The sequence below is a fragment of the Blautia sp. OM07-19 genome (assembly GCF_003481595.1).
GTDB lineage: Bacteria > Bacillota > Clostridia > Lachnospirales > Lachnospiraceae > Blautia_A > Blautia_A intestinihominis.
Window position 1 is genome coordinate 62,672 of record NZ_QULA01000006.1, and the last position, 94,852, is coordinate 157,523.

Here is a 94,852-nt window from a genome sequence, read left to right on the forward strand (position 1 = left end):
AGAGCGGAACGTTCCCATCTGTAACTTCCTCAACGATCACAGAGGTTAAAGTTGATAAAGAAGATGGCTATGAACTGACCCAGGATCCGGATAATCTCTTCTGGAATGTGTCAGATGGAAAGACATCCGAAAAAGCAGATACCGATAAGGCCGGAACGGTGACATCAGCAATCGGTTCACTGGCATATGACAGCTTTGTGGATTATAACTGCACAGATGATTCCAAATATGGATTTGATGATCCGTATGCAGTGATCACTGCGAAATATACGGAGGAAGAAGCGGTAGAGGAGGATGATTCTGAGGAAGCGGAAGATGCAGATTCCGAGACTACAGCAGATGAAGATTCTGATACAACATCAGGAGATGCGGATTCAGAGAATACCGATACTACAGATGCCGATGAGGCATCAGAAGACACGGATGCAGAAGGGACAGATACAGACTCTGAGGATACAGAAACAAAAACAGTAGAGAAAGAGATTACCATCTATGTCGGTGATGAAACAGGAGATGACCGTTATGTGAAAGCAGATGACAGCAAAGAAGTCTACACGATCACGAAAGACTCCCTGACAGATATCCTGGACAGCAAGGCTTCTGATTTCTACAGTCTTTCTGTAAATTACCTCTCTGTCAACAGTCTGGATTCCCTGGAAGTAAAATCATCAGATGGTGATCATACAGTAACTGTGACAAGAGAAACATCCAAAGACAGCGATGATGAGGATGCAGAAGAAACAACAATGGTTTCCTACAAACTTGATGGCGTAGATCTGGATGATACAACCTTTACAACATTCTACAATAAACTCATCAATATGACTGCGCAGCAGCGCCTTACCGAAAAATACACTCCGGAAGGTAATCCGGCATATACCTTCGTATTCAAAGATACCGATGGCAATGAGACAACTGCAGAGTATTATGAGTACGATACAAACTTCTATGCAGCAGTTGTCGGAGACAAAGTCTATTTGGTCAACAAGATGAATATCCGCGATATGGATGAAGCATATCAGGATGTGATAAATACAGATACAAAAGACACAGCTTCCGAAACTACAGATTCTGAAGAAACTTCAGAGGAGACAGAAGTTACAGCAACACCAGCACAGGCCAAATAAAAAAAGACCGCCCGGACTGATATGAAATTATCAGCCCGGGCGGTCTTTTTTACAGATATTTAAAAATGGACATTGCTGAAAGACCAGTTACTGAACGGTCCGAATACTTTCTTTTTACCGACGATCTTGTATGCCCGGATTCTCATTCCGATTTTATCTAAGCTGGAGAAGCTTTCACCGAATTTAGTCTGTCTTGTGAATTTGGAATAAGTATGAGAACTTCCGAATTCCCTTCCCCAGATCTGAACCTGATATCCATAGGCTCCTTTTACTTTCTTCCAGGTTGTTCCGTAAGTTACGCCATTTGCACCATTGGCACTGAGATTTTTCCAGAAACGGACACCGGTCTGAACCGGAGTTCCAAGACCATTATTGCTGACGGCTTTTCGGACTCCCTGAAGCCGGTTGCTGGCACTGCTGTAAACCCGTTTTTTTCCATACTGACGGAAAGCTCTTACGAGATAGGTGTATCTGCTTCCTGTTTTGGCCTTGCGGTCAATGTAGGAGACGGTTTTGTTTCCCTTTACCCCACCGATACATTTGTCATTCCGGTAGATCACATATCCGGAAGCGTTTGAGACTTTGCTCCAGGTGAGCTGTATGCCGCTGCTGGCAGACTTTGCACTCTTTAATCTGGGTGCGGATACTCTGACCGCCGCCTGCGAAGTAACCGGAAACCCGATGACCATCATACAGACTGCAATAAGAACTGCGAATAGTTTTTTGAAATTTTTCTTTTTCATGCGCGTTTCTCCTTGGTTTTTGATAAGTTTATTGTAGCGTGTCTGCGGGGAGGATACAATAGAAAAAGAATAAAAATTTCTCACCCTGTATTATCATGAGGGAAGTGATACATTGAGACAGGATGGGTAGGATATTAAGAAATGTGGTCAGTGGCAGATAAGTAGGTGGAAGTAGTAGGCTGTATATTTTAAAAGAATATGAAGGAAGAGAAAATTGGCTTTATTGCTGTTATTCGAGAATTAATATTGATGTAGAAAAACAGGATTGATATAATATTGAGTAAATTAAGAAAAGGGGTGTGGAAATGGAAGAAGAAAATCGGAAGCTTGGAGAACTTACATTGGAGGAGTTTGCAGCTATTTTTGAGACTTCAGCTAAAGATCAGAAATCTAAGAGTGGTATTAGAAGAAATCAACTAAAAAGTAGTATAAAAACAGATGGAAACAAAGGTAAAATAATAGCGATTATTCAACCTTTGTTAGAGATATATGATGCTTTATCTGACACTAAACCGGAGCAAGGAACACTAGAGAGAATTAAAGCTGTGTGGCCTGATATACGTGAAAAAACGCCCTATTCTTCAGGGGCAGATATTTATTTTGGAGAGAGTATTGTTAAAGATGACAGTAAATATATGAGAAAAATTAAGGAAGAATTGGAGAATGTAAAAGAAAGCACAGTCAAAGAGATTTCAAATATATTAATAAATTTCAGTGAGGAAAACGGAAAACAACATTTATCTAATTGTTTGGAATTATATAGAAAGATGGGAATAAATATAGATATAAAAAAAGGAGAAGGTAATATGGAAGAATCTAAAGATAATAAGGTAAAGGAGGAGCTTGAAGATTTAATTAGCAACGGTGCAACTCAAATCATACTCACTGGTGCACCAGGAACAGGCAAAACCCGTATGGCGAAGGAAATTGCGAAAGAAATTGCGAAAGAATGTGAATGTGGCGAAAAATTAAATGATAAAAACTATGAATTCGTTCAATTCCATCCTTCGTATGATTACACGGATTTTGTCGAAGGTCTTCGTCCGATTGAAGACAAAGACAAAGACAAAGATGGAAACACAACCATGGTTTTCCGCAAGGTAGATGGCATTTTCAAAAAATTCTGCCGTGATGTCGCAGTTCAAAACAAAGAAGATAAAAAAAATAAGAAAAAGAAGTATTTCTTCCTTATTGACGAAATTAACCGTGCAGATTTATCAAAGGTATTCGGAGAATTAATGTTCTGCCTGGAAACGGACAAGCGCGGAAAAGGCAATGCAGTACAGACCCAGTATCAAAATCTCCCGACATATGATGTAAAAGAAAAGAAATATTATGGAGAAAATGAGGATATTTTCGCAAACGGATTTTATATTCCAGAAAATGTAATCATTATCGGAACCATGAATGATATTGACCGATCCGTAGAAAGTATGGATTTCGCACTCCGTCGTAGATTTATTTGGAAAGAAGTGGAAGTTACTAGAGATTTATTGAAAAATTCGTTAAAAGGTATTTTAGGCGAATATAAAGAAAAGTATAAGTGTAATTTTGAATGCAACAAGGTTGCCGAAGTAATTGCGGATAGTATTATGAATTTGAACAATGAAAAATTAAAAGATAATCCAAATTTCGGAAAACATTACTTTATCAGCCAGGGACAGTTTGCTAATTTACCGGGCAATATAATAAATCAGGCAATAGACGCAGGAGAAAAAGCTGAAGATAAAACAGAGGCTATTGCAAAGTCATTAATAAGCTCCGTCTGGGATTTAAGACTAGAATCTCTTTTATACGAATATATTCGAGGAGAAGGTGACGAACAAGATTTTGTAGAAGAGTGTAAGAAGGCATTAGAAAGCAGAGAAGAAAAAGAATCAACACAAGCATAAGAGGAACTCACCGAATAATGAGCAATTTAATCAAACTAAAAGATTACAGCAATGTTTCAGAGAAAAATGAACTAACTCAGGAAAAGCTGCGGGAACAACTGCTAAAGCTTTCAGCTGATAATGTTTTTTCCATTCCTGAGATGTCAGATGAAGAGAAAGAATCATTCCGTGTCCTTGCGAACTTTAACGGAAAGTTGTGGACACAAAATTATACAGGCATTCTTCAAATAGAAGACAGAAACGTTTTTATCAGCAGCAGGTTTGACGATGATTCTTGTTTTTTTACGCAGTATATACTTGATAAAGCGTTGGGGATGAAGATCAATATTTTTCAGGATATGAAACCCGGTGTAAACCATGGAGGCATTCTGGAACAGCTTCTGGCATTCATTTTTGTGGAACAGATTGAACATGCCTGTCGCAAGGGATTATATCGAAGATATCGCACTTATGAGTGTAATGACTCCAGAGTGAAAGGGAAAATTGATATTACACGACATATTCGCCTGAATCCACTTAACAATGGCAAGATTGCATATTCATACAGAGAATACACCATTGATAATGATGTAAATAAGCTGATTTTTACGGCATATACATATCTTCAGAAAAGATACCCGGATACCATGAAAAGCCTTGAAAAAAGAAGAAAAACTGTTGGCGAATGTATGTCAAAGTTCCGCAATATTATGCAGCCGGCCTCCAGGCAGGAGGCTCAGAAACTTGTTCAGCGTGAACGCAGGAAGATTACGCATTCCGTATATCATGACTGGGAGGAAGTACGCAAAACAGCTATAATACTTCTCAGACACATGGGAATTTCTGTGGAGAATGATAAAGATAAAGCACAAAATAAGATCCATGGTGTACTGATCAACATGAACTGGATCTGGGAGAAATATCTGGAAAGTATTCTTAAGGACAAACTAAAAGAAGAATATTGCCTTAAAGCACAGCATGAGAAAAAAATATTTTTCCTGAACGGAGAAGGACAAGGGAAGCGGACATTAAAACCGGATTTATGCATTTTTAAGAAAGAAAATGTAAATACAAATACACCGGTATTGATACTGGATGCCAAATATAAAAATGCATGGAGTAAAGCAGCAGTAGGAGAAGAGTTTGAAGAAAGTGTAAGAGAAGACTGTTTCCAGATACTGTCATACATGTACGGATTCGGATGTAATAAATCGGGTATTTTTTGTCCGGTGGTAGAAGCAGAAGAAGAAGCTCCAAAATTACTCGATTATACAATAACTGATGAGCCGGGTAGTAGAAAATATGAGAAATTTTATCTTCTTCCATTGCAGATTCCAAAGAGTGAAAACAATAATTTTAAAAATTTCAAGAATGAAATTAAAGACAGTGAAGATAAGTTTGCTGCTCAGGTAAAGGACATTTTGCTGCTCAAGGTAAAGCAAATTTTAGAAAATCTGGAACAAAAATAATAGAAACCAGTACAAAAACAGAAGACCCCCGTGGTCTTCTGTTTTTGTATCTGCAGAAAATGAATTTAAAAGTAGAGAAAATTTTTTTTAAAAGTAACGAAAAAAATTTTAGAATACTCTTGACTTTTTTTACCCTGTGTGTACCACAAATTTACCCTGGGCATAAAAAGTTTTCCCCCCCCGTTAAAAAAAAATTTACCCTGGGCGAATTTTTTTTAGTCTACTGTGGCATTAAATTTAGGCGGGTGCTATCATGTACGACACAAGGAGGAAATAACAAATTATTTCAAAAAACGGGAGGAGAAAAACTTATGGAAGAAAATTACTCAGTAGCAGACGAATATGACAATCGTGAAGATATTTTTGAGGATATTCCGGAAGACCAGGTGGAGGAAACGGAAAGGGAAATAAGGAATCTGAGAAAATGGTTTGATATTTTTGAGAAAGAATATTGTGATGATGAAGGTCTTCCGGATGACGATAAAGAAGATGCCTGGGAAGAAGAAAGTCTTCAGGACGATGATATGGAGTTATACGCTGTACCTGAAAAAACCTGTGAAAGTGGAGAGCTTCGTGGAGAGAAACCAGAAAGCGACTGGAATGAAATCGAGATGGATATTCAGAAGGAGTCACCAGGTGAGGAAGAGGAACCTCTTCATGAAGAAGAGGTTGATTTGGATGATCCGGAATTATTTGCGTTTCTGTACAACTATTATATGGAACATGAACGTTCTAAAACGTTAGCGAAGGCTGATTGGTAAATTGCAGGCAGTACCAATAAGTACTGCCTGGTGACAGGAGGAAAAAGTATGGACACATCAGAACTTGCAAAACGAATGAAAAAATATGAAGCAGTATCAAAAAACGTGTTAATGAAAAAAGCACCGGTGATCCTCAGACTGGATGGACGGGCATTTCATACCTTTACCAGAAATTTTGTGAAACCCTTTGACCAGCTTCTGATGGAGGTAATGCAGGCTACGATGAAATATCTCTGTGAAAACATTCAGGGATGCGTTATTGGATATACACAGTCTGATGAGATAACGCTGGTTCTTACAGATTACAAAAAACTTACATCAGAAGCCTGGTTTGATTATGAAGTGCAGAAAATGTGTAGTATTGCAGCAAGTATGGCAACGTTGGAATTTAATCGTCAGATGCAGCAGCGTGTGGAACTTGCAGAAGAACGTGAGGCAGAAATATACAAAAAATCCCTCGACAAAGGGGCAACATTTGACTGCCGTGCATTTAATGTGCCCAAGGAAGAAGTGGCGAATAATCTTTACTGGCGTCAGCTGGATGCCATGAGAAACTCAATCCAGATGCTTGGACAGGCAAATTTCCGCCATAAAGAATTACAGCATAAAAACTGCCGCCAGATTAAAGAGATGTTACTGACACAGAAAGGACTTTCCTGGGATGACCTTCCTTCACAGTTTCAGAGAGGGAGCTGTTGTATCAAGGGAACTTATGATTTCGAAACCCTCTCTGTTGAACCGGGAACGGTGAGAATGCATTGGGTGATTGACAAGGATATCCCGGTTTTTAAAGATGAAGGAAGAGAGTATGTGAACAGCAGAGTGTATATTGGAGAGGGAAATGAATGAGTTTTATTATTATCAGAACTTATGGAGACGAATGGAAAAGGGATGTGAAAAACGACTGGTTTTTTGAATCAGATGAAGAAATAGACAGGGAATTTATGAATCTGGTCGAATCTGAATTCAGCGAAGAAGAACAATTTCTGCACCATCCGGAAGTCATAAAATATCTTGATATCTTTGGAATATATGAAAAAAGTCCTTATATATATAGTGCGGAAGAGTGGCTTATTGGTCCATTGTTTAAGGACGAAGCTCCGGTAAGGGAAAGATTTGTGTGGGCATTTCCATATTAAAACTGGGATGTATTGCAGTGAAATATCCGAAGGCAAAAATTGTACTGGTAAATCAAAGAGCAGAAAATAATCCAGATAAAATCTATCATGTCCCGGAATACAAGGCATGTATGGTATATACATAATCCAGAATACCCATCGCTGAGATCCTGCGTTATATTTCACAAACATAAAGTATCCGATTCATCATACCGCCCGTACGGCTACTGCAGTACGCTGTAGCCGTGCGGCAAATTAAGAAGCATGATAAGTGGCAGTTAGGGCGTAGGGAATAGATTGCGGATACTTTCCAACCACAGAATGAAAGAGAGACATTCTTCAGAATACCAGATGAAGAATCACAACGTAAATTAAAACCAGATTTGTGTATTTACAAAAAAGGAAATAAAACCACACCTGCGCTGATCCTGGACGCGAAATATAAAAATGCCTGGAGTGATGCTGCTCAAAATGGCAATTTTAATGAAAAAAGCGTAAGAGAAGACTGTTTCCAGATACTGGCATATATGTATCGGTTCAGATGTAACAAAGCAGGAATATTCTGCCCCTGTATATACCGCACAGTCAAGAAAGTAAAAATAATAGCTTCAAATCCTTTAAAGAAGCAATGGAAACAAACGAAAAAAAAATTTAAAAACCAGGTAAAAAAAATTCTGGAAATACCTTGATATTTTTTTACCCATATGACCTGATTCCTCCCCGGAATATATGAAATCTGTCCTGAAGCAAAAAAGTTTTACCCTGAAAAAACTTTTTTCTGCAAACCCTTGGATCTGTTTGTTGGCGAATGTTATACTTATAGCGAACAATAAAACAGAGCAGATTTCAAATGTTTGGGGAGGACTTTTTTTATGAGAGAAGAATATTTAGCAGAAGAAATGAACGAGCGTGATGACTTATTTGAGGACATCCCGGACGACGAACTGGAAGAAGTGGAAAGAGAGGCAAGAGAGCTGCGCAGCTGGTTCGAAAATCCCGATATGTGGGCGGGAAAATCTGTCCATGATTACATGGAAGACGGATGGAGCGAAGATCACTGGTATGAAGAAGATGAGGACATTGATGATTCAGACGTGGATATCTTCACAGATGAGTTCGATTATGATGATGCTTCCCTTTTGAATCTTATAAGCGAAGAGCCTGACGAATCCAATGAAGAGATGTTTGAAGAAGAGGATGATGAAACATTATGGAAATCTGACGAAGAGGATGTAGTCGAGATGGATCTGGATGATCCGGATGTGTTTGCATTTCTCTACATGTTTTATATGGAACATGCAGATTGCACCGGATGTAAAATGCAGGAAGGTGATGAAATATGATATATATAACGGGCGACTGCCACCAGGATTTTGAAAGATTCAATATAGATGTTTTTCCAGAACAAAAAGAAATGACCAAGGATGATTGTGTGATCATCTGTGGAGACTTTGGCGGTGTCTGGAACAGAAACGAAGAAAGCAGCAGAGAAGCAAAGCTCATGGACTGGCTGGAGAACAGACCATTTACAACATTATTTGTGGATGGGAATCACGAGAATTTTGATCGGCTTTATGCTTATCCGGTCGAAAAATGGCACGGGGGCAAGGTTCATAAGATACGGCCGTCCGTTATTCATCTGATGCGTGGACAGGTGTTTGAAATTGATGGGAAAAGCATATTTGCATTTGGCGGAGCCAGCAGCCATGATATTGCCGGAGGCATCCTTGAACCAGATGATCCCGATTTTAAGAAAAAGAAGAAGAAATTGGATCAGGGCTGGTATCCATACCGGGTAAATCATGTGAGCTGGTGGAAGCAGGAACTTCCATCCGAAGAAGAGATGCAGGAAGGAATCGAGAACCTGGCAGCACATGATAACAAAGTGGATTTTATTGTAACACATTGCTGTGCATCGAGTACGCAAACCTTACTTGGAGGCGGGTTGTACAAGACGGATATTCTTACAGAATATCACGAAAAAATCCGCCAGAATACAAGTTTTAAGAAATGGTTCTTCGGACACTATCACGATAATCGAAATGTGAATATGGAAGAAATTCTGATCTATGAGCAGATGATTAGAATCTGGTAAGATCATGAAACAGGTTTACCAGTTTACAGAGATTGTAGCGGCACAGGCAGGTGCCGCCATAGCAGGGAGGAAAAATGTCTTTAAGAATACCTTTAAGATCAGAAAAACCAGGAAACGTACAAATATCCGAAAAAGAATTCTGGAGAGAGTCATGCGGGAAATCCTCTATGTCAATGAACGAAGACAGAGAATGGTCGGAAGACGATATGGACTGGTCATTTAAAATTCAAGATGAAAAGCAACTGGAACAATGCCTGCAAATGAAAACAGACGATATACACTGGGATATCTTTAAAGACGCATATGAGTGTCCAGGAGCAATAAAAGTAGAGGTCTGGTCATGGGAGACTTTAATGGGAGAAAGATCCTTCTTTTATGTGGAAAGACCACTGACGGCTGCGATTCTGTTAAACAATCAGGCTGAAACTGAAAAATTTGTGGAAGAACAGCCAGTCACAATGAGTCCGGGACTGGAAAGTGCGATTGCTTTTCTGAACGAAGAACGTACTGAGAAATTTATAAAAGAATATGGAGAACTGGCATCACAGGTGCGGTTATCTGCCATTTATGAGGCTCAGAATACCACCCTGCTGAAATATTACATAAAAACACACCGTAGCCGGGATCTACAGGAACTGAGAACTTATCTGGAATGGCTGAATAACAGGAGAAAAGATAAAAAAAGCATAGAACGAAAGCTGTACGAATGGAACGCATATAACGAGAACGAAAATTTCTGGTTTTTTAAATTATTTGTTCGAACCTTTGAAATAGAAAGAGAGCCAGAAATAATAATCATAAGGGATATTCAGCGACGACTTCTGGACTATCTGAGCAGAACGATAATGGTAGAAGGTGAGATGCGTGAAATCTTTTGGACAAACCTGAACTGGGATGATCTGGATGATATGACAGAATCTAAATTTATAAATTGTGTCCGATATTTCATGTTGTTGACAAAGAAATATGGACCGCTTGATATCACAGATGAAGTACAGGATATCATATCAGGTGAGATCGTTGCACTGGATATGATAAGATTAAAATCTGGCATAAGAAAAAACTTCGTGAAGCTGAATCAGTATGAAGTAAAGATGCCAAAGGATAATGCAAAGGCTGGAATCATGCGTGGGAAATGGCTGAAACGCCTGATGCGATATGCAGTTTCGGAAACACTGTGGGAGAAAACCGATCCGGTCACAGAGTGGATCATACAGAGAGATGACTGGAAACTTGTAAAACGCGCAATCAGACAAAAATATATTGGGAAGGAAAATGCAGACAAACTTCTGGAGTATGCAGCCACTGTGGAAAATACAGAAACAGATCCACGAATTGTTCAGTTGCTGCTGGCAGAAAGATAAGATACAAACAGCTTTTGCACAGGGAACCCGAAAATTAATAAATACTATTCAAAAAGAAAGGAACAGGTTAGTGAGAAGTAATATCAGCTACAGACCATATGCAAACGTAGATTATGAAAAAATTTATAAAAAAGTAGTAGAAATGGATCCGTCCATAGAAGAATTCATAGACGAAGTAAGAGAAATCGAACTTCCGGAAGATGAGGAAATACAGCAGTTGGAAGCCGGGCTGAGAAAAAAGGACAAAAAAGCAACGGAAAGGCTTATAGAACTGTATACGAGATATGCGGTAAGACTGGGTTTACAAAGAGCGGAAGAGCACGAAATGAATATCATAGATGCAATTTCGGAAGCGCATATAGGGCTTGTTGTGGCAGCAAACAACTACAATATTGACAGATGCGGTATATTTGAGGAATATGCACACACTTATATCATAAGCAGATTTGACAGAAATCAGGAAACAACAAGGAAGACAATGCATTATCCGGCTGGCCCAAAAGGAAATTACTTTAAAGTATACCGTAAGTTGAGAGATAATGGATATAAACCTGAAAAGCTTAAAGAATCAGAGAAGAAGGAAGCATTTGAACTTCTTCGGAAGGAAACAAATCTGTCAGTAGAAGAGATAGAAATTGCTATGGATGCAATGATTCCGGAAGAATCCATGGAGCAGTATTTTGTAGAAAACTACATAGAAGAAAGCAATTGCTATACAAATGACGTGCCAGAAGAATTCATTACAGAAATGGAAGAAGTAGAGAAAGAAATAGACATTCATAAAGCTGCTGAGGCACTGGATCAGGTGATGGATACACTGGCTCCGAGAGAAAAAGAAATCCTCAGGCTGAGATATGGGCTGACAGATGGAAAAGAATATACACTGGAGGAAGTTAGCCAGAAATTTGGCGTAACCAGAGAACGTATAAGGCAGATTGAAGCGAAAGCATTACGCAAACTGCGTCATCCAGTCAGAGGCAGAATTTTACATAAGTATATAGAATAAAAGAAAAACGACAAGAGTTGGTTAACAGACAGGAGCAAAAATGGGCTTAAAATTCTCTGGAACAAACTATGAAGATCAGAATGGGATAGAAAAGTATATAAAAGACGGAATCATCATCATGAGTCCGGAACTGGAGAGCACCATTGCTTTTATGGATGAAAAACACAGTGAGGAATTTATAAAAAAGCACAGAGATCTGGCAGATCAGGTACGGCTGTCTGCTATTTACGAGGCACAGAATATTCCACTGTTAAGAGAATATATCAGAAATCATTATAAGGATGAGGTACACGAAGAACTTCGGGCATATCTGGAATGGCTGAATGGAAAGAAAAAGCGGAAGGAAAAAATAAAAAGAAGACTGTATGTACGGAAAAAGGATAGTTATACAGAAGATTTTCGATTTTTCAAAATATTTCTGCGTACCTACTGGATGAGAGAGAATCCGGATATGCTGATCATCAGAGATATACAGAGAAGACTTCTTGAGTATCTGGAATCAGAAATAACAGATGAACTGGCTGGTTACAGTTTTTCCGGGATAAATCTGAACTGGGATGATCTGAATGATATGGATAAACCAGATGCCATAAATTGTGTTCAGTATTTTATGCTGCTGACACAGAAATATGGTCCGGTTGATGTTTCGGATAAAGTTTATGATTTCGTGGATGACGGTGTGTACGTGCTGGACATGATAAAATTAAAGTCCGGTGTAAGAAAGAACTTTGTGGCATTGCATCAGTATGAGGTGGAGATGCCGGAGAGCAGACAAAAGGAAAGTATCATACAGAAAAAATGGACAAAGAGGCTGATGCACTACGCAGTTCCGGATAAGCTTCGGGAAGAAACCGATCCGATTACAGAATGGATCATAAAGAAAAATGACAGAAAACTCATAAAGTATGCGATCAAACAGAAATATATCGGAAAAGAAAATGCAGGGAAACTTCTGGAATATGCTTTTTCTCTGAAAAATGTGGAAACAGATGATTGGATCATTGAACTGCTGACAGAAGAAATGACCGGGCATAAGCAGCAGTCTGTGGAGAAATCCGTAAAAACTCAATGAGAAGGAGCTGGAAATGGAAGAGGACCGCTTTGAAGTAATTGATCAGGATGCTTACGAGGCTGTGAATGCAAAAGAAAGAACAAGAATAACTTCTTTTGATGATGCCAGTTTTTATTATGTAGATGGCAGTCTGACGGAAGCAGTTATAGCTGGAAAGAAAAGACAGACTCGGAAACTGGCACAGAAACAGCCCGTCAGAAGAAGTCCTGCACTGGAATGTGCAATTGCACTTTCCACAAAGGGACTGACAGAATTTATGATAAGAACAATACCGGAAGTAACAGATCTGGTAAGAATGTCAGCAATCTATGAAGGCCGAAATCAACCATTACTGCAGCGATATATGGAAAACTATCCTGATCCAAAAGAAGGCGCGCGCGAACTCCGGACGTATCTCAGATGGCTGGCTAAAAGGAAAAAACAGGGCGGACAGATCAAAAGAAGTTTTTATGTTTTGCAGAAATATATGCATACAGAAAATTTTGCTTTTTTTAAGATGTTTGAACGATATATGGGACCGGAAACCGCCAGTATAATAGTACAGGATATTCAGGGAAAACTTATCGGTTATCTGGATAGGATCATAGATTATAAGAGGAATCGGAAACTGAAAATTCCAAGATCAAAACTGGGCTGGGGACATGTAGAAGAATGGAATCTGGAAGATGTAGAGAATCATGTATCGTATTTTATGAATCTGGTGTGCAGATATGGTCCGTATGATGTGACAGACAGAGTGGAAGAGTTTATGGAACAGGGAGTCTTTACCCTTGATCTAATCCGGCAGAGATCCGGCATGAAGAAAAATTTTGCAGCGATACATCAGTACATGGCGCAGGTATCAAAAGAGGATCCGAGAAAAAGGATCATGCCGGGAAAGTGGATGAAGCGTCTGATGCGCTATGCGGTTCCGGATAAGCTTCGGGAAGAAACAGATCCGATAACGGAATGGCTTATACAGCGAAATGACTGGAAACTTATAAAGTATGCGATCAAACAGAAATATATCGGCAAAAAGAATGCAGATGCGTTATTGAAATATACAGTTTTTTCTGGCAGGGAGGACACAGATCCGAGAATTATCGATTTACTGGTGGCACAAAAGAATGCGCAGTGATAAAATAAAGCTGATTTTATTGTAAAGTGAGGAATCAGAGATGTTATATTTTGTAAATGATTATTCAGAAGGTGCGCATGAAAAAATTCTTCAGCACCTGATTGACACCAATATGGAGCAGCTTGCCGGTTATGGCATGGATCACTACTGCGAGTCAGCCAAGGAGAAGATTAAGAAGGCCTGCGGCTGTGAGGACGCAGAAGTCTTTCTGCTGACAGGAGGAACGCAGACCAATCAGATTGTCATTGACACACTTCTGCAGCCATATGAGGGCGTTGTAGCGGCTCAGACGGGGCATGTCAGTACACATGAGGCCGGTGCAATCGAATTTACCGGACATAAAGTTCTGGAACTTCCACAGAAGGATGGCAAGATCTGTGCAGCAGATCTTCAGAAACTGGCAGAGAGATTTTATGGAGATGAGAACCACGAGCATATGGTTTTCCCGGGGATGGTCTATATTTCTCATCCGACAGAGTATGGAACCCTGTATTCCAGAAAAGAACTGGAAGAGTTGTCAGCCGTATGCAGAGAATACAAAATGCCCCTGTACCTTGACGGTGCAAGACTGATCTATGGAATTGCATCTACAGAGACCGATGTGACATTACAGGACATTGCAAAACTCTGTGATGTATTTTATATCGGTGGAACCAAGGCAGGCACACTTTGTGGCGAGGCAGTTGTATTTACAGGAGACAGCATGCCGAAGCATTTTCTTACAAGAGTAAAGCAGCATGGAGCACTGCTTGCCAAAGGAAGACTTGTGGGCGTACAGTTTGATGCACTTTTTACAGATGATCTGTATAAGGAAATCGGCAAAAATGCCATTGAAACGGCAGCAGTTTTGAAAAAGGGATTACAGGAAAAAGGCTATAAATTCCTGCTGGATTCCCCAACTAACCAGCAGTTTATCATCCTTGAAGACTCCAAGATGGAAGAACTTCGAAAAGAAGTCCAGTTCAGCTTTTGGGAAAAGGCTGACGATGCACATACCATAGTCAGATTTGCCACAAGCTGGGCAACCAGAATGGAAGATGTGCAGAAACTTCTTTATTTGTTATAGATTGTAAAACCTTTTTGTTTGTCGTATAATAAGGCTACTCAGACATGAAAAGGGAGGTAAAACATGAATAAACACGGTAAACGACTGATAACTCTCGCAGCACTGGCAACAACGACAACAGCTATCATCCACATTGCGAACAAAGTGGTTGCGGCATCAGCAGGTCTGAAGGAAATGCTTGATACAAATGGCAAAAATTATTACCATTGGCGTTTTGGTGATATCTATTATACAAGAAAAGGCAAAGGAAGCCCGATCCTTCTGATCCATGATATGCTTCCAGGCGGTTCCGGATATGAATGGAGCAGGATAGAGGATGATCTTGCACTGGAGCATACCGTGTATAACATAGACCTTCCAGGTTGTGGACGTTCCGAGAAACCAGGTATGACTTATACAAATTATGTATATGTTCAGAGCATCTGCGATTTCATCAAAAATGTGATCGGAGAGAAAACCGATGTGATCGTCAGCGGTTATTCAGGATCCTTTGTTATTATGGCATGCCGCAATGAAGAAAAATTGTTCAACAAGATCATGATGGTCAATCCGGTCAATCCGGGAGCCCTGAAACAGATGCCGACGAAGAGAGACAAACTTTTCCGCAAGTGTCTGGAAGTCCCGGTATTTGGAACACTGGTTTACCATATGGTCGTATCCAGAACAGCCATCAATAATGAATTCATCGAGAACTTTGCCTTTGACCCATTCCATCCACTGCGTGATCTGCAGGATGCTTATTATGAGGCTGCACACAAGGGTGGCTGCTATGCCAAGAATGTATATGCAAACAAAGTAGCAAAATACATGAATATCGATATCACCCGTGCACTGAAAGAGATTGATAACAGTCTTTATATTGTAGAGGGTGAAGCTGAGAACAATGGAGAAGCGACAGTAGAAGCTTATCAGAACATTAACCCATCTGTGGAAACAGTTACTCTTAACGAAACAAAACATTTTCCACAGGTAGAGGATCCGGAACATTTTCTGGAACAGGTTGGAATTTTCTTTTAATGCACAAGCCCTGTAGCTGACTGAACAGTTGATAAACAAATTCAGCCAGCCACGGGGCTTTTTTTAAATTGAGGAGAAAATATCAGCCCTGCTGTTTATACTTCGAAATCGCCAGAATCATAAATACAAAGGCAGCAATAAACATAGCTTCGATTCCCATGGATTTCCAGATTTCTTCTGCAACAGGTACGGGCAGGGTTTTGTATTGTGCAAGTGTTTCATTTATAGATTCATACCAGTAGACCGGCAGAAACTGAGCAATCTTAAGGACGCTTTTGTTCATAATACTCATTGGGACAAATGCTCCGCACAGAAAGCACATTCCCAGTGAAAGCAGGTTGGAGATTCCATTCAGCATATTGCTGTTTTTGACAAAAATCCCCACAAGATAGGAGAGCGAAAGTGCAATACCAAGCATCAGTGCCGTATTCAGAATATAGTATCCGATCAGAGGAGAAGTAAGGAACTCCTTATCAAAAAGGACACAGACACCTGCGACTGAGATCAGCCAGAGTACAGCTCCGAGCATAAACATTGCGAGCAGTCCTTCCATATTCTGACGACGCAGCGAGACTGCTGAGGCGCGCATTCGTTTCAGGATATCTTCTTTCTGAAAAGCCAGGAGAACATACCCCATGGAATAACTGAGCACAGCAAGAAACAGATAAGGAACATAGCGGAAATAGTAAATATAAGGTGGTGTTTCAAGATTATTTTCCGTACCTTTGTACATAGTTACTTCCGAGGCAGGCAATTCCATGGATGCATCCATGGCTTCCTTAAGGGAAAAACCTGCGGCTGTATAAGTACGTATGGAATTGATCCATGTACTGATCTGCTGATCTACGTAAAAAGAGGTATAAGAACCAGGGACTTTGGTGACGGAGAGAGGTTCTTCCTCTTCAATACATGTCTGGTAAAAATTTTCCGGGATCTGCACGATATAAGATGTATTTCTGTAAAAAAGTTCCTCCTGCATAACGGATGGTTCACTGGAGATTTCAGATACATTGTGGATAGTACTGAGGTATCTGATAAGACCCCGGGAAAGTTCGCTCTGATCTCTGTCTGCGACGGCAACATTGATCCGTGTCTTTTCAAAAGTACCGAGATGCTCTTTGCGGGCAGAAGCCTGAAGTGCGATGGCAATTGCAAAAAAGATCACCAGATATATCAGAAGCATTCCGAGATTTTTCTTTAAAATTTTTAAGTATCCTTTAAATACTGTCATAACGTTCCCTCCGGATAAGCAAGAATGAAGCAAGAACAAGCGCGGCACTCATGACGATCAGTGTGATCAGATTTCTGTAATAGCGTGAGGCATCGTCATATACATTAATACAGTAAAGAGCATCGGAGATCAGTGCAGCAGGATTGAACCTGTTGATGATCGGAGCGTGTTTTTCTACGGTGTCTTTCATAGAGCCGTTCATAAGTCCTGACAAAAAACAGCAGGACATGGAGATTGCGAGCATGATTCCGATCTTGATGCCTTCATTCAGTCTGCTAAGACTTCCGATAAACAATCCCATAGATACACCGATCAGGCTTCCGAACAGAGAAATAATCAACATTTTGCCGAACTGTCCCTGAAAATCTAGGTTCAGGATATTTCGCAGATACAGAAGCAGAACGATCACATCTGCGTACCCCAGCAGAAAAGAGGCAATCTGTTCTGAAAGGATCAGTTTCAGCTTGTGGGTAGGCGTGATGCAGCGACGTGCCGCCAGAGCCGTTAAATTGGCCTGTAAAGTGATCACAGAGCCAAAGCCGATAAAACATCCATAAAGACATCCCATTGCGACCAGAGCGTAAAAAAACTGCGAATTCCCATCTATTGTTTTGCCGTCGAGAGAGACTTCCCGGACAAGGTCTTTTGTATCTGACATCTGCCGGAGAGCGGAGAGAAGTCCGGAAGGATGTTTTTTCAGGATGGTCTGCAGCGTATGCAGATTGTTTTCATAACTTTCCAGGACGGACTGTAGAATGCTCTCAGGAATTCCCTGTCCATTGAGTGTAAGGCCTGGGATAGCCTGTTCATAGTAGATGCCGGAGATCTTTTTCTGACTTAATGCGTCAAGCGCATCCTTTTCACTCATTTCATGAAGAGCGATCAGTTCAGAATCTCCGCTTTGAACCTGATCAAGGAAAAAAACAAATACAGGATTGGCAGACTCTTTTACAAGTGCGACCTGCACGGTTTCAAAGTCCGCGTCATTCAGATTTCCAAATGCAAAAAAGAAAAAAGTGGCCATGATCAGCGGAAAAACAAGCGGCCAGAAGACCATATTAAAATTTCGCAGCTTGACCAGAAGGTTATATTTTATTAAATGCCGCATAGAAAAGATCCTTTCTTAAAAATATACATAATAATGCATAATTATACATCAATCACGAAGCTGTTTTCCAGTTATTTCAAGAAATACATCATTCAGTGTAGGAAGTTCAGAGAAAACCCTGCCAAATGTGAGATTCTGGCTCTGGAGGTAATTCAGAATCCGGATCAGGTTATGCTGTGCACCGGTGCAGCGAAGAGTGAGGATCTGATCTTCATAATGTACATCAAATACATGGGGAAGATTTCGGATATCCTGAAGCTGCTTTTCGGTCAGAAGAAGAGCTTCGACGGTGATCGTTTCGCCGGTTTTGATCATTTTCTTTAATTCTTCAGTGGTTCCGGATGCGATGACGCGTCCGTGATCCATGATCGCGATTCGTGTACAGATCTGTTCGACCTCTTCCATGTAGTGTGAAGTGTAGATGATCGTAGAACCCTGGCGGTTTAATTCCTGAATGCCCTCCAGGATTTTATTGCGGCTTTGCGGATCTACGGCGACAGTTGGCTCATCGAGGATGATAAGTCGTGGTTTGTGAGCAATCCCGCAGGCAATATTGAGCCTTCTGAGAAGACCGCCGGAAAGTTTTTGAGGTCGTGTTTTGCGGTAGTCTTCCAGTCCGACAAACCGGATGGCTTCTTCGACAAGTTCCCTTCGCCGATTTTTGTCATGTATGTACAGACCGCAGAAATAATCGATATTTTCAGATACAGTCAGCTCATCAAAAACCGCTACATTCTGAAGTACAATACCAATCTGCTGCTTGACTTCGTAGTTGTCAGGCGTCATTTTCTGTCCGAAGATCTCGATGTCGCCCTTATCATATTTCAGCAGAGAAAGGAGACAGTTGATCGCAGTTGTTTTGCCGGAACCGTTCGGACCGAGAAGACCGAAGATCTCTCCTTCTTTGATATCCAGATTCAGATGATTCAGAGCGACCAGATCTCCATATCGTTTTACAAGATTTTCTATATGAATCATAATAGTTCCTCCGGTCTCATATAATTTGAGGTTATGAAATGATTATAAAAGAAATCAGAAAGAATACCAAGTGTGCGATGTCATCAAAGAGACGTGACATTTGTCACTTTGTATGGGGCAGGGGAATATATTATAATGATTCTGAACAGAGATGTTTTTACGTAATTGTTTGCAGTAGTATCAATAAATAGTGAGGAATTGAGTGATGAGGTATTTTCGAGATACAGGAATACTTTTTCTGGGAGGAATCCTGCCATTATGTACACTCAGCCTGAATAGAGGGCTGGTACTGGCAATGCTAGAGACAGTGATATTAATATGTGGCAGTTACTTCTTTGACAGGAAATACACCAAAATCTTATTATGGAGTATATTTGCGGTATCATTTTTTGTAATGCCGGAAATAAGATTGTTCTGTCCCGTATTGATCTATATTCTCGTAAGAGAACAGGAGACGGTGACGACACTTTCAGGAGGGTTTCTGGGAACAATAATACTGATAAAAAATGACGCTTCTTTGCCAATAATGACAACTATATTACTGATTATAGAGGCTTTAGCGTGGATATTAGCGACTGATGCAATAAAGTACGACAAAATGTACTTTGAAATAAGAAGAATAAAAGATGACAGCGAAGAACGTACCATGCTTCTTGCAGAAAAAAACAAAGCATTGCAGGAAAAACAAAATTATGAAATTTATGCGGCAACACTTCGTGAGAGAAACCGAATTGCCCGCGAAATCCATGATAATGTAGGACATTTGCTTTCAAGGACTATCTTATTAACCGGTGCGGCAAAGACCTTAAATCGGGACAAGAATATGGAAAGTCTGTTGGAAGGACTGGACACATCACTGAATTCTGCTATGAACAGTATACGTTCAAGCGTACATAATCTTCATGATGAATCTGAAACTCTCAGAGAGATAGCAGAGGGAATTATAAAGGACTTTGAAAATTGCACGATGGAATACGATATGTCCGAAATAATACCCAATAAAATTAAATATTGCTTTGCGGCAATTATAAAAGAAGCACTGTCGAATGTTATAAAACACAGTAATGCGACAGCTGTAAAAATAGTACTCAGAGAACATCCGGCATTGTATCAGCTTTGTATCGAAGATAATGGAAAAGGATATTCAGAAAAGGAAGCAGACAGCAAAGGAATAGGATTAAAAAATATGCAGGAACGGGTGACATCACTTGGAGGAACCTTGCAGATCAATGGAAAAAATGGATTTCGGATATTTGCCGTAATTCCAAAACAACAGGATTAGAACAGTAAAAATGAGGATAAAATTAAGATGAAGATAGTAATTGTAGATGATGATTGTCTGGTTACAGAAGCGTTGAAGACGATCTTACAGATCAATGGGGACGTTGAAGTGGCTGCAACTGGAATCGATGGAGAGGATGCGTGCAGACTGTACAGACAGTATTGCCCGGATGTACTGCTGATGGACATTCGGATGAAAGGAATGAACGGATTGGAGGCTTCTGAACATATTCTGCAGGAGTATCCGGAGGCAAAAATCCTGCTTTTGATGACATTTCTGGATGATGAATATATAGTAAAAGCACTTCGGTTAGGGGCAAAAGGATACCTCTTAAAACAGGATTATGCCAGTATTCTTCCTGCGCTGCAGGCGGTAAATTTAGGGCAGACGGTTTTTGGAAAAGAAATCGTATCTAAAATACCAGATCTGATCAGGAAGGAAGAAAAGTTCGATTACAGTAGTTATGGGATCAACGAACGGGAACAGGAGATTATCCGTCTGATCGCTGATGGATACAGCAACAGAGAAATTGCGGCAGAGCTGTTTTTGAGCGAAGGAACTATCCGAAATTATCTGAGTGCCATATTAGATAAACTGCAATTAAGGGACAGGACTCAGGTGGCGGTGTTTTATTATCAACACAGGTGAATAATTATTAAAAAAATATACAATTATGTGGAAAAAGGTGCCAGAGAGGAGGCATATACAGGGAAAAAAGCGTGTGATGAAGCAGATAGAAGGGAAAAATGGGAAGATGAAAGAAGATATCAGGCATTAGGGAAAAGGAAAGAAAAAAGACAAATGTATTTAATAGAAAGACATGTGAGGCGACACTTCTTAACGAACAAATATTATGTAAACTAAAAGATGCCGACAAAGCTCATTCGTGATGCACTTTACCAGGACTGTTCAAAATAGATGAAACAGAAATGATTAATATTGTATGTTTCACGCTTATAAAATGTTTCACGTGAAACATTGACGGACGCGCTGTAAGATAGATGATATAGAAAGATATATTTGTAAACTTGTAAATTATAAACAATTCGTTGATGAAAATTTTCCTAAATTTTAATGTTTCACGTGAAACATTATGTGGAACATTAAAGGCAAAAGTGCTATAATTGATAGGTCGTAAATGATTTTGAAAGGAGGGTGAACTTTGGGAAGAATTATAGCAGTAGCCAACCAGAAAGGCGGTGTTGGTAAGTCTACAACGGCAATTAACCTTTCTGCATGCCTTGCTGAAAAAGGGAAAAAAGTTCTGGCAATTGACATAGATCCGCAGGGAAACACAACCAGTGGGTTAGGCGTTGATAAAAATGGCGTAGAAAATACGCTTTATGAATTGCTTCTTGGAGAAGCTGACATTAAAAAAACAGTTATAAAAGATGTAGTGGAAAATCTTGATTTAATTCCATCCAATATAAATTTATCCGGAGCAGAAATCGAATTGATTGGTGTGGACGATAAAGAGTATATTTTAAAGGGAATTACGGATAAACTTCGAAGAAAATATGATTATATTATCTTGGATTGTCCGCCGTCTTTGAATATGCTGACAATCAATGCATTAACAGCTGCAACTTCTGTCCTTGTTCCAATACAGTGTGAGTATTATGCTTTGGAAGGCCTTTCTCAGCTGATACATACGATTGATCTTGTAAAAGACAGATTAAATAAGAAACTTGCAATGGAAGGCGTTGTATTTACCATGTATGATGCCAGAACAAATCTTTCTTTACAGGTAGTCGAGAATGTAAAGGATAATCTTCAACAGAATATTTATAAGACCATTATTCCGAGAAATGTAAGACTTGCAGAAGCACCAAGTTACGGACAGCCTATCAATATATATGATTCAAGATCTGCCGGTGCAGAAGCTTATCGCCTTTTAGCTGAAGAAGTTATTAACAGGGAGGATAAATAATGGCAGGAAAAAAATCAGGACTTGGAAGAGGTCTGGATGCACTTTTTCCGGAAAAGGTTTCACAGGAAAAACCTAAAACTGTAAGAAGTTCTAAGCCAAAGACAAATACAGCAAGTACGAAATCAACAACAGAACAGTCCGTTGTAAAGGGCGAAACGATTGTAAAAATTTCAAAAGTAGAGCCGAATCGTGAACAGCCACGCAAGAAATTTGATGAAGATGCACTCCTTGAGCTGGCTGAATCTATCAAGATGTATGGCGTTCTGCAGCCGCTTCTCGTATCTGACAAGAAGGACTATTATGAAATTGTCGCAGGAGAACGGAGATGGCGTGCAGCAAAGATGGCTGGACTGAAAGAAATTCCGGTTGTCATCAAAGAATTTTCCGACCAGGAAATTGTGGAGATATCCCTGATAGAGAACATTCAGAGAGAAGACCTGAATCCTGTCGAGGAAGCAATGGCATATAAACGTCTGATTGATGAATTTAATCTGAAACAGGATGAAATCGCAGAGAGAGTATCCAAGAGCAGGACAGCTGTAACAAACTCTCTTCGTCTGTTGAAACTGGATCCGAGAGTACAGCAGATGATGGTGGATGAAATGATTTCAGCAGGACATGCGCGTGCATTGCTTGCTATCTCAGATGTAGAGAAACAGTATTCTGTAGCAATGCGGATTTTTGATGAGAAGCTCAGCGTAAGAGAGACAGAAAAGCTGGTAAAGACAATCTTAAACCCATCAAAGAAAAAAGAAACTTCGTCATCTGATTCGGCGGAAGATGCAATTTATGAAAGTCTTGAAGAAAAGATGAAGAATATTACCGGAACACGTGTATTTATTCACAGAAAGAAGAACAATAAGGGAAAGATAGAAATAGAATACTATTCAAGAGATGACCTTGAGAGAATTATAGATTTATTTGAATCTATCAGATAAAATAAAAGGGGTATGATATGAGTACAATTTTTGATAGTATTGGTATTGATCCTGGAATTGTTATCATTATTTTGCTTATTGTAGTTCTGGTATTGATTGCGTCTACAGTAAGCAGTAATATGAGATTGACTCGACTGGAGCGAAAATATAAAATGTTTATGAAAGGAAGCGATGCTCAGTCACTTGAGAAAACTTTCGTTCGTAAATTTGCACAGATCGATCATCTTTTTGAGGCAAAAGAGGATCATGAAAAGGCAATACGCACTCTGGCAAAACATTTCAAATTACTTTACAGCAAGTATGGTGTTGAAAAATACGATGCATTTGACGATGTTGGAGGAAAACTGAGTTTTGCGCTGGCACTTCTTGACAGAGAAAACACAGGTCTGATTCTGAATGCAGTACACAGTCGTGATAACTGCTTCCTTTATTTAAAAGAGATCGTCAAGGGTGAATCTTATGTAATGCTTAGTCAGGAAGAGGTAGAAGCACTTCGCAAGGCAGTTAATTTTGGACTTGGTGAAGTAAATGAAGGCGAAACAACGAAAAAATAAAATGGATATAACCACTTATTTTCAGGAGGAGAAAAAATGTTAGACATTAAATTTGTGAGAGAAAATCCGGAAGTTGTAAAACAGAATATCAGAAACAAATTCCAGGACAGCAAACTGGAACTGGTAGACAAGGTTATCGAACTGGACAAAGAAAACCGTGAGATCAAGCAGGAAGTAGAAGCTCTCAGAGCAGAGAGAAACAAGATTTCCAAACAGATCGGTGCACTGATGGGTCAGGGCAAACGTGAAGAGGCAGAAGAGGTTAAGAAACAGGTGGCTGCATCTGGTGCAAGAATTGATGAGCTTTCTGCAAGAGAAAAAGAAGTAGAAGAAGAACTTCTCAAAAACATGATGGTTATCCCGAACATCATTGATCCATCTGTACCGATTGGTAAAGATGACAGTGAAAACGTAGAAATCGAGAAATTTGGTGAGCCGGTTGTTCCGGATTATGAAATTCCATATCACACAGATATTATGGAAAGCTTTGACGGAATCGATCTGGATAGCGCAAGACGTGTTGCAGGTAACGGATTCTATTATCTGATGGGAGATATCGCAAGACTTCATTCCGCAGTTATCGCATATGCGCGTGACTTCATGATCAACCGTGGATTTACTTACTGTGTACCGCCTTTCATGATCAGAAGCAACGTTGTAACAGGCGTTATGAGCTTTGCAGAGATGGATGCCATGATGTACAAGATCGAAGGTGAGGATCTGTATCTGATCGGAACAAGTGAGCATTCTATGATCGGTAAATTCATCGATCAGATCGTTCCGGAAGAAGAACTTCCAAAAACACTGACAAGTTATTCCCCATGCTTCCGTAAAGAAAAAGGAGCACACGGACTGGAAGAGAGAGGCGTTTACCGTATCCATCAGTTTGAAAAACAGGAAATGATCGTTGTCTGCAAACCAGAAGAAAGCCCGATGTGGTTTGACAAACTGTGGCAGAACACTGTTGATCTGTTCCGTTCTCTGGATATTCCGGTTCGTACACTGGAATGCTGCTCCGGTGATCTGGCAGACCTCAAGGTGAAATCTCTTGACGTAGAAGCATGGTCTCCAAGACAGAAGAAATATTTCGAAGTAGGAAGCTGCTCTAACTTAGGTGATGCACAGGCTCGTCGTCTGAGAATCCGTGTAAATGGAAAAGATGGCAAGAAATATCTTGCGCACACACTGAACAACACTGTAGTAGCTCCTCCGAGAATGCTGATCGCATTCCTGGAAAATAACCTGAATGCTGACGGATCCGTAAATATTCCGGAAGCACTGCAGCCATACATGGGCGGCATGAAGAAAATTGAGAAAAAGACCCGCGCATAAGGATATGGAGGTGTACTTTTGCACAGCTATTTAAAAGCAGTCGGTTTTTCAGAAATAAAGAAACGTGCGGAGATGAAAGAAATCCTGCTGGATGTGATTCGAAACTACGATGAAAAAAACGTGGTTTCAGACCATCCGGACGGCACTTTTGCTGAATTCTCCAAAAGTTATGGATACGACTGCGGAATTACTGTTTGCGGTCAGTACGATGAAGATAACAGGTTTCACGTGGAATATTATTATCCTTTCTTTAAGGGAACCGGCATTACAACGAATGAACCGGTGACAGTAGAACGGCATGCAGACAAAGAATCTTTTGCAGGTGCCTGCGACGATCTGAGAATAGGAATTACACTGATCTTTTATCTGCAGAATGGTGCGAGATATATGCTCGAAAAAAGCAAAGGAAATGTTTTGAACAAACCATTGACTTTATCCGGCCTTGCAGATGAGGGACGTATTCTTCTTCCGGTCCTGAAAGATAAAGAAGCAGTAAAGGTCGAGAAGGAAACCAGTAAGAATCGTAGTTCACTGATTGCGGCAGCCAGAAATGGTGACGAGGAAGCGATGGAAAGCCTTACGATGGAAGACATGGATACATATTCCATGATCTCCCACAGGATCGTAAATGAAGATATTTTTACGATCGTGGATTCTTATTTCATGCCTCATGGAATCCAGTGTGACCAGTATGGAATTCTGGGAGAAATCCAGGAAATCCATCATACCCGCAATGAGGTGACAAATGAAGAACTCATTCAGATGACAGTAGAGAGCAATAACATGCAGTTCGATATCTGCATCAACAAAAAAGACCTCCTGGGTGAACCGGAGATTGGAAGACGCTTTCGAGGTAATATCTGGCTTCAGGGACAGATCCATTTCTGACAGATAAATAATATTAAAATACAGGCGGCAGATAAAGATAAAATTCTGCTGGAAGAACAGAAAGTCCCCACCCACTACTTTAATTGCGAAAGGCAATAAGCAGTGGGTGGGGACTTTCTTATTTATACTACTTAAGGAGGAAGATATATATATAAGTAGCGAAGCGGATTATGAATAGCCGCTTTGCTACAAAAAATGGGGTAGCCAACTGGTAGGCGGATTTATCTGTTAATGCTGTTGAATGGGAGAGCTTTCTGCATGATTTCGTTGAATTCCTTACGCGCTTTCTCGTGGCCACAGATTTCGATAACGTCAGTTTCAGGATCGTATTTTACATATAAAACTGCGTTCTCCAGGTCGGGAGCTTCTTCCAGATCATTTTCACGGTTATTGGTCTGTTTGATCAAGACGCTGAAGCTCTTATTAATAGGTTCGTTAAAAACTTTTTTGTCTACAAAGGTGTTCTCTACTACGGGTGTATCTGGATGCCAGATAGCCTTATCCAGAATATCTGCGAAAGCGTCTTCACTTAAATCGGCAAAAGAATAAAATGTCTGATACTTCCATTCGCTGTTTGTTAACATTAGATTACAAATTCTGTACTCGCGGAATATTCTTCTGCTATAAAGGTTTTTCCATTTGCATATACCATTGTCTTTTCAAATTCCTGGAGAAAATTATACTGTTTGCGAAGTTCGCGAATTTCGTCCGCCTTTTTTGACCAGCTTTCTGAAGATTTTAATTTGGGGTCAGTAAGTGCCAAAATTTTATCCGCTTCCTCCAAAACATCTTTTAACCAGAATTGCGTATCTCTTAAAGGGAACAGTGCATTGCTTCTTCTGGAAGCAGATCTCCTGAAATCCTTTTGAGAATTCCATTTCCCTTATATACTATCCCCAGTTTATCAAGATATTCTTTTGTCTGTGGAAACTCAAAAGCTGCTTCCATTTCCGGCAGATTTTTCATAGCTGTTTCTTTATCGTATTTTTTGAGATTAGGCTCTGTACCTACAACAGTGTTGTTTCCCTCTGCTGCTTTGGTGTCAAGCAATGGTAAAACATCATTTACTACGATGAATAATCTCTTTTTCATTAGTTAAGGTCCCCTTTTTATAAATAAGTTCGTTGTTGTTTCTGATGACATATATACTAAAGTATAACGTGATTTTGCTCCAGAGTATTGTATAGAAAAGTTTTGCTCAGGGATAAGTTTTTTCATCAGGGTAGAATGCACATATTACCAGGGACAACTCGGGTATATAACGACCAAGAAAGTCAAGGGAATTGTAAAAAATTATAAATGATTTGATGCAAACTTGATAAAATAAAAGACTTGTTTTTTGGGAGAAGATATAGTACAATTTCATTTGTGAGATATTTGTCCTGTTAGTTTAATGGATAGAACAGGCGCCTCCTAAGAGAAAACCGAGGCATTCCCCAAAGGGAAAAAATGAAAAACAACTTTCAGTTCGAATCTATTCTGAAAAATGCCAAAGGTGACAACAAAGCATTCCCCAAATTAGGGAACGTTCTAATGTTACCAACTCGAAAAAATCTGTAGATTGACAACTCGAAAAAGAGTTGATAATCTTATATATGGCCAAAGGGAAAAATCCCAGAAACCCAGTAAAATCAAGGGTTTGCGGCATGTGTCGTCATAGCTCAGGTGGATAGAGCACTCGCCTCCTAAGAGAATGCAGAGGCATTCCCCAAAGGGAAAAAATGAAAAACAACTTTCAGTTCGAATCTATTCTGAAAAATGCTAATGGTGACAACAAAGCATTCCCCAAATTGGGGAACGTTCTAATGTTACCAAATCAAAAAAATCTGTAGATTGACAACTCGAAAAAGAGTTGATAATCTTATATATGGCCGAAGGGAAAAATCCCAGAAACCCAGTAAAATCAAGGGTTTGCGGCATGTGTCGTCATAGCTCAGCTGGATAGAGCACTCGCCTCCTAAGCGAGGGGTCGGAGGTTCAAATCCTCTTGGCGACGGGCTTCAAAGCGTTCGAAAATGTTAGCTGGATTAGCTGACAACGAACGCTTTTGTTATTTTCTAATCACGTTCGTGACACAAAATTCCATTCAAAATGATCAATTTCCAGCTAACGCAATCCGATTTTTGTTAGCTGACAGCTAATCAAAATTACCGGTTTGCAAACATGGGTTTTAGGAAGTCCAGCTAACATTTGGGTTCCGCTCTGTTGTCACCCCTTATTCGGGGATGTAAATCAGAGAAAAGGCGGGAAAAGAAACAATCTCTCCCAAACCTGCAAACATAAATTAGCTGAAACAGTATTCGATTCTATTAGCTACAGCTAATGGTTAAACAGCAATGTCTGTTTGGAACTTTACTATCTATAAAAGTTCCAGGCAGGCATTTTTTAGTATCCTGAATCCTGGAGGAAAGGAGTCAAGATGACTGAGCCAAACAGACAATCAGGAGAAAACGAAGAAAGAATCATAGAAATTGAGATTGAGCGTCTTCGATCGTTCAAAGAGCATCCGTTTCAGGTGAAAGATGATAAGGAAATGTTTCTTCTGCAGGAAAGCATTGAGAAGTATGGAATATTAAATCCGCTGATCGTCAGACCAGTACCGGATGGATACTATGAGATCATATCCGGTCACAGAAGAAAACATGCTGCGGAGAAACTGGGATACCGTAAAGTACCGGTAATCATCCGGGTATTAAGTGAAGATGATTCCATCTTGAGCATGGTAGATTCCAATCTTCACAGAGAACGGATCAGCTACAGTGAAAAAGCTTTTGCTTACAAACTGAAGAATGACGTATTGAAAAGAAAAAGTGGTCGAAAAAAGAGCCAAGTTGACCACAAAACACCAAGAAAGCGGGCAATAGAGATCATCAGCGAGGATTGTGGTGATAGTCCAAAACAAGTGCAGCGTTATATCTCACTGACAAAACTGATACCGGAAATGCTGCAGAAACTGGATGATGAGATTATTTCTTTTTGTCCGGCTGTAGAGATAGCAGCATTAAGTGAAAAAGAGCAAAAGGAATTGCTTGTAGCAATGGAGTATGCACAGGCAATCCCGTCACTCTCACAGGCTCAGAGGATCCGGCAACTGAGTAAAGAAAAGCAGTTGTCACTGGAAAAGATGGAAGAAATCATGTGTGAGGTTAAAAAGGGTGAAATCACAAGAGTGGCTTTCACAAACGAACAGCTACATAAGTATTTTCCGAATTCCTATACACCGGCAATGATGAAGCGGGAAATACTGGCACTGTTGAAATTATGGAAAAAAGAATCATGGGAAAGTTAAAGGAGGAAGAAATCATGTGTAAAGTTATATCCGTAGTAAACCAGAAAGGTGGCGTCGGAAAGACCACCACAACCGTAAATGTAGGCATTGGACTGGCAAGAGAAGGTAAGAAAGTGTTGCTGATCGACGCGGATCCACAGGGAAGTTTAACCGCAAGTCTTGGATATGAAGAACCGGATGATCTTCGCATCACACTGGCAACGATCATGCTGGATGTCATCAACGAAGAAGAAATCTCTTTGGAAGATGGGATCTTACATCACCAGGAAAATGTAGATCTTCTCCCGGCAAATATTGAGCTTTCCGCACTGGAAGTAACGATGGGAAATGTTATGAGCAGAGAAATGATCATGAAAGAATATATCGATGCGATAAGATGCCGATACGATTATATCCTGATCGACTGTATGCCAAGCCTTGGTATGATGACAATCAATGCACTGGTCTCTTCCGATTCCGTGCTGATACCTGTACAGGCCGCATATCTGCCGGTGAAAGGACTTCAGCAGCTGATCAAGACCATTCTTACAGTAAAGAAAAGACTGAACCGAAAACTGGCGATTGAGGGCATTCTCCTGACTATGGTAGATTTTAGAACCAATTACGCAAGGGACATTGCATCGAGAGTACATACAACCTACGGAAGCCAGATAGAAGTATTTGAAAATGTGATACCAATGTCTGTAAAAGCTGCTGAGACCAGTGCAGAGGGAAAAAGCATCTACATGCACTGCCCGAAAGGAAAAGTTGCCGAAGCATATAAGAACTTAACACAGGAGGTTTTGAAAAATGAAAAATAGAAGTGGCGAAAAGATTAAACTGGCAAGCATTGATGAACTGCTGGGTGTGGTAAATGAAGAATCTGCAATGGAGATAGAGATCAGTAAGATCCATCCGTTTAAAAATCATCCGTTCAAGGTGCTGGATGATGAAAAGATGCAGGATCTGGTTGAAAGTGTAAAGATTAATGGAGTACTGACACCGGTACTGCTTCGCATGGATGAAAATGAAGAATATGAAATGGTATCCGGTCACAGAAGAATGCATGCAGCACAGCTTGCAGGACTGACGACAATTCCGGCAATCGTAAGAGAATTATCGGATGATGATGCCATTGTGGCTATGGTGGACGCTAACATTCAGCGAGAGGAATTGTTGCCGAGTGAAAAAGCTTTTGCTTACAAAATGAAACAAGAGGCCATGAAACACCAAGGTTCTCGGACAGACTTGACTTTGGGACAAAATGTCCCAAAGTTCAAAAGAACAACGGAAGCAATTGCGGATGGGACAGGTGAAAGTTATAAACAGATTCAGCGTTACATTCGACTGACAGAGTTAATTCCGGAACTTCTTGATCTGGTAGATAACAAAAAGCTTCAGTTCACGGTTGCTGTTAATATCTCCTATATCGATAAGGAAGTACAGGAATGGATTTACGAATATATTAGCGACACTGGATTTATCAAGCCAAAACAGATTGCAGCACTCAGAAATCAACTGAATGATGGACCAATCAATCAGATTCAGATGTTATCAATTTTCAATAACTGTGTGATGGCAAAGAAAGTATCCCGTTCTCTCACATTCTCGGGAAAGAAACTGACAAAGTACTTTCCGGATGATTACACAGCCAAAGATATGGAACAGGTGATTGAATCATTATTAGAAAAATGGATGCAGGAACACTCCTGTTAAAGATAGAAAAAGCTAAGAAAACAAAGTCAAAGAAGTTTAAAAAGAGGACTTCTTAGCAGAAAATGAAAGGAGGAAATTATGGAGAAAAAAATGACATTTAATTATTTTTACGGTACCGAAGCTGATCAGTTCAGCTTCTACCGTATACCAAAAGCATTATTTACAGACAGCTATTTTAAAGATTTATCGAGCGATGCTAAAATTTTATATGGACTGATGTTGGATCGAATGTCTCTTTCCATCAAGAATCAGTGGTTTGATGACAAAAACAGAGCATATATCTACTTTTCCATCGAAGATATCATGGAATTACTGAACTGTGGCAGAAATAAAGCCATCAAATCCATGAGAGAACTGGATGACGAAACAGGGATTGGCCTGATTGAGAAACGCAGACAGGGATTTGGAAAGGTGAACGTTATCTACGTGAAAACCTTTATGCCTGAGAAAACAGATGAGAAAAAATTTGAAGAGGAATTAAAGAAGTTTAAAAAACAAACTTCTGTGGAAAATGAGGAATCTACAGAAGTTTACATTTCAAACTTCATGAAGTCCCAAAATCAAACTTCTAGAAGTCCCGAAAACAAACTTCAAGAAGTTTACATTTCAAACCCTAATAATACTAATCTTAGTGATACTGAAATGAATGATAATAAATCTAATCAAATCGTATCTGCAGATGAGAATCGATCCGATGTCGATAACCGCTCTGATGATTATCAGGCTTATGAAAACCTTGTCAAAGAGACCATTGATTATGAATCACTGGAAGTAACCCATCATGACGATATGCGGCAGGTAGATGAAATCGTGAACCTGATCGTAGAGACTGTGATGTGTAAAAATGACAAAATCTTGATTGCCAGCAACTGGTATCCGGCATCACTGGTGAAGAAAAAATTTCTGATGCTGACCTATTCACATATCGAGTATGTCTTACACTGTATGAGTGGTAACACCACAAAGGTGAAGAACATCAAGAAATATTTATTAGCAGCTCTGTTTAATGCACCGTCAACGATGAACGGGTATTATCAGGCAGAGGTGAACCATGATATGCCAGGACTGGTAAGATAGGAGGTGCACATGTTTATTTTAAAACTTGCTGGGAAGATATTATTACTGCCGGTATGGCTGATCCTTTTTGTGATCGGCTTGGCAGTAAAAATGACAGTACAGACTTATGCGGTTGTCAGAGGGATCCTTGGGTTTATATTCACTTTATTGATCATAGCGACTGCATACTGTTACCATGATTGGGTACAGGTTGCATTTCTATTTTCGCTGAGTGTAATTCTGTATCTGATCCTGTTTGCAGGAGTATTCGTAGACACTGTACTGGACATGACAAGAGAACGTATTATTGATTTTATTATATCGTGAGGAGGATATGAAAATGAGCGAAAACAATGATTATATTCAGTTACCACCACTAAAAAAAGACACACCAGCCGATGTGGTAGCATTTATGTGGGAGTACATGAAAGTACCGGAGGATTCAAGAGAAAAAGTTAAGAATCTGCTTAAAGATGCAAATGAAAATGGAGTAAAATTAAGTCATCAGGCACCAACACTGTATGATGTTGTTCCAAAAGAAGAAATTGCTGAATTTGAAGAGCTTATGCGCAAAACCATAGCTGACATTGTATCAGAAGCCAGTAGCGTTGCCTGTTGGGTGTATGTGCAGAAATATGTGAAGCACAAAACCCTAAACGAAATGCTGCAAGAATTGCCAGACGTAGGTCAATTCATCCTAGCTATGGATACCTGGTTTGAAAAACTGATGGAGAAATAATCTAGGAAAATAGTTTAAAGTTTACATGTTATGATCATGTATGAAGTTAGAACAAAATAAAAGAATTGTGCTATAATATTGTTCAAGAAAAAAACTCATTGACATATTTCAATCTATTTAGGAGGATAAACGATCATGTGTACAGCAGCAACTTATAAAACAAAAGATTTTTACTTTGGACGAACCCTCGATTATGAATTCTCTTATGGTGATCAGATAGTAATTACACCACGTAATTATGCGTTTAATTTTCGCCATGTTGGCGATATGAAAAACCATTATGCAATTATTGGAATGGCTCATGTTGCAGAGGATTATCCTTTGTATTATGATGCTATGAATGAAAAAGGAGTGGCAATGGCAGGACTGAATTTTGTCGGAAATGCTGTTTATGCCGTGATTAAGCCAGATGTGGAAAATATTGCACAGTTTGAATTTATTCCGTGGATTTTAAGTCAGTGTTCTTCTTTAGTTGAAGTTCGCGAGCTTCTTGAACGAATTAATATTGTTAATACTCCTTTCAGCGAGCAATTACCATTAGCACAATTACACTGGATCATTTCTGATGAGAATGAGTCAATTACGGTAGAATCTATGTCAGATGGTTTGCATATTTATGATAATCCAGTAGGAGTGCTTACGAATAATCCGCCATTTCCACAGCAGATGTTTCAACTAAATAATTATATGTATTTATCTCCTAAACAGCCCAGAAATACTTTCTGCGAAAATTTGGCTCTTGATGCATATAGTAGAGGTATGGGAGGATTAGGTCTTCCGGGAGATCTCTCATCTTCCTCACGCTTTGTACGTGTAGCTTTTACAAAGGTAAATGCAATTTCAGGTGAATCAGAGGAAGAAAGCGTTAGCCAATTCTTCCACATTCTCGGATCTGTGGATCAGCAACGAGGATGTTGCGAAGTAGCGGATGGAAAATATGAAATCACATTGTATACGTCGTGTTGTAATGTTACAAAAGGTATTTATTATTACAATACTTATGAAAACCATCAGATCAGTGCAGTAGATATGCATGTAGAAAATCTGGATAGTGATAAAATGATTTGTTATCCAGTAATTCAAGGAGAACGAATCAACTATCAAAATAAATAATGTTTTGAAATCAGGGATGAGGTAGAAAGGAAAGTTCCATGACAAAAGATGAAGTAAAAAAACTCAGGATGAACAGTCCGGAATCACTACAGTTTTTAAATAATGCTACAAAATTTTATAATTTAATGATGATGTATCGTTGTGCTATTCGGGAGATACAAACTAAACTTGAGGTTTTGGATGATGAATTTTCAGTTGAGAACAATCGAAATCCTATTTCTTTTATAAAAACAAGAATTAAGCAGCCCAATAGTATTTACGATAAACTGCAGAAGATGGGATATGAATTTACAACAGAAAATATACAGATATATCTCAATGATGTAGCAGGCGTTCGAATAGTTTGTGCGTTTATTGACGATATTTATATGATATCAGATTTGATTACCCAACAGGATGATATTAAAGTTATTGAAATAAAAGATTATATAAAAAATCCAAAATCGAATGGTTATCGAAGCTATCATATGATTGTTGAAATACCAGTATTTTTTGCTAAGGGTAAAACACCTATGCGTGTAGAATTACAGATTCGAACCAATGGTATGGATTTCTGGGCAACATTGGAACATCAACTTCGCTATAAAAAAGGAATTGAAGAAATGCCTGGCTATGATGAGATAAGTGAAGAATTACTTCATTCTGCAAGAGCTATCATTGAAGCAGATAATGAAATGCAGAGAATAAAAGACAAAATTGGTATGTTCCACGAAATTTAGGGAGAAAACTGAGCAAGTAGGAAGGTGGAATATATATGAAACAAGATACTTTAGAGGGCAAAGCAAAAACAAAAAATGGGGTAAAACGGCTGTGTTTTTCCATAATCTGCATTCTTCTGGAAGTGATTTTTATTATTACTATCGTAACACGCTTGAATGAATATGCAGAAATCATAAATTTATTTACAAGGATTTTGAGTGGGATCTTGGTTTTGGGATTGTACGCATCAAATAAGACATCCTCTATGAAAATGCCTTGGGTCATCTTAATTCTAATTTTTCCAATTATGGGTGTAGGCCTGTATTTGTTGATTGGTTTGAATGGTGGCACACATAAAATGCGTGAGCGATATGCAGAAATTGATAGCAAATTGTTACCAATGCTTCCGGACAGTCAGGAGTGTTTGAGCAAAATAAAAGAAACAATTCCGAAAGCAGGAAATATAGCAAGTTACATACAAAGAAATTCGCAGTATCCAATCTATCAGAATACGGATATTGTGTATTTTGATGAAGCAGTGAAAGGATTAGAGGCACAGCTTAAGGATTTGGAGAAAGCACAGAAGTTTATCTTTATGGAATATCATGCGATAGAAGACGCTGAAGCATGGCATAAGATTCAAGATGTTCTGGAAGAGCGAGTAAAAGCAGGTGTGGAAGTTAGAGTATTCTACGATGATATGGGTTCTATAGGCTTTATTAACACAGATTTTGTGAAAAAGATGGAGGCAATAGGAATTCATTGCCGTGTATTCAATCCGTTTATGCCAGGTTTAAATCTGTTTTTGAACAATCGTGATCATAGAAAAATAACAGTTATTGATGGAAAAGTCGGATTTACAGGTGGATATAATCTAGCAAACGAATATTTTAATTACACACACCCGTATGGACAGTGGAAAGATACAGGTATTCGTTTAGAAGGAGATGCTGTTCAGTCGCTTACGGTGACATTTTTGGAAATGTGGAATGCAGTAAGTGATAAGGATGCTAATGATTCTGATTTTAGTAAATACCTTTTCCACTATGATTATGCGGCACAGCAAACTGGGTTTGTTCAACCTTATGCAGACAGCCCTATGGATAATGAGCAAGTAGGAGAAGAAGTTTATATCAGTATGATAAATAAAGCTGAAAAATATTGTTGGTTTATGACTCCATATCTAATCATAACAGATGAAATGACGCATGCGTTATGTCTGGCTGCTAAGCGAGGGGTAGACGTAAGAATTATCACACCTGGTATCCCTGATAAAAAATTCATTTATAATATAACTCGTTCTTTTTATCATGGATTAGTTAAACATGGTGTTCGTGTTTATGAGTGGACTCCTGGTTTCTGTCATGCAAAAATGAGTGTGGCAGATGACTGTATGGCAACTTGTGGAACAATTAATCTGGATTATCGAAGTTTATATCACCATTTTGAAAACGGCTGTTTTATGGCAGATTGTCAGGCAGTTGTGGAAATAAAAAATGATCTGATAAGAACGATGGGAGAATGTCGTGATGTGACAGACCAATATCAAACCGGACGAAGTGCATATTTGCGACTGGGACAATTATTTATGAGATTATTTGCTGGATTGCTATAAGAATCTGATGAAACGACCTTTCAAAAAACAGTTGATTTAGAAGTTAACTGTTTTTGAAAGGCCGTTTTTGCTATATCTAACAGTCTGTTGTACAAAGAAGATTTTGCATGGATGAAAAAACAAACCTTGTTGAGGTTAAATTGAGTTTTCCATTGTATTGTATTGCTAATGAATAAGAATAAGAAAAAGAACAGACAATGCTGAATGCACTGGAAACAAGAATATCTGAGTATAGTATGTAAGTTCGTAACAGAATGAAAGGAGCGATTCAAATGAGCAATTTGGAAAATTATATGAAACAGCAAGCAATTTTTTGTGAACAAAATGATAGCATTAGTAAGAATCTGTATTCAGAGTATGGTGTAAAAAGAGGCTTACGAGATGAAAAAGGCCAAGGTGTGTTGACGGGGCTTACAAATATTTCTGATATAAAAGCTTTTGAATATCGTGATGGAGTAAAGAGTCCATGTGATGGCGAGTTATCTTATCGTGGTTATAATATAAAAGATTTAGTAACAGGAAGTAAAGGAAAAAGGTTTGTCTTTGAAGAAGGAGCATATCTTCTTTTATTCGGAGAATTGCCAACTGATACACAGTTAATGGAATTTCAGGGAAGACTATCTGATTGTATGGAACTACCGACTAACTTTACCAGAGATGTCATTATGAAAGCACCTACATCAGATATTATGGGTTCTATGACTCGAAGTATTCTTACATTGGGCTCTTACGATAAGGAGAAAGAAAGTCTTGAAATTCCGAATGTGCTAAGGCAGAGTATGCAGTTGATCGCAGCATTTCCTATGTTAGCAGTATATGCATACCATGCTTATTGTCATTATGAAAAAAACGAAAGTATGTATATTCATAGACCTGAAAAAGATTTATCTATTGCTGAAAATTTCCTGCGCCTATTAAGACCAGATACAAAATTCACAGAACTGGAAGCAAGAGTACTGGATATAGCATTATTGTTACATATGGAACATGGTGGTGGTAACAATTCTACATTCACTACACGGGTAGTAACATCTTCAGGTTCAGATACTTATTCTGTTATTTCAGCAGCAATGTCATCCTTAAAAGGAAAAAAACATGGCGGTGCAAATCTGATGGTAATGAATATGATGGATGATATTAAAAGTCATGTGAAAGATTATGAAGACGAAGAGGAAATTGCATCATATCTGAGTAAGATTTTGAAGAAAGAGGCGTTTGATCAGAAAGGACTTATTTATGGAATGGGACATGCTGTATATTCTATTTCAGATCCAAGAGAAAGGGTGTTCAAAGGCTTTGTAGAACAACTCGCAAGGGATAAAGGACGTGAGAAAGATATGACCCTTTATAACAATATTGAGAAGATTGCACCTAAGTTGATTGCAAAGCAGCGTCAGATATTCAAAGGAGTAAGTCCTAATATAGATTTCTATAGTGGTTTTGTGTATGACATGTTGAATATTCCAAGAGAATTGTACACGCCATTATTTGCGATAGCAAGAATTGCTGGTTGGAGTGCACATCGCCTGGAAGAATTGATAACTACAGATAAGATCATTCGCCCGGCATATAAGAGTCTAGTCAGCAAAAAAGAATATATAGAAAGAGAGGAACGATAATATGGGAGCAGGAACCAGTGCAGAGGAGTTTTTTTTAAAGAGCATCAATGTTGAAAGTATATTTGAATTTGTTGAAAGAACAGATTATTTGTTTCTTTATAGTATAAAGGAATGTGTTGAAAAATCAGACTGTCATGAAGGAGTATATCTTTCAGAAGTGGCAGAATACATGAAATTATCGATTCCAGAAACATCTAAGATGGTAAAAAGTCTTGAAAATAAAGGATATATTATCTGGAAATTAGATGAAAAAAAAGAAAGAACATACCTTGTTTTGACGAACAAGGCAATTGAATTAAGTAATTGTCAGAAAGAAAAAATGATAGAAGCTTATGAAAAAATTATATCGAATATACAAGAAGATGACCTGGCAGTTACACGGTGTACATTGAGAAAAATCCGACAGCTTATGGAAGAAATAAAATAGTGATTAATACAACGGAGTAAGAAAAGCTCCTTCATATATTAGAATAAAAATATGACTGTTTCTTTAAAAAGAAGCCGGTCATATTTTTTTATGAAAAATAAATTTTGTTGAGGTTAAATTGAGATTGACTTTGTATTGTATAAGTATGAAATAAAAAGGAATCAGGTGATGTACAATGAAAAAGCATAAAATATGTAAAATCCTTCTTGTTATACTGGCAATTTTTTTATGTGTGGCTTTTTATGAATTGCTCGGAATCTGCGTTGCATATAAAAAGCAGCCGGAAGTGTCCAATACAACCAAAAAAGAAACAAAAAATGGGTCATGGAACGAATGCAGTGAAAATATAGAACGGGCAGTAATCATAGAAAAGAATCCAGAAGCGCTTTTACAAAGAGTGCGTTTGATCAAGAATGCAAAAAAGGAAATTATTCTTTCTACTTTTGCATTTCAATCCGATGAAAGTGGAAAATTGATTTTAGGAGCACTGTATGATGCGGCAGACAGAGGTGTACATATTCGTCTGTTAGTAGATGGAATGGAGAGTTGGATTGATATGGAAGGAAATCCGTATTTCTATGGATTATCTTCCCATGAGAATGTTGAAATTAAACTGTATAATAAGGCCAATCCGTTGAAACCGTGGAAAATGATGGGTAGAATGCATGATAAATATTTGATTGCAGATGGAAAGAAATATATTCTTGGGGGAAGAAATACATACAACTATTTCCTGGGTGATTTTCCGGGACATAAGAACTATGACAGAGACGTGTTAGTGGTTTGCGATGAACCTGAGAAAGAAAATTCAGTTAACCAGTTGTTAGAGTATTTTGAAACGATATGGGAACAAGAAGACAGTAGTTATTTTCATGACAATAAAAAACTGGCAAATAGAAAATCTGTAAAGAACGCAGTTTTAGAGCTGCAGAACGGCTATCAGAAATATTTTGAAGAGAATAAGGAAAGAATCTGCGATACCGATTACACGGACGAAACTTTTGAGACAGAAAAGATTGCATTAGTGTCAAATCCTATCCACACAGGTTCCAAGGAACCAGTAGTCTGGTATCAACTGGGAGAACTAATGAAAAATGCAAAAGAGCGCGTGAAAATTCATACACCATATATTATCTGCAATGATATGATGTATAATACATGGAAAGAGATTGCGGAGAGAGTTCCGGATTTTTCTATCATGACCAATTCGGTTGCCAACAATGGAAATCCGTTTGGTTCTGCTGATTATGCGAGAAACAGAAACAGAATTTTAAATACAGGAATTGATATCTGGGAGTATGAAGGCGGCTATTCTTACCACGGAAAAAGCATCCTGATTGATGATGATCTATCCGTAATAGGTTCCTTTAACATGGATATGAGAAGCACGTATCTGGATACGGAACTGATGCTTGTAATACGTAGCAAAGAGATTAATAAACAGTTGGAAGAAGGCATGATGGAATATGAAAGAGTGTCCCGACAGGTATTGGAAGATGGAACCTATCGTGATCCGTATCATGTAGAGCCAATTGAATTGACAAAGAAGCGTCAGAGAAACATACTTTTGGTACAGCATCTGCTTGGATGGGCAAGGTATCTGTTTTAATAAGGAGGAAGGAAAACGTGTTTCAAATATTGATTGTAGAAGATGATAAAGAATTAAGCCAGCTATTCCAAAAAGTGCTTGAGAAGAATGGATATCAAGTCAAAAGTGCATCGGATGGAGCACAGGCATTAGAAGTATTGGATAAGGAATATATTGATCTGATCATTTCTGATATTATGATGCCGGTTATGGATGGCTATGAACTGGTGTCAGAACTTCGTTCAGCAGGATATCAGATACCAGTGCTTATGATCACTGCGAAAGGTTCCTTTGATGATATGCGCCAGGGATTTCTTTCGGGAAGTGACGATTATATGGTAAAACCGGTAAATGTGAATGAAATGGTTTTAAGAGTCGGAGCACTGCTTCGCCGTGCACAGATACTGAATGAACACAAAATTGTGATCGGTTCAACAGAGTTTGATTATGATGCAATGACGGTTACAACTGATAAGGAAAGTCTTGTTTTGCCTAAAAAAGAATTCCTGCTTTTATATAAGCTTGCAGCTTCGCCAGGCAGAACATTTACAAAACAACAGTTGATGGATGAAGTATGGGGATACGAGACGGAGGCAGACCCACATACGATAGAGGTACATATAGGAAGAATCAGGGAGCGTTTGAAAGATAACCCTGATTTTGAAATTGTAACAATGCGTGGAATTGGATACAAGGTGGTGAAAAAATAATGGAACAAAAGAAAGAAAAAGGATTGCGGATCCGATCCTGTCTGACTGGTGCAATCTGGCTGGCACTCGTATTTTCAACAGTCATATCTGCGTTATTATTTGCTTTTTTGAATCATTTTTTTAATCTGCCTGGTAGCATACCTATGCTTGGCTGGCTTTTGATTTTCAATACATTGATTGCAGGGCTGATCACTTCCTTTATCAATGCAAAGTTACTGGAACCAATTACCAGACTTAGTAAAGCAATGAAGGAAGTTTCTCAGGGAGATTTTGAACAGCATTTGGAAACGAACAGCCGTATAGCAGAAGTTGGAGAATCTTATCAAAGTTTTAACGTTATGACAAAAGAACTTCGTGCAACAGAGGTGCTGCAGATGGATTTTGTATCTAATGTTTCTCATGAGTTTAAGACCCCGATTAATGCCATTGAAGGGTATACAATGCTGCTTCAGGGAGAAGAACTGTCTCCGGATCAAGAGGAATATGTAGAAAAAATCTTATTTAACACCCAAAGACTTTCCGGATTGGTTGGTAATATTTTGCTGTTATCCAAGTTAGAGAATCAGAATATACCAATGAAAAAAAAAGAATATCGTCTGGATGAACAGATCCGCCAGGCATTTCTTTCATTGGAAACAAAATGGACAGAAAAAGAAATTGGTTTTCAGGTAGAATTGGAGGAAGTTAAATATACTGGGAATGAAGGACTTTTTATGCATATCTGGATAAATCTTTTGGATAATGCGATTAAGTTCAGCCCTTCAAAGGGGACAATTATGATGTTTCTGAAACAAGAACAGGATTCTGTTAAGTTCATTCTGGAAGATGAAGGACCAGGAATAGAGGATGATGTAAAATCCAGAATATTTGACAAGTTCTATCAGGTAGATGGATCTCATAAAGCAGAAGGAAATGGCCTAGGTCTTGCACTTGTAAAACGGATTGTAGATAGTGCCGGAGGAACAATCAAAGCAGAAAACCGTGAATATGGTGGATGCAGATTTGTTGTAGAGCTTCCAATACAGAAAGATGAGGCCATATAAGTTTAAGAAAAACAGATAGAGGAGGAATTACATGACATTTTATCAGGAATTGCAGTTAAATCAGGCAGGTTCTAAAAATCTGTTGAAAAAGAGTGAAACAGTGAAAGAAAAATCATATCATATACTGGTATATTTGGTAAAGATAGCTGTTACAATGGCATTTTGTTTTTTATTTGTTACTATTTTCAGTATCTTATTTGGAAATGAGAATAGTATTGTGGGTGTAGTAGTTTTATTATGCCTTATGGTATTTCGGAATGCGGATCTGGGGATCCACACCGGACAATCTACGATGCTTTTGGCTTTGTTCTTTGTAATTATGACTGTATGTCCGCATTTAGCAAATCAGTTTTCACCGGTATTGGGAATGCTGTTAAATATTGCGGCACTGGCTGTGTTGATTCTGTTCGGATGCCATAATCCATTCATGTTTAATCAATCTACATTGGTTCTTGGGTATCTGCTGCTATATGGTTATGATGTTACGGGAAAAAGCTATCAGATGCGATTAGTCGGAATGGCTTTAGGTGCAGCACTTACCTGCTTCGTATTTTATCGAAATCATAAAAACAGAACTTATAAAAGAAATCTGAAAGATCTGATACAAGAATTTGATATCACTTCTTCCAGAACAAAATGGCAGATATGTCAGATTTTATGCGTACCGATTGTCCTTTGCATTGCAGAACTTTGTAATATGCCACGTGCAATGTGGGCTGGTATTGCGGCCATGTCCGCGATTTTGCCATTTATGGAAGATATGCACTACAGAGTCCGTAAAAGGATTGTCGGAAATATTGCAGGTGTTATATGTTTTACAGTATTATATTTTCTGCTTCCTTCGTCAATCTATGCATATATAGGAATTCTTGGTGGAATCGGTGTAGGATTTTCAGCACAATATGGCTGGCAGGCAGTATTTAACACATTTGGTGCTTTAGCCATTGCTGCAGAGACTTATGGACTACAAGGAGCGGTTAGTCTTAGAGTGATTCAAAATGTTTTTGGTGTTGTGTTTGCTTTAGCATTTTGTGTTATATTTTATTGGTTTATGTCTAAAAAAAAGGAAAGTGATGTGACCGTACATGCAGAGTGAAGTGAATCAGGAAGAAAATTTGAATAGAATTATTACAGTACCCAATTTGCTTTCTTTTTTTCGGTTTTGTCTGATTCCAGTAATTATATGGAGTTATTGTGTAAAGGAAAATCCTTTGTTAGCAGGAGAAATCTTATTGCTATCCGGTCTTACGGATCTCGCTGATGGATATATCGCAAGAAGATTCCATAGGATTAGTAATTTAGGAAAAATACTTGATCCAGTGGCTGATAAGCTGACACAGGCAGCGATGTTAATCTGTCTGTTTACTCGTTTTCCGCATGTGCTTCTTTTAATCGTAATAATGGCAGGTAAGGAGCTGTATATGGTAGTCAGTGGATGTCTTGTGATACAAAAGACAGGAAAAGTACATGGTGCAGACTGGCATGGAAAGATAGTAACCTTTTTATTATATGGAACTGCAGCGGTGCATATTATATGGTTCCACATTACACCGATGGTATCAGATCTGTTGATTGGTTTGTGCGCTATAATGATGGTCATATCGGTCGCTCTGTATATTATCCAGAATACCAGGACTCTTAAGGAAGAGACTGTATAAGCAATTTTATATTGCAATGACTAGAAAAATATTTAGGAGAAGATAGATATAAACAGTAAGTCAAACACACAAGCTATGGAGTCTTTAGTCGGTTTAATAAAATTTTAGATAGAAAATAAATCATTATAAAAAGATCCTGTTCATACTATGATATATAGAACAGGATCTTTATTTACTTTATTTTGCCAGGAAATTGCTCTGAATCTCCATCGGCATATGATAAGCCTGGCCTCGTTTTGTCAGGCTGTATAATTTAAAGCTCATTAGTTCCGGAGTCGCATTCAATGAACTGCAGAGTCCGAAATAATCCAGGTCCTCGTTCTGAACCATCAGCCTTTTAAAATTAGCCAACTACTTTTCCAAAAGTTTTTAAGATGGATCCGGAAGTGACTTGGATAGGGGCATATTTTTTATTTAGAGAAATAAGCTGAATACCGGAATCGGATTGATGATATTTCTTTACATAAGCATCACCATCAAGGAAGAAGACACCGATTTCTCCTTCTTCAAGTGTTTCTTGTTTATGAATCCAGATGATCTGTCCATCCAGATAGAGAGGCTCCATGCTGTCACCACATACCCGGACACCGAAGTCAGCACTGGAAGATACTTCATCACCAACTTCAATTTCGGAAAAACGGTCGGAATCAAGGAATTGTCCTGTTCCAGCTGAAACCGGGAGATCATAGAGACTGAGAGTTCTTCGTGGAAATTGATAAATGATTGGTTCTTCTCGAATGTATTCCCCACTTTTCATTAATAGGTTCATGTAGTCAAGAACTTTGGCTTGTCCTTCGTCATTTAATTTGGAGAAAAGTTTCTCATCCGTTCCAATCTGGAATGTTCTATTTATATCGGAAATCTCAAGAATCTCACAGAGGGCAAAAAATTGTAAAACATTTGGCAGGTTTACATTTTTTTCCCATTTACTGATAGAATGAGCTTTTACATCTAAGCCTCTTTCACACAGAAGAGCTGCCAGTTGTGGTTGAGACAGTTTTCGGTCTTTTCTTTTATTAGCAATAATGGATCCAAAATCTTTCTTTATCATCATACACCTCCATATGCAGGTATTTATTCCCTATATATACTATAACCCATAACAGATAAAAAATCAACAATAATAGCGTTAAAATCCATAAAAACGACATATCTGCTACTTTACAAAGATTTAGAAGCGATATATAATGCCTATATAGAAAAAGAACGCACGTTCTAAAAAGGAAAGGTGAAAATGTGGAAAGAACAATATTGCACAGCGATGCCAATTGTTTTTATGCTAGTGTGGAAATGCTTTATCATCCAGAATATGTTGGTAAGCCATTAGCTGTAGGAGGAGATTCTGAAGCGAGGCATGGAATTGTATTGACGGCGAATTATATTGCGAAGAGAAGCGGCGTTAAGACTGGCATGGCATTGTGGCAGGCAAAGCAGGTATGCCCAGATCTGATATTTGTACCACCCAGAATGGATTTGTACTTGAAGTTTTCATTTATGCTCCGTGAAATCTATTCAGAGTATACGAATCAGATTGAACCATATGGCTGCGACGAAGCGTGGCTTGATGTTACTGGAAGTTCTTCACTGAAAGGTAACGGAAGAATGATTGCGGAAGAGATAAGCAGACGAGTAAAAAAAGAATTGGGAATTACTGTAAGCATTGGAATCTCATGGAATAAAATTTTTGCTAAGCTAGGAAGCGATTATAAGAAACCGGATGCAATAACCGAATTTAATAAAGCGAATTATCAGGATTTGATTTGGAAACTTCCAGTGTCAGATCTTCTATACGTGGGAAGATCAACGAATAGAACTTTACAGAAATATGGTATTCGCACAATCGGAGAACTGGCAAGAACAGATCCAAGTTTTCTGGAACGGCAGCTTGGGAAAATGGGACTTGTCATTTATTCATTTGCGAATGGCTGGGATGATTCGCCAGTTTCAGCAGAAGGATATCAGGCACCGATAAAGTCTATTGGCAACAGTACAACGGCACCCAGAGATCTGGAAAATGATCAGGATGTACAGATTATTCTGATGGCATTGGCAGAAAGTGTCGCAGCCAGACTGCGGAAACATGGTTTTAAATGTAATGTAGTGTCAATTTCGATTCGTGATAATGGATTATTTCATTTCTCCAGGCAGAGAAAGCTGCAGGAGCCGACAGACATTACAGATGAGATAATGAGTGCAGCATACCAGCTTTTTAGAGAGAATTATCATTGGCCTTGCCCGATCAGAAGTCTTGGAATCCGTGCAGATGATCTGGTTATGGGACAGGTTCCGGTGCAGTTAGATTTATTTATGAATGAGCAGCGCCGGGAAAAACAGGAGAAGTTAGACAGGGCAGTAGATGATATCAGGCGACGGTTTGGATATCACAGTGTCCAGAGAGCATTTATGCATCAGGATAAAATATTATCCAGCCTGGATGCACAGGGATCCCACACCGTTCATCCAGTTGGATATTTCAATGGGAGGTAAGTGCTTTGAATGATAACAAAGTTTATGTAGAAGTCATTGTAAAATTCAGCACAGAAGGCGCAATGATGCCAATAGAATTTATTTGGGAAGATGGAACTAAATATTTAATTGATAAAGTAAAATCGAAAGAACGTTGTGCCAGCCGGAAAGCGGGTGGTACAGGAATTATGTATACTGTAATGGTAGATGGTAAGGAATGCCATTTATATTATGAATTTGATAAGTGGTTTATGGAGCGCAAGAGTGCGTAAAGATTTAGGAAAGAAAACGGGATCTGCAGAAGAGCTGACCTTTTCCTTTTGCTCTTTTCAGATTGACATATAAGGGCATTACATCTATGTCCATGAAACAATATACCCACTATATTGTCCATGCAGATGTGGCTCTGCTCAAGAATAATTCTTATTGAGCTTCCGTCAAAATCACAGGGATGGGAGTGTAGAACGTCAGAGAGAGACGATTCAATACGAAAAAAGGAGATTTTGATAATGACAGAGAGAGATTATGCGATTAGATCGTTTAAAGAAATTACGCTAAATGCAGCACGACATACAGAAGAGAGAATGGATCTGTACTATGAAAAGATGAAAGCACTGATGAACAATTATCAGGATTTGATTTTGGAAAATCAGTTGGTTCTGGATGAATTAGAGCAGGAGTGTCAGGAAAAGATCAATGAGAATATGGCCTATGCTCTTCAGTATATGGATGCTTACGATTACCGCATGAATTTAGGAAAACTGAAAAAAGAAGTAAATAATATCATTCTAATCTATGGACTTTGTGATATGGTCAATCGGGCAATGACACTGGTAAAATATTTCACCCCGAATGTTGGAAGCGAATATTATGATGTGCTTTATGGCTGCTTCTGCAGGCACAGAAAAATGACGGACATGGAAATTATGCTTGAACTGGGGATGAGCCGGGTAAGTTTTTATCGGAAGAAAAAAGCAGCTCTTCGGTATATGGGATATTATTTTTTTGAAATCGTAGTGCCACAGTCTGCAAACAAACGATATAAGCCATCTTTTCCAGAAACGGAAGAGTAGATTTGAAAGAGCCTGATGGAATCTCCCCTTTCCATCAGGCTTATATATAATGGAATACTCCCCTATTCCTCTTATTATTCCGCAGATTCTTCAGCTGCAGCTTCTTTCTTTTTTCTGGATTTGCCAGAAATCATTTTATGACCTGAGTAAATGGCCATAGCCATGCAGATCAGTGAACTGAATGCAAAATATTTATGTGCTGATTTCATATCCTTATAGCCGGTGTAGCAAGTTCCGATCATGGAAACCAGCGCACCGATGGACCAGTATTTATGTGATTTCATTTGAACCTCCTGAGCTTTTTTATATCATACATCTTTTTAAGAAATATGCAAACTGGAATTTTCAAATTAGTCTTTGCAAATAACCTTTGAACCTTCACCGTCAATTACAATTCCCTGACGGTTGTTAATTGGGCATAGATTCAAATCCGAAAACTCAGTCATTATTTTCTTGGTAACTTTCTTAAATGGTGATGTAAGATAATGCGGAAGAACATAGAAATCAACCAAATCAAGCCCTGCATCATCTTCTTGTGAGTAGTCCTCCGGCTTTTTATCCATTTGCTGGATATATTGGATGCTTGGAGCGCATATAATTGCGCCTGCCGACTCGCCGATCATCAATTTTCCATTTGCCAATTCCTTTTTCAGCAGCCCATCAGTTCCCGTTTTACGGAGCCGGTCCATAAGAAAAAAAGAATTTCCGCCGGTAAAATATATCACATCTGCATCTTCAAAAACAGACTGTATCGTTGAATAAGCCTCCGTTGAAATATCAATTTCAGTTACGATTGCTCCAAACTTTTTGAATAATTTTCGAGCCGAGCCGACATAACCGGTGTAGCCTTCACGTAGCGAAGCTGTTGGAATAAATGCGACTTTCTTATTTTCAATTTCTTCCTTTATCAGACTTCCTACACTTGAAAAATGCGAACATAAAAATAGTTTCATCAATATTCTCCTTTATAAATTCCGATTGAGATTTCACCTGTTTTAAGAAATTTAATAACTGTTATATTTTATTATTAAATTCTTCGCAACCCCTTGAAAACACTGGATTTGTCGCAGGTGAGCTTTCCCTTATTATTTCCCTTGTGTTATATCGTCCCATCAGTGTTTATGCACTCTGATAAGGGCAAATACAAGGGCAAGAAAAATCTATAAGACAGTATAACACAAAATAAAAGTGACATGGTGAACTGATTGAAATGCTTCTTAATTTTTGCTACTACTGATTGATTAAATGATAAGGAGATGGGATACGATGAGAACAATATTTGCAGAATACAATCCACAGTGCAACAGCATTGATGTATATACTAATACGGGCTATATACTCCGTATTGATTGTTGGGAAGCAGAAAAAAATTTAAGAACCACACCTGGATCTGATTGTGCTTTGACATCGCTTGCAATCGATGAGCCATTAGAATATGCAAGGTTATATCTTGATGGGAATTTACAGATGTGGGTAGATGCTGAAGATTCATTAGAGTTATGATTATTCCAATCAAAATCTACTAGAATTTATTAAAAATTAGCTTCATAATTTTAAAAGGACAGCCCTATTGCTATGAGGCTGTCCTTAAAAATACAATAGATAAACCTAGATTATTCTTGCTACTATCTGATTGTTAAATTTTCTGTATTCCATATTGCAAATCTCCCTTTTCGCAATATTTTATTAGTATGAATGCCAGAATCGCTGAAAAAACACGTGCCAATACCGTACTCCACCATATCATAATCTGTCCACCAAATAAAGGTGGTAAAACAAGCATAAATATCAGCATCAATACTGGTTCAATGAATGTAAGAATGTATGACAATCCACTTTTTTCAGTAGCATAAAATCCAGCTGTCGCTATTCTGGTAATCGCAACAAATGGTAATGACACTAAAAATATAGGTACAATTTTAGAAATCTCAATACTTACTTCATAAGAAGCTCCGAAAACCCCTCCAATATTTGCTCTGTTTACATACATGATAATTCCACCACAAACAGCAAGAATTATTGCAAAAATGTATGCCATTCTCTGAACTCCTCTCAGGCTTTCTTGATCCTTCTCACCATAAAAACGGCTCATTAAAGGTTGACTTCCATCACCTACGCCCTGCAATATGAGATATATGATACAGATAATATAGGATACACATGCATAAGTTGCAATAGCTTTTTCTCCCCCATAAGAAGCGGAGAATCGGTTTATAAACACCAATGAAATATTAGGAGTCAATGCTAGCCCAAATGGTGCAAGACCTACTCTGAATATAGCGCCACACATTTCTTTTACATTTTTTAAGGATACATACACATAAAACTTTTTATTATATAATGCGTATATGATTGCAATTGCTGCAGTCACACCCTGTCCGGCTATTGTAGCTGTGGCTGCACCTTTCATGCCCATTTCATATATCCATACAAAGATAAAATCCAGAACAATATTGGTTATGAATCCACCAACCATCGCAAACATTGACCAGAAAGAGTTTCCATAATTTCTAATGAATGGCATCATTCCAGTTCCAAGAATCTGCAATATTGCTCCAAGTGCTATAATTTTGATATAATCTGTCGCATTTGTTAATATAATTCCATCTGCTCCAAGCAATCCTAAAATTTTAGACGAAAAGGAGTAAATAATTATGGTACTGATAACACTTACTATTACAAGAAGCCACCAGCTTGTAGCAATAAATTCTTCTGCCCGTTTTCCTTTCTTTTCTGCTGCATTAATTGAGTAATAAACAGCTCCTCCCATACCAATTCCTGTTCCAAGAGCCTGAATCAAAGCCACAATCGGATATGCAATATTAATAGCCGAAAGTCCAGCATCTCCTATGGTATTGCCTACAAAATATCCATCCACTATCGCATATATTCCTGATAATGCAAATGCTATAATAGATGGAATAACATATTTAAAAAATAATGATTTATGATTCATTTTTCTTACAATCTCCTTCCTTGAAAAGTCTGATAAACAGCTCTGTATTATCATTAAGACTTTCTATATTCTCTAATCCCATTTTTTCGATTACATATATTTCTTTTGAGTGCAGTTTTTCTATGATATCTTTCGTATATTCCATTCCTGATTCTGTGAGGCATATCAGCTTATTTCTCTTGTCTGAATCATCAGATACCATATTGATGTATCCTTTTTTCTGAAAATCTTTTAGTATCGTATTTACCGTTTGCTTAGGTATATTCCATTTTTCACTTATCATTTTCTGCGTGCATCTTCCATTACTTTCATAAAATGAATACAAAGCAAAAACTCCATTTGAAGACAGTCCCTGATCCTTTGACCATTCCTCATACATTGCTGTACATTCTTTCCATAAAGCATAATATCGTTGCAACTGTATTATCATATTATTATCTTTTCTCATCTTTTTCCTCCTTAAATTAGTACGAATCCGGACTTTTGTATTATAGTCCGAGTTCGTACTAATTGTCAAGATTTATTTATATACTTTTTCTTTATATAAACAATCAATAGTCCCTTACTAAGGACAGGAAGATTATGAAATTTCCCTGTCCTCTTTTAATAATATCCTCGTTCTTCCATCCAGTCTTTCACATAACATCTGATTCCAATATAAATAATATGCGACAGTAATAGCAATACAATAAGATTTATCGGATTAGCGTTTTTAATCCATTCTCCAAAGTAAATTACAACAGCTGTACTCGTTATCGCTACCACGATACTGATGATATCCCAACAATATTTCCGGTAGATTTTTCCTACCTGATAACCAATCCCGATTATCAGCCACCCGGTTATTACGAATAAAATTGCCATGACAGTACCGGCAATCAGCCAGTACACAATCCCGGAAAGAATACTGTTAGGTATTCCACTGCTTAACTGTCCGAAAGAGTCTGCACCTGTCACAAACTCCCGAAATAAACTTCCCATTCCTTTTCCTAACGCACCGAAAAAGACGATACAGTCGTTAAGGAAAACCGGCGAAAGAATCGCAGTAAACAGTGTTGTTGTTATGCTGTACCATGCCAGTAGAAACAAGATACTTTCATAACCAATCGTCATATTTTTATATTTCTTTTCTAACTGGCTTTTACGGCTATCGCATTTTTCTTTTGCTTTCCGGTAAGCAGTACGGTCACATTTTTCACATTTCTCATAAGGCACTTTTTTCTCAACAGCTACCTCTACCGTCTTTTGGTGTGTCTGTGCATAAAGTTTTTCCTGCTCTGCTTTTTCATACTTAAATTTCCATGCCACGGCTTCTGCGTCGGCTCTTTTCCTGCTGTCTGTCTCGCTGGTCAATCGTTCCTCTGTTTGCCTTAATCTTGTCCGCAATGCTTCGATATTCTCGGCTCTGTTTTCGCTGTTCAATTTCTCGTTCAAGGTCAGCGATTCGCTTAGCTGCCTGTTTAGTTCCTGGATTGTCTGGTCTTTCTGATCCAGTTCGTCCTGCATCTGTTCGGTCATCAGCAGAAGTTCTTCCACCTGCCCGACGTTCTCTAAGTTTCTGCATTCGCTCATCGATCTCCCTCGCTTTCTCTATCTGCTGTTTAAGGTCAGCAATTCGCTGTTCTGTTTCTGCAATAAGCTGTTCTCGTTGTTCAGCTTCTGCGTTAATTCCTGCCATTGCTGATTCTCGTTTTCCAACTGTTCGATTCTGGTTTTCTGTTGCTCGATCTGTGAGAGCAGTTCTTCTGTATCTGGCAAAAGATTTAGCAGCCTGGATAATTCGCTGTTTAAGCTTTTTAAACTCTGGTTCTGCTCCTGAAAAGACAGGAGCTGCCTGTCCCGTTCCTGCAATTCCTGTACCATCTCTGCCATAAGATTCTGCTGTTCCTCGATCTGGTTTATCATTGTCTCCATCATGGGAATGACTTCCCGGCTTTCTTCTAATGTCACGCAATCGCTCCTTCCATTGTGTTAATGCACTGGATACTTTTCCAAAAGAAATCTGTATTTTATCCAGCAGTGCATTTTGTCTTTTTATGATCTGGTTTTCCTCTACTTTCCATGAAGTAGAGGATGTCTGTCCGTTTTGAAATTTCTCGTCAATTTTTCTGGCATCTGCGCCCTCATGGATCGTCGGTATCTCTAATTTTCCCTGCCTTGCATAAGAACGATGGTCAATGTGATTTTCCGTTTTCAAATGTGCATTACAGACGTTTGCCCATTCGCTCCGCCATAGCTCACAATTTTTCGGATTGTTCCACCCGGTAGCATCGGTTAATACACGTTTCCACTGTTTGCGGTTCCTTGTCCCGACTTTCTGGACTCCATTTTCATCAAGTACGGGGATTCGGATTCCATGACGGTCAGGGTTCTTTTTATCCTGCCACCAGTCCGGATGGGATTCATCCACCACAATATTTCCATTTTCATCTCTGACAAACTCCCAATCCTTGATTTCTTTGTTACCCCATGAGTGGTCTGAATTGAATGGTCGCAACGTCACCAATAAATGCACATGGGGATTACCATCTCCTTTATCGTGGATACTCCAATCCGCACACATTCCCTTATCTACAAAGGTCTTTTGAATATATTCAGTTGTATAATCAATCTGTTCCTGTCGGCTCCATTCTTTCGGAAGTGAGAACTCAAATGACCTGCCGAGTTGTGCATCTGAACTTTTTTCTATCCTCAAGACTTCATTCCATAAACGCTGCTTCTGAAAAGTAAGTTTGAATTTTTCCAGTGCAGCATTTTGGTTATCTGCCCTTTTATATCGGACAGATTTCTGGAACCGTCTGATATTTTCAGCAGGTACATTCTGCCATTCCTGTGGTGCATTTTCACACATCAGCAGGCTGGTATAAACGACTTCTTTTTTTGAAGTATAGTAGCTGATCCTGCCTGTTTCTTCATTTTTCATCACATCGCCATTGAGATAAGCAGACGCCGATATGATGGATTTTCCTTTGCTGCGTCCAACAATCTTTACTGTATAATGAAAAATCGCCATGCTCCGTTTCCCCCATTCTGCCGTATCCGGCTTTGATTTCCGGCAGGTAACGTTTTTCCTAAAAGAAAATGGTATCTGCCGGAGCACCCTCTGCGTAAGAGTGCCCTGTGCATAACAGCCTGCATGGAATGTGCCCCTCTGGCGAAGAGTGCCTCCTGCGGCATGAGCAGGTCTGGCTGAAAGCCCCGCCGACGGAACGAGCCCGGCAAGCGTAAGCGCAGACCGGTTGCCACCTGTGGCAAACTTATACGGACGACCTCTGGTTGTCCATAAGTGCGCCCTTCATAAAAAAGCAATGAAGGGAATGGAAACTCCACTCCCTCCGGCATTACACTTCCTCCGTATTTGCAACTGGCTCTTTCTGCATTGCCTTTGAGAAGAATTTCCCATTTGCTTCCTGCCTTTTTAAGAAGCCGATCAGCTTTGGGATATCATCTTCCTCAATCGCAGAACCCAGTACCGATTCCACTGCACCGCCAATCTGGCAGAGCCTGTGTGTCCGTTTTTTGGTTTCCACATCTTTCTGACGTTTCTTCAGTTCCCGTTTCTGTGCTGCATACTGTTTTGCTTTCTCAAGGCTTTCCTGTTCTTTCTTTTCCAACTGGAGCATACGCTCCTCATAACTCTTTGTTGATCTTGCCATAAATATCATCGTCCTTTCTTTTTTTCCAAACATAAGTTTCCTGTTGTCTGTCAGACGAAGTACATGGTATAATCTGCTTGCGTGTAGGTATATCATGACTCCGGTCTGATAGAACCTTTGGCGGTTTCTTCGGGAACCGCTTTTTTAAGTTGAACCGTTTCTTGTGACTGCTTTCACATTTCCCTTATCCCTCAAGTCCCTGCCCTCGTTGGCTTCCATAAAAAGTTCCAGCATATCCGTTTTGATCAGGACTTTTCTCCCAACCTTCAATACCGGAAGTTTCTTCCACTCTACCAACTTTCGCAGGGTGTTCCTGCCAATTCCCGTATAATCAGCAGCTTCCTCAATAGATAAGGCAATCTTTCTTTGCGTCATATGACCACCTCCTTTCGAATTGCATTATGCAATTTCATTTGTGCTGTCAGTATAGCGTGTTTATATTGCTTTGTCAAGCATTATGAAATTTTTCTGCTTTTCTTAAAATTGCATATTGCAATATATTTTGTTGCGTGGTATAGTAATGACATACCGAAAAAGGAGGCACATCAGCATGAAAGATAAAGAACTACGCAAGCTGATTGGCAGCAGGGCAAAACAGCGCCGTCTGGAATTAAATCTGACACAGCCTTATGTCGCAGAGAAGATGGGAGTTACCGCTTCCACAATCCTGCGTTATGAGAATGGTTCGATTGACAATACCAAAAAGATGGTACTGGAAGGTCTTTCGGAAGCACTTCATGTATCGATTGAATGGCTCAAAGGGGAAACCGATGAATATGAAACTGATATTACGGATAAGAAAGAATTGCAGATTCGTGATGCGATGGGCGACATTCTCAAACAGTTTCCTCTTGACCTCAATAAAACAGAAGACGCTTTTTCTAAAGACTTACTGCTGTTAATGTTAAAGCAATATGAACTGTTTCTGGATTCGTTTCAGTTCGCCTGTAAAAATTACAAAGGCAGTACCAAAGATGCGGACATTGCCAAAGTAATGGGATTTGAATCGAAAGATGAATATAATGAGATTATGTTTCTCAGGGAGATCACACATACTGTCAACGCATTTAATGATATGGCAGATGTTGTAAGGCTCTATTCAAAGAAACCGGAAGCGGCAGAACAAAGGCTTGCAAATCTTTTATCCGAAGTTATGTATGACGATTCTGAATCGGTATAGTAAGATAATCGGAGTTATGATACAATGAGCGCAAGCGAGTCAAGCTGTTTACAGATTTGACGAGCGGCGAATTGGCTTATGGACTTGTCCATAAGATGCCTACACGCAAGAAGCATTTCAGCAGTTCCGATTGTCTGATATCGAAAGGAGACATACGATTATGGCAAAAGGATCTGTTAGAAAAAAAGGAAAAAAATGGTACTATCGTTTCTATGTAGAAGATGCAAGCGGTAAAATGGTTCAGAAAGAATACGCCGGAACCGAAAGTAAAAGTGAGACGGAAAAGCTTCTCCGCAAGGCACTGGAAGACTACGAAGATAAGAAGTTTGTTGCAAAGGCAGATAATCTTACCGTAGGGGAACTTCTGGATATGTGGGCAGAAGAAGAACTGAAAACTGGGACACTCAGCAACGGTACAGTGGAAAATTATCTTGGTGCAATCCGATGTATCAAAAAACACCCGATTGCAGACCGCAAACTGAAAACAGTTACTGCCGAACATTTACAGGCATTTCTTGATCTGCTTACATTCGGTGGTGAGTTTCCAGACGGGAAAGTAAAAAAGGGATACAGCAAAGATTATATCCATTCTTTTTCCGCAGTGTTACAGCAGTCATTCCGTTTTGCAGTATTTCCAAAACAGTTAATCAGTTTCAATCCGATGCAGTATATTAAGCTGAAAAAGCAGGCAGAGGAAGTTGACCTCTTTTCCGATGATGAAGTGGAAGAAGGTACACAGCCGATTTCACATGAGGATTATGAACGGCTTATCCAATATCTGGAAAAGAAAAATCCACCTGCTATTCTTCCGATTCAAATTGCGTATTATGCCGGGCTCCGTATCGGGGAAACCTGTGGTCTTACATGGCAGGACATTAACCTTGAGGAACAATGCCTGACCATAAAACGCAGTATCCGCTACGACGGCATGAAACACAAAAATATTATCGGACCAACGAAACGGAAAAAAGTAAGGATTGTTGATTTTGGAGATACGCTGACTGAAATACTGAAAGCTGCCAGAAAAGAACAGCTCAAAAACCGGATGCAGTATGGCGAATTATATCACCGCAATTACTACAAAGAAGTGCATGTGAAAAACAGGGTATATTATGAATACTATCATCTTGACGGAACACAGGAAGTCCCGACAGATTACAAAGAAATCTCCTTTGTCTGCCTGCGACCAGATGGCTCTTTGGAACTGCCGAGTACACTCAGCATTGTATGCAGATCAGTGGCAAAGAAGCTGGAAGGATTTGAAGATTTCCATTTTCACCAGTTGCGTCACACTTATACCAGCAATCTGCTTTCCAATGGAGCTGCACCGAAAGATGTACAGGAACTGTTAGGACACTCTGATGTCAGTACCACAATGAATATTTACGCTCACTCAACAAGAAAAGCAAAACGGGATTCCGCAAGACTTCTTGATAAAGTAGCGAGCAATGCTTAACTAAAAATTTCCCTTATTTCCCTTGCGGATTCCGCATAAGGGCAAAAATAAGGGAAAATACATATCATTTCACTATTTAATGGGCTGAAAAGCCTGTAAAATAAGGAAAGTTCAGGAAATCTCTCCACAAATTCCGATTTATCTTTGCCTTATGTTATCATAATTCGGTTTAAATTGCTATAAATAGTCTTATCCCAATAATAGAAAACCCCAGAAATCATTAAGATTCCGAGGCCTTATGTTTGAACATATTTACCTTTTAATTTATGTAAGACAGATGTGGAAGTACAGCAGGAGCTAGGAATAGGCAGGACTTCTTTTTATAAAATGAAGAAGCAGGCACTTGGATATTTAGGATTTTATTTTTATGAGATCGTGGTACCGCAGGCAAAGGATAAAAGATTTAAACCGTCACTGGGCGTTGAGGAAGAGTAGGTGAGTAATATGAGATACGAAGATTCGATGAAAGGTGTAGCTGATCAGATAATCAAAGAACAGCAGCGAGTCAGTAAAATTATAAACAATCCAGAAGAGTTCCATTGGCATGACGAATATGCAACGTTGAATTTCTTTCGGTTTATCTGCAAAAATATCGGTAACTTGAGAAATGGAGAAATTGAAAAAATGGCCACACGTTTAAAGAACATAGATCAGAAAGCAGTGGAAAACCATGTGAATGGTGCTGTTTGGGCATTTGATTATGATAAGATGTTCTGTGTATTGATGGAAAATGAAATTTGCCGAAAGGTGTGTGAAAAGAATAAATATAACAGTTGGATGAATCTGATTGGACAGTATTGTGTTTCAAGGACTTAAAGACGAAAAAAGTTGTTGGAGAGAAATAATTTCCAGCAACTCTGTCTTTAATGAATAGAGTTCATTTTTTTATTCAACTATTCCCATGATATATACAATATGTAAATTTGCAATTCAAATATCAGTTTATGCTAAGCATAATAATAATAATTACTATTATTGACAAGAGAAATAATTATCATGTATAATACAGATATACAAGAAACAAAGTGTTAGAAAAATTGCTAGGAACTTGGTAACAAAAATAAATCGACATTGAAAAGGGAAAATGACTATGATAAAATATGAATGTGAACCATGTGGATATATTTATGATCCGGCAGTAGGAGATCCAGACGCTGGTATCGATCCAGAAACTGCATTTGAGGATATTCCAGATGACTGGACATGCCCAATCTGTGGATTAGGAAAAGATGTTTTCGTTCCTGTAGAAGACTAAGCAGAAAATGCAGGTACGAAACTGTCAGACATTAAAAGATCCTAAGAGAACATATAAAAGAAATGGAGGTCAAATTATGACTTACGATTTAAACATTACCTTTGATGACAATTTAGTAACAGGAAATGAAACAATTGATACCCAGCATAAAGAATTGATCGACCGTATCCAGAACTTTGTAACTGCCTGTCAAAATGGCGACAGCAAAGTAAAAGCAATCAAAATGCTGGATTATCTGGATGAATATACTGACTTTCATTTCAAAGAAGAGGAAAAGCTTCAGGAAAAATCCGGTTATCCAGAGCGTGAAAAACATTATGAAAAACATGAAGAGTTTAAAAAGACAATTCAGGAACTGTATGAATACCTTCAGGAGTATGAAGGACCAACAGATCAGTTCAGTGAACTTGTACAGAAAAATGTAATCGACTGGCTGTTTGGACACATTAAAACATACGACCGCTCTGTGGCAAAATTTATCTTTATGAAACAAAATCCAGATCGATGCTAAAATAAACCAGGGAATGAGTTCACTCAGAATGTAGACAACATGATGAAGTAAACTAGGGGCTGTCACAATGCAGTCCCTTTCCTGTTATAGCGATATTCTAGGTAATATATTGCGCTGGCATGACATATTATTTTACTACTACTATATGGGAAGAGCAATCAGCTCTTCTTTTTTTGTCCTTTTTATCCAATTTTAAGTTGTAAAGTCTCTTTTCATTCGACAAAATTCTCCACAGACAGAGGATATGCGACGAGCATGGATATGAACATCTATTTATGGAAAGAGGATATTGAAGACGGGAAATCGGTAATGACAGCCGAATATAGACCTGTAGAATACGGAAAGGACTATGATGTTGTCAATAATCCTGATAAATTTCAACTATATATAGATGGAAAAGAGATTAAATAGTAATCTCCTGAAAGCAAGCTTTTTGTCAATTATTTCAAAGAAAAATTAAAGGATAACAATACATAGTTTTGACAATGATATTTTGAAAAATTTTATAGGAATGCTCTATTATCAAATTGACATAGGAATATGGTAGCGTATAATTAAAATTGAATACACTGAAAAAATGGAGGAATTACATGAAAGCACATAAATATTGGTCAGTAGGAGCATTGATCACAATGCTTGGGACTTTTTACACTGGATATAAAAAGCAAAAATCAAGTCACAAATACTTTGCTTTAAGTTCTATGTTATGTATGGTAATGGCGATATATACAGGTTATAAAATGATTACCGGGAATAGGAAGAAAAAGGCGAATAAAGAGAAAGATACAGAAAGGGAGGGATAAATAATGTTGGAAGTAGGGGTTAAGGCACCGGATTTTGAGTTGCCAGATCAAAATGGGAAAATACATAGATTATCGGATTATACAGGAAAAAAAGTGATTTTATATTTCTATCCCAAGGATAATACAGCGGGATGCACGAAACAGGCATGTGGGTTTTCTGAGCGATACCCTCAGTTTACCGAAAAAGGAGCAGTTATTCTTGGAGTCAGTAAGGATTCTGTATCCTCTCATAAGAGATTTGAGGAAAAATATGGATTGACATTTACACTTTTAGCAGATCCAGAGCGGAAAGTTATTGAAGCATATGATGTATGGAAAGAAAAGAAAAATTATGGCAAAGTCTCTATGGGAGTAGTAAGAACCACATATCTTATTGATGAACAGGGGATTATTATAAAGGCAAATGATAAAGTCAAGGCTGCAGATGATCCTGAAAATATGCTCAAGGAATTAGATTAATGAAGATAATATTATCCCCTGCTAAAAAGATGATTACAGATACTGACAGCATAGCGCCGGATGGATTGCCTGAATTTATTGAAAAGACGACAGAGATACAAAGTTGGTTGAAAAGTAAGTCAAAAGAAGAACTGAAGACTATCTGGAAATGTAATGACAAAATTACAGAACAGAACTTCAATAGATTGGAAAACATGGATCTTTATCATTTACTTACCCCAGCTGTCTTATCATATGAAGGAATTGCTTTTCAATATATGGCTCCATCCGTGTTTGAGGACAGTCAGTTCGAGTATGTACAAAATCATTTGAGAATAATATCTGCATTTTATGGTGTGCTAAAACCAAGGGATGGTGTGACACCTTATCGTTTGGAAATGCAGGCGAAGGTTGGAATAGGAGAAACAAAAAATCTGTATGAGTACTGGGGAGAGTTATTATACCGCTCAGTGATTGATAACAGCAGGATTATAATCAATCTGGCATCGAAAGAATACTCTAAGTGCATAGAAAAATATCTGACACGACAGGATAGATACATTACGATTACATTTTGTGAGTTATCAGGAGATAAACTGGTGACAAAAGGTACATATGCTAAGATGGCCCGTGGTGAAATGGTTAGGTTCATGGCTGAAAACAGAATTGAAAATCCTGAGGATATTAAGAAATTTGATAGACTAGGCTATTCATTCCGCTCTGATTTATCATCAGATGCAGAATATGTTTTTGAACGGAAAAAATGATGATTGAATGATTATTTTAAATGAAAGGTAATCAGTAATATTGATTATTATAATAATAGTAATTATTACTATTATTTATTGACAATAAACAGATTGAGAAGCACCACGAAGAGAGATATCGTGCACTTCTTAAGAATATTGAAACTGCACAGGTGTTTGAAAAGAGTGAAGTTAAGGTATGGGAATGCCGTAACTGTGGACATGTTGTGGTAGGAACAAAGGCACCTGAGATATGTCCAGTATGTAACCATCCACAGAGTTATTTCGAAGTACGTGAAGAGAACTATTAAAGAGAAGGAGATTATTACAAAGAAGAAAGTGATTATTAAAAAAAGCAGTAATGATAGGCTGTGGCTTTGTTGGTTCCGCATCAGTTGGTAAAGAAGCATTAAAGTTTAAGAAATCGGCGGATGCTTTGAAAAAAGTTATAGAAACAATTGGATTTTAAATTTTAAACATAGGAAGATAAAAAAGATGGAAGTAAAATATTATGTATGCAATCATTGTGGAAACATTATTGAAATGGTAAAGGATCAAGGCGTACCAGTAATGTGCTGCGGAGAGGCTATGCATGAGTTAAAAGCTGGAGTGACAAATGCTGCTGTTGAGAAGCATGTACCTGTATATACAGTGGACAAACAGCATGTACATGTTGTGGTCGGTGAAACAAAACATCCAATGCTTGATAATCATTTCATTGAATGGATTACACTAAATACAAATCAGGGTATTTATAGAAAACAGCTAATTCCAGGACAGGAACCTATTGCGGATTTCTGCCTCTGTGATGGAGAATATGTAGAAGAAGTATACGCATACTGCAATCTTCATGGACTCTGGAAATGCTAAAAACACTTGACTTTCGTGCTAAGATTACAAAATAATTCAGATACAACAGTAATATATGCTTTGTATTAATATATTTTTAAGGAGGAACAAACTAATGAAATATGTATGTGACGTTTGCGGATGGGAATATGATGAAGAGGAAGGTTATCCTGAAGGTGGTATTGCACCAGGAACAAAGTGGGAGGACGTTCCAGAAGATTTTGAATGCCCATTATGTAATGTTGGAAAAGATCAGTTTTCAGAAGTTGAATAAAATTCTGATTATTTAAATACGGATAGATAAACAAAAACCCTGGTGCGTGTGAGCAACAGGGTTTTTTATTACGATAGTTTGTGATGATATCACAGAAAATGATTTACCTTTTGCTTACAATGTAATTACAAACAAAGTAAGGAGGTAGTCTAAATGAGATTAAAAGATAAAGTTGCAATCATTACGGGTGGAAGCCGTGGTATAGGATTTGCTACAGCTGATAAATTCTTGAAGGAAGGTGCTTCAGTTGTGTTGGCAGCAAGTTCACAGGAATCGGCAGATGTTGCTGTAGATAAATTAAAAGAAAAATATCCCAATGCAATAGTTGCTGGAATTAGTCCAAATCTGGCAAGCATGGAGTCTGTCAGAAAGGCTTTTAAAGAGGCAACTGAAAAATATGGATGTGTCGACATACTGGTAAATAATGCAGGGATTTCAGAAAACACCTCATTTATGGATTATACAGAGGAGACTTTTGATAAAGTCATGGATCTAAATGTAAAAGGAGTATTTAATACTACTCGTGTAGCAGCAGAATGTATGGTGGCAAGAGGCAAGGGGGTCATTCTCTCAACTTCTTCCATGGTGAGTATTTCGGGACAGCCAAGTGGGTTTGCTTATCCTGCATCCAAGTTTGCAGTAAACGGATTGACTGTATCATTAGCAAGAGAACTAGGACCTAAAGGTATTCGTGTTAATGCTGTTGCACCTGGGATTACAGAAACTGATATGATGAAGGCCGTGCCAAAGGAAGTTATCGAACCTATGATTGAAAGAATTCCATTGCGTCGTCTTGGACAGCCAGAAGATATTGCCAATGCGTTTGTGTTTCTTGCTTCAGATGAGGCGAGTTACATTACAGGTGTTATATTAAGTGTAGATGGTATGGCAAGAAGTTAAGTTAATGAGGTATGGTGATGTAATCACGGAAAATAAATGAAATTAAGACCATAATAAATCTACAAAAAGAAAAAGATAAGGAGGACTGTAAAATGTCTGCTATTAATATCAATAAAAATAATTTTCAGAACGAAGTACTGAGTTCCGATAAACCCGTTCTTTTAGATTTTTGGGCATCTTGGTGTGCGCCTTGCCGTATGGTAGTACCTATTGTAGAGGAGATTGCAAGTGAGCGTAGAGATATTAAAGTTGGAAAGATTAATGTAGATGAAGAGCCTGAACTGGCAAATAAGTTCAGTATTATGAGCATTCCAACTTTAGTGGTTATGAAGAATGGGAAGATTGTACAGCAGGTTTCAGGGGCGAGACCTAAGAATGCGATTTTAGAAATGCTTTAGGGGGTGTTCTAATGGGATTTTTTGATCTCTTTAAACAGTCGAATATTAATCAAGGCATAGAAGAATATAAAAGGACTGGTGATGCAGTTCTGCTGGATGTACGTACACCGCAGGAATATCAGGAAGGACATATACCAGAAAGTAAAAATGTGCCGTTGCAGCAACTTGACAATATTGCTTCTGTAGCGAAGAATAAGGATATCCCACTGTTTGTATACTGTTATTCCGGTTCACGAAGCCGCCAGGCAACTGGGATACTGCAACGAATGGGATATTCTAAAGTAAATAATATCGGTGGCATTGCAGCTTACTCAGGAAAGGTGGAAAAATAAGATGAAGGTAATAATTGTAGGAGGTGTAGCCGGAGGAGCTACAGCCGCAGCAAGAATACGCAGACTGAATGAACATGCTGAAATTACTGTGTTTGAAAGATCCGGATACATATCCTATGCAAATTGTGGACTTCCATATTATATTGGAGACGTGATCACAGACCCGGAAGAACTTACACTACAGACACCAGAGAGTTTTTTTAAACGCTTCCGTATTAACATGAAAATTCATCATGAAGTTATCTCCATACATCCGGAACGTAAAACGGTTTCAGTGAAAAATTTAGAGAATGGTGAGATATTTGAAGAAAAATATGATAAGCTGATCCTCTCTTCAGGTGCAAAGCCAACACAGCCGAGACTTCCCGGAGTAGGTATTGATAAACTTTTTACACTTCGTACTGTAGAAGACACTTTTCGGATAAAGGAATATATAAATAAGAATCATCCAAAATCGGCTGTATTGGCAGGTGGCGGTTTTATTGGTCTGGAACTGGCAGAAAATTTGAGGGAGCTTGGCATGGATGTTACGATTGTCCAGAGGCCTAAGCAGCTGATGAACCCTTTTGACCCGGATATGGCATCCATGATCCATAATGAAATGAGAAAGCATGGGATAAAACTGGTACTGGGCTATACAGTAGAAGGATTTAAAGAAAAAGACAACGGAGTGGAGGTCCTGTTGAAAGATAATCCATCCCTTCAGGCTGATATGGTAGTTCTGGCAATCGGAGTCACACCAGACACAGTATTAGCAAAAGAAGCCGGTCTGGAACTTGGCATCAAGGAAAGTATTGTAGTGAATGACAGAATGGAAACCTCTGTACCGGATATTTATGCTGCAGGTGATGCAGTTCAGGTAAAACATTATGTTACGGGTAATGATGCGCTGATTTCTTTGGCAGGACCAGCCAATAAACAGGGCAGAATCATCGCTGATAATATTTGTGGCGGTGATAGTCGTTACCTGGGCAGTCAGGGAAGCTCCGTTATCAAAGTATTTGAAATGACAGCAGCTACTACAGGTATCAATGAAACCAATGCCAAAAAGTCAGGGTTAGATGTAGATACAGTAATTCTTTCTCCTATGAGTCATGCCGGTTACTATCCTGGTGGAAAAGTGATGACCATGAAGGTGGTTTTTGAAAAAGAGACTTATCGTTTGCTTGGTGCTCAGATTATTGGATATGAAGGTGTTGATAAACGTATTGATGTGCTGGCAACAGCAATTCATGCAGGGCTGAAGGCAACCCAGTTGAAAGATTTGGATCTCGCATATGCACCGCCATATTCCTCTGCAAAGGATCCTGTAAATATGGCCGGATTCATGATAGACAATATAGCAAAAGGAACCTTAAAACAATGGCATTTGGAAGATATGGATAAGATTTTTAAAGATAAAAATGCTGTGTTGCTAGATGTGAGAACAGTAGGTGAATTTAGCAGGGGTCATATTAATGGATTTAAAAACATTCCTGTAGATGAACTGAGGGAACGTATCAATGAAGTTGAGAAGGGAAAGCCTGTTTACCTGATATGCCAGAGTGGGCTACGCAGTTATATTGCAAGCCGTATTTTGGAAGGAAATGGATATGAAACATACAACTTTTCAGGTGGATTCCGCTTTTATGATGCAGTGGCTAATGACCATGCACTGATTGAAAGATCATATGCATGTGGTATGGATTATTAGAAATAAATAAAATATTTTTATAGTTTGATTGTAGTATAAAAAGATCCCCCATTTATTAGAATGACTTTCATAATTCTGATAAATGGAGGATTCTTTAGAGAAAAAAACGTTTTATGATCTTTGTAGTGTTTCCAGTCTTTTCGAATCAAGGATTGTTATTTTGCCGCGAGAGAGTCTGACGAGTCCTTCGCCTTGAAAGTATCGAAGCATTCGAGTAATAACTTCCCTGTGGGAACCAAGATGGTTTGCGATAGTTTCGTGAGTGATTTTCAGTTCATTTGTTCCTTCAATGGATGTTTCTTCTAAAAGAAATGAAGCAACACGCTTATCCAAACTCTTCCACATAATCTGTTCAATCAGCCACATGACATCAGAAAAACGGGTAGCCATTAACTCATTGGTATAGTTTGCGACAGGAGCAGATTCTTTCATGATGCCCTTATAGATTTCAGCAGGGATGATCCAAAGATCCGTATCTTTTTCTGCTTCAATGGTTACTTCAAATTGAATAGACCGCATGATACATGAGGCGGATAAAAGACACATATCCATATCGAACAGACGGTAAAGTGTAATCTCCCGTCCTTCATCTGAAAGTATGTAAGTTCGAAGCTGCCCGGATTTAACCAGTAATAATCCAGTACAGTCCAGGTTTCCATTGTGAATGATCGTTCCTTTTTTTACATCCCGTGTGATTAAATTGTCTGAAATTAGTTTTTTCTGTGCTGTATTTAAGTCATTCCATAGTGGAAAATAATTTTCGAAGCTCATAGCAGTCATCTCCTTTACGAACATAGTATACTTGCTTTTTTTAGATGCGTCAATTATATAACTGGCATATGCCATAAATAGAAATAAAAAGAAGTGTAATAAAGTAAATTATCTTTTCTGTGATATCATCACGGAAGCAAGCACTTATTTGGGGTATATTAAGTTCAAATAGGAGAAGGAGTTGAAAAATATGACATCTATAAATATAAATAAAGAAAAGTTTGGACAATTAATTCATAAGGAAAAACCGGTTTTGGTTGATTTCTGGGCACCTTGGTGTGGTTATTGCCGTAGAATTGGAGCAGCTTATGAAAAAATAAGTGAAGAATACAGCGATATTCTTGTTGCTGGAAAAGTAAATATTGATGAAGAACCACAGATTGCAGAAGCTGAAAAGATTGAGGTGATTCCTACGCTGGTTTTATATCGAAATGGAAAGGCAATAGATTCTATTGTTGCACCTGAATCAAAAATAATGATAGAGAATTTTATTAATGAAGCATTGGAAAAATAAAAGGAGGACTGCTGTATGAATGAAAATCATGTTTACGATATGATTATCGTGGGGGGAGGACCTGGAGGGTATACTTCAGCATTATACGCAGCCAGAGCAGGATTTGATACCATTGTTTTAGAAAAATTATCTGCAGGTGGTCAGATGTCATTGACCTGGCAGATTGATAACTATCCTGGTTTTGAAAATGGAATTGACGGATTTTCATTGGCAGAGAAAATGCAAAAACAGGCGGAAAAATTTGGCGCTAAAAGTGAATATGCTAAAGTTTTTAATATGGATTTAACAGGAAAGCTTAAGAGAGTAGAAACTAGTTCGGGAATTTATATTGGAAAAACAGTAGTGATTGCTACTGGAGCAAATCCAAGAGAACTTGGTCTCGCTAAAGAAAAAGAATTGATAGGTCATGGGGTTGCTTATTGTGCCTCCTGTGATGGTATGTTTTATAAAGATAAGATCGTGGTGGTTGTTGGTGGTGGAAATTCTGCTGTATCAGATGCTGTTCTTTTAAGTCGAATTGCTAAGAAAGTCATCATTGTTCATCGAAGAGATACATTACGTGCAACGAAAATCTACCATGACCAGCTGATGAAAACTGAAAATATAGAGTTTCGATGGAACAATACAGTAAATGAACTGATTTATGGAGAACGATTGACTGGTGTGCGGTTGAAAGATACAGTTACAGGAGAAGAAAACATTATAGAATGTGACGGCCTGTTTGTGAGTATAGGAAGAAAACCGACAACAGATTTTTTAGATAATCAGATAGAACTGGATAATAAAGGATATATTGTGGCAGGTGAAAACACTGAAACGAGTATTCCGGGTGTTTATGCTGTAGGAGATGTCAGAACAAAGTTACTTCGTCAGATAGTAACAGCAGTGGCAGATGGTGCTATGGCAGTACATATGGCAGAAGAGTATGTGGAGAAATAATAATCAGAATTTGAATGGTGAACTTTTCATACTGAAATATGTACAATTTCAATAATGACATGAACTTATGGGAATGTATTGCGGATACTTTGTGAACTTTATCCTGATACAATGATTATGCTGATGAAAGAAGGCATCGCCTGGAGATGAAGGCGAAAGCTGAAATAGAAGATACCAAAAATCTATATGACTATTGGGGTGAAAGATTATATCGTTCAGTGCTTGATGACAGCAGGATTATCATTAATCTTGCATCAAAAGAATACTCGAAATGTATAGAAAAATATTTATCAGATAAAGACAAATATATTACGGTTACGTTTTGTGAACAATCAGGGGATAAACTGGTAACAAAAGGTACATATGCTAAGATGGCTCGTGGTGAGATGGTCAGATATATGGCAGAAAAAGAAATTGAAAATCCTGCAGACGTACAAACGTTTGACAGACTTGGATACAATTTTAGAAGAGATTTATCATCTGAAATAGAATATGTTTTTGAACGAAAAATTATGGAATAAGATTGTGCGAAAAAGGGACATTTACAAAGTGCTATTATTTCAATAATAGTAATTATTACTAATTTTCTATTGACATTTTAAACTTCTGATATATACTTCTAATTAAGAATAAATCCTAATAAGGAGGGCAAATGACTAACAGAAGAAATACAATTCAGAAAGATCTTGTGAAAAATGCTGTATATGAAATGAAAAGGCATGTTACAGCAAATGAAGTATATGAATTTCTAAAAAAAGAATATCCTACCATTGGAAAAGGAACAGTATATAGAAATCTTGATATACTGTCAGAAGAAGGTGCTCTGAGAAAGGTTGAAGTGCCAGATGGAGCAAATCGGTTCGATATCACATTGAAAAATCATTATCATGTGAGATGTATAAAATGTGGTGAGGTATCGGATGTAGATATGGAGGAAATACCGGATTTAATGAAAAGAATTCATGATACGCATGGAATTGATTTTTTGGAATATGATATTTCCTTTAAAGGCATTTGTCCGAGATGCAGGGAGAAGATGAAGGAGGAGCAGAATGGATAAAAAAGCGATGTATAAGCTGAGTTACGGATTATTTGTACTGACTGCAGAGAAGCCCAAGAGGATAATGGCTGTATCATTAACACTGCAATCCAGGCGGCATCAGAACCTAATCAATTAAGTATCTGTGTAAATAAAGCAAATTATACACATGAAATGATCCAAAGAACCGGAAAATTCACAGTGTCAGTATTAAGCCAGAGTGCCCAGTTTGAATTATTTAAACATTTTGGTTTTCAATCCGGGCGGGATATGAATAAGTTTGAAACATTTGAAAAATGTGCAAGGGGCGAAAATGGAATTTACTATATCACAGAAGGAACAAATGCGTATATTTCTGTAAGTGTTAATAAAACAGAAGATTTGGGTTCCCATACGATGTTTATTGGTGAAATAACAGACATGGAAGTCTTAAGTGATATCCCTTCTGTAACATACGAGTACTATCAGAATCACATAAAACCTAAGCCACAGGCAGTAGGAAAAACAGAAGATGGTCAGACAATATGGCGTTGCAGGATCTGTGGATATGAGTATGTAGGAGAAGAATTACCGGATGATTTTGTATGTCCTTTGTGCAAACATCCGGCATCAGATTTTGAAAAAGTGATAAAGAAAGCGGAGGTAAGGAAGGATGTCAAGTATGTGATATAACGGATGACCTTCTTTTTTTACAGAATAAAAAATGCACAAATTGTAGGGAGATGAATACTATGAGAGGTCTTAGCCGAAAATTATATCTTGATCTTTCTGTTCCAACCGAAGAGGATCAGCGTTCAGACCAGCAGCGCATTCTGGAAGCTTTATCCGCGGAGGGCGTGAAAGAGGAGGTTCATATTCCGGTTCGCATGTTGAGACAACTATATCCATTACTTGATCGTGCAGGTTGGAAAATAACCGTTTCGATTTCCTGGAATGGAGAAAAATGGGAGCTGGTTGATATAGAAAGCGGAGATACAGCCAGACAGCATTATGGGCTGGCTGTGGATCTTGGAAGTACAACGGTAGTGGTGAGACTTTTAGATTGTAATAGTGGTGAGATATTGGGAGAAGAAAGCTGCTTTAATAAACAGATTCAGTGGGGAACCGATATTTTATCACGTATTTTTTTCTGCAAAGATGACAGGAAAAAACTGGAAGAGATACGGATTGCTACAGTTGAGTCTATTATAGAGTGCATGGATAAGCTGGATGTAAAGCATCCGGTGTCACGAAAATGTCTGTCTATGGTAGTAGCAGGCAATACCACCATGATCCACTTTCTTTTGGGAATAGATGCTTTCTGTGTCTTTTATACGCCACATGCTGTTCATGCAGACCGTCCGGGATTCCAGCCGGCAAAAGATCTGGACATTCCGCTGAATGGTTATGTATATTGTTATCCGGCGAAGTCTAATTATCTGGGTGGTGACATCATCAGTGGAATGATTGAAACGGAATTATATAAAAAGGATGGAATCAGTGTTTTCTTTGACATTGGAACCAACGGTGAACTTGTGATAGGAAATAAAGATTTTCTTCTTTGCGGCGCCGGTGCGGCGGGGCCTGCATTGGAAGGCGGTGTAGTACACACCGGGATGAGGGCAGATGCCGGAGCAGTGGACAGCGTGAGGATAAGAGGTGGAAAAATCCATGTTCATGTAATTGGTAACTCTTCAGGAAAAATTAGCCCTAAGGGTATCTGCGGTTCCGGTATTGTCGATCTGATTGCGGAACTTTTTTTAGAAGGCTGGATAGATATTCGTGGTAAGTTTTCTCCTGAAAAAACGAATCTTATTCAGAAACGAGAAGGTCAGCTTTGCATAGAATATGCTCCGGGTCTGTATTTTTATCAGAAAGATATCGACGAATTTATTCTTACCAAAGCCGCAGCACATATAATGGTTGAGATCATGCTCCGGGAATCTGGACTTGAACTGAATCAGGCAGATCGATTTTATGTAGCCGGCTCTTTTGGAAAATATGTATCTGTGGAATCAGCCATTACCATTGGGATGTATCCTGACATGGAACGGGAGAAGATGATCAATGCTGGAAATTCTTCGCTGGAAGGAGCACAGAAGCTTTTGCTGAACAAAGAACTTCTTGCAGATATTGATCAGATACTGGAAGAAATGACTTATATACAATTTGCGGAAGTGGATGATTTTCTGGAACAGATGGTAGCTGCCCAGGCCTTACCTCACACAGATTATAAAAAATATCCAACGGTCATGGAAAAATTAAAGAAAAGACAAAACATATGCTTTTATTGATCCGAGGTTGAGAAATCTGTCATGGTAAGCATATTCCAGATTTCTCAGAAAACAGAACAAAGGAGGAGACAAGATCAAAAATGAAATTTGATGTGCTGGGGTTATTAGCAGCCTGCTCATATGCATTGGACTGTGTAGAGGCAGAGCTGATTAAAGTAACAAACAATCATTCTAAACGTGTGGCATATATGGCGGTTTGTACTGCTGAAAAAAATGGGTATACAGGGTCAAAGCCTGCAGGATCTGGCAGAGTGTGCATTGCTGCACGACAGACAATGCAGTGGCACAATATATTCAGGAAGAGCTTCAAAATGACGCTTTACGTAACGGGGTGACGAAGCTGGGAAGGCATTGTACCATAGGAGAAAAAATTCTGAAAAATATACCGTTTCATAATGATGTATCTAATGTCATACTGTACCCCCCCATGAAAACGCTGATGGAAGTGAACCTTTTGGAAAACAATGGAATGAAGTACCGTTTTTTGCAAGGATTATCCATATGTGTGATACGATAGATATATTTTGCCGATCTATGAAATCAGATTCGGATGAGTGGAAAAGAACAGAAGAATTTGTAATAAAGTCAAAAGATAAATTGTTTGATTCCTTCTGCGTGGAAGTTTTTTTTAATGCTTTTTCAGATGAAAAAATTCATATGATTGATAATGAAACCCTGGATACGATGTTGTGGAAGAAAGTACCCAGAATAAAGCTGGAACTTAATTTTGCACAGATTAAAGCTATTGCAGATCTTTTTGCCCATATTGTGGACTATAAATCACCCTTTACAAGTAACCACTCAATGGGTGTTGCGGAAGGTGCGGAAAAAATATCAAGGTTCATGGGATTTGATGAGGATATCTGTCAGAAAATGTATATTGCCGGAGCTTTACATGACATAGGAAAGGTCGCAATCGGGAATGAGATTCTGGAAAAACCAGAAAAATTAACCGATGAAGAATTTAAAACGATGAAACATCATGCAGTATTATGACTGCCAGAATGGAAAGCCAGAAATAATCCATTCGGATTTGATAATATCGCTTTTCTTTCTTCATATTTTTGATGCTCTCCCCTAATAATAAAATATAGAGTACTTAAAACAAGTTCATTTAAACCATTTTACCATGTTTTGTACTTAAAATGTACTTGTATTATGAACTTATTTTGTACTTATCAAATGGAGAGGAAGCCATATGGAAAAAGATAAACATCTTGGTCTTCGGATTGATTCTGAGACGCACGGAAAATTGAAAAGTCTTGCTGAATTTGAGGGGCGTTCTATCAATGGAGAAGTGATGTATCTGATTCGTCAGGCAATTGCTCAACATGAGAAAGATCATGGCACATTAAATAAATAGAAAGATCATACATCGGGCTGGTGAGTTCCGGTGTATTTTTATGTCAATTTAAAAAGTATCAAATGATGATACTTTTATAGGAATCAGTGATACTTTACGGCAGGTATTTGAGATACCCCTGATACTTTGAACTGTTATACTGATTATGCTGGAAATAAAAGAACAGCAGGAAAACTTCATATGATTATTAGAAAAGCTCTTTCGGGTTAGCACCCCGGAGGGGCTTTTTTTGTTGCCCTGAAATTTTGATTTCCGGCCAATAAGCCACAGGTCTGCCTGATCTGGTGGCCTGAAAGGAAATCAGTACGCATGATCAGAGGCATCAGAAGGAGCCGGTCCCCTCCGCTCTTGAATTTGGAACACGAAACAGATTTCAAATTCAGGAGGAACGGACGATGTATGTAGAGCATCCATATAAATTCAATGACAAATTTTATGCAAAAGTTGATGGGAAATTTTATGAAATAACCAGAGAGGTAGCCAAGGCAATGCTTTCCGCTTACCGTAATGAAGTTTACAGAAGTAAAAAGTGGCAGCCGGAAGACCCGGAAACCATGACAAGAAAAACAAAGTGGACAGAGCTTCTGGACTGTGTTTTCAGTGAGAATACAGATGGAATCGGAGTGCAGGATTTACCGGATGAGTGCCAGCGGAGCGTAGAAGATCTGGTAATTCTGCAGGCTGAATCTGCAGAATTGCATCAGAATATCGCAAAGCTGTCAGAACATGAACAGTTTATTATCAAGTCCATCTACTTTGATGGTATGAAGCAGGTAGAACTGGCGAAAAAACTGGGAATTTCAAAGGTTCGTATGTCTCAGAAGGTCAGTGCAATCTTAAAGAAAATGCGGAAAATGTATGAAATAGGTTAAAGAGTGAGAACGGCACTCTTAACTTTTTCATGATTTTTGTATTTAGAAATAAAATCAAAACAGATAGAAAGAGAGTGAAAATATGGCAGAAAAAAGATGTTATACGGTGAAGGATTTACAGGAAATGCTGGATGTCAGCAGATCAACGGTCTATAAGCTGTTGAGACAAAATGAGTTCCGCTGGATTCAGTTAGAAGGCGGTGGCTACCGCATTTCCAAGAAGAGTTTTGACGAGTGGTTGGATAAGGGAAATGCTTCTGTGACATCCTAAATTATTTGCGTATTGTGAGATATGATTTAAGAAAAATGAATGGGAGGAGCGTGAAACATGGCAGTGATACAAAGAGTTGGATCACCGGCAAAACCCCGAAAGTGGATGAGTGTCCACGAGATGGGGGATATGTTGGGATTAAAGAAGACAGATCGTTACTGGCTGGTTCATAAAAACTATTTTCGGACAGAAACATTGCTTGGAAAGATGAGGGTTGAAATTGCCAGTTTTGAAAAGTGGTATGCCAATCAGGACTGGTATCACAAAGTCAATGGGGAAGCACCGGGAAAAGAGTTGAGGCTCAGATCTTATTCCCCAAAAGAAATACAGGAAATGCTGGGGACGGACAACGCAACGGTATATGAGATATTGAAGAAAAACAATATTGAGACAGTTACCGTGAATGAAAGATTGCGAGTGCCGACGGATGCTTTCTGGGACTGGTATCACAGCCAGTCCAGATACCGTACACAGGAAGATCGTAAGAAAGATGCAGCTGCAGAGGCAGCCAGTCTCAGTATGCCGGAAATGGCCCGGCTGCTTGATGTTCCAAGAAGTACCGTATATGGAATCCTGAGCAGTAAAAAATATGCCCCATTGCTGGACGTCATTGTAATTGCCGGACGGAGAAGGGTGACAAGGGAGAGCTTTGAGCGATTCTTGCAGGCACAGGATACCTATGAGCTGTTTAATTTTGAATATGAAGAATTGGAGTTGGAAGAAAAACGGGAATATGAGAATTATAAGCGAAGATGTCTTGTAGAAGCAGATCACAGCCAGGAGAAAAAATGTCTGGAGTATCTGACAGTGCCGGAAGCGGCAGAACTGGCAGGAGTGGAGCCTGCAACCATAGCTTATTGGTACACCACAGGAAAAATCTCGGTCAGAAAAACAGGAAAGATTATTCGTATTCCAAGAGAAGCATTTGAACAGTGGTTATTGAAGCGGAAGGAAAAGGGGGTGGTATAGCATGGCTTCGATACAGAAGAAAAATAACAAATATTGTGTCGTATATTACTGTAAAGATACAGATGGAAAGCGGAAACAGAAGTGGGAAACGTATGATACAAAGAACGCAGCTAAAATCAGAAAAGCAGAAATTGAACTGAAAGAGAAAAAAGGCGGTATTATCGTATCGAACTGTAAGACGTTGGAGGATCTGATAAATGAGTATGTAGAACTGTATGGAAAAGATAGGTGGGCATTGTCTACCTGTGACGGGAATATGTCATTGCTGAAGAATTATATATTGCCTATCATTGGAAAAACTCCACTGACGGATATCAATACCAGATTTCTGGAGATTTACTATAAGACGCTGACAAAGACGCCATCCGTTCCAGATTTGAACGGAAATGTCAGAAGCGAGTTCGTATCTACCAGTGTAATCCGTGATGTACATAAGCTGCTGAAGAGTTGTTTTAATCAGGCTGTGAAGTGGGATATCATGGAGAAGAATCCAGCATTTAAAGCGACGGTACCAAAGCATAAATCAGAGAAACGGGTAATATGGGATGCAGAGACCTTTGCATATGCTCTGGATGTGTGTGAAAATGAGTGCCTGAAATTGTGTATGAACCTTGCCTTTGCCGGTTCTCTTCGAATAGGAGAACTACTGGGGCTTACCTGGGATTGCGTAGATATATCAGAAGAAGCGATCAAAGAAAACCGGGCGTATCTTTATGTAAATAAGGAAGTACAGAGAGTCAGCAAAAAAGCGTTAGAGGAATTAGACCAGAAAGATGTGATCGTCATATTTCCAGAGGAGCGGAAAACGAATAAGACGGTACGCATTATGAAAACACCAAAAACAGAAAGCAGCGTACCACCACTTAAAAAAGACACACCGTCTGATGTGGTAGCATTTATCTGGGCGTACATGAAAGTACCGGAGAATTCAAGAGAAAAAGTTAAGAATCTGCTTAAAGATGCAAATAAAAATGGAGTAAAATTAAGTCATCAGGCACCAACACTGTATGATGTTGTCCCAAAAGAAGAAATTGCTGAATTTGAAGAGCTTATGCGCAAAACCATAGCTGACATTGTATCAGAAGCCAGTAGCGTTGCCTATTGGGTGTATGTGCAGAAATACGTGAAACAGAAAACTCTTGACGAAATGCTGCAAGAATTGCCAGTAGCAGGCCAATCATCATTGTTATGAATACCTGGTTCGAAAGACTGATGGCGGATCAATAGAAGTTGTGATAGAATAAAGAAAACGATTTGAAGTGCAAATCGAAAGTTATAAAGGAGAAATAAAATGAGTACAAAAAAAGCAATTAGCACATCATTTGTTGCCATATTTATTTTAATAATTACACAGATTATTGCACAATCCATTGCAAGTATGTTTGTTATAATAAAAATTCCAACTGGCATTTGTAATATTATCGCTGGAATTATATATGCTGGATTGACATATCTTATTCTGAAAATGTTTATTAGCAAAATTATTAAATTGCCGACTTCGGATTTCGGAATGCCTAAATTTGCTATTAAAATAAGATGGATTTTGATAGCTGTATTATTACCATTTGTTATAAAAGGAAGTTATCTTTTAATATTCAACGGTAAGTATGTATCCTCAAATATGAATGGAAATCAGATGTTCAATACTTTAAGTGCAGGGGTTGCATTTACCGGAATAGCGGCTGGATTTGTTGAAGAAATGGTGTTTAGAGGAGTTATACTTAATGCATTAAAGAAGAGATGGAATATTAAGGTGGCTGTAATTGTTCCATCAATGTTATTTGGTATTGTACATGTTCTTGGACAGAATTTTTCAATAGGCAGTTGTTTATTAGTAATTATCGCCGGAACGATGGTAGGCGTTATGTTTTCGATGATTGCAATAGAAAGTGGTTCAGTTTGGAATAGTGGAATAGTTCATGCTATCTGGAACGTTGTGATTATTGGTGGAGGATTAGCCATTGGGGAAAAAATGGATAAATATTCTGTAATGACATATGTACTTAATTCAAAAGATTTCGCCATCACAGGTGGTGAGTTTGGAATTGAATCATCTGTTATTTCATTGTTCGGATACATAATAGTTGCTGGTATAGCATTTTTTATGATTAAATCAAGAAAAAATTGATATAATAGGTTTGAAAATATGAAGCTATAAGGTACTTGTCAAATTCCAGTTTGTATATATCTTTTAAAAGGTATATGATTAAGAAAAACGGCAGGAGGTATCTGAATGAAATCACATAAATATTGGTCTATCGGTGCACTGATTACAATGCTTGGAACTTTTTATACAGGTTATAAGGGATCAAAAGAAGGCCATAAGTACTTTGCAGCAAGTTTTTTGCTTTGCATGATTATGGCTATTTATACAGGACACAAGATGATTTCTGGTAAAAGTAGGAAGAAAAAAGAAGTTTCAGTAGAGAGTGTTGAAGATTAAAAAACAAAATATTTTAATAAATAACGCCGGTGCGGGATTTTTGATATCCAGTACTGGCGTTATTTATTCTACAGGGGCTTTGGGGTGTAGCCACCAAATATACTATTCGTTTTCTGCTTCGGCAAGTTTGTTAAGGATCCACTCCCTATTGATAACTATTTCATCATCATCGCGGAGATCCTTGAAATCATTGCAGTGTGAAGAAGCAAATTCATACATATCCGTATCTACAAATACTTTGATGAGGTGAATGAAGTACCAGTAGTCTACCATTGGAAATATAAAATGGATAACTTTGGAAAGGAAGACATTGGTCTAGCTAATTAATTTACTGTCTACTAGGTGTTCTTGGATTTGGCGTCGCTGTAGTTGGCTGTTTTCTAAAAGATAATCACTGATAACTTCTTGTTTGAAAAATTGAGAAAACGTAATATTGAACAAAAAAGAAATGCACAGTTCTTAGCTTATCGTGAACTGTGCATTTTTGTAAATAAATACTTTTAATTAGCCGATTACGGCATCCTCTGCTGTAAAATGTTCCAGAGAATTTTCTTTTACCTGAATGCAGATATAAGTAATTCCAGAAATATCGGATGCAAAAAACTGACGCTTTGCAGTAGGTGCGATTTTTAGCCAGTCTCCAGTTGAAAGGCTAATTTCTTCTCCATCAATTATGGCTTTGCCGTTACCTGAAAGAATTCCATAGATTTCTTCATTTTCTTTATGAGAATGAACAAATGGGACATTTGCTCCTGCAGGTAGTTCGTTTAAACTGATTTCTGCACCTGTTAAAGACAACTTTTCATGCAGCTCAATTCGGTTTTCCTTTCCAATAGTTGTTTTTGTGTAATTTGCCATAATAACCTCCATAGTTAATTTGTAGTTTCTGGTTGATTGGTATTAGTATAGTGTGAGACACATACAAAAACAAGTACGCACCTTTTTGTAACTGTACACTCAAAAATGAATGTGTTACAATAGACTCGGAGGTGAGAATTATGCGAGCAAAAGAAGAATTACCGGAATGCCCAGTTGCAACAGCAGTATCTCTTATCGGAGGAAAATGGAAACTGCTGATTTTGCGTAACTTAAAAGAGCGTCCATGGAGATTCAATGAGCTACAACGAAGTATAGATGGTATTTCACAAAAGGTTTTGACAGATAGTTTAAGACAAATGATGAGTGATGGGCTGGCATATCGCCACGATTACCATGAACGGCCACCGAGAGTTGAATACGGCTTAACGGAACTCGGAACAAAAATGCTTCCAATTGTTAATTCACTTGCTGACTTTGGTAACTACTATAAATCAATTATTGAACAGAATTAAGGACGTTAGTATTTGAAAAGCTTGAACAATTCCAGTTTGCAGAGCTGACAATCTATCATTTTGTCAATGTAAAATAATTACAATCAATAACGCCGGTGCGGGATTTTGATATCCAGTACCAGCGTTATTGATTCAACAGAGGCTTGGGGGTGTAGCCACCAAATATATTATTCATTTTCATTTTCAGAAAGTTTGTTAAGGATCCACTCCTGATTGATAACAATATCCTCATCATCGCGGAGATCCTTGAAATCATCGCAGTGTGAAGAAGCAAATTCATACATATTGTCAATGTCAACTGCACCAGTAATCTCACCCTTATTAATGATTACAAGAATATTTGTTCCGTCGTTGTCGACAGCAAAGCACAGTTCATCAAATTCTTTATCAGGATCATTTTTAAGAATAGAATCTGCCGCAAGTAATTTAACAAGTTCCATTATCCTGTCATCCTTACCAGCATCAAAAATCTGTATCTTTTCAACGAGCTGATTTGCAGGCGTTACAATCCGGTTTAAGTACTTTTCGGTACGAAAATCAGCCATAGCATGTTCTCCATAAAACAAATCATATGTTTCGGCCACTTCTGATTCAGAAACCAGATAAATCATGATAAGATCTTCCATCTGGTGATAGAGTGTAGAGTAGTTTAAACGAAAGGTCTCTCCACAGCTTGGACAGGTATAAAGGAAGCATCTCGAATCTGAAGCCGAGGAAAGCATTCTCTCTCAAATGTTTACTGCCCGGAAATGTTGTCGCTGATCTGAATATAAAACTTCTCGTTGCTTCTCTGAGCAACAAAGTCGATTTCCTTTTGATAGAGCTTGCTGACATAAACATTATATGAAAATAGATTATACGCTCTGTTTTTTGCAATATTTTATCTTGCGAATTTATCATTGTAACGAATATGCATATCTTCCCAATCCATGAACAATACATAAAATACTTTCCCGTATTGCGGGCTATCTACAATTCTTCCATGATCAAGAACAGAAAAATAAGTTCCGTCAGCTTTTCGAAGATGAAAGTGAATATAGTCATTTTCATTGCCGTTGTCAATCTGTTCCCAGATACTTGATTCTATCTGTTGCTGTTCATCTTCACGAATCAAGTTGCGAAAACTTTTCTCAGTAAGTCTGAACAGTTCATCTATATCTTTATATCCGGACATATGAAGAAATTCATCATTTGCAAAAAATAGTTCATCATCTTCTTTGTCAGCTCTGTATATGATGAATGCACCTGGAAGATGTTCAGAGATATCCTTGAATGCGAATCCAAGTTGTTTGCGGGCACCTGACCGAAGTCCTTCTCTGTAGACCATACATCCATTTTTTCCATGAAGTTTTATTTCATAAAGAGCGGCATCTGCGCAGCGCATGAGTTGTGAACGATTGGATGCAAATGTTGGATATTCTGCATATCCTAGAGAAATATAAAATGCATGTTCCTTACCATGGTATGAGAATGATTTAGGAAGTTTGGTGAATTTCTGCAGCTGTATAGCTGCTTCTGCAAAGGTACAATTTGGTAAAAGAATGCAGAATTCGTCACCACCATTTCTTCCAAGTAATGCATCGGATGGGAAAAAAGTCTTCATGCTGTCTGCAAGATTCTTTAGTGCCCTGTCTCCGTAATTATGTCCATAGATATCATTAATAAACTTGAAATCATCGATATCAAGGAGCGCAGCCACAAAATGTGTTTTTGGATTTTTTTGAATCATTTTTTCTGCAAATTCATCAAATCCATAGCGGTTATAAATATTTGTAAGAGAATCTGTGCGCGCCAGTATCTGAAACTTTTCCTTATGTTCTTTTGCTACTAACCATACTCTGGTAAGAACTGACAGGAGAAGGCTTATTGTAAGAAAAATTCCGATGATGATTATCAGTAATGTGGCATTTCTCCATCCACTTTTAGGAGTTACTTCAAATTTCCAGTTTTCGTCTCCTATTGTAAATATATAAGAAACAGGACGATTTATTTGCCCATCTGATTGATAAACCACTTTATAAGTATCACTCCATGGAGCGTCTGTTTTTGAAATTTTGTATTCGTATCCAAAATTTGAAAGTGCACTGATTGAATCTGAAAAAATATCCGGAACACGCAGGATAACAATAGTAAATCCCCAGAAATACTCATGTCCGTTTTTATCTTTCAGGTATACGGGATTGCGGACTGCAATTCCATATCCTCCCTGTTTTAATTTGAAGGGGCCCTGCGTAATGATTGTATGGTTGTCTCTTGCGTAACAGGAAATTTTTCCGCGGTCTTTATCATGGATCAAATCAATCTTACCTGCCTCATTTTCATTAGCCGGATAAATATCTGTAACAACACCATTAGGAGCGAGCTGTACACTTTCAATAGAATCAGACATAAGATTTCCTGCAATTGTTTCAAACTGATGGATTTCGCCATCTTCACTTATTAAGATTTGCTTCAAGGTATCTGTGATCTCAATTCCATTTGTAATTTCATTCTTTATTTGTTCGCCATAGGTGGCTACGTTTAATTGTGCTGTTATGTGTCTCTGCTCTTTTTCGTGGGTGTCTGTTTTGTATACAATCAAACTAATAAGGCATATGCCCAGTAAAAAAGTGATAAGAGGCACAAGTGTTTGTTTTTTCACTTGGTTCACCTCGTTTTGTCCATGGGAATTTTTATAATAAAGCATTATAGCACAGAAGTCGAAAAACAGAATAGGTTTTATGAAAAAAACGAACTGTGCATAATCCATATGAAGTCAAATTTGAGAGAAATTATTCACTATATTGACGAGTCAACACTTGAAAAAGCGAAGAACGAAAAAGTTCAAAAGCAAGAGTCTCTCTCAAAGGTGTCAAAAGACGTAGAGGAGTCTGTTGATAAGATGATCTCCAATCGTATGAGCAAAGCATATTCTGAATGGAAATCAAATCAAGATACACGGCCATATAATGAAAATATAGAGAAGGAATACCAGAAGCTTTTGGAAACACTGTCTCCGGAACAAGAGGAAGTGCTTACGAAGTATTGCGATGAAATATTTGCCAGCGGAGCAGAGACAGAAGAGTTTTTCTATCGCCTGGGTATAAAGGATGGACTGAGATTAAAAAGTACGGTAAAATCTGTATTAGAAATGATGTCGTGAAAACGAAGTATACTTTAGAACTACTAGTTCTGGAAAATCCGTTGGTTGTGCGGATTTATGCACTGCTATTTGATGTAAACTGATAACATCAGAATTAGATAAAAGAGATAAAGGAGATAAAGGAGAAGAGATATGTGACTGCCGGATTTTTTTTATTCAAAGACTTTTAAAATCATAGCGACAGTAATCATTAGTGTTGAGCTGATAATCATAATTACATTGAAGGTAGTGGATCTTTACTGTGATGAACCGGGATGCTGGAACAAAAAAGATTGGGGAACAAACTATTGCATGGAGCATATTAACAGTATTTATGAAGAGGCGATGAAAAGAGAAAGAGCATATGAAAATTCTCAAAGAAAAAACAGTACGAGTAACAGCTATTCCAGTAAATCCCAAAGAAGTTATTCTTCTGGAAAAAAGAGTACTCCATCGCGTTCATACAATACATACAGCAATTCTTATGATGTTTATAATTATGATGATCCGGATGATTTCGCCGATGACTGGGCTGAGGAATTCGGTGGAGGAAATTATGATGGCGGATATGATGATGCGTATGATTACTGGGAGGAGAACTACGGGAAATAATAATACAAGGAAATTGTGGAGGTGAACTTGTGAAGGAAAGTATATATCAAACTCCTTGTGGAACGATTCATTATTGGTTAAGTATTCTGAGTTTGGATACAACGACGCTTGTATTTCTTCCGGGGTTGACTGCTGACCATAGACTGTTTGATAAACAGGTTGAGTATTTCGTGGAAAAATATAATATTATTGTATGGGATGCACCGGCTCATGCCTCTTCCTGGCCGTTTCGGTTTGAATTTGATCTGTTTGATAAGGCAAAATGGCTGAATGGGATTCTTGAAAAAGAAGAAATCATAAAACCAATTATAATCGGTCAATCAATGGGAGGATATGTGGGACAGGCTTATGCACAATTGTATCCTGACCGGCTGGCAGGTTTTATTTCCATTGATTCAGCACCGCTCCAGAGAAACTATGTGACAGCAGTGGAGATCTGGCTTCTGAAAAGAATGGAACCAGTATATGCACATTACCCATGGAAGTTGCTTTTGAAATCCGGAACTGAGGGAGTTGCAGCTTCTAATTATGGCAGAAATCTGATGAAGGAAATGATGCTAGTCTATGATGGTGATCAGCATCGTTATGCCCAAATTGCCGGGCATGGGTTTCGTATTCTGGCAGAGGCAATGGAAAAGGATCTGCCATATGAAATCAAATCTCCTTCCCTGTTGATATGTGGTACAAAGGATCATGCCGGCTCATGCATAAGGTATAACAGAGAATGGCATCGAAAAACGAAAATTCCTTTAAAGTGGATTGAAGGGGCCGGTCATAATTCTAATACAGATAAACCGGAGATGATAAATAGTTTAATAGAAGAATTCCTTTCAAACATATAAAGACTATTGAAAACAATTGGTCAACCGTTATAAAAGGACAATAAACAAATCGGAAGTTGGAGGAAAGATTATGGAAATCAGAAAGTATATGGAAAAAGACATTTCTGCAATGGTTTATATCTGGAATAAAGTTGTGGAAGATGGTGAGGCTTTTCCACAAGAAGATTTTTTGAATGATAAAACGGGTGCTGACTTTTTTGCAGCACAGACATATTGTGGTGTTGCAGATGACAACGGAAAAATCGTGGGGCTCTATATCCTGCATCCAAACAATATCGGTCGCTGCGGGCATATTGCAAATGCGAGTTACGCTGTTGCTACAGATTACCGCGGCGAGCATATCGGTGAAAAATTAGTAACTGATTGTCTTACACAAGCAAAGCAGCATGGCTTTGGAATTTTGCAATTCAATGCTGTAGTGGAAAACAATCTTCATGCGCGTCATTTGTACGAACGACTGGGGTTTGCGAAGATTGGAGTGGTACCGAAAGGTTTTCGTATGAAAGATGGAACCTATCAAAATATCTGTCTGTATTATTATGAACTGTAAAGCAGGCCGATAACTTCAAGTTTATAGGACTAAATTATAGAAAATTTATTATTGAATTCGTTTTAACTGTTGGCATTTTTTTGTATTTTCAGAAGGGAAAGCAAACATGGAGAATGAATTAATTTTGTTTGAAACTGCCGATAAAGAAATAAAGTTAACTGTGCCTATAAAAAATAATACTGTATGGCTTAATAGAAAACAGTTAGCCGAATTGTTTGGAAGAGATGTAAAGACAATTGGGAAACATATTAATAATGCATTAAAAGAAGAGTTGGATAATTCAGTTGTCGCAAATTTTGCGACAACTGCTTCAGATGGAAAAGTGTATCAAGTTGAACATTATAATTTAGATATGATTATTTCTATAGGCTATAGAGTGAAATCTAATCGAGGAGTAGAATTTAGAAAATGGGTTAATAGTGTTCTAAAACAGTATATCATACAGGGGTATGCAATCAATGAAAAAAGATTAGAAGCTTTACAACGAACAATAAATATCCAAACAAAAATGCTTGCATGCACTTTGGAAGTAGATGAAGCAGAGGTGTTGAAAGCTGTTAGCTTATATACAAATGCTTTGATGTTGTTAGATCAGTATGATCATCAATCACTTAAAAAGCCTACTGGAAGCAAGGCTATCTATAGAATTACATATGAAGATTGCCGAAATATGGTGAATGCAATGGAAGATTCATTTCACTCGGATGTCTTTGGGATTGAGAAAGAAAAGGGAAAAGTTGAAGGTATTCTTGCAGCAGTTTATCAAAATGTTTTTGGAGGAGATGTTTATCCTTCCTTAGAAGAGAAAGCAGCCAATCTTTTGTATTTTATGATAAAAGATCATCCTTATGCTGATGGATGCAAGAGAATTGCTGCATCGTTATTTTTGGAATTTTTGGCTCGAAATAATATACTTTACAAAGCTGATCAAAAAAGGGTAAGTGATGGTGCATTAGTAGCAATAACATTAATGATTGCAGAGTCAGATCCAAAGGAGAAAGATATTATGGTTAATTTGGTGATGAATTTGCTAATAATGTAAATTTGATTTCGAATCGGAATTGACCGAACTCTTTGAGCGAGGGATACTTCTTGTCCGAAGGGCAAGAAGGTGGAGTTGAAAAAGATTATAACAATCGAGATTTGGAGGGATAATGAGATGAATATAAAAGATTTTAAGTGGACGAGAGAACCTGATGATTACACGCTGACAGATGACAAAATTGAGATTATTACACAGCCTGGAACTGATTTGTGGCAAAGAACTTACTATCATTTCCGCAATGATAATGCTCCGGTTCTGCAGATAGAAACAGAGGAAAAGTTTTTTTCATTTATAGTGAAAACTGATTTTAAGGAAAGCCATCATCGCTTTGATCAGTGCGGTGTGGTTATGTATCTTGACAGTGAGAATTGGTTGAAAGGTTCTATAGAATATGAGAATGACTATTTTCAGCACCTGGGAAGTGTTGTGACAAACAATGGATATTCAGATTGGGCAACTACGGAAATTGATGCAGAGATTAAATCTATGTGGTATCGTCTCAGTAGACGTGAAGATGATTATTGCATTGAATGTTCTGAGGATGGAATACGGTTTAAGCAAATGAGGATTTGCCATATGTGGGCTGGTGCAGGAAAAATCAAATTTGGAATTTATGCATGCAGTCCGGAAGATTCATCGTTTAAAGCGGTATTTACAAATATGAAATTGACGGAGTGTCAATGGAAAGCCCACGATGGTCAAAAGCCGGATGAGATGTAGCGGACTGTATTTGATATAAAAAACCAATATGAAAATAGGAAAGTACATATCAAACTCCTTGCGGAACAATTCACTATTGGTCAAATAATCTGAGTTTGGATACAACGACGCTTGTATTTTTACCAGGTCTATGCACATTATCCATGGAAGTGGCTTTTGAAATCCGGAACTGAGGGAGTTGCAACTTCTAATTATGGCAGAAACCTGATGAAGGAAATGATGCTGGTCTATGATGGTAATCAGCATCGTTATGCTCAAATTGCCGGGCATGGATTTCGTATTCTGGCAGAGGCAATGGAAAAGGATCTGCCATATGAAATCAGATGTCCTTCCCTGTTGATATGTGGTACAAAGGATCATGCCGGTTCATGCATGAGGTATAACAGAGAATGGCAGCGAAAAACGGAAATTCCTTTAAAGTGGATTGAAGGGGCCGGTCATAATTCTAATACAGATAAACTGGAGATGATCAATAGTTTACTAGAAGAGTTTTTTTCGAATATTTTATGAGAGGCAACCTAAAGTTATTTGAATTGAAAAGTGGGAGAGGAGAAAAACTAATGAAAAATATACTGATTATTTCAAGCTCACCAAGAAAAAAAGGAAATTCACAAATCTTATGTGAGCAGTTTAAAAAAGGTGCAGAAGCAAAAGGGCATCAGGTAAAAATAGTGCGTATCATGGAGCAGAATATAGGTTTTTGCAGGGCCTGTGACGGTTGTATGAGAAATGGCGGTACCTGTGTATTAAAAGATGATATGGCTGAGATACTTAAAATGTTTCAAAAAGCAGATGTACTTGTACTGGCTACTCCGGTTTATTTTTATGGAATCAGTGCCCAGATGAAGACTTTTATTGACCGTACTTACCCAATCTGGCAGCATCTCGGTAAAAAAGAGGTTTACTATATTATATCAGCTGGCCTGGGTGAGGATATTATTGAAAGATCGCTTGGTGATCTGAATGGTTTTGTAGAGCATCTGGAAGAATACAAGATTGCAGGAAAGATATATGCAACAAACGTGATGGATGCTGGATTGGTCAAGAATCAAAGTGTTTTCCAAAAAGCCTACGATATGGGATATGCCATTTAAGCTGTTGAACAATCGAAATTGACCGAGTTCTTTAAGTGAGGAATGCCATACCTGATTATACGCAATGGGAGGTCGCGCAGGAGAAGAATACGGAGAAATATTGAAAGAAAACAAACTATGAAATGAGGTGACATTTATGATGAAAAACGAAGCGGGAGTAAGAATCGAAGAAATGCTGTGTCAGCTAGCCGATGCGACGCGCATCGACGGAGAGATCTGGCGTGCAGCGTATACTCTGGAAGACAAAATCGCGAAGAACATCCTGCGTGAGTGGATCGAGGATCTGGGGCTTGAATACAGAGAGGACGCGATCGGTAACGTGTATGGACGGCTTCCGGGGACAGAACCTGGAACCATACTGACGGGATCCCACCTGGATACCGTAAAGAACGGTGGAAAATATGATGGCGCACTGGGCGTTGTGACCGGTGTGGCAGCGCTGGGATACCTCAAACAGTCGGGCTTCGTTCCGAAACACAGCCTGGAAGTGGGTGGTCTGATGGAGGAAGAGGGCAGTCGTTTTCCATCCGGCTGTCAGGGGAGCCGCGCAATCTGTGGCACGCTGAAAGAAGAGGATCTCGAGGAGCTCAGCCGTGATGGCGTCACACTTCGTGAAGCACTGGTATCTGCCGGGTATCAGACGGAAGCGCTGAAAAACGTGAAACGTGACGATATTCGAGCAATCGTAGAACTGCATATCGAACAGGGACCGGTGCTTGAAAGCGAGCAGAAGCAGATCGGTATTGTGGACAGTATCGTCGGTATCGTCAACTATGAGCTGACCATTCAGGGAAGCCAGAACCATGCAGGTACCACCTCGATGTCTTTACGGCACGATCCTGTGGTAGCTGCTGCGGAATTTATCACAGAGTCTACCCGTCAGATGATGGCGCAGGCTCCTTCTGCCACCCTTACCTATGGCGCGATACAGGTATTTCCTGGAATGCAGAATGTCATTGCAGATCGAGTGAATCTGCTCATCGATCTGCGCGATGGTAGCAATGAGGAACTGCTTCAAGATGTGGTTCTTCTGAAACGTGTACTGGAATCCATCGAACGCAAGGGCTTTCAGACCCGGCTTCGACAGAATGACTGGCTGGAGTCCGTACGGATGGATCCGAACGTGATTCGGGTGATCGAGCGGCACTGTGAAGAGAAACATCTCGCGTATAAGCATATGAACAGCGGCGCCGGACACGACTCGATGGTATTCGGAAAGCATTTCCCGACCGCGATGATCTTCGTGCCGAGTATCGGAGGTATCAGCCATAATCCGGCAGAAGCCACCGCTGTAGCGGATATACAGACCGGTTTTGAACTGCTTTGTGACGTGTTAAAAGAATTATCGGCTCAAACCTTTTTATCATGGTAAGTTTTATTACATTGCTAATGATAATAAAGCCTTTGTAATTATTGGCTTGTCCAATATAAGTAAAACGGCATATTTAAACAACTATGAATTAGATCGGCTGTTTGAAATAGATTGTAATAACCCCGAAGAACAATATTTTATAACTGGTTCTAAAAATTCAAATCAGAATGTATAAAAATTGAAGAGATAATCTGTATGACTGATGTGAAAATGAAACTCCATTTATGTAAAGAGCCAGACAAATTCAAATTTGCAGGGACGACAAGTGGCTCAGTATGATATAAATTGAATATTGAAATGTAAAGACTATTTACCGTAAAACAGTAAATGGTCTTTTTTGTACCTTTTGGGGAACGAGTAGAGATTTATAGCCGGAAATCTATGTTTTATCATAATCTGTGAAATAAGATAGGTTAATTCTTCAATTTACATATTTTTTAAGGTGTTCCGGCATGGTATTATGATACTTATAAAGAACCAATTATATCTGTTGGAGAGAGCGGTGAAAAGTTATGAAGTTATTGTTTAAACAAAGGCTGTTTTCATGGTTTGACAGCTATGATATCGATGATGAAGCAGGCAACACTGTTTATGTAGTAAAAGGCCAGTTGTCCTGGGGACATAAACTTGTAATTTATGATGCCTATGGAAATGAAGTAGGAATGGTTGTTCAGAAAGTACTTACTTTTCTTCCTAAATTTGAAATTTATAAAAACGGCAGTTATATCGGATGCCTGAGCAAAGAATTCTCATTCCTGACGCCACATTATAATATTGATTACAATGGATGGCATATTGATGGAACCATTATGGAATGGGACTATAGCATTCTTGATCAAAGCGGTTACTCAATTGCACGGGTTAGTAAAGAACTGTTTCATATGACTGATACATATGTTATTGATGTGCAGGATCCAGGAAATGCATTGGATGCGCTGATGTTTGTACTGGCAATCGATGCAGAAAAATGTTCCAGAAATTAAATAGTTGATCTTGTTACTGTAATTATTTGGAGGATGAAGCATGGGATTATTCAAAAAGAAAATCGTGAAAAAAACATATGACCGAGAACATATGAAACCAGTTATTCGTGCAAGCATTTGTACCGGGGAAGAAGTAGCAGGATTCAAAGACATACGGACCGGAAAAATCGAAGAAATCATGCTGATCAGATCGCCGGAGGACCTAGAAAGATTCAAAGAGATATATGGGATAACAGAGGAAATTGCAAAAGAATATTAGACATCTTCTGGGTCGTGGATGAACGCCAGGTATTCGTCTGTAAGCTTATAGGGAAAACGGAGTTATTTTATAAAGGTGATATGATGAAAATTACTTACATTAACCACAGTGGATTTTTAATTGAAACTAAAGATTGCTACTATATTTTTGACTATTATAAGGGTGAATTACCACTTCTTGACAAGAAAAAAGAAGTAATTGTTTTTTGCAGTCATTTTCATAAGGATCATTTTAATCCTGTGATTTTTGAGATCCTTGATGACATGAGCATGACATATCAGGCAATTTTGGCGAAAGATATACGCAAAAGAAAACATTTGTCAGATATGAAGATCACATATGTTTATCATGATCAGACTTATAATCTGGATAATGGCACCCAAGTCGATACATTGCTATCTAACGATAGTGGTGTAGCATTTATTGTCAAAACAAAGGAAGGCACCATTTATCATGCTGGTGACTTAAATGACTGGTATTGGGATGGTGAGCCAAAAGCTGATAACCAGAGACTTACTTCAGCATATCGTGCGGAGATCAGGAAAATCAAGGGTATGCATTTTGATGCTGCATTTGTCCCTTTAGATCCGAGACAGGGAAATCACTATGCCGACGGGATCCTGTATTTCCTTAAAAATGTAGATTGCAATGTCATTTTTCCAATGCATTACTGGAATGATGCCAATGTAATTAAGCGGTTTATTACGGAATATCCGCAATATAAATCACGTATTAAAAACACAGAATGTGCAAAAGGAGAAGAATTATGAAGTTTAGTGCGATCACAGGGCGTATCGTAGCCTCTCCAAACAAGTTTGTCAAGGAGATGTAGGTCAGTTCATCCTTGCTATGGATACCTGGTTTGAAAGATTGATGGTGGAATAATAGAGGCTGTGATAGAATGAAGAAAATGATTTGATACGCTAATCGGAATTAGGAGGCTATCGGAAATGACTGAAAGAGAAAAAATGCTAAGTGGAGAGTTGTACGATCCAACAGATAAAGAATTGGAACAATTACGCGTGAATGCACGTAAATTAGCAAGAAAATACAATTTGACAGATGAAGATGACCAAGAAGAACAAGCACAGATATTGAGGGAATTATTGACAGCAACAGAGGAACTCCCCTATTTACAGGCACCTGTTTATTTTGATTATGGATGTAATACGTTCTTTGGAAAATTCAGTTCTGCAAATTTTAATTTTACATGTTTAGATGTATGTGAAATACATATAGGCGATAATGTGATGATTGGTCCAAATGTTACATTGGCAACTCCTATGCATCCATTATTACCTGAAGAACGCAATATCAGGATGAGAGAAGATGGCAGCTTTTATAATCTTGAATATGCGAAACCAATAACTATAAAAGATAATTGCTGGCTGGCATCCAATGTGGTTGTTTGCGGTGGTGTCACCATAGGAGAAGGGTGTGTAATTGGTGCAGGGAGTGTTGTAACAAAAGATATTCCGCCGTATAGTTTGGCAGTTGGAAATCCATGCCGGGTCATTCGAAAAATAACTGAGAAAGATCGTATGCCAGATGGAATTGAAAAGAATTGAAAAATTTGCAGAGATGACAAGAGGTTCATTTTAGTAAAAAAATAAAATAATCACAATTAATAACGCCGATACAGGACTTTTTATAATCCTATACCGGCGTTTGTTGTTTACGTGAGAATGTATTTTACGCTTATTTTCCAAATGTATTGCTGGATTTAGCTGCAGCCTTTGCTGCCATGGTGTTGGTGGACTCAAACAAGGAAGTTGTCGGTGCGACCGGACACATCAGTACCCGTCCTGTTCCGCGGTAAACATTTACCAGACCCTCTCCGCTAACTGCAGATCCGACAAGTGTTTTGGTTGATCGTTCTACGGTAAATTCAAGGTTTGATGACCAGCATACGGCAAGGTTTCCATCAATTTTCAGTTCATCATTTTCCAATATGACTTCAATCAATTCATCTTCGGGAACGTTAGATTCCAGTGCAACTACACCATTTCCCTGCAAACTCAGATTAAACAGGCCTTCGCCACCTAATACGGCTGATGAAAGGTTCTTTCTGGCTACAACTTTACTTTTCACATTTGCATCACAAGCCAGGAACATGCCATCTTCAATTGTCATTCCGGCCGATCCCCACTTGCCAACATCTGCAAGAATAATGTATTTATATGTCGGTTCCAGTACCAGACAGCCTTCACCAACATATTCTGGTTTAACTGCGGTTTCTTTTGTAACCGCACCCTTGAGTGCCTTTCCAAGGAAATCTCCGATGCCTTTTACACCAGATGTGGCTTGTACATTACCACCCATCCACTGCATGGAACCAGCCTGGATAACAGCTGAATGGTCTTTATCAATATCAATAACAACCTGTCTTCTTCTGACATTCATTTTACTCATGAAATACTCATTCATTGCATTCATAGGTGAAACGCTGGCATCCTGCACATATTCAAGCACATGGAAGTTTCCGATGCTTTTTGCATATTTTCTGTTTTCATTTTGTAAATTTTCAATTCGCATATTACTACTGACTCCTTTACCTTTAATAATAATTCATAGTGTTACTCGGATATGTTTATTATAATAGAAACAACATAGATAGATATATACTTTGTATAGAGAATTATAAAGAGAGAATTCTCAAAATTTGAGAAATATAAAGATGCAATTCCTCATGGTGGATGTGTATTGTGAAAAATAAATTTGTTATAGTGACAATATCAACAAAAAAGCAGAATGTAAATGGGGTGATCAGATGGAAGCAGCACAGAGAATTCGATTAATCCGGATAATAGAAAAGATGGAGAAAAATCCGACGTTCAGTAATAAACTTGGTATAAAGAACACATCTGAATATCTAGCAGAAAAAGAACAGAAAAAATGAAAGACACATGTTAGAAGGAGTAAAAAATGTTATCGTTATTATTTACAATTTGTATAATTTGGTTTGTTGGAAAATTTTTTATATTTGGATTAAAAGCGTCCTGGGGAATTATGAAACTACTTTGTACAGTTATTTTCTTTCCGGTGATATTGATTGGTATGGTTATAGGTGGACTGATGTACATTGCTTTTCCATTATTGATTATTGGTGGCATTATAGCATTGGTGACGTCACATTCATAATGGATCAGGAGGAAGAAAACAGAAAGTATAGTCAATCAATTACAGCGTATGTAAAGGAAAAGGCAATGAGTCAGAAATGGTTCATTGCCTTTTGTTGCGTCATGGATTATTTTAATTTTTCTTTTTCGGCATTTAAGAGATCAAGATTAAGCCCCTGTTCTCCGGCGGTCTTATCTACCCAAAGATTCAAAGAGTCTATGGCTAAAGAAATTTCATCAAGTTTTTTACTGATATAAGCGAAATCTTTCATTTCATCATCGCTGATCTTACCGTCACGGGCAATCTGGATCAGACGACCAGTAAGAGGATTGATTTCATTTAAACTGGCAATTGTCTCCAAAATGATATTTGACAGATCGGTCATTTCTACTTCAGGAACATAACGATAGCCGATTTCGCATTTGTGAGAGCAATAATAATTGCAAAGCTCGGGCCTTTTATAGGCATCTGCCATTTGGAGGATATCATAAGGCGTAGGTTCTTGTGTTTCATATTCAAATTTTTCAATTTTTGAATCAGAGACAGCATCCATTTTTTCACTGGCCTCTGCTCTTGTAAGTCCTGCCGCTTCTCGGCAAAGCTGGTAAATTGTTTTGTTTTCCCTGGTGGATTGTTTACCCATGAGAATTTCCTCCCCGTATATCGCTAAACATGAGGATTATCAATATTTAAGTCCTCATGCAAGACGTGCATTTCTCGTATAGAGTTTATTATACTTGAATTATCAATTAACAACAAGCTCAATAATGAACATGAAGTCAAAAAGAGTGAAAGAGGAAATGATACCCCCAAAAAGCATTTGATAAATGGTATCGAAGTCAGAAACAGTACCGAAATGCCGAGAACCGGGAGAAAGTTCGTGACATTGTAGAAAGCTCCATGGCTATGCCAGAGATGGCCAGGTTATTAGGCGTTCCAAGATCTACCGTATATGGTCTTCTGAATCAGTCAGAGATTCTGAAAACCATTGAGTTTGATGATCGAAGACGAGTGACAAAGAAGAGTTTTTATGAATGGTATGGCAGCCAGGACGATTATCATATCGTATCGGACGAAATACCAGAGACAGTGAAGGGTGAAGATAATCGCAGGATTGAAGCTTATAGAAGAGCGGTTCTGGAACGAGATGGTCATAGCAAAAATATAGGAAATGATGTTTATCTGACAGTAAATGAGGCAGCAGTTCTGGCAGGAGTGAATCCGGCAACTGTGCACAAATGGATTAAAAAAGGAAAAGTAGAAGCAGTACAAAGCAGCAAAACGATTCGCATTCCAAGGCAGGAGTTTGAGGGTTGGCTGCAAGGCAGAGAGAAAGAGTTTGATTGTTATATGTGGTGAAATGGTAGCCAAGTTGGCTACCAATGATGATAAAAAAATCTATTCTACTGGCATCGTCCCCATCATTTAAAAAGAGTTGATAAAACTGGAAATCCACAATACAAAATGATATTTTTTTTTTCTGGATGTTTCTGTGATATACTTATACGCGGTCGTATCAGACCGGAAAGGAAATATTATGTTACAAAAATTATATGTTTTTTTCAGGAAAGAAACCGTTTTGTCAATTGCAGTGATCCTGGCGCTTCTTTCTATGTTCTGGGTCAGACCGGATAAGGCTTATTTTACTTATATCGATTTCAGGACTCTCGGGCTCCTCTTCTGTTTGATGGTAATTGTAGCTGGTTTGAAGGCTGTTGGTGTTTTTGATATACTCGCCAAAAAATTGCTGATGGGAACATCGGGAACTGTGGGTGTGATCAGGCTGTTGGTACTCTTATGTTTCTTCCTGTCAATGGTGATCACCAATGATGTGGCATTGATTACTTTTGTTCCTCTTGCACTGATCATTGTGCATAAACTGCCAAAGGAACTGGGCAATTACTGGCTTCTTAAAATAGTAGCCATGCAGACAATCGCTGCTAATCTCGGAAGCATGCTCACACCAATCGGAAATCCGCAGAACCTTTATCTATATGCCAGAGCAGGGATGTCCGCGGCAGAATTAATAACCCTGATGCTTCCCTATTCCGCCACAGCACTTATCCTTCTTCTGATATGGATACAGGTAGCCGCTGCCAAAGCACCTCACGTATGCGGTTCCGAAAAAGATAAAACTCTTTTGGGATTCTCTGACAGAAAAGAACTTAACATGGAATACCTGGCCGCTTACCTGATCTTATTTACAATCTGCCTGCTCACTGTTGCACGTATCATTCCATACCAGATTCCTCTTGTATTGGTTCTTATATATATGCTGCTAAGAAACAGGGAAAATATAAGCAGGGTGGATTACTCCCTGCTTGCCACCTTTATCGCATTATTTATTTTTATCGGCAACCTTGGAAGGATTCCGCAATTCAGCAGTTTTCTGGAAAGAATCATGGCAGGAAGGGAAACACTTACTGCTGTTCTTGCCAGTCAGATTATGAGCAATGTTCCCGCTGCGCTTCTTTTATCCGGCTTTACAGATAATTACCGGGCTTTAATTGTCGGAACCAATATTGGAGGTCTCGGCACTCTGATTGCATCCATGGCAAGCCTGATAAGTTTCAAATATATTGCAAAAGAAAACAGGAATCTGAGAGGGAAGTATTTGGGAATATTCACAGCCTCCAATATTATATTCATGATATTCATGTTAATATTGTATTTTTTTCTTAGATAAAGGTTTTCCCGGAATTACAAAAGCTATAGCAATTCTTTCTTCGCAAAAAATTCTCCGCGGCACTTTCCCATCCTGGAAGAAAAGCCGCGGAGAAATAAATATATTTTCGGTGCCAATACAAAGATCATTAATCTTTACACCACTTTACAACTTTTTCATAAAAAAATATCGTACAGGGCTTTCTGATGTATAATGAGTTTGCTCCAAAACATTACAAAGGAAAGTGACCCTGTACGAAAAAGACATTATACAACGAAAAGACTCTGACTGGTAGACTTCACAAATATTTTTTGATTTATTTTGAAACTTTTTCTGCTTCAACAGCAGATACTTTGTTTTTACTCGTTTTATCAATACTAACATTGGAATCTGGACATTCCATTCGATTTTTATATCAGCACTTTTTGTCTGGAATTACCACAAAATCCCTCAATACCTTTTACCACGCATGTTCCTATGCAAAAGTTGATTATTCCCATTTTATGAATATCACAGCTAAAGTTGCTTTGAGAATGATACCGGATTCACTGGCAACACAGCCGATATTTCTTTGTGTGGATGATACCATGGTAGCAAAGGCCGGAACTCGGTTTGAGAATGTTTCAAAACTCTTTGACCATGCCGCACATAATGATTCCAATTATCTGAATGGACACTGCTTTGTAAGTATTATGCTTTGCATACCTGTATGGAAGAATGACAGGATGAAATATATTCCGCTGTTTTTGTACTCGTTCCGGTGGAATATTGAAACAAGCTACTATGAGCAGAAAACCTTCTGGTCACTTTGCAGGTATATGGTACGAAGCTGCAAGGGTATTGAAATGCTGGTAAATCTGATCAATATCTGTTATTGTGCAATGACAAAGGCTTTAAAACAGCTGATTCGTCAGCAAGTCTATTAATTATAAAGTTGTAAACTGGTGTAATAAACAGAATCAAAAAAATTCGTCTAAAGAGAATAAGATATAAAAACAGAATATAAAGCGTAAGAGCATGTAGAATCTATCTATGTGCTCTATTTTTTATGTTTTGTGAATCAACAACTCTATCCTCACACGACTGAAGTCGCGTGCTTCCGGACGCTTTAGGCGTCAGACTAAATATCGGCGGATACGCCTGTAACTTAGGTGTGCAGTCATGCACATTTCCCGTGCCGGATACGGCAGGTTCCCACATGACAGGTAGTCCGCTGTATATCTGCCTGCGTTTATGCTACTCTTAAGTTCATTTCTGAACTGAGTTTTCTCAAGTCCGCATAAACACATGAGGTTCTACGCTTTACTGCAGGGACTTTTGCCTCCAGCAAAGACCTTTCCGTTACCGGAAGGGGTTTTAAAAGTTCTCTGATAAAATATC

110 protein-coding genes, 1 tRNA gene and 4 pseudogenes (1 of these 115 only partly in view) are annotated in these 94,852 nt (G+C 38.5%); 92 read left to right on the forward strand and 23 right to left on the reverse strand.

The genetic code is table 11. The features are described 5' to 3' along the window. A protein-coding gene (locus tag DXC01_RS06205; RefSeq protein WP_118698525.1) for a DUF4340 domain-containing protein crosses the window boundary here: on the forward strand, nucleotides 1-1,127 show its 3' portion. It extends 532 nt beyond the left edge of the window; 1,127 of the gene's 1,659 nt are visible here — the last part of the coding sequence; its start codon lies off the left edge, out of view; it ends in the stop codon at nucleotides 1,125-1,127. A gap of 59 nt (nucleotides 1,128-1,186) precedes the next feature. Here DXC01_RS06205 and DXC01_RS06210 read toward each other — a convergent pair whose 3' ends face one another. Next, nucleotides 1,187-1,870, reverse strand: coding sequence for a hypothetical protein (locus DXC01_RS06210; protein WP_022213720.1), 684 nt, complete (start codon nucleotides 1,868-1,870; stop codon nucleotides 1,187-1,189). A 305-nt stretch (nucleotides 1,871-2,175) separates the two neighbouring features. Between DXC01_RS06210 and DXC01_RS06215 the strand changes: the two genes are divergently transcribed. The 15 genes from DXC01_RS06215 to DXC01_RS06285 all read left to right on the forward strand — a co-directional run bounded on the left by DXC01_RS06215 (nucleotide 2,176) and on the right by DXC01_RS06285 (nucleotide 15,826). After that, entirely contained in the window at nucleotides 2,176-3,762 is a 1,587-nt protein-coding gene (locus DXC01_RS06215) for an McrB family protein (RefSeq protein WP_118698526.1), read from the forward strand. 17 nt (nucleotides 3,763-3,779) lie between these two features. Continuing rightward, nucleotides 3,780-5,210, forward strand: a complete 1,431-nt coding sequence (locus DXC01_RS06220; RefSeq protein ID WP_118698527.1) for an McrC family protein — start codon at nucleotides 3,780-3,782, stop codon at nucleotides 5,208-5,210. Nucleotides 5,211-5,521: 311 nt separating this feature from the next. Continuing rightward, nucleotides 5,522-5,971 (forward strand): hypothetical protein, encoded by a 450-nt coding sequence (locus DXC01_RS06225; RefSeq protein ID WP_118698528.1) that lies wholly within the window; start codon nucleotides 5,522-5,524, stop codon nucleotides 5,969-5,971. Nucleotides 5,972-6,019: 48 nt separating this feature from the next. Then, complete coding sequence (locus DXC01_RS06230) at nucleotides 6,020-6,820, forward strand: tRNA(His) guanylyltransferase Thg1 family protein (RefSeq protein WP_118698529.1); 801 nt, start codon at nucleotides 6,020-6,022, stop codon at nucleotides 6,818-6,820. Then, nucleotides 6,817-7,110, forward strand: a complete 294-nt coding sequence (locus DXC01_RS06235; protein ID WP_118698530.1) for a hypothetical protein — start codon at nucleotides 6,817-6,819, stop codon at nucleotides 7,108-7,110. Before DXC01_RS06230 ends, DXC01_RS06235 begins: the two co-directional genes overlap by 4 nt. A gap of 275 nt (nucleotides 7,111-7,385) precedes the next feature. After that, nucleotides 7,386-7,778: a 5-methylcytosine restriction system specificity protein McrC gene (locus DXC01_RS21420; RefSeq protein WP_118698531.1), complete on the forward strand. Its 393-nt coding sequence runs from the start codon at nucleotides 7,386-7,388 to the stop codon at nucleotides 7,776-7,778. A gap of 183 nt (nucleotides 7,779-7,961) precedes the next feature. Further along, complete coding sequence (locus DXC01_RS06245) at nucleotides 7,962-8,432, forward strand: hypothetical protein (protein ID WP_118698532.1); 471 nt, start codon at nucleotides 7,962-7,964, stop codon at nucleotides 8,430-8,432. Further along, nucleotides 8,429-9,184, forward strand: a complete 756-nt coding sequence (locus DXC01_RS06250; protein WP_118698533.1) for a metallophosphoesterase family protein — start codon at nucleotides 8,429-8,431, stop codon at nucleotides 9,182-9,184. The genes DXC01_RS06245 and DXC01_RS06250 overlap by 4 nt, the downstream gene beginning before the upstream one ends. A 4-nt stretch (nucleotides 9,185-9,188) precedes the next feature. Then, a complete protein-coding gene (locus tag DXC01_RS06255; RefSeq protein WP_118698534.1) occupies nucleotides 9,189-9,407 on the forward strand; it encodes a hypothetical protein in 219 nt (72 codons plus the stop codon). Continuing rightward, on the forward strand, nucleotides 9,352-10,548 hold the full coding sequence (locus DXC01_RS06260) for a hypothetical protein (protein ID WP_147399625.1): 1,197 nt from the start codon (nucleotides 9,352-9,354) through the stop codon (nucleotides 10,546-10,548). Before DXC01_RS06255 ends, DXC01_RS06260 begins: the two co-directional genes overlap by 56 nt. Before the next feature lie 70 nt (nucleotides 10,549-10,618). Further along, nucleotides 10,619-11,554, forward strand: coding sequence for a sigma-70 family RNA polymerase sigma factor (locus DXC01_RS06265; RefSeq protein WP_158583619.1), 936 nt, complete (start codon nucleotides 10,619-10,621; stop codon nucleotides 11,552-11,554). A gap of 40 nt (nucleotides 11,555-11,594) precedes the next feature. Next, the gene (locus tag DXC01_RS06270; RefSeq protein ID WP_118698537.1) at nucleotides 11,595-12,626 is read left to right on the forward strand and encodes a hypothetical protein; all 1,032 of its coding nucleotides are present in this window, start codon (nucleotides 11,595-11,597) and stop codon (nucleotides 12,624-12,626) included. Nucleotides 12,627-12,639: 13 nt separating this feature from the next. Then, complete coding sequence (locus tag DXC01_RS06275) at nucleotides 12,640-13,743, forward strand: hypothetical protein (protein WP_118698538.1); 1,104 nt, start codon at nucleotides 12,640-12,642, stop codon at nucleotides 13,741-13,743. 40 nt (nucleotides 13,744-13,783) lie between these two features. Further along, the gene (locus tag DXC01_RS06280) at nucleotides 13,784-14,809 is read left to right on the forward strand and encodes a threonine aldolase family protein (RefSeq protein ID WP_118698539.1); all 1,026 of its coding nucleotides are present in this window, start codon (nucleotides 13,784-13,786) and stop codon (nucleotides 14,807-14,809) included. Between the two features lie 63 nt (nucleotides 14,810-14,872). Continuing rightward, a complete protein-coding gene (locus DXC01_RS06285) occupies nucleotides 14,873-15,826 on the forward strand; it encodes an alpha/beta fold hydrolase (protein ID WP_118698540.1) in 954 nt (317 codons plus the stop codon). 82 nt (nucleotides 15,827-15,908) lie between these two features. On the opposite strand, the gene DXC01_RS06290 is transcribed toward DXC01_RS06285, so the two are convergent. The 3 genes from DXC01_RS06290 to DXC01_RS06300 are packed head-to-tail and all read right to left on the reverse strand — an operon-like array spanning nucleotide 15,909 to nucleotide 19,143. Next, complete coding sequence (locus tag DXC01_RS06290) at nucleotides 15,909-17,057, reverse strand: ABC transporter permease (RefSeq protein ID WP_118698541.1); 1,149 nt, start codon at nucleotides 17,055-17,057, stop codon at nucleotides 15,909-15,911. After that, nucleotides 17,044-18,165 (reverse strand): ABC transporter permease, encoded by a 1,122-nt coding sequence (locus DXC01_RS06295; protein ID WP_118698542.1) that lies wholly within the window; start codon nucleotides 18,163-18,165, stop codon nucleotides 17,044-17,046. The genes DXC01_RS06290 and DXC01_RS06295 overlap by 14 nt, the downstream gene beginning before the upstream one ends. A 48-nt stretch (nucleotides 18,166-18,213) precedes the next feature. Beyond that, nucleotides 18,214-19,143, reverse strand: a complete 930-nt coding sequence (locus DXC01_RS06300; RefSeq protein ID WP_118698543.1) for an ABC transporter ATP-binding protein — start codon at nucleotides 19,141-19,143, stop codon at nucleotides 18,214-18,216. 457 nt (nucleotides 19,144-19,600) lie between these two features. Between DXC01_RS06300 and DXC01_RS06305 the strand changes: the two genes are divergently transcribed. The 7 genes from DXC01_RS06305 to DXC01_RS06335 all read left to right on the forward strand — a co-directional run bounded on the left by DXC01_RS06305 (nucleotide 19,601) and on the right by DXC01_RS06335 (nucleotide 26,067). Further along, nucleotides 19,601-20,425 carry a sensor histidine kinase gene (locus DXC01_RS06305; protein WP_243111561.1) on the forward strand — a complete coding sequence of 275 codons (825 nt, stop codon included), beginning with the start codon at nucleotides 19,601-19,603 and terminating at the stop codon, nucleotides 20,423-20,425. 27 nt (nucleotides 20,426-20,452) lie between these two features. Further along, nucleotides 20,453-21,073: a response regulator gene (locus DXC01_RS06310; protein WP_118698545.1), complete on the forward strand. Its 621-nt coding sequence runs from the start codon at nucleotides 20,453-20,455 to the stop codon at nucleotides 21,071-21,073. Nucleotides 21,074-21,587: 514 nt separating this feature from the next. Then, a complete protein-coding gene (locus DXC01_RS06315; protein ID WP_022213436.1) occupies nucleotides 21,588-22,355 on the forward strand; it encodes a ParA family protein in 768 nt (255 codons plus the stop codon). Then, nucleotides 22,355-23,293 (forward strand): ParB/RepB/Spo0J family partition protein, encoded by a 939-nt coding sequence (locus DXC01_RS06320; RefSeq protein WP_118698546.1) that lies wholly within the window; start codon nucleotides 22,355-22,357, stop codon nucleotides 23,291-23,293. Before DXC01_RS06315 ends, DXC01_RS06320 begins: the two co-directional genes overlap by 1 nt. A gap of 17 nt (nucleotides 23,294-23,310) precedes the next feature. Beyond that, nucleotides 23,311-23,847: a DUF4446 family protein gene (locus DXC01_RS06325; RefSeq protein WP_118252481.1), complete on the forward strand. Its 537-nt coding sequence runs from the start codon at nucleotides 23,311-23,313 to the stop codon at nucleotides 23,845-23,847. Between the two features lie 36 nt (nucleotides 23,848-23,883). Continuing rightward, a complete protein-coding gene (serS, locus tag DXC01_RS06330) occupies nucleotides 23,884-25,179 on the forward strand; it encodes a serine--tRNA ligase (protein ID WP_118252480.1) in 1,296 nt (431 codons plus the stop codon). An 18-nt stretch (nucleotides 25,180-25,197) separates the two neighbouring features. Then, a complete protein-coding gene (locus DXC01_RS06335) occupies nucleotides 25,198-26,067 on the forward strand; it encodes a DUF3881 family protein (protein ID WP_022213645.1) in 870 nt (289 codons plus the stop codon). A gap of 221 nt (nucleotides 26,068-26,288) precedes the next feature. Here the strand turns inward: DXC01_RS06335 and DXC01_RS06340 are convergent, their stop codons facing one another. Both DXC01_RS06340 and DXC01_RS06350 read right to left on the reverse strand, forming a co-directional pair. Then, the gene (locus DXC01_RS06340; RefSeq protein WP_118698547.1) at nucleotides 26,289-26,651 is read right to left on the reverse strand and encodes a hypothetical protein; all 363 of its coding nucleotides are present in this window, start codon (nucleotides 26,649-26,651) and stop codon (nucleotides 26,289-26,291) included. A 229-nt stretch (nucleotides 26,652-26,880) separates the two neighbouring features. Then, nucleotides 26,881-27,159, reverse strand: coding sequence for a hypothetical protein (locus DXC01_RS06350; RefSeq protein WP_118698549.1), 279 nt, complete (start codon nucleotides 27,157-27,159; stop codon nucleotides 26,881-26,883). Between the two features lie 830 nt (nucleotides 27,160-27,989). Between DXC01_RS06350 and DXC01_RS06355 the strand changes: the two genes are divergently transcribed. The 17 genes from DXC01_RS06355 (at nucleotide 27,990) to DXC01_RS06440 (ending at nucleotide 43,318) form a co-directional block, all read left to right on the forward strand. Beyond that, a tRNA-Arg gene (locus tag DXC01_RS06355) sits at nucleotides 27,990-28,063 on the forward strand. Nucleotides 28,064-28,486: 423 nt separating this feature from the next. Continuing rightward, nucleotides 28,487-29,356 carry a ParB/RepB/Spo0J family partition protein gene (locus tag DXC01_RS06365; RefSeq protein WP_118146073.1) on the forward strand — a complete coding sequence of 290 codons (870 nt, stop codon included), beginning with the start codon at nucleotides 28,487-28,489 and terminating at the stop codon, nucleotides 29,354-29,356. Nucleotides 29,357-29,370: 14 nt separating this feature from the next. After that, nucleotides 29,371-30,156, forward strand: a complete 786-nt coding sequence (locus DXC01_RS06370) for a ParA family protein (RefSeq protein WP_118146100.1) — start codon at nucleotides 29,371-29,373, stop codon at nucleotides 30,154-30,156. Further along, nucleotides 30,146-31,051, forward strand: coding sequence for a ParB/RepB/Spo0J family partition protein (locus DXC01_RS06375; RefSeq protein WP_118146071.1), 906 nt, complete (start codon nucleotides 30,146-30,148; stop codon nucleotides 31,049-31,051). Before DXC01_RS06370 ends, DXC01_RS06375 begins: the two co-directional genes overlap by 11 nt. 78 nt (nucleotides 31,052-31,129) lie before the next feature. Then, the gene (locus DXC01_RS06380) at nucleotides 31,130-32,128 is read left to right on the forward strand and encodes a DUF6017 domain-containing protein (RefSeq protein ID WP_118146069.1); all 999 of its coding nucleotides are present in this window, start codon (nucleotides 31,130-31,132) and stop codon (nucleotides 32,126-32,128) included. Between the two features lie 9 nt (nucleotides 32,129-32,137). Beyond that, on the forward strand, nucleotides 32,138-32,434 hold the full coding sequence (locus DXC01_RS06385; RefSeq protein ID WP_005334864.1) for a hypothetical protein: 297 nt from the start codon (nucleotides 32,138-32,140) through the stop codon (nucleotides 32,432-32,434). Nucleotides 32,435-32,441: 7 nt separating this feature from the next. Then, nucleotides 32,442-32,846 carry a hypothetical protein gene (locus DXC01_RS06390; protein WP_118146098.1) on the forward strand — a complete coding sequence of 135 codons (405 nt, stop codon included), beginning with the start codon at nucleotides 32,442-32,444 and terminating at the stop codon, nucleotides 32,844-32,846. Between the two features lie 135 nt (nucleotides 32,847-32,981). Next, complete coding sequence (gene bsh / locus DXC01_RS06395; RefSeq protein WP_118698550.1) at nucleotides 32,982-33,959, forward strand: choloylglycine hydrolase; 978 nt, start codon at nucleotides 32,982-32,984, stop codon at nucleotides 33,957-33,959. A gap of 38 nt (nucleotides 33,960-33,997) precedes the next feature. After that, the gene (locus DXC01_RS06400; protein ID WP_118698551.1) at nucleotides 33,998-34,678 is read left to right on the forward strand and encodes a GTP pyrophosphokinase; all 681 of its coding nucleotides are present in this window, start codon (nucleotides 33,998-34,000) and stop codon (nucleotides 34,676-34,678) included. A 35-nt stretch (nucleotides 34,679-34,713) separates the two neighbouring features. After that, nucleotides 34,714-36,273, forward strand: a complete 1,560-nt coding sequence (gene cls / locus DXC01_RS06405; RefSeq protein ID WP_055166960.1) for a cardiolipin synthase — start codon at nucleotides 34,714-34,716, stop codon at nucleotides 36,271-36,273. Between the two features lie 254 nt (nucleotides 36,274-36,527). After that, nucleotides 36,528-37,892: a citrate/2-methylcitrate synthase gene (locus DXC01_RS06410; RefSeq protein WP_172679323.1), complete on the forward strand. Its 1,365-nt coding sequence runs from the start codon at nucleotides 36,528-36,530 to the stop codon at nucleotides 37,890-37,892. Between the two features lies 1 nt (nucleotide 37,893). After that, nucleotides 37,894-38,319 carry a MarR family winged helix-turn-helix transcriptional regulator gene (locus tag DXC01_RS06415; RefSeq protein WP_006858455.1) on the forward strand — a complete coding sequence of 142 codons (426 nt, stop codon included), beginning with the start codon at nucleotides 37,894-37,896 and terminating at the stop codon, nucleotides 38,317-38,319. 175 nt (nucleotides 38,320-38,494) lie between these two features. Beyond that, nucleotides 38,495-39,928, forward strand: coding sequence for a phospholipase D family protein (locus DXC01_RS06420; protein WP_118698552.1), 1,434 nt, complete (start codon nucleotides 38,495-38,497; stop codon nucleotides 39,926-39,928). Then, entirely contained in the window at nucleotides 39,907-40,617 is a 711-nt protein-coding gene (locus tag DXC01_RS06425) for a response regulator transcription factor (RefSeq protein WP_005347237.1), read from the forward strand. Before DXC01_RS06420 ends, DXC01_RS06425 begins: the two co-directional genes overlap by 22 nt. Next, entirely contained in the window at nucleotides 40,617-41,660 is a 1,044-nt protein-coding gene (locus tag DXC01_RS06430; protein ID WP_118698553.1) for a HAMP domain-containing sensor histidine kinase, read from the forward strand. The genes DXC01_RS06425 and DXC01_RS06430 overlap by 1 nt, the downstream gene beginning before the upstream one ends. A gap of 31 nt (nucleotides 41,661-41,691) precedes the next feature. Then, nucleotides 41,692-42,756 carry an FUSC family protein gene (locus DXC01_RS06435; RefSeq protein ID WP_006858452.1) on the forward strand — a complete coding sequence of 355 codons (1,065 nt, stop codon included), beginning with the start codon at nucleotides 41,692-41,694 and terminating at the stop codon, nucleotides 42,754-42,756. Beyond that, nucleotides 42,746-43,318, forward strand: coding sequence for a CDP-alcohol phosphatidyltransferase family protein (locus DXC01_RS06440; protein WP_118698554.1), 573 nt, complete (start codon nucleotides 42,746-42,748; stop codon nucleotides 43,316-43,318). Before DXC01_RS06435 ends, DXC01_RS06440 begins: the two co-directional genes overlap by 11 nt. Nucleotides 43,319-43,495: 177 nt before the next feature. On the opposite strand, the gene DXC01_RS06445 is transcribed toward DXC01_RS06440, so the two are convergent. Both DXC01_RS06445 and DXC01_RS06450 read right to left on the reverse strand, forming a co-directional pair. Next, on the reverse strand, nucleotides 43,496-43,669 hold the full coding sequence (locus tag DXC01_RS06445; RefSeq protein ID WP_226815871.1) for a hypothetical protein: 174 nt from the start codon (nucleotides 43,667-43,669) through the stop codon (nucleotides 43,496-43,498). After that, nucleotides 43,662-44,369, reverse strand: a complete 708-nt coding sequence (locus tag DXC01_RS06450; protein ID WP_158583620.1) for a S24 family peptidase — start codon at nucleotides 44,367-44,369, stop codon at nucleotides 43,662-43,664. The genes DXC01_RS06445 and DXC01_RS06450 overlap by 8 nt, the downstream gene beginning before the upstream one ends. A gap of 185 nt (nucleotides 44,370-44,554) precedes the next feature. On the opposite strand from DXC01_RS06450, the gene dinB reads away from it, so the two are divergent. The 3 genes from dinB to DXC01_RS06465 all read left to right on the forward strand — a co-directional run bounded on the left by dinB (nucleotide 44,555) and on the right by DXC01_RS06465 (nucleotide 46,857). Further along, nucleotides 44,555-45,805: a DNA polymerase IV gene (gene dinB / locus DXC01_RS06455; RefSeq protein WP_118698556.1), complete on the forward strand. Its 1,251-nt coding sequence runs from the start codon at nucleotides 44,555-44,557 to the stop codon at nucleotides 45,803-45,805. Nucleotides 45,806-45,810: 5 nt separating this feature from the next. Further along, nucleotides 45,811-46,056: a hypothetical protein gene (locus tag DXC01_RS06460; RefSeq protein WP_330386437.1), complete on the forward strand. Its 246-nt coding sequence runs from the start codon at nucleotides 45,811-45,813 to the stop codon at nucleotides 46,054-46,056. A gap of 237 nt (nucleotides 46,057-46,293) precedes the next feature. Then, nucleotides 46,294-46,857, forward strand: coding sequence for a hypothetical protein (locus DXC01_RS06465; protein ID WP_118698557.1), 564 nt, complete (start codon nucleotides 46,294-46,296; stop codon nucleotides 46,855-46,857). A gap of 74 nt (nucleotides 46,858-46,931) precedes the next feature. On the opposite strand, the gene DXC01_RS06470 is transcribed toward DXC01_RS06465, so the two are convergent. Both DXC01_RS06470 and DXC01_RS06475 read right to left on the reverse strand, forming a co-directional pair. Further along, entirely contained in the window at nucleotides 46,932-47,141 is a 210-nt protein-coding gene (locus tag DXC01_RS06470; RefSeq protein WP_005421572.1) for a DUF6219 family protein, read from the reverse strand. Between the two features lie 66 nt (nucleotides 47,142-47,207). Beyond that, nucleotides 47,208-47,810, reverse strand: a complete 603-nt coding sequence (locus tag DXC01_RS06475; protein ID WP_118698558.1) for a Type 1 glutamine amidotransferase-like domain-containing protein — start codon at nucleotides 47,808-47,810, stop codon at nucleotides 47,208-47,210. Between the two features lie 313 nt (nucleotides 47,811-48,123). On the opposite strand from DXC01_RS06475, the gene DXC01_RS06480 reads away from it, so the two are divergent. Then, nucleotides 48,124-48,360 (forward strand): DUF6061 family protein, encoded by a 237-nt coding sequence (locus tag DXC01_RS06480; protein ID WP_002578301.1) that lies wholly within the window; start codon nucleotides 48,124-48,126, stop codon nucleotides 48,358-48,360. Nucleotides 48,361-48,493: 133 nt separating this feature from the next. Here the strand turns inward: DXC01_RS06480 and DXC01_RS06485 are convergent, their stop codons facing one another. The 6 genes from DXC01_RS06485 to DXC01_RS06515 all read right to left on the reverse strand — a co-directional run bounded on the left by DXC01_RS06485 (nucleotide 48,494) and on the right by DXC01_RS06515 (nucleotide 53,844). Next, nucleotides 48,494-49,813: an MATE family efflux transporter gene (locus DXC01_RS06485; RefSeq protein WP_109214827.1), complete on the reverse strand. Its 1,320-nt coding sequence runs from the start codon at nucleotides 49,811-49,813 to the stop codon at nucleotides 48,494-48,496. Next, the gene (locus DXC01_RS06490) at nucleotides 49,803-50,261 is read right to left on the reverse strand and encodes a MarR family transcriptional regulator (protein ID WP_108817235.1); all 459 of its coding nucleotides are present in this window, start codon (nucleotides 50,259-50,261) and stop codon (nucleotides 49,803-49,805) included. The genes DXC01_RS06485 and DXC01_RS06490 overlap by 11 nt, the downstream gene beginning before the upstream one ends. A 155-nt stretch (nucleotides 50,262-50,416) precedes the next feature. Next, nucleotides 50,417-51,166: a DUF6040 family protein gene (locus DXC01_RS06495; protein ID WP_009243742.1), complete on the reverse strand. Its 750-nt coding sequence runs from the start codon at nucleotides 51,164-51,166 to the stop codon at nucleotides 50,417-50,419. Then, nucleotides 51,105-52,826 carry a MobA/MobL family protein gene (locus DXC01_RS06500; RefSeq protein ID WP_109214826.1) on the reverse strand — a complete coding sequence of 574 codons (1,722 nt, stop codon included), beginning with the start codon at nucleotides 52,824-52,826 and terminating at the stop codon, nucleotides 51,105-51,107. Before DXC01_RS06500 ends, DXC01_RS06495 begins: the two co-directional genes overlap by 62 nt. Nucleotides 52,827-53,154: 328 nt before the next feature. Continuing rightward, entirely contained in the window at nucleotides 53,155-53,469 is a 315-nt protein-coding gene (locus DXC01_RS06510; protein WP_002578306.1) for a DUF3847 domain-containing protein, read from the reverse strand. A 144-nt stretch (nucleotides 53,470-53,613) separates the two neighbouring features. After that, nucleotides 53,614-53,844 carry a helix-turn-helix domain-containing protein gene (locus DXC01_RS06515; RefSeq protein ID WP_002578307.1) on the reverse strand — a complete coding sequence of 77 codons (231 nt, stop codon included), beginning with the start codon at nucleotides 53,842-53,844 and terminating at the stop codon, nucleotides 53,614-53,616. 175 nt (nucleotides 53,845-54,019) lie between these two features. Here DXC01_RS06515 and DXC01_RS06520 point away from each other — a divergent pair, with 175 nt between their 5' ends. The 16 genes and pseudogenes from DXC01_RS06520 to DXC01_RS06590 all read left to right on the forward strand — a co-directional run bounded on the left by DXC01_RS06520 (nucleotide 54,020) and on the right by DXC01_RS06590 (nucleotide 64,304). Continuing rightward, entirely contained in the window at nucleotides 54,020-54,649 is a 630-nt protein-coding gene (locus DXC01_RS06520) for a helix-turn-helix domain-containing protein (RefSeq protein WP_009243739.1), read from the forward strand. 160 nt (nucleotides 54,650-54,809) lie between these two features. Further along, the gene (locus DXC01_RS06525; RefSeq protein WP_009321335.1) at nucleotides 54,810-56,105 is read left to right on the forward strand and encodes a tyrosine-type recombinase/integrase; all 1,296 of its coding nucleotides are present in this window, start codon (nucleotides 54,810-54,812) and stop codon (nucleotides 56,103-56,105) included. Between the two features lie 444 nt (nucleotides 56,106-56,549). Beyond that, a complete protein-coding gene (locus DXC01_RS06530) occupies nucleotides 56,550-56,921 on the forward strand; it encodes a hypothetical protein (protein WP_055057025.1) in 372 nt (123 codons plus the stop codon). Between the two features lie 274 nt (nucleotides 56,922-57,195). Beyond that, the gene (gene rd, locus DXC01_RS06535) at nucleotides 57,196-57,360 is read left to right on the forward strand and encodes a rubredoxin (RefSeq protein WP_020993356.1); all 165 of its coding nucleotides are present in this window, start codon (nucleotides 57,196-57,198) and stop codon (nucleotides 57,358-57,360) included. Between the two features lie 76 nt (nucleotides 57,361-57,436). Then, nucleotides 57,437-57,871 carry a bacteriohemerythrin gene (locus DXC01_RS06540; protein WP_106492463.1) on the forward strand — a complete coding sequence of 145 codons (435 nt, stop codon included), beginning with the start codon at nucleotides 57,437-57,439 and terminating at the stop codon, nucleotides 57,869-57,871. 255 nt (nucleotides 57,872-58,126) lie between these two features. Further along, nucleotides 58,127-58,282, forward strand: coding sequence for a hypothetical protein (locus DXC01_RS20095; RefSeq protein ID WP_158583621.1), 156 nt, complete (start codon nucleotides 58,127-58,129; stop codon nucleotides 58,280-58,282). Between the two features lie 179 nt (nucleotides 58,283-58,461). Beyond that, entirely contained in the window at nucleotides 58,462-58,674 is a 213-nt protein-coding gene (locus DXC01_RS06545; RefSeq protein ID WP_118698559.1) for a DUF6219 family protein, read from the forward strand. A 3-nt stretch (nucleotides 58,675-58,677) separates the two neighbouring features. Next, on the forward strand, nucleotides 58,678-59,133 hold the full coding sequence (bcp, locus tag DXC01_RS06550) for a thioredoxin-dependent thiol peroxidase (RefSeq protein ID WP_005421605.1): 456 nt from the start codon (nucleotides 58,678-58,680) through the stop codon (nucleotides 59,131-59,133). Continuing rightward, entirely contained in the window at nucleotides 59,133-59,879 is a 747-nt protein-coding gene (yaaA, locus tag DXC01_RS06555) for a peroxide stress protein YaaA (protein WP_055066634.1), read from the forward strand. Before bcp ends, yaaA begins: the two co-directional genes overlap by 1 nt. 89 nt (nucleotides 59,880-59,968) lie before the next feature. Further along, nucleotides 59,969-60,169: pseudogene (locus DXC01_RS20525) on the forward strand (rubrerythrin family protein); the annotation flags it as partial. A gap of 184 nt (nucleotides 60,170-60,353) precedes the next feature. Then, complete coding sequence (locus tag DXC01_RS06565; RefSeq protein ID WP_118698560.1) at nucleotides 60,354-60,728, forward strand: desulfoferrodoxin family protein; 375 nt, start codon at nucleotides 60,354-60,356, stop codon at nucleotides 60,726-60,728. Between the two features lie 94 nt (nucleotides 60,729-60,822). Further along, complete coding sequence (locus DXC01_RS06570) at nucleotides 60,823-60,981, forward strand: rubredoxin (RefSeq protein ID WP_005339874.1); 159 nt, start codon at nucleotides 60,823-60,825, stop codon at nucleotides 60,979-60,981. A gap of 153 nt (nucleotides 60,982-61,134) precedes the next feature. Beyond that, nucleotides 61,135-61,881 carry an SDR family NAD(P)-dependent oxidoreductase gene (locus tag DXC01_RS06575; protein ID WP_005421611.1) on the forward strand — a complete coding sequence of 249 codons (747 nt, stop codon included), beginning with the start codon at nucleotides 61,135-61,137 and terminating at the stop codon, nucleotides 61,879-61,881. A gap of 92 nt (nucleotides 61,882-61,973) precedes the next feature. Next, a complete protein-coding gene (trxA, locus tag DXC01_RS06580; RefSeq protein ID WP_118062274.1) occupies nucleotides 61,974-62,279 on the forward strand; it encodes a thioredoxin in 306 nt (101 codons plus the stop codon). A gap of 11 nt (nucleotides 62,280-62,290) precedes the next feature. Further along, on the forward strand, nucleotides 62,291-62,611 hold the full coding sequence (locus DXC01_RS06585) for a rhodanese-like domain-containing protein (protein ID WP_008708183.1): 321 nt from the start codon (nucleotides 62,291-62,293) through the stop codon (nucleotides 62,609-62,611). 1 nt (nucleotide 62,612) lies between these two features. Beyond that, nucleotides 62,613-64,304, forward strand: coding sequence for an FAD-dependent oxidoreductase (locus DXC01_RS06590; RefSeq protein WP_118698561.1), 1,692 nt, complete (start codon nucleotides 62,613-62,615; stop codon nucleotides 64,302-64,304). Nucleotides 64,305-64,415: 111 nt separating this feature from the next. Here the strand turns inward: DXC01_RS06590 and DXC01_RS06595 are convergent, their stop codons facing one another. Beyond that, nucleotides 64,416-65,099 (reverse strand): Crp/Fnr family transcriptional regulator, encoded by a 684-nt coding sequence (locus tag DXC01_RS06595; protein WP_044994845.1) that lies wholly within the window; start codon nucleotides 65,097-65,099, stop codon nucleotides 64,416-64,418. A gap of 166 nt (nucleotides 65,100-65,265) precedes the next feature. Between DXC01_RS06595 and DXC01_RS06600 the strand changes: the two genes are divergently transcribed. From DXC01_RS06600 to DXC01_RS06665, 15 genes and pseudogenes are all read left to right on the forward strand, one after another. Next, nucleotides 65,266-65,589 carry a thioredoxin family protein gene (locus tag DXC01_RS06600; RefSeq protein WP_015524989.1) on the forward strand — a complete coding sequence of 108 codons (324 nt, stop codon included), beginning with the start codon at nucleotides 65,266-65,268 and terminating at the stop codon, nucleotides 65,587-65,589. Nucleotides 65,590-65,604: 15 nt separating this feature from the next. Then, nucleotides 65,605-66,528, forward strand: coding sequence for a thioredoxin-disulfide reductase (gene trxB, locus DXC01_RS06605; RefSeq protein WP_118698562.1), 924 nt, complete (start codon nucleotides 65,605-65,607; stop codon nucleotides 66,526-66,528). Nucleotides 66,529-66,662: 134 nt separating this feature from the next. After that, nucleotides 66,663-67,049: pseudogene (locus DXC01_RS06610) on the forward strand (YaaA family protein); the annotation flags it as partial. 131 nt (nucleotides 67,050-67,180) lie between these two features. Then, nucleotides 67,181-67,588, forward strand: a complete 408-nt coding sequence (locus tag DXC01_RS06615) for a Fur family transcriptional regulator (RefSeq protein WP_117450067.1) — start codon at nucleotides 67,181-67,183, stop codon at nucleotides 67,586-67,588. Further along, nucleotides 67,581-68,239: pseudogene (locus tag DXC01_RS06620) on the forward strand (flavin reductase). Before DXC01_RS06615 ends, DXC01_RS06620 begins: the two are co-directional and overlap by 8 nt. A gap of 59 nt (nucleotides 68,240-68,298) precedes the next feature. Next, the gene (locus DXC01_RS06625) at nucleotides 68,299-69,840 is read left to right on the forward strand and encodes an ASKHA domain-containing protein (protein ID WP_118698563.1); all 1,542 of its coding nucleotides are present in this window, start codon (nucleotides 68,299-68,301) and stop codon (nucleotides 69,838-69,840) included. A gap of 80 nt (nucleotides 69,841-69,920) precedes the next feature. After that, a complete protein-coding gene (locus DXC01_RS20530) occupies nucleotides 69,921-70,175 on the forward strand; it encodes a hypothetical protein (RefSeq protein ID WP_243111562.1) in 255 nt (84 codons plus the stop codon). Between the two features lie 166 nt (nucleotides 70,176-70,341). Next, the gene (locus tag DXC01_RS20535; RefSeq protein WP_243111563.1) at nucleotides 70,342-70,836 is read left to right on the forward strand and encodes an HD-GYP domain-containing protein; all 495 of its coding nucleotides are present in this window, start codon (nucleotides 70,342-70,344) and stop codon (nucleotides 70,834-70,836) included. Nucleotides 70,837-71,038: 202 nt separating this feature from the next. Next, on the forward strand, nucleotides 71,039-71,203 hold the full coding sequence (locus DXC01_RS06635) for an Arc family DNA-binding protein (RefSeq protein ID WP_118698564.1): 165 nt from the start codon (nucleotides 71,039-71,041) through the stop codon (nucleotides 71,201-71,203). 395 nt (nucleotides 71,204-71,598) lie between these two features. Beyond that, nucleotides 71,599-72,075 (forward strand): sigma-70 family RNA polymerase sigma factor, encoded by a 477-nt coding sequence (locus DXC01_RS06640; RefSeq protein WP_118698565.1) that lies wholly within the window; start codon nucleotides 71,599-71,601, stop codon nucleotides 72,073-72,075. 82 nt (nucleotides 72,076-72,157) lie between these two features. Further along, complete coding sequence (locus DXC01_RS06645; RefSeq protein WP_055057014.1) at nucleotides 72,158-72,346, forward strand: helix-turn-helix domain-containing protein; 189 nt, start codon at nucleotides 72,158-72,160, stop codon at nucleotides 72,344-72,346. Between the two features lie 57 nt (nucleotides 72,347-72,403). Next, on the forward strand, nucleotides 72,404-73,315 hold the full coding sequence (locus tag DXC01_RS06650; RefSeq protein WP_118698566.1) for a helix-turn-helix domain-containing protein: 912 nt from the start codon (nucleotides 72,404-72,406) through the stop codon (nucleotides 73,313-73,315). Nucleotide 73,316: 1 nt separating this feature from the next. Next, nucleotides 73,317-74,507 (forward strand): site-specific integrase, encoded by a 1,191-nt coding sequence (locus DXC01_RS21425; protein ID WP_227222882.1) that lies wholly within the window; start codon nucleotides 73,317-73,319, stop codon nucleotides 74,505-74,507. Between the two features lie 99 nt (nucleotides 74,508-74,606). Next, nucleotides 74,607-75,443 carry a CPBP family intramembrane glutamic endopeptidase gene (locus DXC01_RS06660; RefSeq protein WP_118698567.1) on the forward strand — a complete coding sequence of 279 codons (837 nt, stop codon included), beginning with the start codon at nucleotides 74,607-74,609 and terminating at the stop codon, nucleotides 75,441-75,443. 105 nt (nucleotides 75,444-75,548) lie between these two features. Then, nucleotides 75,549-75,758: a DUF6219 family protein gene (locus tag DXC01_RS06665; protein WP_118698568.1), complete on the forward strand. Its 210-nt coding sequence runs from the start codon at nucleotides 75,549-75,551 to the stop codon at nucleotides 75,756-75,758. A 504-nt stretch (nucleotides 75,759-76,262) separates the two neighbouring features. On the opposite strand, the gene DXC01_RS06670 is transcribed toward DXC01_RS06665, so the two are convergent. Next, nucleotides 76,263-76,616, reverse strand: coding sequence for a cupin domain-containing protein (locus tag DXC01_RS06670; RefSeq protein ID WP_020993869.1), 354 nt, complete (start codon nucleotides 76,614-76,616; stop codon nucleotides 76,263-76,265). Nucleotides 76,617-76,756: 140 nt separating this feature from the next. Here DXC01_RS06670 and DXC01_RS06675 point away from each other — a divergent pair, with 140 nt between their 5' ends. Further along, nucleotides 76,757-77,089 carry a winged helix-turn-helix transcriptional regulator gene (locus DXC01_RS06675; RefSeq protein WP_118698569.1) on the forward strand — a complete coding sequence of 111 codons (333 nt, stop codon included), beginning with the start codon at nucleotides 76,757-76,759 and terminating at the stop codon, nucleotides 77,087-77,089. Between the two features lie 167 nt (nucleotides 77,090-77,256). Here DXC01_RS06675 and DXC01_RS06680 read toward each other — a convergent pair whose 3' ends face one another. From DXC01_RS06680 to DXC01_RS06690, 3 genes and pseudogenes are all read right to left on the reverse strand, one after another. Beyond that, the gene (locus DXC01_RS06680) at nucleotides 77,257-77,811 is read right to left on the reverse strand and encodes a CpXC domain-containing protein (RefSeq protein ID WP_118698570.1); all 555 of its coding nucleotides are present in this window, start codon (nucleotides 77,809-77,811) and stop codon (nucleotides 77,257-77,259) included. A 17-nt stretch (nucleotides 77,812-77,828) separates the two neighbouring features. Continuing rightward, nucleotides 77,829-77,933 (reverse strand): annotated as a pseudogene (locus DXC01_RS21220) (ATP-binding protein); the annotation flags it as partial. 36 nt (nucleotides 77,934-77,969) lie between these two features. Continuing rightward, the gene (locus DXC01_RS06690; RefSeq protein WP_118698571.1) at nucleotides 77,970-79,730 is read right to left on the reverse strand and encodes a diguanylate cyclase domain-containing protein; all 1,761 of its coding nucleotides are present in this window, start codon (nucleotides 79,728-79,730) and stop codon (nucleotides 77,970-77,972) included. Between the two features lie 120 nt (nucleotides 79,731-79,850). Here DXC01_RS06690 and DXC01_RS20540 point away from each other — a divergent pair, with 120 nt between their 5' ends. The 13 genes from DXC01_RS20540 to DXC01_RS06755 all read left to right on the forward strand — a co-directional run bounded on the left by DXC01_RS20540 (nucleotide 79,851) and on the right by DXC01_RS06755 (nucleotide 89,255). After that, nucleotides 79,851-80,231 carry a hypothetical protein gene (locus DXC01_RS20540; protein WP_243111564.1) on the forward strand — a complete coding sequence of 127 codons (381 nt, stop codon included), beginning with the start codon at nucleotides 79,851-79,853 and terminating at the stop codon, nucleotides 80,229-80,231. Nucleotides 80,232-80,522: 291 nt separating this feature from the next. Next, a complete protein-coding gene (locus DXC01_RS06700) occupies nucleotides 80,523-80,822 on the forward strand; it encodes a hypothetical protein (protein WP_243111565.1) in 300 nt (99 codons plus the stop codon). Nucleotides 80,823-80,851: 29 nt separating this feature from the next. After that, nucleotides 80,852-81,664, forward strand: a complete 813-nt coding sequence (locus DXC01_RS06705) for an alpha/beta fold hydrolase (protein WP_118698573.1) — start codon at nucleotides 80,852-80,854, stop codon at nucleotides 81,662-81,664. 70 nt (nucleotides 81,665-81,734) lie between these two features. After that, nucleotides 81,735-82,214 (forward strand): GNAT family N-acetyltransferase, encoded by a 480-nt coding sequence (locus tag DXC01_RS06710; protein ID WP_118254256.1) that lies wholly within the window; start codon nucleotides 81,735-81,737, stop codon nucleotides 82,212-82,214. Between the two features lie 106 nt (nucleotides 82,215-82,320). Further along, nucleotides 82,321-83,256: a RhuM family protein gene (rhuM, locus tag DXC01_RS06715; protein WP_118698574.1), complete on the forward strand. Its 936-nt coding sequence runs from the start codon at nucleotides 82,321-82,323 to the stop codon at nucleotides 83,254-83,256. 117 nt (nucleotides 83,257-83,373) lie between these two features. Beyond that, nucleotides 83,374-83,979 (forward strand): DUF1349 domain-containing protein, encoded by a 606-nt coding sequence (locus DXC01_RS06720; protein ID WP_118698575.1) that lies wholly within the window; start codon nucleotides 83,374-83,376, stop codon nucleotides 83,977-83,979. Between the two features lie 207 nt (nucleotides 83,980-84,186). Next, nucleotides 84,187-84,489 carry an alpha/beta fold hydrolase gene (locus DXC01_RS06725; protein WP_243111566.1) on the forward strand — a complete coding sequence of 101 codons (303 nt, stop codon included), beginning with the start codon at nucleotides 84,187-84,189 and terminating at the stop codon, nucleotides 84,487-84,489. A gap of 50 nt (nucleotides 84,490-84,539) precedes the next feature. Then, nucleotides 84,540-85,073 (forward strand): flavodoxin family protein, encoded by a 534-nt coding sequence (locus DXC01_RS06730; RefSeq protein WP_118698576.1) that lies wholly within the window; start codon nucleotides 84,540-84,542, stop codon nucleotides 85,071-85,073. A 136-nt stretch (nucleotides 85,074-85,209) separates the two neighbouring features. Then, complete coding sequence (locus DXC01_RS06735) at nucleotides 85,210-86,445, forward strand: M20 family metallo-hydrolase (protein WP_118254249.1); 1,236 nt, start codon at nucleotides 85,210-85,212, stop codon at nucleotides 86,443-86,445. A 512-nt stretch (nucleotides 86,446-86,957) separates the two neighbouring features. Next, the gene (locus DXC01_RS06740; protein WP_118254246.1) at nucleotides 86,958-87,428 is read left to right on the forward strand and encodes an LURP-one-related/scramblase family protein; all 471 of its coding nucleotides are present in this window, start codon (nucleotides 86,958-86,960) and stop codon (nucleotides 87,426-87,428) included. A 40-nt stretch (nucleotides 87,429-87,468) separates the two neighbouring features. Next, nucleotides 87,469-87,687, forward strand: coding sequence for an aspartate dehydrogenase (locus DXC01_RS06745; RefSeq protein ID WP_118698577.1), 219 nt, complete (start codon nucleotides 87,469-87,471; stop codon nucleotides 87,685-87,687). Nucleotides 87,688-87,770: 83 nt separating this feature from the next. Continuing rightward, nucleotides 87,771-88,457, forward strand: coding sequence for an MBL fold metallo-hydrolase (locus DXC01_RS06750; protein WP_117526569.1), 687 nt, complete (start codon nucleotides 87,771-87,773; stop codon nucleotides 88,455-88,457). 180 nt (nucleotides 88,458-88,637) lie between these two features. Continuing rightward, a complete protein-coding gene (locus DXC01_RS06755) occupies nucleotides 88,638-89,255 on the forward strand; it encodes a sugar O-acetyltransferase (protein WP_118698578.1) in 618 nt (205 codons plus the stop codon). 130 nt (nucleotides 89,256-89,385) lie between these two features. On the opposite strand, the gene DXC01_RS06760 is transcribed toward DXC01_RS06755, so the two are convergent. Both DXC01_RS06760 and DXC01_RS06770 read right to left on the reverse strand, forming a co-directional pair. After that, on the reverse strand, nucleotides 89,386-90,222 hold the full coding sequence (locus DXC01_RS06760) for an AIM24 family protein (RefSeq protein WP_118698579.1): 837 nt from the start codon (nucleotides 90,220-90,222) through the stop codon (nucleotides 89,386-89,388). A gap of 712 nt (nucleotides 90,223-90,934) precedes the next feature. Continuing rightward, complete coding sequence (locus tag DXC01_RS06770; RefSeq protein WP_118698580.1) at nucleotides 90,935-91,450, reverse strand: helix-turn-helix domain-containing protein; 516 nt, start codon at nucleotides 91,448-91,450, stop codon at nucleotides 90,935-90,937. A 257-nt stretch (nucleotides 91,451-91,707) separates the two neighbouring features. On the opposite strand from DXC01_RS06770, the gene DXC01_RS06775 reads away from it, so the two are divergent. From DXC01_RS06775 to DXC01_RS06785, 3 genes are all read left to right on the forward strand, one after another. Continuing rightward, entirely contained in the window at nucleotides 91,708-92,166 is a 459-nt protein-coding gene (locus DXC01_RS06775) for a helix-turn-helix domain-containing protein (RefSeq protein ID WP_118254232.1), read from the forward strand. A gap of 178 nt (nucleotides 92,167-92,344) precedes the next feature. Next, complete coding sequence (locus DXC01_RS06780; protein WP_118698581.1) at nucleotides 92,345-93,493, forward strand: SLC13 family permease; 1,149 nt, start codon at nucleotides 92,345-92,347, stop codon at nucleotides 93,491-93,493. 404 nt (nucleotides 93,494-93,897) lie between these two features. Then, nucleotides 93,898-94,398 carry a hypothetical protein gene (locus DXC01_RS06785; protein ID WP_330427634.1) on the forward strand — a complete coding sequence of 167 codons (501 nt, stop codon included), beginning with the start codon at nucleotides 93,898-93,900 and terminating at the stop codon, nucleotides 94,396-94,398. The last annotated feature ends 454 nt before the right edge of the window (nucleotides 94,399-94,852 follow it).

Bases quoted from the DNA above. Each gene is read 5' to 3' on its own strand.
- DXC01_RS06210 (WP_022213720.1), bottom strand. From the start codon at position 1,870: ATGAAAAAGAAAAATTTCAAAAAACTATTCGCAGTTCTTATTGCAGTC.
- DXC01_RS06215 (WP_118698526.1), top strand. From the start codon at position 2,176: ATGGAAGAAGAAAATCGGAAGCTTGGAGAACTTACATTGGAGGAGTTT.
- DXC01_RS06220 (WP_118698527.1), top strand. From the start codon at position 3,780: ATGAGCAATTTAATCAAACTAAAAGATTACAGCAATGTTTCAGAGAAA.
- DXC01_RS06225 (WP_118698528.1), top strand. From the start codon at position 5,522: ATGGAAGAAAATTACTCAGTAGCAGACGAATATGACAATCGTGAAGAT.
- DXC01_RS06230 (WP_118698529.1), top strand. From the start codon at position 6,020: ATGGACACATCAGAACTTGCAAAACGAATGAAAAAATATGAAGCAGTA.
- DXC01_RS06235 (WP_118698530.1), top strand. From the start codon at position 6,817: ATGAGTTTTATTATTATCAGAACTTATGGAGACGAATGGAAAAGGGAT.
- DXC01_RS06245 (WP_118698532.1), top strand. From the start codon at position 7,962: ATGAGAGAAGAATATTTAGCAGAAGAAATGAACGAGCGTGATGACTTA.
- DXC01_RS06250 (WP_118698533.1), top strand. From the start codon at position 8,429: ATGATATATATAACGGGCGACTGCCACCAGGATTTTGAAAGATTCAAT.
- DXC01_RS06255 (WP_118698534.1), top strand. From the start codon at position 9,189: ATGAAACAGGTTTACCAGTTTACAGAGATTGTAGCGGCACAGGCAGGT.
- DXC01_RS06260 (WP_147399625.1), top strand. From the start codon at position 9,352: ATGTCAATGAACGAAGACAGAGAATGGTCGGAAGACGATATGGACTGG.
- DXC01_RS06270 (WP_118698537.1), top strand. From the start codon at position 11,595: ATGGGCTTAAAATTCTCTGGAACAAACTATGAAGATCAGAATGGGATA.
- DXC01_RS06275 (WP_118698538.1), top strand. From the start codon at position 12,640: ATGGAAGAGGACCGCTTTGAAGTAATTGATCAGGATGCTTACGAGGCT.
- DXC01_RS06280 (WP_118698539.1), top strand. From the start codon at position 13,784: ATGTTATATTTTGTAAATGATTATTCAGAAGGTGCGCATGAAAAAATT.
- DXC01_RS06285 (WP_118698540.1), top strand. From the start codon at position 14,873: ATGAATAAACACGGTAAACGACTGATAACTCTCGCAGCACTGGCAACA.
- DXC01_RS06290 (WP_118698541.1), bottom strand. From the start codon at position 17,057: ATGACAGTATTTAAAGGATACTTAAAAATTTTAAAGAAAAATCTCGGA.
- DXC01_RS06295 (WP_118698542.1), bottom strand. From the start codon at position 18,165: ATGCGGCATTTAATAAAATATAACCTTCTGGTCAAGCTGCGAAATTTT.
- DXC01_RS06300 (WP_118698543.1), bottom strand. From the start codon at position 19,143: ATGATTCATATAGAAAATCTTGTAAAACGATATGGAGATCTGGTCGCT.
- DXC01_RS06310 (WP_118698545.1), top strand. From the start codon at position 20,453: ATGAAGATAGTAATTGTAGATGATGATTGTCTGGTTACAGAAGCGTTG.
- DXC01_RS06320 (WP_118698546.1), top strand. From the start codon at position 22,355: ATGGCAGGAAAAAAATCAGGACTTGGAAGAGGTCTGGATGCACTTTTT.
- DXC01_RS06325 (WP_118252481.1), top strand. From the start codon at position 23,311: ATGAGTACAATTTTTGATAGTATTGGTATTGATCCTGGAATTGTTATC.
- serS (WP_118252480.1), top strand. From the start codon at position 23,884: ATGTTAGACATTAAATTTGTGAGAGAAAATCCGGAAGTTGTAAAACAG.
- DXC01_RS06340 (WP_118698547.1), bottom strand. From the start codon at position 26,651: ATGTTAACAAACAGCGAATGGAAGTATCAGACATTTTATTCTTTTGCC.
- DXC01_RS06350 (WP_118698549.1), bottom strand. From the start codon at position 27,159: ATGAAAAAGAGATTATTCATCGTAGTAAATGATGTTTTACCATTGCTT.
- DXC01_RS06365 (WP_118146073.1), top strand. From the start codon at position 28,487: ATGACTGAGCCAAACAGACAATCAGGAGAAAACGAAGAAAGAATCATA.
- DXC01_RS06370 (WP_118146100.1), top strand. From the start codon at position 29,371: ATGTGTAAAGTTATATCCGTAGTAAACCAGAAAGGTGGCGTCGGAAAG.
- DXC01_RS06375 (WP_118146071.1), top strand. From the start codon at position 30,146: ATGAAAAATAGAAGTGGCGAAAAGATTAAACTGGCAAGCATTGATGAA.
- DXC01_RS06380 (WP_118146069.1), top strand. From the start codon at position 31,130: ATGGAGAAAAAAATGACATTTAATTATTTTTACGGTACCGAAGCTGAT.
- DXC01_RS06385 (WP_005334864.1), top strand. From the start codon at position 32,138: ATGTTTATTTTAAAACTTGCTGGGAAGATATTATTACTGCCGGTATGG.
- DXC01_RS06390 (WP_118146098.1), top strand. From the start codon at position 32,442: ATGAAAATGAGCGAAAACAATGATTATATTCAGTTACCACCACTAAAA.
- bsh (WP_118698550.1), top strand. From the start codon at position 32,982: ATGTGTACAGCAGCAACTTATAAAACAAAAGATTTTTACTTTGGACGA.
- DXC01_RS06400 (WP_118698551.1), top strand. From the start codon at position 33,998: ATGACAAAAGATGAAGTAAAAAAACTCAGGATGAACAGTCCGGAATCA.
- cls (WP_055166960.1), top strand. From the start codon at position 34,714: ATGAAACAAGATACTTTAGAGGGCAAAGCAAAAACAAAAAATGGGGTA.
- DXC01_RS06410 (WP_172679323.1), top strand. From the start codon at position 36,528: ATGAAAGGAGCGATTCAAATGAGCAATTTGGAAAATTATATGAAACAG.
- DXC01_RS06415 (WP_006858455.1), top strand. From the start codon at position 37,894: ATGGGAGCAGGAACCAGTGCAGAGGAGTTTTTTTTAAAGAGCATCAAT.
- DXC01_RS06420 (WP_118698552.1), top strand. From the start codon at position 38,495: ATGAAAAAGCATAAAATATGTAAAATCCTTCTTGTTATACTGGCAATT.
- DXC01_RS06425 (WP_005347237.1), top strand. From the start codon at position 39,907: ATGGGCAAGGTATCTGTTTTAATAAGGAGGAAGGAAAACGTGTTTCAA.
- DXC01_RS06430 (WP_118698553.1), top strand. From the start codon at position 40,617: ATGGAACAAAAGAAAGAAAAAGGATTGCGGATCCGATCCTGTCTGACT.
- DXC01_RS06435 (WP_006858452.1), top strand. From the start codon at position 41,692: ATGACATTTTATCAGGAATTGCAGTTAAATCAGGCAGGTTCTAAAAAT.
- DXC01_RS06440 (WP_118698554.1), top strand. From the start codon at position 42,746: ATGCAGAGTGAAGTGAATCAGGAAGAAAATTTGAATAGAATTATTACA.
- DXC01_RS06450 (WP_158583620.1), bottom strand. From the start codon at position 44,369: ATGATAAAGAAAGATTTTGGATCCATTATTGCTAATAAAAGAAAAGAC.
- DXC01_RS06465 (WP_118698557.1), top strand. From the start codon at position 46,294: ATGACAGAGAGAGATTATGCGATTAGATCGTTTAAAGAAATTACGCTA.
- DXC01_RS06470 (WP_005421572.1), bottom strand. From the start codon at position 47,141: ATGAAATCACATAAATACTGGTCCATCGGTGCGCTGGTTTCCATGATC.
- DXC01_RS06475 (WP_118698558.1), bottom strand. From the start codon at position 47,810: ATGAAACTATTTTTATGTTCGCATTTTTCAAGTGTAGGAAGTCTGATA.
- DXC01_RS06480 (WP_002578301.1), top strand. From the start codon at position 48,124: ATGAGAACAATATTTGCAGAATACAATCCACAGTGCAACAGCATTGAT.
- DXC01_RS06485 (WP_109214827.1), bottom strand. From the start codon at position 49,813: ATGAATCATAAATCATTATTTTTTAAATATGTTATTCCATCTATTATA.
- DXC01_RS06490 (WP_108817235.1), bottom strand. From the start codon at position 50,261: ATGAGAAAAGATAATAATATGATAATACAGTTGCAACGATATTATGCT.
- DXC01_RS06500 (WP_109214826.1), bottom strand. From the start codon at position 52,826: ATGGCGATTTTTCATTATACAGTAAAGATTGTTGGACGCAGCAAAGGA.
- DXC01_RS06510 (WP_002578306.1), bottom strand. From the start codon at position 53,469: ATGGCAAGATCAACAAAGAGTTATGAGGAGCGTATGCTCCAGTTGGAA.
- DXC01_RS06515 (WP_002578307.1), bottom strand. From the start codon at position 53,844: ATGACGCAAAGAAAGATTGCCTTATCTATTGAGGAAGCTGCTGATTAT.
- DXC01_RS06520 (WP_009243739.1), top strand. From the start codon at position 54,020: ATGAAAGATAAAGAACTACGCAAGCTGATTGGCAGCAGGGCAAAACAG.
- DXC01_RS06525 (WP_009321335.1), top strand. From the start codon at position 54,810: ATGGCAAAAGGATCTGTTAGAAAAAAAGGAAAAAAATGGTACTATCGT.
- DXC01_RS06530 (WP_055057025.1), top strand. From the start codon at position 56,550: ATGAGATACGAAGATTCGATGAAAGGTGTAGCTGATCAGATAATCAAA.
- rd (WP_020993356.1), top strand. From the start codon at position 57,196: ATGATAAAATATGAATGTGAACCATGTGGATATATTTATGATCCGGCA.
- DXC01_RS06540 (WP_106492463.1), top strand. From the start codon at position 57,437: ATGACTTACGATTTAAACATTACCTTTGATGACAATTTAGTAACAGGA.
- DXC01_RS20095 (WP_158583621.1), top strand. From the start codon at position 58,127: ATGGATATGAACATCTATTTATGGAAAGAGGATATTGAAGACGGGAAA.
- DXC01_RS06545 (WP_118698559.1), top strand. From the start codon at position 58,462: ATGAAAGCACATAAATATTGGTCAGTAGGAGCATTGATCACAATGCTT.
- bcp (WP_005421605.1), top strand. From the start codon at position 58,678: ATGTTGGAAGTAGGGGTTAAGGCACCGGATTTTGAGTTGCCAGATCAA.
- yaaA (WP_055066634.1), top strand. From the start codon at position 59,133: ATGAAGATAATATTATCCCCTGCTAAAAAGATGATTACAGATACTGAC.
- DXC01_RS06565 (WP_118698560.1), top strand. From the start codon at position 60,354: ATGGAAGTAAAATATTATGTATGCAATCATTGTGGAAACATTATTGAA.
- DXC01_RS06570 (WP_005339874.1), top strand. From the start codon at position 60,823: ATGAAATATGTATGTGACGTTTGCGGATGGGAATATGATGAAGAGGAA.
- DXC01_RS06575 (WP_005421611.1), top strand. From the start codon at position 61,135: ATGAGATTAAAAGATAAAGTTGCAATCATTACGGGTGGAAGCCGTGGT.
- trxA (WP_118062274.1), top strand. From the start codon at position 61,974: ATGTCTGCTATTAATATCAATAAAAATAATTTTCAGAACGAAGTACTG.
- DXC01_RS06585 (WP_008708183.1), top strand. From the start codon at position 62,291: ATGGGATTTTTTGATCTCTTTAAACAGTCGAATATTAATCAAGGCATA.
- DXC01_RS06590 (WP_118698561.1), top strand. From the start codon at position 62,613: ATGAAGGTAATAATTGTAGGAGGTGTAGCCGGAGGAGCTACAGCCGCA.
- DXC01_RS06595 (WP_044994845.1), bottom strand. From the start codon at position 65,099: ATGTTCGTAAAGGAGATGACTGCTATGAGCTTCGAAAATTATTTTCCA.
- DXC01_RS06600 (WP_015524989.1), top strand. From the start codon at position 65,266: ATGACATCTATAAATATAAATAAAGAAAAGTTTGGACAATTAATTCAT.
- trxB (WP_118698562.1), top strand. From the start codon at position 65,605: ATGAATGAAAATCATGTTTACGATATGATTATCGTGGGGGGAGGACCT.
- DXC01_RS06615 (WP_117450067.1), top strand. From the start codon at position 67,181: ATGACTAACAGAAGAAATACAATTCAGAAAGATCTTGTGAAAAATGCT.
- DXC01_RS06625 (WP_118698563.1), top strand. From the start codon at position 68,299: ATGAGAGGTCTTAGCCGAAAATTATATCTTGATCTTTCTGTTCCAACC.
- DXC01_RS20530 (WP_243111562.1), top strand. From the start codon at position 69,921: ATGAAATTTGATGTGCTGGGGTTATTAGCAGCCTGCTCATATGCATTG.
- DXC01_RS20535 (WP_243111563.1), top strand. From the start codon at position 70,342: ATGTGTGATACGATAGATATATTTTGCCGATCTATGAAATCAGATTCG.
- DXC01_RS06635 (WP_118698564.1), top strand. From the start codon at position 71,039: ATGGAAAAAGATAAACATCTTGGTCTTCGGATTGATTCTGAGACGCAC.
- DXC01_RS06640 (WP_118698565.1), top strand. From the start codon at position 71,599: ATGTATGTAGAGCATCCATATAAATTCAATGACAAATTTTATGCAAAA.
- DXC01_RS06645 (WP_055057014.1), top strand. From the start codon at position 72,158: ATGGCAGAAAAAAGATGTTATACGGTGAAGGATTTACAGGAAATGCTG.
- DXC01_RS06650 (WP_118698566.1), top strand. From the start codon at position 72,404: ATGGCAGTGATACAAAGAGTTGGATCACCGGCAAAACCCCGAAAGTGG.
- DXC01_RS21425 (WP_227222882.1), top strand. From the start codon at position 73,317: ATGGCTTCGATACAGAAGAAAAATAACAAATATTGTGTCGTATATTAC.
- DXC01_RS06660 (WP_118698567.1), top strand. From the start codon at position 74,607: ATGAGTACAAAAAAAGCAATTAGCACATCATTTGTTGCCATATTTATT.
- DXC01_RS06665 (WP_118698568.1), top strand. From the start codon at position 75,549: ATGAAATCACATAAATATTGGTCTATCGGTGCACTGATTACAATGCTT.
- DXC01_RS06670 (WP_020993869.1), bottom strand. From the start codon at position 76,616: ATGGCAAATTACACAAAAACAACTATTGGAAAGGAAAACCGAATTGAG.
- DXC01_RS06675 (WP_118698569.1), top strand. From the start codon at position 76,757: ATGCGAGCAAAAGAAGAATTACCGGAATGCCCAGTTGCAACAGCAGTA.
- DXC01_RS06680 (WP_118698570.1), bottom strand. From the start codon at position 77,811: ATGCTTTCCTCGGCTTCAGATTCGAGATGCTTCCTTTATACCTGTCCA.
- DXC01_RS06700 (WP_243111565.1), top strand. From the start codon at position 80,523: ATGGAGCATATTAACAGTATTTATGAAGAGGCGATGAAAAGAGAAAGA.
- DXC01_RS06710 (WP_118254256.1), top strand. From the start codon at position 81,735: ATGGAAATCAGAAAGTATATGGAAAAAGACATTTCTGCAATGGTTTAT.
- rhuM (WP_118698574.1), top strand. From the start codon at position 82,321: ATGGAGAATGAATTAATTTTGTTTGAAACTGCCGATAAAGAAATAAAG.
- DXC01_RS06720 (WP_118698575.1), top strand. From the start codon at position 83,374: ATGAATATAAAAGATTTTAAGTGGACGAGAGAACCTGATGATTACACG.
- DXC01_RS06725 (WP_243111566.1), top strand. From the start codon at position 84,187: ATGAAGGAAATGATGCTGGTCTATGATGGTAATCAGCATCGTTATGCT.
- DXC01_RS06730 (WP_118698576.1), top strand. From the start codon at position 84,540: ATGAAAAATATACTGATTATTTCAAGCTCACCAAGAAAAAAAGGAAAT.
- DXC01_RS06735 (WP_118254249.1), top strand. From the start codon at position 85,210: ATGATGAAAAACGAAGCGGGAGTAAGAATCGAAGAAATGCTGTGTCAG.
- DXC01_RS06740 (WP_118254246.1), top strand. From the start codon at position 86,958: ATGAAGTTATTGTTTAAACAAAGGCTGTTTTCATGGTTTGACAGCTAT.
- DXC01_RS06745 (WP_118698577.1), top strand. From the start codon at position 87,469: ATGGGATTATTCAAAAAGAAAATCGTGAAAAAAACATATGACCGAGAA.
- DXC01_RS06750 (WP_117526569.1), top strand. From the start codon at position 87,771: ATGAAAATTACTTACATTAACCACAGTGGATTTTTAATTGAAACTAAA.
- DXC01_RS06755 (WP_118698578.1), top strand. From the start codon at position 88,638: ATGACTGAAAGAGAAAAAATGCTAAGTGGAGAGTTGTACGATCCAACA.
- DXC01_RS06760 (WP_118698579.1), bottom strand. From the start codon at position 90,222: ATGCGAATTGAAAATTTACAAAATGAAAACAGAAAATATGCAAAAAGC.
- DXC01_RS06770 (WP_118698580.1), bottom strand. From the start codon at position 91,450: ATGGGTAAACAATCCACCAGGGAAAACAAAACAATTTACCAGCTTTGC.
- DXC01_RS06775 (WP_118254232.1), top strand. From the start codon at position 91,708: ATGGCTATGCCAGAGATGGCCAGGTTATTAGGCGTTCCAAGATCTACC.
- DXC01_RS06780 (WP_118698581.1), top strand. From the start codon at position 92,345: ATGTTACAAAAATTATATGTTTTTTTCAGGAAAGAAACCGTTTTGTCA.